Origin of the sequence: Lysinibacillus sp. BPa_S21 (assembly GCF_023337795.1) — a bacterium.
Taxonomy (GTDB): Bacteria; Bacillota; Bacilli; order Bacillales_A; family Planococcaceae; genus Lysinibacillus.
Window position 1 is genome coordinate 57,672 of sequence record NZ_JALIRS010000010.1, and the last position, 115,343, is coordinate 173,014.

The 115,343-nt window shown below is 38.0% G+C and carries 122 protein-coding genes, 1 tRNA gene, 1 pseudogene and 2 other annotated features (1 of these 126 only partly in view); of the genes and pseudogenes, 103 read left to right on the plus strand and 21 right to left on the minus strand.

From position 1 onward, the window contains the following. Positions 1 to 379 precede the first annotated feature (379 nt). The 6 genes from MOK21_RS17885 to MOK21_RS17910 form a co-directional block, all read right to left on the minus strand. Positions 380 to 1,039: a hypothetical protein gene (locus MOK21_RS17885; RefSeq protein ID WP_249075342.1), complete on the minus strand. Its 660-nt coding sequence runs from the start codon at positions 1,037 to 1,039 to the stop codon at positions 380 to 382. A 159-nt stretch (positions 1,040 to 1,198) separates the two neighbouring features. After that, complete coding sequence (locus MOK21_RS17890) at positions 1,199 to 1,612, minus strand: MarR family transcriptional regulator (protein ID WP_249075343.1); 414 nt, start codon at positions 1,610 to 1,612, stop codon at positions 1,199 to 1,201. Positions 1,613 to 2,213: 601 nt separating this feature from the next. Continuing rightward, positions 2,214 to 2,873: a hypothetical protein gene (locus tag MOK21_RS17895; RefSeq protein ID WP_249075344.1), complete on the minus strand. Its 660-nt coding sequence runs from the start codon at positions 2,871 to 2,873 to the stop codon at positions 2,214 to 2,216. Positions 2,874 to 2,876: 3 nt separating this feature from the next. Continuing rightward, positions 2,877 to 3,284: a permease prefix domain 1-containing protein gene (locus MOK21_RS17900; protein WP_249075345.1), complete on the minus strand. Its 408-nt coding sequence runs from the start codon at positions 3,282 to 3,284 to the stop codon at positions 2,877 to 2,879. Continuing rightward, positions 3,281 to 3,610 (minus strand): PadR family transcriptional regulator, encoded by a 330-nt coding sequence (locus MOK21_RS17905; protein WP_053482886.1) that lies wholly within the window; start codon positions 3,608 to 3,610, stop codon positions 3,281 to 3,283. The genes MOK21_RS17900 and MOK21_RS17905 overlap by 4 nt, the downstream gene beginning before the upstream one ends. A gap of 486 nt (positions 3,611 to 4,096) precedes the next feature. Further along, positions 4,097 to 5,287 (minus strand): M14 family metallopeptidase, encoded by a 1,191-nt coding sequence (locus MOK21_RS17910; RefSeq protein ID WP_249075346.1) that lies wholly within the window; start codon positions 5,285 to 5,287, stop codon positions 4,097 to 4,099. Between the two features lie 297 nt (positions 5,288 to 5,584). On the opposite strand from MOK21_RS17910, the gene MOK21_RS17915 reads away from it, so the two are divergent. After that, entirely contained in the window at positions 5,585 to 8,335 is a 2,751-nt protein-coding gene (locus MOK21_RS17915; RefSeq protein WP_249075347.1) for an ATP-binding protein, read from the plus strand. Positions 8,336 to 8,339: 4 nt separating this feature from the next. Beyond that, positions 8,340 to 9,179, plus strand: coding sequence for a CheR family methyltransferase (locus tag MOK21_RS17920; RefSeq protein WP_249075348.1), 840 nt, complete (start codon positions 8,340 to 8,342; stop codon positions 9,177 to 9,179). A 57-nt stretch (positions 9,180 to 9,236) separates the two neighbouring features. Here MOK21_RS17920 and MOK21_RS17925 read toward each other — a convergent pair whose 3' ends face one another. From MOK21_RS17925 to psiE, 3 genes are all read right to left on the minus strand, one after another. Next, positions 9,237 to 10,379, minus strand: coding sequence for a fused response regulator/phosphatase (locus MOK21_RS17925; protein WP_249075349.1), 1,143 nt, complete (start codon positions 10,377 to 10,379; stop codon positions 9,237 to 9,239). A 347-nt stretch (positions 10,380 to 10,726) separates the two neighbouring features. Continuing rightward, complete coding sequence (locus MOK21_RS17930; protein ID WP_249075350.1) at positions 10,727 to 11,734, minus strand: RNA-binding protein; 1,008 nt, start codon at positions 11,732 to 11,734, stop codon at positions 10,727 to 10,729. 318 nt (positions 11,735 to 12,052) lie between these two features. Next, positions 12,053 to 12,508, minus strand: coding sequence for a phosphate-starvation-inducible protein PsiE (psiE, locus tag MOK21_RS17935; RefSeq protein ID WP_249075351.1), 456 nt, complete (start codon positions 12,506 to 12,508; stop codon positions 12,053 to 12,055). A gap of 233 nt (positions 12,509 to 12,741) precedes the next feature. Between psiE and MOK21_RS17940 the strand changes: the two genes are divergently transcribed. Beyond that, positions 12,742 to 12,963 carry a phosphate-starvation-inducible protein PsiE gene (locus tag MOK21_RS17940; RefSeq protein WP_249075352.1) on the plus strand — a complete coding sequence of 74 codons (222 nt, stop codon included), beginning with the start codon at positions 12,742 to 12,744 and terminating at the stop codon, positions 12,961 to 12,963. 363 nt (positions 12,964 to 13,326) lie between these two features. On the opposite strand, the gene guaC is transcribed toward MOK21_RS17940, so the two are convergent. Continuing rightward, a complete protein-coding gene (gene guaC / locus MOK21_RS17945) occupies positions 13,327 to 14,310 on the minus strand; it encodes a GMP reductase (RefSeq protein WP_249075353.1) in 984 nt (327 codons plus the stop codon). A gap of 299 nt (positions 14,311 to 14,609) precedes the next feature. On the opposite strand from guaC, the gene MOK21_RS17950 reads away from it, so the two are divergent. After that, complete coding sequence (locus MOK21_RS17950; RefSeq protein ID WP_249075354.1) at positions 14,610 to 15,029, plus strand: VOC family protein; 420 nt, start codon at positions 14,610 to 14,612, stop codon at positions 15,027 to 15,029. Between the two features lie 92 nt (positions 15,030 to 15,121). Here the strand turns inward: MOK21_RS17950 and MOK21_RS17955 are convergent, their stop codons facing one another. After that, positions 15,122 to 17,071, minus strand: a complete 1,950-nt coding sequence (locus MOK21_RS17955) for a methyl-accepting chemotaxis protein (protein ID WP_249075355.1) — start codon at positions 17,069 to 17,071, stop codon at positions 15,122 to 15,124. Between the two features lie 330 nt (positions 17,072 to 17,401). Here MOK21_RS17955 and MOK21_RS17960 point away from each other — a divergent pair, with 330 nt between their 5' ends. Then, on the plus strand, positions 17,402 to 17,776 hold the full coding sequence (locus MOK21_RS17960) for a VOC family protein (protein WP_249075356.1): 375 nt from the start codon (positions 17,402 to 17,404) through the stop codon (positions 17,774 to 17,776). A gap of 90 nt (positions 17,777 to 17,866) precedes the next feature. Here the strand turns inward: MOK21_RS17960 and MOK21_RS17965 are convergent, their stop codons facing one another. Then, the gene (locus MOK21_RS17965; RefSeq protein WP_249075357.1) at positions 17,867 to 18,613 is read right to left on the minus strand and encodes a hypothetical protein; all 747 of its coding nucleotides are present in this window, start codon (positions 18,611 to 18,613) and stop codon (positions 17,867 to 17,869) included. 267 nt (positions 18,614 to 18,880) lie between these two features. Here MOK21_RS17965 and MOK21_RS17970 point away from each other — a divergent pair, with 267 nt between their 5' ends. The 5 genes from MOK21_RS17970 (at position 18,881) to MOK21_RS17990 (ending at position 23,273) form a co-directional block, all read left to right on the plus strand. Next, a complete protein-coding gene (locus tag MOK21_RS17970) occupies positions 18,881 to 20,050 on the plus strand; it encodes an acyl-CoA dehydrogenase family protein (protein WP_249075358.1) in 1,170 nt (389 codons plus the stop codon). 27 nt (positions 20,051 to 20,077) lie between these two features. Continuing rightward, positions 20,078 to 20,947 (plus strand): transporter substrate-binding domain-containing protein, encoded by an 870-nt coding sequence (locus MOK21_RS17975; protein ID WP_249075359.1) that lies wholly within the window; start codon positions 20,078 to 20,080, stop codon positions 20,945 to 20,947. A gap of 135 nt (positions 20,948 to 21,082) precedes the next feature. Continuing rightward, positions 21,083 to 21,790: an amino acid ABC transporter permease gene (locus MOK21_RS17980; RefSeq protein WP_249075360.1), complete on the plus strand. Its 708-nt coding sequence runs from the start codon at positions 21,083 to 21,085 to the stop codon at positions 21,788 to 21,790. A gap of 12 nt (positions 21,791 to 21,802) precedes the next feature. Next, a complete protein-coding gene (locus MOK21_RS17985) occupies positions 21,803 to 22,504 on the plus strand; it encodes an amino acid ABC transporter permease (RefSeq protein WP_249075361.1) in 702 nt (233 codons plus the stop codon). A gap of 13 nt (positions 22,505 to 22,517) precedes the next feature. Continuing rightward, a complete protein-coding gene (locus MOK21_RS17990; RefSeq protein ID WP_249075362.1) occupies positions 22,518 to 23,273 on the plus strand; it encodes an amino acid ABC transporter ATP-binding protein in 756 nt (251 codons plus the stop codon). Positions 23,274 to 23,324: 51 nt separating this feature from the next. Here the strand turns inward: MOK21_RS17990 and helD are convergent, their stop codons facing one another. Further along, complete coding sequence (helD, locus tag MOK21_RS17995; RefSeq protein WP_249075363.1) at positions 23,325 to 25,631, minus strand: RNA polymerase recycling motor HelD; 2,307 nt, start codon at positions 25,629 to 25,631, stop codon at positions 23,325 to 23,327. A gap of 1,390 nt (positions 25,632 to 27,021) precedes the next feature. Between helD and MOK21_RS18000 the strand changes: the two genes are divergently transcribed. The 3 genes from MOK21_RS18000 to MOK21_RS18010 all read left to right on the plus strand — a co-directional run bounded on the left by MOK21_RS18000 (position 27,022) and on the right by MOK21_RS18010 (position 29,105). Further along, positions 27,022 to 27,093 (plus strand) — tRNA-Cys (locus MOK21_RS18000). A 346-nt stretch (positions 27,094 to 27,439) separates the two neighbouring features. After that, the gene (locus MOK21_RS18005) at positions 27,440 to 28,492 is read left to right on the plus strand and encodes a YHYH domain-containing protein (RefSeq protein ID WP_249075364.1); all 1,053 of its coding nucleotides are present in this window, start codon (positions 27,440 to 27,442) and stop codon (positions 28,490 to 28,492) included. After that, on the plus strand, positions 28,482 to 29,105 hold the full coding sequence (locus MOK21_RS18010) for a hypothetical protein (protein WP_249075365.1): 624 nt from the start codon (positions 28,482 to 28,484) through the stop codon (positions 29,103 to 29,105). Before MOK21_RS18005 ends, MOK21_RS18010 begins: the two co-directional genes overlap by 11 nt. Before the next feature lie 65 nt (positions 29,106 to 29,170). Here MOK21_RS18010 and MOK21_RS18015 read toward each other — a convergent pair whose 3' ends face one another. After that, complete coding sequence (locus MOK21_RS18015) at positions 29,171 to 30,361, minus strand: coenzyme F420-0:L-glutamate ligase (protein ID WP_249075366.1); 1,191 nt, start codon at positions 30,359 to 30,361, stop codon at positions 29,171 to 29,173. Positions 30,362 to 30,485: 124 nt separating this feature from the next. On the opposite strand from MOK21_RS18015, the gene MOK21_RS18020 reads away from it, so the two are divergent. Beyond that, positions 30,486 to 31,406 (plus strand): LysR family transcriptional regulator, encoded by a 921-nt coding sequence (locus MOK21_RS18020; RefSeq protein ID WP_249075367.1) that lies wholly within the window; start codon positions 30,486 to 30,488, stop codon positions 31,404 to 31,406. A 319-nt stretch (positions 31,407 to 31,725) separates the two neighbouring features. On the opposite strand, the gene MOK21_RS18025 is transcribed toward MOK21_RS18020, so the two are convergent. Beyond that, entirely contained in the window at positions 31,726 to 32,607 is an 882-nt protein-coding gene (locus MOK21_RS18025) for a LysR family transcriptional regulator (RefSeq protein WP_249075368.1), read from the minus strand. A 113-nt stretch (positions 32,608 to 32,720) separates the two neighbouring features. On the opposite strand from MOK21_RS18025, the gene MOK21_RS18030 reads away from it, so the two are divergent. After that, on the plus strand, positions 32,721 to 33,740 hold the full coding sequence (locus MOK21_RS18030) for a YeiH family protein (RefSeq protein WP_249075369.1): 1,020 nt from the start codon (positions 32,721 to 32,723) through the stop codon (positions 33,738 to 33,740). Positions 33,741 to 33,843: 103 nt separating this feature from the next. Here MOK21_RS18030 and MOK21_RS18035 read toward each other — a convergent pair whose 3' ends face one another. Continuing rightward, positions 33,844 to 34,179, minus strand: a complete 336-nt coding sequence (locus MOK21_RS18035; protein ID WP_249075370.1) for a heme oxygenase — start codon at positions 34,177 to 34,179, stop codon at positions 33,844 to 33,846. Positions 34,180 to 34,421: 242 nt separating this feature from the next. Here MOK21_RS18035 and MOK21_RS18040 point away from each other — a divergent pair, with 242 nt between their 5' ends. The 13 genes from MOK21_RS18040 (at position 34,422) to MOK21_RS18100 (ending at position 47,514) form a co-directional block, all read left to right on the plus strand. Further along, positions 34,422 to 35,108: a response regulator transcription factor gene (locus MOK21_RS18040; protein ID WP_249075371.1), complete on the plus strand. Its 687-nt coding sequence runs from the start codon at positions 34,422 to 34,424 to the stop codon at positions 35,106 to 35,108. After that, on the plus strand, positions 35,092 to 36,519 hold the full coding sequence (locus MOK21_RS18045; RefSeq protein WP_249075372.1) for a sensor histidine kinase: 1,428 nt from the start codon (positions 35,092 to 35,094) through the stop codon (positions 36,517 to 36,519). Before MOK21_RS18040 ends, MOK21_RS18045 begins: the two co-directional genes overlap by 17 nt. 124 nt (positions 36,520 to 36,643) lie before the next feature. Then, positions 36,644 to 37,507: a peptidylprolyl isomerase gene (locus MOK21_RS18050; protein WP_249075373.1), complete on the plus strand. Its 864-nt coding sequence runs from the start codon at positions 36,644 to 36,646 to the stop codon at positions 37,505 to 37,507. A gap of 12 nt (positions 37,508 to 37,519) precedes the next feature. Beyond that, positions 37,520 to 38,221 (plus strand): polyphosphate polymerase domain-containing protein, encoded by a 702-nt coding sequence (locus MOK21_RS18055; protein ID WP_249075374.1) that lies wholly within the window; start codon positions 37,520 to 37,522, stop codon positions 38,219 to 38,221. Between the two features lie 14 nt (positions 38,222 to 38,235). Beyond that, positions 38,236 to 38,919, plus strand: coding sequence for a DUF4956 domain-containing protein (locus MOK21_RS18060; RefSeq protein ID WP_249075375.1), 684 nt, complete (start codon positions 38,236 to 38,238; stop codon positions 38,917 to 38,919). A 46-nt stretch (positions 38,920 to 38,965) separates the two neighbouring features. Then, positions 38,966 to 40,720, plus strand: a complete 1,755-nt coding sequence (locus MOK21_RS18065) for a CotH kinase family protein (RefSeq protein ID WP_249075376.1) — start codon at positions 38,966 to 38,968, stop codon at positions 40,718 to 40,720. A gap of 86 nt (positions 40,721 to 40,806) precedes the next feature. Beyond that, positions 40,807 to 41,409 (plus strand): class I SAM-dependent methyltransferase, encoded by a 603-nt coding sequence (locus tag MOK21_RS18070; protein ID WP_249075377.1) that lies wholly within the window; start codon positions 40,807 to 40,809, stop codon positions 41,407 to 41,409. A gap of 468 nt (positions 41,410 to 41,877) precedes the next feature. After that, on the plus strand, positions 41,878 to 43,101 hold the full coding sequence (locus tag MOK21_RS18075) for an ABC transporter substrate-binding protein (protein ID WP_249075378.1): 1,224 nt from the start codon (positions 41,878 to 41,880) through the stop codon (positions 43,099 to 43,101). Between the two features lie 240 nt (positions 43,102 to 43,341). Next, positions 43,342 to 44,217, plus strand: coding sequence for a branched-chain amino acid ABC transporter permease (locus MOK21_RS18080; RefSeq protein ID WP_249075379.1), 876 nt, complete (start codon positions 43,342 to 43,344; stop codon positions 44,215 to 44,217). A gap of 13 nt (positions 44,218 to 44,230) precedes the next feature. Further along, positions 44,231 to 45,166 carry a branched-chain amino acid ABC transporter permease gene (locus MOK21_RS18085; RefSeq protein ID WP_249075380.1) on the plus strand — a complete coding sequence of 312 codons (936 nt, stop codon included), beginning with the start codon at positions 44,231 to 44,233 and terminating at the stop codon, positions 45,164 to 45,166. Then, on the plus strand, positions 45,166 to 45,945 hold the full coding sequence (locus MOK21_RS18090) for an ABC transporter ATP-binding protein (RefSeq protein ID WP_249075381.1): 780 nt from the start codon (positions 45,166 to 45,168) through the stop codon (positions 45,943 to 45,945). Before MOK21_RS18085 ends, MOK21_RS18090 begins: the two co-directional genes overlap by 1 nt. Further along, positions 45,945 to 46,652: an ABC transporter ATP-binding protein gene (locus MOK21_RS18095; protein WP_249075382.1), complete on the plus strand. Its 708-nt coding sequence runs from the start codon at positions 45,945 to 45,947 to the stop codon at positions 46,650 to 46,652. Before MOK21_RS18090 ends, MOK21_RS18095 begins: the two co-directional genes overlap by 1 nt. Positions 46,653 to 47,019: 367 nt before the next feature. Continuing rightward, positions 47,020 to 47,514 (plus strand): cupin domain-containing protein, encoded by a 495-nt coding sequence (locus MOK21_RS18100; RefSeq protein WP_249075383.1) that lies wholly within the window; start codon positions 47,020 to 47,022, stop codon positions 47,512 to 47,514. A 173-nt stretch (positions 47,515 to 47,687) separates the two neighbouring features. Here MOK21_RS18100 and MOK21_RS18105 read toward each other — a convergent pair whose 3' ends face one another. Continuing rightward, positions 47,688 to 48,407: a DUF6904 family protein gene (locus tag MOK21_RS18105; protein WP_249075384.1), complete on the minus strand. Its 720-nt coding sequence runs from the start codon at positions 48,405 to 48,407 to the stop codon at positions 47,688 to 47,690. A gap of 22 nt (positions 48,408 to 48,429) precedes the next feature. After that, on the minus strand, positions 48,430 to 49,131 hold the full coding sequence (gene rluF, locus MOK21_RS18110; RefSeq protein ID WP_249075385.1) for a 23S rRNA pseudouridine(2604) synthase RluF: 702 nt from the start codon (positions 49,129 to 49,131) through the stop codon (positions 48,430 to 48,432). Between the two features lie 322 nt (positions 49,132 to 49,453). Here rluF and adh point away from each other — a divergent pair, with 322 nt between their 5' ends. From adh to MOK21_RS18135, 5 genes are all read left to right on the plus strand, one after another. Next, positions 49,454 to 50,974: an aldehyde dehydrogenase gene (adh, locus tag MOK21_RS18115; protein WP_249075386.1), complete on the plus strand. Its 1,521-nt coding sequence runs from the start codon at positions 49,454 to 49,456 to the stop codon at positions 50,972 to 50,974. A 21-nt stretch (positions 50,975 to 50,995) separates the two neighbouring features. Beyond that, the gene (locus MOK21_RS18120) at positions 50,996 to 51,355 is read left to right on the plus strand and encodes a DUF779 domain-containing protein (protein WP_249075438.1); all 360 of its coding nucleotides are present in this window, start codon (positions 50,996 to 50,998) and stop codon (positions 51,353 to 51,355) included. A gap of 162 nt (positions 51,356 to 51,517) precedes the next feature. Then, positions 51,518 to 52,480, plus strand: coding sequence for a DUF4003 family protein (locus MOK21_RS18125; protein ID WP_249075387.1), 963 nt, complete (start codon positions 51,518 to 51,520; stop codon positions 52,478 to 52,480). A gap of 42 nt (positions 52,481 to 52,522) precedes the next feature. After that, entirely contained in the window at positions 52,523 to 53,950 is a 1,428-nt protein-coding gene (locus tag MOK21_RS18130; protein ID WP_249075388.1) for an aldehyde dehydrogenase family protein, read from the plus strand. Between the two features lie 67 nt (positions 53,951 to 54,017). Then, positions 54,018 to 54,497, plus strand: a complete 480-nt coding sequence (locus tag MOK21_RS18135) for an acyl-CoA thioesterase (RefSeq protein ID WP_249075389.1) — start codon at positions 54,018 to 54,020, stop codon at positions 54,495 to 54,497. Positions 54,498 to 54,848: 351 nt separating this feature from the next. Here MOK21_RS18135 and MOK21_RS18140 read toward each other — a convergent pair whose 3' ends face one another. Continuing rightward, positions 54,849 to 56,159 carry a globin-coupled sensor protein gene (locus MOK21_RS18140; protein ID WP_249075390.1) on the minus strand — a complete coding sequence of 437 codons (1,311 nt, stop codon included), beginning with the start codon at positions 56,157 to 56,159 and terminating at the stop codon, positions 54,849 to 54,851. A 295-nt stretch (positions 56,160 to 56,454) separates the two neighbouring features. Here MOK21_RS18140 and MOK21_RS18145 point away from each other — a divergent pair, with 295 nt between their 5' ends. Next, positions 56,455 to 56,664, plus strand: coding sequence for a hypothetical protein (locus MOK21_RS18145; protein WP_249075391.1), 210 nt, complete (start codon positions 56,455 to 56,457; stop codon positions 56,662 to 56,664). 98 nt (positions 56,665 to 56,762) lie between these two features. Here MOK21_RS18145 and corA read toward each other — a convergent pair whose 3' ends face one another. Beyond that, positions 56,763 to 57,722, minus strand: a complete 960-nt coding sequence (corA, locus tag MOK21_RS18150) for a magnesium/cobalt transporter CorA (protein ID WP_374110237.1) — start codon at positions 57,720 to 57,722, stop codon at positions 56,763 to 56,765. Positions 57,723 to 57,771: 49 nt separating this feature from the next. After that, positions 57,772 to 58,458, minus strand: a complete 687-nt coding sequence (locus MOK21_RS18155; RefSeq protein WP_249075393.1) for a class I SAM-dependent methyltransferase — start codon at positions 58,456 to 58,458, stop codon at positions 57,772 to 57,774. A gap of 120 nt (positions 58,459 to 58,578) precedes the next feature. Here MOK21_RS18155 and MOK21_RS18160 point away from each other — a divergent pair, with 120 nt between their 5' ends. The 69 genes and pseudogenes from MOK21_RS18160 to MOK21_RS18500 form a co-directional block, all read left to right on the plus strand. Beyond that, positions 58,579 to 58,884: a DUF4870 domain-containing protein gene (locus MOK21_RS18160; RefSeq protein ID WP_249075394.1), complete on the plus strand. Its 306-nt coding sequence runs from the start codon at positions 58,579 to 58,581 to the stop codon at positions 58,882 to 58,884. A gap of 191 nt (positions 58,885 to 59,075) precedes the next feature. Further along, the gene (locus MOK21_RS18165; protein ID WP_249075395.1) at positions 59,076 to 59,546 is read left to right on the plus strand and encodes a CtsR family transcriptional regulator; all 471 of its coding nucleotides are present in this window, start codon (positions 59,076 to 59,078) and stop codon (positions 59,544 to 59,546) included. A gap of 14 nt (positions 59,547 to 59,560) precedes the next feature. After that, on the plus strand, positions 59,561 to 60,109 hold the full coding sequence (locus tag MOK21_RS18170) for a UvrB/UvrC motif-containing protein (RefSeq protein WP_249075396.1): 549 nt from the start codon (positions 59,561 to 59,563) through the stop codon (positions 60,107 to 60,109). After that, on the plus strand, positions 60,106 to 61,215 hold the full coding sequence (mcsB, locus tag MOK21_RS18175) for a protein-arginine kinase McsB (RefSeq protein WP_249075397.1): 1,110 nt from the start codon (positions 60,106 to 60,108) through the stop codon (positions 61,213 to 61,215). The genes MOK21_RS18170 and mcsB overlap by 4 nt, the downstream gene beginning before the upstream one ends. Continuing rightward, entirely contained in the window at positions 61,205 to 63,649 is a 2,445-nt protein-coding gene (locus MOK21_RS18180) for an ATP-dependent Clp protease ATP-binding subunit (protein WP_249075398.1), read from the plus strand. The genes mcsB and MOK21_RS18180 overlap by 11 nt, the downstream gene beginning before the upstream one ends. 95 nt (positions 63,650 to 63,744) lie before the next feature. Then, complete coding sequence (gene radA / locus MOK21_RS18185; protein ID WP_249075399.1) at positions 63,745 to 65,121, plus strand: DNA repair protein RadA; 1,377 nt, start codon at positions 63,745 to 63,747, stop codon at positions 65,119 to 65,121. A 273-nt stretch (positions 65,122 to 65,394) separates the two neighbouring features. After that, the gene (locus MOK21_RS18190) at positions 65,395 to 66,480 is read left to right on the plus strand and encodes a PIN/TRAM domain-containing protein (protein ID WP_249075400.1); all 1,086 of its coding nucleotides are present in this window, start codon (positions 65,395 to 65,397) and stop codon (positions 66,478 to 66,480) included. A gap of 12 nt (positions 66,481 to 66,492) precedes the next feature. Next, the gene (gene ispD / locus MOK21_RS18195) at positions 66,493 to 67,188 is read left to right on the plus strand and encodes a 2-C-methyl-D-erythritol 4-phosphate cytidylyltransferase (RefSeq protein ID WP_249075439.1); all 696 of its coding nucleotides are present in this window, start codon (positions 66,493 to 66,495) and stop codon (positions 67,186 to 67,188) included. Positions 67,189 to 67,577: 389 nt separating this feature from the next. Continuing rightward, entirely contained in the window at positions 67,578 to 68,054 is a 477-nt protein-coding gene (gene ispF / locus MOK21_RS18200; RefSeq protein ID WP_053482833.1) for a 2-C-methyl-D-erythritol 2,4-cyclodiphosphate synthase, read from the plus strand. A 91-nt stretch (positions 68,055 to 68,145) separates the two neighbouring features. Further along, positions 68,146 to 69,606 (plus strand): glutamate--tRNA ligase, encoded by a 1,461-nt coding sequence (gene gltX / locus MOK21_RS18205; protein WP_249075401.1) that lies wholly within the window; start codon positions 68,146 to 68,148, stop codon positions 69,604 to 69,606. 50 nt (positions 69,607 to 69,656) lie between these two features. Then, positions 69,657 to 69,875 (plus strand) — a binding site (T-box leader). Positions 69,876 to 70,032: 157 nt separating this feature from the next. Continuing rightward, entirely contained in the window at positions 70,033 to 70,683 is a 651-nt protein-coding gene (gene epsC / locus MOK21_RS18210) for a serine O-acetyltransferase EpsC (RefSeq protein ID WP_249075402.1), read from the plus strand. Next, the gene (gene cysS, locus MOK21_RS18215) at positions 70,680 to 72,080 is read left to right on the plus strand and encodes a cysteine--tRNA ligase (RefSeq protein ID WP_249075403.1); all 1,401 of its coding nucleotides are present in this window, start codon (positions 70,680 to 70,682) and stop codon (positions 72,078 to 72,080) included. The genes epsC and cysS overlap by 4 nt, the downstream gene beginning before the upstream one ends. A 5-nt stretch (positions 72,081 to 72,085) precedes the next feature. Next, positions 72,086 to 72,505 (plus strand): Mini-ribonuclease 3, encoded by a 420-nt coding sequence (locus tag MOK21_RS18220; protein ID WP_053482829.1) that lies wholly within the window; start codon positions 72,086 to 72,088, stop codon positions 72,503 to 72,505. Beyond that, the gene (gene rlmB, locus MOK21_RS18225; protein WP_249075404.1) at positions 72,505 to 73,257 is read left to right on the plus strand and encodes a 23S rRNA (guanosine(2251)-2'-O)-methyltransferase RlmB; all 753 of its coding nucleotides are present in this window, start codon (positions 72,505 to 72,507) and stop codon (positions 73,255 to 73,257) included. The genes MOK21_RS18220 and rlmB overlap by 1 nt, the downstream gene beginning before the upstream one ends. A gap of 2 nt (positions 73,258 to 73,259) precedes the next feature. Beyond that, a complete protein-coding gene (locus MOK21_RS18230; RefSeq protein WP_249075405.1) occupies positions 73,260 to 73,772 on the plus strand; it encodes an NYN domain-containing protein in 513 nt (170 codons plus the stop codon). A gap of 68 nt (positions 73,773 to 73,840) precedes the next feature. Beyond that, positions 73,841 to 74,488, plus strand: a complete 648-nt coding sequence (sigH, locus tag MOK21_RS18235) for an RNA polymerase sporulation sigma factor SigH (protein ID WP_249075406.1) — start codon at positions 73,841 to 73,843, stop codon at positions 74,486 to 74,488. A gap of 76 nt (positions 74,489 to 74,564) precedes the next feature. Then, positions 74,565 to 74,711 (plus strand): 50S ribosomal protein L33, encoded by a 147-nt coding sequence (rpmG, locus tag MOK21_RS18240; protein WP_079562383.1) that lies wholly within the window; start codon positions 74,565 to 74,567, stop codon positions 74,709 to 74,711. Positions 74,712 to 74,759: 48 nt separating this feature from the next. After that, positions 74,760 to 74,945 (plus strand): preprotein translocase subunit SecE, encoded by a 186-nt coding sequence (gene secE, locus MOK21_RS18245; protein ID WP_249075407.1) that lies wholly within the window; start codon positions 74,760 to 74,762, stop codon positions 74,943 to 74,945. 417 nt (positions 74,946 to 75,362) lie between these two features. Then, complete coding sequence (gene nusG / locus MOK21_RS18250; protein ID WP_249075408.1) at positions 75,363 to 75,896, plus strand: transcription termination/antitermination protein NusG; 534 nt, start codon at positions 75,363 to 75,365, stop codon at positions 75,894 to 75,896. Between the two features lie 227 nt (positions 75,897 to 76,123). After that, the gene (gene rplK, locus MOK21_RS18255; RefSeq protein WP_004233593.1) at positions 76,124 to 76,549 is read left to right on the plus strand and encodes a 50S ribosomal protein L11; all 426 of its coding nucleotides are present in this window, start codon (positions 76,124 to 76,126) and stop codon (positions 76,547 to 76,549) included. Positions 76,550 to 76,669: 120 nt separating this feature from the next. Next, positions 76,670 to 77,368, plus strand: a complete 699-nt coding sequence (gene rplA, locus MOK21_RS18260; protein ID WP_249075409.1) for a 50S ribosomal protein L1 — start codon at positions 76,670 to 76,672, stop codon at positions 77,366 to 77,368. A 61-nt stretch (positions 77,369 to 77,429) separates the two neighbouring features. Further along, positions 77,430 to 77,576: a sequence feature (ribosomal protein L10 leader region), on the plus strand. Between the two features lie 32 nt (positions 77,577 to 77,608). Continuing rightward, positions 77,609 to 78,109 (plus strand): 50S ribosomal protein L10, encoded by a 501-nt coding sequence (gene rplJ, locus MOK21_RS18265; protein WP_249075410.1) that lies wholly within the window; start codon positions 77,609 to 77,611, stop codon positions 78,107 to 78,109. A 72-nt stretch (positions 78,110 to 78,181) separates the two neighbouring features. After that, positions 78,182 to 78,541 (plus strand): 50S ribosomal protein L7/L12, encoded by a 360-nt coding sequence (rplL, locus tag MOK21_RS18270; protein WP_132362671.1) that lies wholly within the window; start codon positions 78,182 to 78,184, stop codon positions 78,539 to 78,541. A 76-nt stretch (positions 78,542 to 78,617) separates the two neighbouring features. Further along, complete coding sequence (locus MOK21_RS18275) at positions 78,618 to 79,220, plus strand: class I SAM-dependent methyltransferase (RefSeq protein ID WP_249075411.1); 603 nt, start codon at positions 78,618 to 78,620, stop codon at positions 79,218 to 79,220. Positions 79,221 to 79,462: 242 nt separating this feature from the next. Beyond that, on the plus strand, positions 79,463 to 83,038 hold the full coding sequence (gene rpoB, locus MOK21_RS18280) for a DNA-directed RNA polymerase subunit beta (RefSeq protein WP_249075412.1): 3,576 nt from the start codon (positions 79,463 to 79,465) through the stop codon (positions 83,036 to 83,038). A gap of 208 nt (positions 83,039 to 83,246) precedes the next feature. Further along, on the plus strand, positions 83,247 to 86,933 hold the full coding sequence (gene rpoC, locus MOK21_RS18285; RefSeq protein ID WP_283164778.1) for a DNA-directed RNA polymerase subunit beta': 3,687 nt from the start codon (positions 83,247 to 83,249) through the stop codon (positions 86,931 to 86,933). A gap of 138 nt (positions 86,934 to 87,071) precedes the next feature. Beyond that, entirely contained in the window at positions 87,072 to 87,320 is a 249-nt protein-coding gene (locus MOK21_RS18290) for a ribosomal L7Ae/L30e/S12e/Gadd45 family protein (protein ID WP_132362679.1), read from the plus strand. A gap of 98 nt (positions 87,321 to 87,418) precedes the next feature. Then, positions 87,419 to 87,838, plus strand: a complete 420-nt coding sequence (gene rpsL, locus MOK21_RS18295; RefSeq protein WP_010860613.1) for a 30S ribosomal protein S12 — start codon at positions 87,419 to 87,421, stop codon at positions 87,836 to 87,838. A 148-nt stretch (positions 87,839 to 87,986) separates the two neighbouring features. Beyond that, positions 87,987 to 88,457 (plus strand): 30S ribosomal protein S7, encoded by a 471-nt coding sequence (rpsG, locus tag MOK21_RS18300; protein WP_132362681.1) that lies wholly within the window; start codon positions 87,987 to 87,989, stop codon positions 88,455 to 88,457. Between the two features lie 42 nt (positions 88,458 to 88,499). Then, positions 88,500 to 90,578 carry an elongation factor G gene (fusA, locus tag MOK21_RS18305; protein ID WP_249075413.1) on the plus strand — a complete coding sequence of 693 codons (2,079 nt, stop codon included), beginning with the start codon at positions 88,500 to 88,502 and terminating at the stop codon, positions 90,576 to 90,578. Between the two features lie 140 nt (positions 90,579 to 90,718). Further along, complete coding sequence (gene tuf, locus MOK21_RS18310) at positions 90,719 to 91,906, plus strand: elongation factor Tu (RefSeq protein WP_249075414.1); 1,188 nt, start codon at positions 90,719 to 90,721, stop codon at positions 91,904 to 91,906. Between the two features lie 267 nt (positions 91,907 to 92,173). Beyond that, positions 92,174 to 92,863 (plus strand): response regulator transcription factor, encoded by a 690-nt coding sequence (locus tag MOK21_RS18315; protein ID WP_283164779.1) that lies wholly within the window; start codon positions 92,174 to 92,176, stop codon positions 92,861 to 92,863. A 6-nt stretch (positions 92,864 to 92,869) separates the two neighbouring features. After that, on the plus strand, positions 92,870 to 93,886 hold the full coding sequence (locus MOK21_RS18320) for a sensor histidine kinase (protein WP_249075415.1): 1,017 nt from the start codon (positions 92,870 to 92,872) through the stop codon (positions 93,884 to 93,886). A 96-nt stretch (positions 93,887 to 93,982) separates the two neighbouring features. Beyond that, positions 93,983 to 94,744, plus strand: a complete 762-nt coding sequence (locus MOK21_RS18325; protein WP_249075442.1) for an ABC transporter ATP-binding protein — start codon at positions 93,983 to 93,985, stop codon at positions 94,742 to 94,744. Beyond that, on the plus strand, positions 94,734 to 96,716 hold the full coding sequence (locus MOK21_RS18330; RefSeq protein ID WP_249075416.1) for an FtsX-like permease family protein: 1,983 nt from the start codon (positions 94,734 to 94,736) through the stop codon (positions 96,714 to 96,716). Before MOK21_RS18325 ends, MOK21_RS18330 begins: the two co-directional genes overlap by 11 nt. A gap of 163 nt (positions 96,717 to 96,879) precedes the next feature. Further along, positions 96,880 to 98,196, plus strand: a complete 1,317-nt coding sequence (locus MOK21_RS18335) for a Na+/H+ antiporter family protein (RefSeq protein ID WP_249075417.1) — start codon at positions 96,880 to 96,882, stop codon at positions 98,194 to 98,196. A 509-nt stretch (positions 98,197 to 98,705) separates the two neighbouring features. Next, complete coding sequence (gene rpsJ, locus MOK21_RS18340) at positions 98,706 to 99,014, plus strand: 30S ribosomal protein S10 (RefSeq protein WP_004233624.1); 309 nt, start codon at positions 98,706 to 98,708, stop codon at positions 99,012 to 99,014. 45 nt (positions 99,015 to 99,059) lie between these two features. After that, positions 99,060 to 99,689 (plus strand): 50S ribosomal protein L3, encoded by a 630-nt coding sequence (gene rplC / locus MOK21_RS18345; RefSeq protein WP_249075418.1) that lies wholly within the window; start codon positions 99,060 to 99,062, stop codon positions 99,687 to 99,689. A 26-nt stretch (positions 99,690 to 99,715) separates the two neighbouring features. Then, positions 99,716 to 100,339 carry a 50S ribosomal protein L4 gene (gene rplD / locus MOK21_RS18350; RefSeq protein WP_012296062.1) on the plus strand — a complete coding sequence of 208 codons (624 nt, stop codon included), beginning with the start codon at positions 99,716 to 99,718 and terminating at the stop codon, positions 100,337 to 100,339. Next, positions 100,339 to 100,623, plus strand: coding sequence for a 50S ribosomal protein L23 (gene rplW, locus MOK21_RS18355; protein WP_053482811.1), 285 nt, complete (start codon positions 100,339 to 100,341; stop codon positions 100,621 to 100,623). The genes rplD and rplW overlap by 1 nt, the downstream gene beginning before the upstream one ends. A 47-nt stretch (positions 100,624 to 100,670) precedes the next feature. After that, entirely contained in the window at positions 100,671 to 101,501 is an 831-nt protein-coding gene (gene rplB / locus MOK21_RS18360; RefSeq protein WP_036124661.1) for a 50S ribosomal protein L2, read from the plus strand. Between the two features lie 60 nt (positions 101,502 to 101,561). After that, complete coding sequence (gene rpsS / locus MOK21_RS18365; RefSeq protein WP_249075419.1) at positions 101,562 to 101,840, plus strand: 30S ribosomal protein S19; 279 nt, start codon at positions 101,562 to 101,564, stop codon at positions 101,838 to 101,840. A gap of 22 nt (positions 101,841 to 101,862) precedes the next feature. After that, positions 101,863 to 102,207, plus strand: coding sequence for a 50S ribosomal protein L22 (gene rplV, locus MOK21_RS18370; RefSeq protein ID WP_004233639.1), 345 nt, complete (start codon positions 101,863 to 101,865; stop codon positions 102,205 to 102,207). Between the two features lie 3 nt (positions 102,208 to 102,210). After that, positions 102,211 to 102,864, plus strand: coding sequence for a 30S ribosomal protein S3 (gene rpsC, locus MOK21_RS18375; protein WP_249075420.1), 654 nt, complete (start codon positions 102,211 to 102,213; stop codon positions 102,862 to 102,864). 1 nt (position 102,865) lies between these two features. Then, on the plus strand, positions 102,866 to 103,300 hold the full coding sequence (gene rplP / locus MOK21_RS18380; protein ID WP_054767906.1) for a 50S ribosomal protein L16: 435 nt from the start codon (positions 102,866 to 102,868) through the stop codon (positions 103,298 to 103,300). After that, positions 103,290 to 103,490 (plus strand): 50S ribosomal protein L29, encoded by a 201-nt coding sequence (gene rpmC, locus MOK21_RS18385; RefSeq protein WP_049662852.1) that lies wholly within the window; start codon positions 103,290 to 103,292, stop codon positions 103,488 to 103,490. The genes rplP and rpmC overlap by 11 nt, the downstream gene beginning before the upstream one ends. An 18-nt stretch (positions 103,491 to 103,508) precedes the next feature. Then, positions 103,509 to 103,772: a 30S ribosomal protein S17 gene (rpsQ, locus tag MOK21_RS18390; RefSeq protein WP_053482810.1), complete on the plus strand. Its 264-nt coding sequence runs from the start codon at positions 103,509 to 103,511 to the stop codon at positions 103,770 to 103,772. Positions 103,773 to 103,815: 43 nt separating this feature from the next. Further along, positions 103,816 to 104,184 (plus strand): 50S ribosomal protein L14, encoded by a 369-nt coding sequence (rplN, locus tag MOK21_RS18395; RefSeq protein ID WP_004233650.1) that lies wholly within the window; start codon positions 103,816 to 103,818, stop codon positions 104,182 to 104,184. Positions 104,185 to 104,219: 35 nt separating this feature from the next. Next, on the plus strand, positions 104,220 to 104,528 hold the full coding sequence (gene rplX / locus MOK21_RS18400) for a 50S ribosomal protein L24 (protein WP_053482809.1): 309 nt from the start codon (positions 104,220 to 104,222) through the stop codon (positions 104,526 to 104,528). Between the two features lie 27 nt (positions 104,529 to 104,555). Continuing rightward, positions 104,556 to 105,095, plus strand: coding sequence for a 50S ribosomal protein L5 (rplE, locus tag MOK21_RS18405; protein ID WP_008181719.1), 540 nt, complete (start codon positions 104,556 to 104,558; stop codon positions 105,093 to 105,095). Positions 105,096 to 105,116: 21 nt separating this feature from the next. After that, a complete protein-coding gene (locus tag MOK21_RS18410) occupies positions 105,117 to 105,302 on the plus strand; it encodes a type Z 30S ribosomal protein S14 (protein ID WP_004233656.1) in 186 nt (61 codons plus the stop codon). A gap of 29 nt (positions 105,303 to 105,331) precedes the next feature. Next, entirely contained in the window at positions 105,332 to 105,730 is a 399-nt protein-coding gene (gene rpsH / locus MOK21_RS18415) for a 30S ribosomal protein S8 (RefSeq protein WP_008181717.1), read from the plus strand. Positions 105,731 to 105,760: 30 nt separating this feature from the next. After that, positions 105,761 to 106,300, plus strand: a complete 540-nt coding sequence (rplF, locus tag MOK21_RS18420) for a 50S ribosomal protein L6 (RefSeq protein ID WP_249075421.1) — start codon at positions 105,761 to 105,763, stop codon at positions 106,298 to 106,300. Between the two features lie 32 nt (positions 106,301 to 106,332). Beyond that, complete coding sequence (gene rplR / locus MOK21_RS18425) at positions 106,333 to 106,692, plus strand: 50S ribosomal protein L18 (protein WP_100542761.1); 360 nt, start codon at positions 106,333 to 106,335, stop codon at positions 106,690 to 106,692. 21 nt (positions 106,693 to 106,713) lie between these two features. After that, the gene (gene rpsE / locus MOK21_RS18430; protein ID WP_249075422.1) at positions 106,714 to 107,217 is read left to right on the plus strand and encodes a 30S ribosomal protein S5; all 504 of its coding nucleotides are present in this window, start codon (positions 106,714 to 106,716) and stop codon (positions 107,215 to 107,217) included. Positions 107,218 to 107,230: 13 nt separating this feature from the next. After that, positions 107,231 to 107,413, plus strand: coding sequence for a 50S ribosomal protein L30 (gene rpmD / locus MOK21_RS18435; RefSeq protein WP_054771429.1), 183 nt, complete (start codon positions 107,231 to 107,233; stop codon positions 107,411 to 107,413). Between the two features lie 34 nt (positions 107,414 to 107,447). After that, on the plus strand, positions 107,448 to 107,888 hold the full coding sequence (gene rplO, locus MOK21_RS18440; RefSeq protein ID WP_249075423.1) for a 50S ribosomal protein L15: 441 nt from the start codon (positions 107,448 to 107,450) through the stop codon (positions 107,886 to 107,888). Further along, positions 107,888 to 109,183: a preprotein translocase subunit SecY gene (secY, locus tag MOK21_RS18445; protein ID WP_249075424.1), complete on the plus strand. Its 1,296-nt coding sequence runs from the start codon at positions 107,888 to 107,890 to the stop codon at positions 109,181 to 109,183. The genes rplO and secY overlap by 1 nt, the downstream gene beginning before the upstream one ends. Positions 109,184 to 109,253: 70 nt before the next feature. Continuing rightward, the gene (locus tag MOK21_RS18450) at positions 109,254 to 109,907 is read left to right on the plus strand and encodes an adenylate kinase (RefSeq protein ID WP_249075425.1); all 654 of its coding nucleotides are present in this window, start codon (positions 109,254 to 109,256) and stop codon (positions 109,905 to 109,907) included. A gap of 248 nt (positions 109,908 to 110,155) precedes the next feature. Next, a pseudogene (locus MOK21_RS18455) lies at positions 110,156 to 110,233 on the plus strand (type I methionyl aminopeptidase); the annotation flags it as partial. Between the two features lie 86 nt (positions 110,234 to 110,319). Then, positions 110,320 to 110,538, plus strand: coding sequence for a translation initiation factor IF-1 (gene infA, locus MOK21_RS18460; protein ID WP_004233690.1), 219 nt, complete (start codon positions 110,320 to 110,322; stop codon positions 110,536 to 110,538). Between the two features lie 37 nt (positions 110,539 to 110,575). Then, on the plus strand, positions 110,576 to 110,689 hold the full coding sequence (rpmJ, locus tag MOK21_RS18465) for a 50S ribosomal protein L36 (protein ID WP_000868344.1): 114 nt from the start codon (positions 110,576 to 110,578) through the stop codon (positions 110,687 to 110,689). A 24-nt stretch (positions 110,690 to 110,713) separates the two neighbouring features. Beyond that, a complete protein-coding gene (rpsM, locus tag MOK21_RS18470) occupies positions 110,714 to 111,079 on the plus strand; it encodes a 30S ribosomal protein S13 (RefSeq protein ID WP_049662875.1) in 366 nt (121 codons plus the stop codon). Between the two features lie 25 nt (positions 111,080 to 111,104). Continuing rightward, a complete protein-coding gene (gene rpsK, locus MOK21_RS18475) occupies positions 111,105 to 111,494 on the plus strand; it encodes a 30S ribosomal protein S11 (RefSeq protein WP_036151912.1) in 390 nt (129 codons plus the stop codon). Positions 111,495 to 111,633: 139 nt separating this feature from the next. After that, positions 111,634 to 112,578, plus strand: a complete 945-nt coding sequence (locus tag MOK21_RS18480; protein WP_004233733.1) for a DNA-directed RNA polymerase subunit alpha — start codon at positions 111,634 to 111,636, stop codon at positions 112,576 to 112,578. A gap of 56 nt (positions 112,579 to 112,634) precedes the next feature. Continuing rightward, positions 112,635 to 113,015 carry a 50S ribosomal protein L17 gene (gene rplQ / locus MOK21_RS18485; RefSeq protein WP_012296051.1) on the plus strand — a complete coding sequence of 127 codons (381 nt, stop codon included), beginning with the start codon at positions 112,635 to 112,637 and terminating at the stop codon, positions 113,013 to 113,015. A gap of 487 nt (positions 113,016 to 113,502) precedes the next feature. Further along, a complete protein-coding gene (locus MOK21_RS18490) occupies positions 113,503 to 114,348 on the plus strand; it encodes an energy-coupling factor ABC transporter ATP-binding protein (protein ID WP_249075426.1) in 846 nt (281 codons plus the stop codon). Next, positions 114,324 to 115,196, plus strand: coding sequence for an energy-coupling factor ABC transporter ATP-binding protein (locus tag MOK21_RS18495; protein WP_249075427.1), 873 nt, complete (start codon positions 114,324 to 114,326; stop codon positions 115,194 to 115,196). Before MOK21_RS18490 ends, MOK21_RS18495 begins: the two co-directional genes overlap by 25 nt. Then, positions 115,193 to 115,343: the beginning of an energy-coupling factor transporter transmembrane component T family protein gene (locus MOK21_RS18500; RefSeq protein ID WP_249075428.1), read on the plus strand. It continues 647 nt past the right edge of the window; the window shows 151 of its 798 coding nt (coding positions 1–151); its start codon is at positions 115,193 to 115,195; its stop codon lies beyond the right edge, outside the window. The genes MOK21_RS18495 and MOK21_RS18500 overlap by 4 nt, the downstream gene beginning before the upstream one ends.

The window sequence follows — 115,343 nt, forward strand, 5'->3', positions numbered from 1 at the left end:
AAAGATTAAAACTAAAAGGCAGATTTAATCTACAATGTGTAGAATAAATCTGCCTTTTTTCTGTTGGATTTTCGTGAATTGAAATTAGTTCAGCATTTATTTTAAAAGCTAAGCTTCGAAAGACAGAATCGGATAGAGCGTTTAACATATATTGAACAAAAGAACAGGAATAAGGATACAAGGAGAGCTAGGGGAATGCTGTAGATGACTGGAAGCTCAACGCCATACCAAATACCCATCTTCAATTGCTCAAGACCTAATGTTCGTAAAATACCTGCTAGTATTGACAATAATGCACATAAGACCAAACTAACATAGAGGATAGATAACACAAAGAGAGCCAGCGAGCAAACAAAGGTCTGAATGAATTTTCTAAATATCATTCCTTCTCCCTCCGTACAATTTGTTGCACTTTAGCAGTGGGAGCGATTGAATAGCTATCCGTATAATAAAGTGTTTTTACTCTACAATTACTTCCCACGATGACAACATCCCCTTTGACAACCTCTACATTTGTATCGGAAAGACGTACATTTTTCCCTTTTATACAATGACAAATTAATTTTCTCTTTAATAAAGGAAGAACAGAAATCTTATCCTTTTCTATGCATATTTCATCTGCAATAAGCTCCCCAATTTTACTTTGACCAGACATTTTTAAATGAAAAAGCTTGGCTAGTATTTCTGTTGCTTTCACAATACCAATTGCATCTACAGTTTCAGCCTCTAAATTTTGTTCAATGGTCAACTTCCCAGAACTATTCAATTTTGTTACTTGCCCATTTCGCATATTTAAGCTCCCGGCACTTTTAATTTCATTAATTTCACAAAAATCTTTTAGAGTACAGGATCCTGTACTATTTAAAATCTGTGCTTCAACGCGGGAATAAAAAGAACTATGGCCATGAGTAGAGATTTTTTTTACGCGTACCTTTTGATGGAAAGTAACAAATCCACGGATATTTACTTGCTCACAATCTGCTGCCAAATCTTTAATATTGCCATTTGTAAGCGTTACAGTGTGTAGTTTTTGAATCAAAATAAATCACCTCATATATTTTAGTTAATAAATATTTTAATTATTAAAACATATATTAATTAAAATATATGTAACTGCATTTTGTCAAGAACCTTTGTGTTAAATTAGTTCTCGCATATTTTTTGGACAATAAAAAAAGGATTTCAATTTTATGAAATCCTAAAAAATTTTTTTCATTAACTGATTAACCTCACGCAATATTTTTGCCATGTCTATCAGTCTTTCTTGTGGAAACTTTAAAAATAAATCTTGAACCTTCAATTCACCGATATTAGTTAAAATCATTTTTACAACACGACGATCTTCTTTCTCTCTAATCCGCTCTACTAATTCCAACTTTTCTAGTTTATCGCACATCGATGTAACGGCTCCTGGTGTCACACTAAAGAACTCAGCAATTTCTGTTGCTTTCATCCCACCATTAATCTTTAGCTGAAGTAGGAGGATTAGTTGGTTTTGAGATAATGATTCTCCCTCAGATAGGAGGTTTACAAACATTCGCGATGTATGCTGTATTTCAAACATCTCACTCATAATGATTTCTACATTGTGCAATTGATCATTTTTTGACATAATATCACAGCCCATTAAAATATTTAATAACTAAATTATATAGTAAATAAATAATGTGAGCTACAGCAATCGTTGCTTTTAACTATATCGATAACTTCGATTGCTGTTGATTAATTTCATAATCTTGAGGTTCTTTAAGAAATTAATATGCCCTATTTATTTAATAAGAGCATGTTTTGATTAATCCATTTTTTTAGATGCCCTGGCTAAAAGTTGATTGGAGTGGAGACTGGGCGACTCCTTGGGGATTAGCGTCACAGATGAGACCCTGGAGCGAGCCTTGCGAGTGAAGCGGCTCATCGGACGCCCCCAGGAAAGCGCCCAGTCGGAACGGAAATCAACCACACGTTATGGTGGTGAGCCACTCATCTAGTTAATATCATTAATATAATTTTATTACCACAATTGCATTTATTTTATAAAAGTATCGCACATCCATTCATAAAATTTTTCCTTCTCTTCAAATGAATATGTGAAGTCCATGTAGGGAATAAAAGCGCTGTTATGACTAATACGATTGTCATTATTACAGTATATTTTATAAATTTCATTTTCTTTTTCATCTAATTCCCCCTGCGGACATGATGTATAATCTGAATTTTTAGACTCTTTTTGATAGCGTTGTTGAATTGTACATTTTTCTTTTATAAACATAAAAGTACATGCTTAAGGGCCACCATAGAACGACAAATATTGGATAAAACGCCCATATTACGCCTGGTGAAGAGACAATATTTACGGTAATAAAAAAGATACTGATAAGAACGGTAGCTGTTACAGAGAAAGCTACAAATGTTTTTCTTTGTGCGTGGTATAAAGCTAAAGGCCACCAAATTACTAAAAAGGCTGGATAGATCGCCCAAGGGTATGGATGGGATAAAATAATATTTAAAATGGAGTAATAGATAATGGTACTTGCACAGCCAATCAGTGCAATTTTTAATGTTTTGGCTTTTTCCTCTAAATACATAAGGATTGGCCACCAGATGATTGGATAAATCGCATAAATGAACCATATATACTCGGGTGAGTATAAATAATTTTCAATGATAAGGAAAGCGATAATCATGGCACTACAAACAAGAGAGTATTGCTTATACATTCTTTTAGACATAAAGAATAACGTTATCGGCCATAGCAAAACTAGAAAGCACGGGTAAATAAACCAAATTTCCTGGGGGGTCGTCGTATAATTGACGATTCCTAAAAAAATCATTGTCATCAAACTACCAACAATCGAAAAGCTAATCAAATTCTTCATGTTTTATTCACTCCATTTCTTACGTGACCAAACGAAGTACATAGATAATGGCCACCATAGTATTGCGAAGATCGGATAGATTGCCCATATTGTATGTGGCGTATAGTAAAGATTAATAAAAACAAAAAATACAATAATTAAGCCACTACCCCATATAGAGAATTCCAAATTTAATTTAGACATATTTTTCTTTTCGGGCTCCTTAACACCTAATTCCTTTTTTAAATCCTCGATATCCCCAAACTCTACGATGGCTTTGTTGATGGCATCCTCTTGTTCTTTCCCTTGATCCATCAAATAAAATACTTTTTCTTCAAGGTTTTGAATGATTTCTTGTTTCACCATCTCTGTTTCTTTATTACGAGGAATATCTTTAAAAAGCTCATCAATATGATTTTTTATTTTTTTCATTCTAAGCCCTCCATAAATAAGTCGATAATTTCTTTTACTTCCGACCACTCTTTAACTAGCTCATTTAAATAAGCTTTACCTAATGGGGTAATACGGTAATACTTTCTTTTGCCTCCGTGTGAAACATCACCATAATAGGCTTCAATAATTTCCTTCTTCTCAAGACGTTGAAAAACTGCATATAAAGTTGCTTCTTTAATTTGAAAACGATTATTTGTGCGGATACTTATTTCCTGAGAAATTTCATAACCATAACGATCTTTCTCTAAAATTAACCTTAAAATAATGGAATCTAAGTGTCCGCGGATGATGTCACTTCGAACCATAAGTCACCTACTTATTTTTATTGCTCTATCTGTCAGAGTAATAGTAACAAACATTACTCTATCTGTCAAAGTAATTTTTCCAAATACGTCCATATTCCTACTAAGAAGGATTGTCATCAAACGAGGGGGTGATTTCCGTTCCGACTGGGCCCGCTGACGCTTCGCTTTCGCGCAGAGCAGAGCTTCCTGGGGGCGTCCGATGAGCCGCTTGGGGCAATAGGATGTTGGTCACGAAGGCGTTATCACAGGATGTGATGATTTTAGCCTTCGTTCCTATATTGCTAATCCACAAGGAGTCGCCCAGTCTCCACTCCAATCAACTTATTTACATAGTGGACGTTTTAACAAAAGTCATGAACGATTTTTGGCGATGAACTATCAAGAAGCAATCAATTAGAGGTTAAAAAATCCCCATTCACTTAGAAGTAAAAGGGGATTGGGGTTATTTATTTAGAATTGAATGATGATGAAATCCTTCGTTTTTTATTACATATACAATGCTGCAAGGAATATACCTAATGTCTCTTCATAAATATCACCGAATTGGCTCAGTGGAAGTGGATTTGTACCACTACCTAACTCAACAGTAAAGCCAGGTCTGCGCCAATCTTGAATAAACCAATCTTTATAGCCTGCATAACTGCCCGCCGAATTGATAGGCTTATAGCCACTAACTCGGCTAAACTCATTAACAAGGATTTCTGACTCTGGTGGTTCGAGATTTTCAAAACCCCAATAAATCACTCTACCTTGTGTATGAAACGCAAGAACTCTGGCAAAGTCTCGCTTCTTTGTTAAATCAGCCATAGCAATAGCCTCTGGCTCGGACAAAGGCCGTTGTCCCCCAAAATCTCTTGGTCCAGGTGTTTTCGGATTTCGTGCGTTTTCAAGCTCCCATTTTGCAGGAAACTGATCGTTCAAATCAACACCGTGTATATTTGCCTTCCAACCAGAGAAATCAGTGCTGCCATTATTCCAAACAATAAGTTGATTTTTTAATGCTTCGTCATTAGGTGGTCCTTGAACTACTAAATCGACACCATCTGGATTGACCATTGGAACTATAGAAAGGGTTGATTGCTGATAAAGTGGTAATGGAGATAAGCCGCGAATGGTACTTTGATTGGTAAGTGAGAGTAGATAGTCGTTTATAAAAGTTAAAATAATTGGAGTTGTAATCCATTCATTTGCATGAAATGAGCCGTTATAATGGACACGCTTAGCTCCGTTCCCGATTAGAAGCTCTGGGATTTCATGCTGCAAAACAGAATGTCCAATCGCTGAGCTTTGTAGAAATGGATAAGCATCGAGTAGTTTTTTGATATCGTTCATCATGATGGTGTAAGTATAATTTTGTTGACCATTGATGAGCCGCCATGTGATTCGTTGGGGAATGCGAATGGACTGCCCAATGGGTAATTGATTTGGATTAAGACCAGGGTTAACAAGCAAGATGGCTACTAATGGGAGATTTCTGCTTTGGGCTATTTGCCAAAAAGTATCTCCTCGTTTGATTTGATAATTGACTGTCACAAACCCTGGAATTCGAATGCGTTGTCCGACCCTTAAAAATTGAGGATTAATCGTTCGGTTAGAATTTATAATGAGTTGAAGAGGGATTTTAAAAACTTCACTAAAATGCCAAAGTGAATCTCCTGGTCTTACGTAAATATCCACAATTGTTCCCTCCTTATTATCAATTATACCTCGGCAAAAGCGGCCAATATAATATATATATATGAAAAGAATAAGGTACTTATTAATGTCACCAAAAGTTATTGATGACATTTTTGTAGGCCATTTATATTGGAGGGCCTCTAGGAAAGCACATAGTCACCACAGAAATCAACTACATGTGATGGTATTTCTCGAAAAGAGGTTATTCTCTTAATTTAAGAGGAAGAAACTTTGTTACTCTATGATGTACAATGATAATAGTTATAGAGTTTAGGACAGATAAAGGTAGGGGAACAAATGCTAAATAAATTAAAGATAGGTATACGAACTAAAATTACGTTAGGCTATATTGTTATCATACTTTGTTTACTCGTATCAGGCATCATCTTAAATAATCAAATTACTTTTCTACAAAAAGAAAGAAATTATATTATCACAAATGATACAAAAACACTTGAACTAACCAATCGTATAGAAAGAAACATTTTAGATATGGAATCGAGCCAAAGGGGCTTTATTATTACTGGTGAATCAAGCTATTTAAAGCCTTATAATAAAGCCAGTGAAAATTGGGAATACGCCTATGATGAACTTTATCGTGTTTTAGAAAATAAACCAACACAACAACAGAAGTTAGTTGAGATAAAAACAGCGATGGAGCATTGGATTACAACATCAGGTGAACCTTCCATTAAGCTTAAAAAAGAAAACAATACAGAAGCGTTAAAGGAAATCTATAAAGTAGATGTAGGTCGTAAAGACATGGACGCTGTACGAGATCAGTTTGAGTCACTGCGTTCAGTGATATATGCAAATATGCAAGCTCAAGTAAACGACTTGGACAAGAGGAATAGTATTGTAACACTTACACTGCTTGGCATACTTGTATTTATTTCAGTTATTGCGATTTTCATTGCAAATGGTATTTCTCGTTCAATCGTAAACATGTTAACAAAGGTTACTCAAACGATTCAAGAAATCGCAGCTTCCAAAAGTAGAAAAAAAGGAAGGATTCATGTTAAGACAAATGATGAAATCAATGCTCTTGTAGCTGCTACGAATGAGTTGCTGGATGTACTTGAGAGAAGAGAATGGCTACAAGTGAATATCGCAGAAATTGTCACAAAACATCAAGGCATTTCTGCCGTCACCAAATTAGCGGAAACGTTTCTTTCAGAATTAGCGCAAAAAACTCAGTCTTCCCTAGGTGCATTTTATGTTCGTGAAACTACTGATAATAATGTACTGTTTGTAAAAAAAGCTGCTTTTGCAGAGGCAGGGGATGACGTTGGAATTGAGAGCTTTAAATTTGGGGAAGGCTTAATTGGACAATGTGCTTTAGAAAAAAAGGTTTTAATGTATAACGATATTCCAGAGGATTTCCGTTTAATCGGCACTGGCTTAGGGGTGGTATCGCCAAAAAGTATCTTTATCGTTCCTATTATATTTGAAAATGATGTGATAGCTGTCGTTGAATTAGCTACAATGACTAGCTTTAGTGAGCTGCAGCAGGAATTAGTGAAGCAAGTGATCGAAACCTTTGGACTAACTGTCAATAGTGTTCTAGGGCGTATGGAAATTGTCCGTTTACTAAATGAATCAAGAGCTATGACAGAGGAATTACAGATGCAATCAGAAGAACTTCAGGCACAATCAGAAGAATTGCAGATGCAAACAGAGGAACTGACAATGATTAATGAGCAATTGGAAGAAAGAACAAAAGAGGCAGAGTTAAAATCCAGAGAATTAGAACAAGCTAAAAAAGAATTAGAAGAAAGTGCGGAACAGCTGTTACTAAATTCAAAGTATAAATCTGAGTTTTTAGCCAATATGTCACATGAATTGCGAACACCACTGAATAGCATTTTAATTTTATCTGAAATGTTAGCTGAAAATAGTCAGCATAAACTATTAGAAGAGGAAGCTGAATTTGCAAAGGTCATCCATTCTTCAGGTGAAGATTTGCTTGTGTTAATTAACGATATTTTAGATTTATCAAAAGTTGAGGCAGGCAAGCTAGATATTAGTTTTGATGAAATGAATATGAGTGAGGTTCCTGTACAAATTGAGCAAATCTTCGCACCTGTAGCAGCGAAAAAAAATCTACAATTCCATATTTCGAAAGACAAAAATGTAGCAGATGTTTTCTATACAGACGAAAATAGATTCCAGCAAATATTGAAAAATTTATTATCAAATGCTTTTAAATTTACAGAACATGGCGCAGTTAATCTTAAAATCAAACAGCTAGGTCAAGAGCATTTAACAAGTAATATGCAGAATGTCAGTGCTGACTGGTTAGAAATTAAAGTTTCAGATACAGGTATAGGGATTCCAAAGGACAAGCACCAACTAATTTTTGAATCATTCCAACAGGCTGATGGGGCGACTGTACGTAAATACGGTGGAACAGGTCTAGGTTTGTCTATTTGTAAAGAGCTTTCAAGATTACTCGGTGGCTGGATTTCTTTACAAAGTGAAGAGGGGCAAGGTAGTACATTTACACTGACAATCCCAAGCTTGCCAAATGGAATCGAAGAACAAAAATACTTTGAACTTGCTGTTCATGAGGTCGTAGCTACAAATGAAGTACGTGAGTTAGAAGAGCTAACGGAAGAGCAGCCATCTGAAATCCAGGAATTTTCTCAACATGAGGTAGAAATTTTTCAAGGGAAAAATATTTTAATTGTAGATGATGATTATCGTAATATCTATGCATTAAAAAATGCACTCGAAAAACGAGGCATGAATATCTTAGTTGCAAAAGATGGAATAGAGTGTTTAGATATTTTGCAAACGAATGATGAAATTGACCTTATTCTGATGGATATTATGATGCCGAATTTGGATGGCTATGAAACGATGTCGATTATACGAAAACAAATGAAGATTACAGATTTACCGATTATCGCTTTAACAGCAAAGGCCATGAAAACGGATCGAGATAAATCAATAGAGGCTGGTGCTTCAGATTATATAAGTAAGCCATTAAATTTAGAGCAATTAGTATCTGTTTTAAGAGTATGGCTAGTTTCTAAAGGGAGTTAATAAGATGGAACGATTTCCTTTGCAGCAAAAAATGTATACAGATTTAGAAATAGACTTGTTACTTGAGGCTATTTATCGTTTATCTGGATTTGATTTTCGACAATATAATCGTTCTTCTATATCACGAAGAATTAATAATAGGATGAGGATGAATAATATCCCAACGATTTCTCGTGTCATTGAAAATGTCATACACGAAGATGGTTTTTTAGAGCAATTATTGAATGATTTTTCTATAAATGTCACTGAAATGTTTCGCAACCCTAGTTTTTTTAAGGCTTTCCGCCAAGAGGTTGTACCGTATTTAAGAGATTATCCTGAAATTCGGATATGGCACGCAGGATGTGCCACGGGTGAGGAAGTATACTCCATGGCTATTTTGCTACAGGAAGAAGGGTTAATGGATAAAGCAGTTATTTACGCTACGGATATGAACGAACAAGTATTGGAAAAAGCAAAAAGAGGGATGTTCCCGATTAACAAAATGCAGGCATATACAAAAAACTATATGCTTGCGGGGGGCATTCAGGCTTTTTCCGAATACTATAAAACAGATTATCAATATGCTTATTTCCATCCATCACTATTAAAAAACATTATATTTGCGCAGCATAATTTAGTAACAGATCAATCGTTTAATGAATTTCATGTCATTATGTGCCGAAATGTTTTAATATATTTTTTACCAGAGTTACAAAACAAGGTTCATTATTTGTTTGCAGAAAGTCTAAGTAAAAATGGTTTTTTATGCCTAGGAGATAAAGAAACAATAGGATTTGAAGATATTATTTCGAAATATAAAGAAATCGTAGGCAATGAAAAAATATTTCAGAAGGTAGAGTAAGAAAAAATGGGCTGTTACCTAAGTTCCCCACAATAGTGGCTTAGGCAACGGCCCTATTTATGTAGCCTGTGCTTGAATCATTAATACGCACATATCATCTGTTTGATTCTCTTGTTTCTCCTTAGACAGTAGATTGTCGATTATACGTTGAGAATAATCCCATTCCGTAGATATTAATGTTTGTAAATGCTTCTCGGATTCCATTTCACATGGTCCCATTGCCTCTAACACACCATCCGTATATAAAATGATTTGCACATCTTCATTGTATTGAATAAATTGCCTTTGTACGTCGATCTCGTCGAAAAAGCCGACAGCACAGCTTCCCCGTTTTAATGGTACAAGCGTTTTTTCGTCAACTAGAGCATAGCCAGAAGGATGACCAGCGTTCACATATTCAATTGTTTTTTGTTTGGTATCTATCACTAAATAAATAGCTGTGAAGTAAAAAAGATTATCCTCTTTTCCGTTTCGCAAAAGTGTCATATAACGGTTTAACTCTTTTATAACTAATTCAGGATCTACTAATTGTTTAACAGCTTCTCTTAGGACAGAGGAAATAAACATACAAACAAGGGCTGCAGAGATCCCATGCCCCATCATATCAAGCAAAATGATGGCGTATCGGTGATCGTCTATTTTATGCCAATAATACATATCCCCTGCTAAATTAGAAGAAGGTAGATAAGATACTTCTATTTGAATATTAGCCTCATTTAAAGGAGCGCTCAAAAGGCTTCTTTGTACGTGTGTTGCTAGATCTAATTCGTATTGTATTTTCTTTTCTTGCTGAGTATGCCAATCTAATTCAGCCTTCAATCGTAAAGCAACTCGAATTCTAGCAAGAAGCTCGGTTTTATTAATCGGCTTTGTAATATAATCTACTCCGCCGATATCAAGTGCTTCTGCGAGCTTGTTTTTATCTTCTAGAGCTGTGACAAAGATAATTTGAATATCTTTTAATTGTTCATTTTGTTTAATACGTTTACAAGCTTCAATGCCGTCAATTTCAGGCATCATAATATCTAATAAAATCAAATCCACTGAATTTCCAGTTGGATTTGGTGCATCTAACTGTAAATAATCAAAAAGCCCATAAGCAGATGTTAGAGAAACACAGTTATCATAACCTGCATTTTTTAATACTTTTTCAATTACAAATAGATTGACCTGATTGTCATCTACAAGAAGAATGGTCATAATGATTTCCCCTTATTCCGTTTGAGATTATTTCTGTATGCAGGTTTAAATTACTTTTTAGCGGATGTCCAACCATCCACTGAACTATAGGAACTTAGTATAAGAACGCCCAGTCCTGTGGCATTGCCGAAATGACCGACATCGTGCCAGCCCTCATGTTGTCGCTTCGCTACGTTAGCACTACGCTTTCGCACAAAAAAACATGTGCAATTATGCCGAGAGATATAATTGATTAACGCTCAACTTTATTATACAAAATAATAGGGGAATAACGATATTTTTGAAGGCGTATATAAATAAGTAAAGAGCCAACAAGAAGAGTCAGCTCTAAGAACGTATATTACTTTTTAAATTCTAGCCTTTTTAAAGCCACTATAAATATCAAATGCATTTGCGATGATGGCAATAGCAATGCTTACGAATAATATTCGGTCTATAGCAAACAAAATCTTAGCAGAAGTCGTATCCGTAATTGCGGCGATATAAGGAATAGCGGGACTGTGTATGAGATCAGGGTGAATAGCCAGGAGGATAAAAACAATGACTCCTGTACATTGAAGAAGTGCATTAGCTACGGCAATTAACATTGTCCATTGGCCAGACTTCCATTTCCATAATGTTAAAGCTACGCTTAAAACGATACAACATAAAACGATTGGAGCAAAGGAGAGTAAGACCTCCTGATTGAATATAGGCATAATAAATTTCAACCCGCCTTTATTGTGAGAGGTATAGATGCCTAAAAGGTGATTAGCGTTGAAATAGACAAAGGAGAAAATAGCAATACCTATGAGGCTGAAAATATTATCATAAAGTGAAATCGTTTTTTCTTTAGTGATTATTTTAACTTTTGCTAAATCATCTGGTGTCCATTCTGGATGATTTTTTATAAGGGGGATTCGAATGTTTTTTCCTACAGATCGTTCGATGACAATGAAAGCAATTGTAATCCAGAACAGTACGTAGATGATTACTGAAATAATATGTGAGATCGTGATAGAAATAGTTTTAATCATAGCAGTCAGGAGTGCACCTTCTCCGTTATAGAGCACAATACTTTCTATCATTTGTACAATAATTGTTATAATAATTGCCCAGGGAATGACTAATTTTATTGTTCTAATATAAGTATCAAACACTTCTGGACCAATTATAAATCGTGATGTTTTTTGATAGTTTGCTGCAACTTCTACAGGATTTCCAAGCTTTTTAAGCACTTCCTTTATATCTGATTCTGAATAATCTTCAGGTAACATATTTTCAATAGTAGATTTAAGTTCTAGACTAGTTTTATCACGCTTTTCTTTGCTTATCCTTTTAGTTACTTCATGAATATATACATCAATCAGAGTCACTCTTTTCGTCTCCCTTCAATATTTCATGCAGTCCAAAGTTCATTTCTTTATGAATGGAGCCATATGTACTCAACACAACATCATAGCTTTACCTACTGTCAACATACAGCCCTATTCACACGTGGTAATACATGTTATTACTAAGAGCTGAAATTAATGTGAAAAAAATGATGAAAAGAGCGTACGTCTTAAAATAAATTTAGTGTAGGATGGGGATGTATATGAGCATCGCTGAGAAATTATTGAAGGAAGAGGATTTTTGATATCCAGCCACAAAAGGGCAGAGAAAGGCACACATCCATGCCATAATCGAAAGCGCTATTGTTCTTTATTCATAAAGAGTGATGAGCGTACAGGTCGTTCCAGTGGCGTAATATTAATAATAAAATAGCTTATAATTAATATTAAAATAATAAGTGAATAAATTAAGGTGTTGATCGGATGATCATGCTCTACGATAATTAATCGAATCATAGCCGTAATTCCTATATATATAAAGTACCTTAGCGGAAAATGATAATTCTCTTTAAAATATTTAATAATCATCGTGATAAATTCAAAATACAAAAAGAAAATAAGAATATTAGCGAGGAAAAGCTTATAGTCTCCACCATCGTTGTTAAAAATTAATATGTTAAGAAATTGGATAAGTTCTTTGCAAAGTAGTGAGGACAAAATAAGCGCTAGAAGTACAAGGCAAACATTTAGAAACAATTGTAAAGATTTCGGTATAGCTTTGATTAATTGTAAATAAGTCGAGTTCTTTGGGTTCACAGAATTCCTCCAATCATGTAATTGTCCTTAGTGAATGTAAAACTAATAGGGAACACATAATCATATGGTACAGTGTCATCATTTTATGATTTGAATATAACATTTTATCGTAAATGTAAATGCGCTTATTTGTAAATTTTTGGTATATATTCATGAAAGAAAGTTTTCAAAATAAATTAGCTGTATGCTAAAATAGATGTGCATGAATATAAAATGTAAAAGGGGTTTTTAAAATGGCTAAAGCAGCAAAAGAAGGAAAAATTACACCAGAGCGTTTAGAAGAAGCATTAAACGTTCGTGATCGTCTTATTATCGAGTTACTAGTACAAGTACTTGATGAAAAACTTGTAATTGAACGTCCAGTATTACGTGAGCGTGTAGCAAACCTTGTAGACCTTTCTGATCATGATGAAGAATTAAAAGAAACGATCCACGCTGTTATTAACAAACTATAATCTTTAGGAAAATGCTACGCTTAATTGGTAGCATTTTTTCTTTTGTTGGAAAGGTCCATTTTAAAATAAAAGAACGGTTAGCCAAGAGTCAAAACAGTTCGGGTAGCCCAAAGAACTGATCAGGTAAGGGTCAAAAGCGCTCAGGTAGCCCGAAGAACTGATCAGGTAAGGGTCAAAAGCGCTCAGGTAGCCCGAAGAACTGATCAGGTAAGGGCTAAAACCGCTCAGGTAGTACGAAGAACCGATCAACCAAGAATCACAATTGCTCTCCCAATATAAAACTCCTACAGAATAGGGAAACTTAACCCAAAGAAAAACCCCTAACAAGAATGTGCGCCATTTTTGTTAGGGGTTCCCTAGTTGTTAATATACTTTATCGCCATTAAAAATAGAGTTTTTCACAATTACATAATCTACATTTCGAATGGCATCTAGTTTATTGCCACCTGCATAGGAAATAGATGATTGAAGGTCTTGTTGCATTTCAATTAATGTATCTTTGATGCTGCCTTTATGTTCAACAAACATCTTCTTACCTTCAACATTTTTACGTTCGCCTTTTTGGAATTCAGAAGCAGATCCGAAGTATTCCTTCACAGTTTTACCGTCGATTTCGATTGTTTCGCCAGGTGACTCTTCATGACCTGCAAATAATGATCCGATCATTACCATTGAAGCACCAAAGCGAACCGATTTTGCAATATCACCATGTGTACGAATACCACCATCAGCGATAATTGGCTTCGTTGCAGCTTTTGCACACCAGCGTAATGCAGCTAGCTGCCAACCACCTGTACCAAAACCAGTTTTAATTTTAGTAATACATACTTTACCTGGTCCAATACCAACTTTTGTAGCATCTGCACCAGCGTTTTCAAGCTCACGTACTGCTTCAGGTGTACCCACATTACCAGCAATCACAAAGCTATTTGGTAGATGCTTTTTGATATGTTGAATCATACGAATGACAGCATTTGAATGACCGTGTGCAATATCGATTGTAATAAATTCAGGCACTAAATTAGCAGCTGCTAATTCTTCGATAAAAGGATATTCCTCATTTTTCACACCAACACTAATAGATGCAATTAATCCACGACTTTGCATATCTTTGATGAAATGGATACGTGCCTCTGGATTAAAACGGTGCATGATATAAAAGTAACCGTTTTCAGCAAGCTTCATAGCAAGACTTTCGTCGATAATTGTTTGCATGTTTGCCGGTACAACGGGAAGTTTGAATGTATGACCGCCTAAAGTAACAGAAGTATCACATTCTGAGCGACTTTCTACTATACATTTTGCGGGAATTAGTTGAATATCTTCATAGTCAAATACGTTATCCATTATAAACACTCCTAAAATACGAATATTTTTTAACTTTTATTTTAAATCGTTCGTCATTTGGTAATTTACATTATTTTCGAGTAAATGTCAAAGCTTTTATCTAAATAAATAAAAAATTGGCAGGAAAGAACAGGAATTAAGCAGAATTTACAAATATAGCCGTGGATTAGTTTAGGGCGATAAATTTTCCCAAGGGAGTAAAAGTAGTTTGTAAATCAGTTTTATCTTAAATTTGTATTATTATTTACTATCCAGGTAAAATAGAATTGTTTCAAAAAATGATAAAGGGAGTGTTGGAAATGGCAGTAGAGGTTTACTTAATTTTTAATGGGAATTGTCGAGAGGCTGTATCTTTTTATGAGAAGGTTTTTAGCACGAACAAACCTGAAATTATGACATTTGGAGACTCACCACAGAATCCAAGTTATCCATTACCAGAGGAAGCTAAGGATCTTGTCATGCATACGCGACTTTCGATTTTTGGTAGCACTGTAATGTTCTCAGATACATTTCCAGGGCACCCATTCACGATTGGAAACAATATAACGCTAGCAGTTGTCTCAGACGATGAGGCTCAAATGCGAAAAGCTTTTGACGGTCTTAAAGATGGCGGCCAGGTTAAAATGGAGCTGCAAGAAACGTTTTGGAGTAAATGTTACGGCTCCCTTACTGATAAATTTGGTGTCGAATGGCAATTTAGTTATGAGGAAAATAAATAAAGTTCCATTATGCCTCGGCATAATTCTGTGACAGAAGTTAAAATTAAAAAGCACGATGTATGGAATTATCCATTCACATCGTGCTTTTCTTTTTAGTATTTAAAACGATTTACATAGCTTTGTAATTCATCTGCCATGTCGAGAAGTGCTTTTGAGGCTGCGGCCATTTCTTGCATCGAAGATAATGTTTGTTCAGTCGAAGCGGCAACTTCCTCTGACGCAGCTGCATTTAATTTTGCATGATCTGTTAGCTCAATAGCAGTTGCAGAAACTTCCTCGACTACTGCTGACATCTCTTGAGCAGATGCAGATATATCCTCCATTTTCGGAGCAATATCGCGTAGACTCTTAATAATGCTTGCAAATTTTGTACTTGTATCTTCTGTTAGTTGTAAACCATCCTGGACATCCGCTGAAGCCTTAATCATTGTTTGAACAGATTTAGCCGTTTCTTGCTGAATGCCAGCAATGAGTGCAGAAATCTGCTCAGCTGATTGATGGGATTGCTCTGCTAGCTTCCGCACTTCATCGGCGACTACTGCAAAGCCTTTTCCGTGCTCTCCAGCTCGAGCTGCCTCAATAGCAGCATTAAGGGCAAGCAGATTGGTTTGATCTGAAATAGCGCTAATAATTTCCAATATAGAACCAATTTCCTTCGTTCGATCATAGAGAGATTTAATCATCGTATCTGATTGTGTCACAGATTCATGAATAGAAATCATTTGATTCACAGTTTGTTCTACTGCTTGACCACCTTCATCGGCCAATTTTATAGCGTAGCTAGATAAATCTGAAACCTGCATGGAGCTATCAGCAATCTCGACGACACCTTTAGCGATTTCTTCAATAGAAACTGCATTTTGGTCAATGCTGGTTGTTTGTTTTTCTGTACTAATAGCAACTTGTTGCATAGCGTTAGTAACTTGTTCTGAAGCAGCTATATTTTGTTCGGCATTCGCAGATAATCCATATGCCGAAGTCTGTACGTGTTGGGAGCTTTGATCAAGGTTGTGTATAAGTCTTTTTAAGTTAACCTTCATTGCGATAAAGGCTTCCCCAAGCTGTCCAATCTCGTCTTTAGAATGAATGTCAATAAACTCTGTTAAATCGCCTTCACTAATTTTGATAGCGCTTTGTTTAAGTCGATTGATCGGATTAACAATCGATTTTATCATGAATAGCATAAAAATAATGCCAATAATAATAGAAATAGCGATGATTATTAAGTTGATATTAAAGGTCGAAGCAGCGGCTTTTGCAGCCTCGGCTGTAAACATTGTACCAACAACTTTCCAACCTGTTATCTTATTTGTAACAAATTGTAACTGACGATCTTTTTCTATAATGCGACCACTATCTTGTTCATAGATTTTATCGATATAGTTTTCTGTTGCTTCGGAGCCGCTTTTTTTATCTGGCTGGGCAATATAAATTTTATTGCTATCTAAAAGTGAAGCAAAGCCAGTTTCTCCAATGCGTATATCATTCGTGATAGTGCTTAGTGTAGATATATTTAAATCTAACCCTATTACCCCAGAACCATCTGGTAATGCCTGAGTAATCGTAAGAACGATATCACCTGTAGTCTGTGTAATATATGGAGCTGTAATCGATACTTGGTTGTTGTTATCTAAAGCTTGTTTATACCAAGGTCTCGTACGAGGATCAAACCCACTAGGGTATTTTTGAGCAGGCTCATCTAGTAGTCTGCCATCAGAGGTTCCAATATAAATCAGCTCCACCTCTGGATGCATATTGATATATTCGTGGAAAAGAGATTTAAGTTCTGTAATGTTACCTTTTTGTAAATAAGATTGATTGAGCTTTTTTGAAAAATATTGAACGTCCTTTACTTTTGGTTCAATTGTGTTGGTAATATTCGCATTAAGCATGCGAACACTTTCGGTTGCGCTTGCTTGTTGTTCTTCTGAAATCTGCTTTCCAGCACTTTGGTAAGACACAATTCCAATTAACAGTGTTGGGATGATAAGCATTGCTAAAAATGAAAAAATGAGCTTTTTCCTTAAACTTAGTTGTTTCACTTGAATTATCCTCACTATAATATTTGTATTTTAAACTTATGTAATAACGCCCTTCGTGACCAACTTCCTATATCCTAGGAGGCGCATCGGATAATGACACCCCATATTATGGTGAAAAGTGTGTGCTTTACCGATTGAGGGAACTAATAGATGACTAGGCTTATTTTATCAAAAATAAAATAAAAGTTAAGTATTTTGTAATAACTGTTCGTTAATTGTAAATATAAATAAACTGATATTTTGAAATTCCTCTGAAAACCATAACCTTTAGATGACATATAAAGCTACTTTTTGATGTATACTAATGCTCAAAAGAGGAGGGAATTGTTCATGATTCGACAAATTGGACAAGTAATGTTGTATGTAAATGATCAAGATACTGCCGTGAAGTTTTGGACGGAGAAAATTGGATTTGTTGTACTTGCTGACCAGGAAGAGGGAGGCGTACGTTGGATTGAAATTGCTCCAACGAAAGAAGCCCAAACTACCTTTGTTTTACACAATAAAGAAGTCATTGCAAAAATGCAGCCTGATTTAAATTTAGGGACACCTTCTATTATGTTTTATGCCGATCATATAGAAGATCTCTATCAGGATTTTCAAGCAAAGGGCGTTAAAGTAGGAGATTTAGTCATGATGCCAATGGGTAGGGTATTTAATTTTGCTGATCACGAAAATAATTACTTTGCCTTAGTAGAAAAATAAATCTTTAAAAAGCAAGAATCTGTTTCTTTTCAATTGTTCTGCGGAAATCTTACAGATCCTTGCTTTTTCTTTATATAAGTGCACAGTAACTTATTTTAAATCTTCTCCAAAAATCCCTACAGTTTGACGGTCAACGATAAATTCATTGCCATCCCATTTCAAAATATTTTCTACATAGCCTAATCCATCGGCATGAAATCTACCGGCTATAGCCTGATAAGCTAAAATCTCATATATTCCATCTCGTTCATAGTCCACTGGATACAATCCACTGATTGGATCTACCCACCCCTCAATTGGCTGCTTCAGTGTACCATCTTGATTATAAATTTCCGCTAAATAATCCGGACCTTTGTATTGTAAATCGATAATATATTGCTTTTTTGGATTCATACTACGAACAGCTACTTTGTATTGATTTTGATAATTGACCGTGTACTTTAGCTTATTATTAAATGATTCTGCATCAAAAATTGAGCGTATGTTGCCGTTTATAGAGGCAAATAGTTCACCGTTAATAATGCCTCCGCTACCTCCTGTATCAGAAATAGCTAAAATATCTTCAAGATGATTTCCGGTAAAGTCACCTAAAAAAATAGTTGGGTTATAGCCGACGCTTTGTTTTAGCATTATTTTTTCGAATTGGTGCGTCTGTCCGTAAAAGATAGCAAGCGTTAGGTTTTTCCACAAAGGGCTATCTGGTGTTTTAGTCCCCATCAAAAGAACTGTTTCAAGTAAGCCATCTCCATTAATATCTCCAAATTTCGTCTGAATAACCTGAGGGGCCATAGTTGAAATAGGCATATTATTTAAGGATGGATTCATATTATTCGTCATACATGCACCTCTTTCTTTAGTTTTAGCATATGTTGTAAATATTACTTGGTGAAAAAAGACGTGTTCATAATGTGTATAAAACTTATAAAAAAACTTGTTATTAACCCATTGACATTTTTAAAAGTGAAAAGTATTATAAATGTCAACGAATCAGAAAATTCAGTACCACTCATCCTCTCGCTACTAATACGTAGTTAGAGATTTTTTTACAATTTTAATTCTTAGTAAGTATATATGTTTTATATATTTTGGGAAGAAGGAGATTTTTTGAAGAATTTATTTGTTAAAACAAAGCAACAGCAGTATTGGCTCAATCAGCTAGCATCTATTTCTGAACCAATCAAGGCTGAAGCCAAAGAAGTAGATGAACAATCTCGTTTTCCATTCGAAGCACATAAGCTACTTCTGCAAATTGGTTATCCAAAACTAACTTTACCGAAAGCGTATGGAGGAGAAGGATTATCAGTCTATGATATGGTACTCGTTCAAGAAACGTTAGCAAGCTATGACGAAAATGCTTCGCTCTCACTAGGGTGGACATTAGGTGTTGTAGGTGAACTATATGAGAAAAAGCTATGGTCAGACGATTTACTTAGTTCATTTGCTCAGGAAATAATGAACGGTGCCATTATCAATAGGGCTGCGAGTGAAGCGGCAACTGGTAGTCCAACACGAGGAGGACGACCAGGGACAAATGCTGTATCAAAAGAGGCAGGGTGGCTCTTAAATGGACGTAAAATCTTTACGACAGCCTCTCCGGTACTAGATTACTTCTTAACATCAGCGTGGATTGAGGAGGAAAATCAGATTGGTTACTTCCTTATTCATAAAGATGCCCAAGGGCTTTCAATTGAGGAAAACTGGGAAATGTCTGCAATGCGAGGCACAAGTAGCCATGATCTAGTTTTAAAAGATGTAATAGTCCCTTCAAATCATTTAGTAGAGTTACCAGGTCACCCAAGTGGTGGCAAGATAAATGGTTGGATTCTACATATACCGGCAACATACTTAGGAATTGCGCAGGCAGCACGCGATTATGCACTGCATTTTGCCAATCATTATCAACCTAATAGTTTAAATGCTCCAATTAGTACATTACCAAATGTGCAGCAACTTCTAGGTGATATTGAATTGAAGCTATATCAAGCACGCTTTGTGCTGTATGGAGTTGCTGAGGCTTATGATGACCCTGCTAGACGTGAACTTTTAGCAAATGAAATGGCAGTTGCTAAACATACAGTAACAAATTTGGCGATTGAAATCGTCGATAAGGCAATGCGTGTAGTAGGTGCGAAAAGCTTACAATTAACCAATCCATTGCAGCGCTATTATCGAAATGTTCGTGCAGGACTTCATAATCCACCGATGGATGATATGACTATTATTAAATTGGCAAATGCCGCAATCGAACAGCAGAAATCGACTGAAAACCAATGACAAAAACCATATAAGGGGACATGATATATGTTTAAACATAAGAAAAAGATTTTTCAATTGGCAGCAATAGGGTTTGCTTCACTTGCTATTTTAGCGGGCTGTAATTCAGGTGAAGCATCAGATAAAGACTCAGAGGATGGCGCGAAAGTACGTACAGTGAAGGTTGCATATGATCAGGCATCTAAGCCTATTAGTTATATCGATGATAACGGAAATCCAACAGGCTACGATGTGGAAGTCATGAAGCTAGTGGATGAAATGTTACCTGATTATAAGTTTGAATTTGTAGGGACGACTAGTGACGATCTACTAATTGGCGTTGAGCAAGGGAAATATCAAGTAGGGGTAAAAAATGCCTTCTTTACGCAAGAACGTACAGAAAAGTTTATTTTCCCTAAAGAATTTTTAGGTTTAAGTAGTGCGGGTTTAGTCTTACGTAAAGAAGATGAAGGTGTTAAAACATTAGCCGACTTTGCGAAAAAAGGTTATTCATTAGCACCAATTGCTGCGAATAATGCTCAATACACAATTATTGATGAATATAATAAAGCCAACCCTGACAATAAAGTGAAATTACAGGCTGGAGATGCGTTCACTGTCGATGTTGTGCAATGGGTAAATGAAAAACGTGTCGATGGCGGTATTATGATTGAAGGTCCATTTAAACAACAAGTTTTAGCAGAAGATGGCCCTTATCATAATTTAAAGGATGACGTAGTTTACAACGAATTTGCCGTTATTAAAACATGGCCGCTGTTCAATAAAAAGGAACAAGAATTTGCAGATGCTTACGATAAAGCTATAGCGAAAATTAAAGAGCAAAAGAAAACAAATGAATTAAGCACTAAGTTTTACGGTCGAGATTTATTTGAAGTGTTAGATTCTGTGAAGCGCTAATAGCGGTAGCTGATCAAAGAAGACTTCTCTTAGGAAGAGAAAGTGTTCTACCAAATAAAAGGCTGTTGAGTCAGTATACTCAGCAGTCTTTATTCATACAAAGGAAATTATAGAAATATAGAAGTTGGTGAGGAAATGGAGAAGTATTTTGATGCATCATACATTTGGAACTCGATTCCTGTATTATTGCCGTTTTTAAAAGTTACCTTCTTAGTCGCAGGGTCTTCCATTGTACTAGGCACTATATTTGGTTTACTATTAGCGGCTGCCAAGCTAAGTTCAATAAAATTGCTACAAAGATTAGCAAACCTATATACTACGATTATGCGTTGTACACCATCTATCGTCTTATTATTCCTCGTATATTATGGTGTTCCAGCGTTAGCCGAAAACTTCGGCATAAATCTCCATTCAATTGAAACGGCCATTTTCGTAGTCGTAACGTTCACTTTGCAGTTTGCGGCGATTATGTCAGAAGTTATTCGTTCCGCTTATTTAGCAATTGATAAAGGGCAATTTGAAGCGGCTGTTAGTGTTGGATTAACGCCACTTCAGGCCTATCGCCGTATTGTTTTCCCACAGGCGCTCGTTATTGCTTTACCGAACTTCGGAAACGGTATGATTGCCTTATTACAGGAAGGGGCACTTGCTTATACAATCGGCTTAATTGATATTGTTGGAAAGGCAAATTTAATTATCGCAAGTAATATTAATGCACATGCATTAGAAATATTTATTGCTTTAGCGATTGTTTATTGGGTACTGTCGATTATTATCGAAAAATTCTTTGCTATGCTGGAAAAGTTCTTTGGTAAGGGGAAAAAGACATTAGAAACATCGTAAGGAGGCGTAATCGTGAATTATCAATTTTTAGTTGAAACATTTTTCGTTGCATTATCAGGTGTACCTATCGCACTCCTTGTGACAATTGTGGCTATGTTTGTCGCTCTACCACTAGGCTTTCTACTAGCGCTAACACGGATCAATAAAATACCAGTGATCCATCATATGGCGAAAATTTATGTCTCCTTTGTCCGAGGTACGCCGATAATCATTCAAATCTTTATTATTTATAGTAGTATCCCATTACTACTAAAAATTATTTTGGAAAAATATAATATTGCCTATGATATTTATAAAATCAATCCGATTTGGTATGCATTTATCGTCTTCGCATTTAGTACAACCGCAATTTTAATAGAGGTATTTCGTTCGGCTTTAAGCACGATTGAAAAAGGTCAGCTAGAGGCTGCCCATGCAGTAGGCTTAACAACATTTCAAGCCTATCGCCGTATTATTATTCCGCAGGCTTTAGTAGTAGCGATGCCAAATATTTGTACGGCTACAGTCAATCTTATTAAAGCGACGTCTTTAGGTTATGCAATGTCCTTACCCGAAATTACATTAAAGGCTAAGGTAGCTGCAAACGTTGGCTACAATTATGTAGAAGCATATATTGATATTTTCATTGTGTACTTAATTTTATGTAGTACAGTTGAATACATTTTTAAACGCTATGAAAAACATTTAAGTAAGTTCAAAGTGGCAAAAGCCTAAGGGGTGAACGAGTATGTTAGAAATTAAAAATATCCATAAATCATTCGGTGACAATGAAATTTTAAAGGGTGTCGATTTAGCTATTGATAAAGGTGATGTTGTTGTTATTTTAGGCCCTAGCGGCTCAGGGAAAACAACATTATTACGTTGCATTAACTTTTTAGAGAAAGCAGACCAAGGGCATGCGACATTTGGCGATATCCAAGTAGACTTTCAAAATGTGAAGAAGAAGGACGTACATTCAATTCGTCAACGTGTGGCCTTTGTATTTCAAAACTATAATCTTTTCACGAATAAAACAGCACTTGAAAATGTGACAGAAGGGCTTATCATAGGACGTAAAGTTCCAAGGGCAGAAGCGATAGAAATTGGCAAGAAAGCGCTCGATAAAGTAGGCTTATCAGAAAAATATGATGCCTATCCAAGTCAATTATCTGGAGGTCAACAGCAGCGAGTTGGTATTGCAAGAGCAGTAGCGTTAAATCCTGATATTATTTTATTTGATGAACCGACTTCTGCACTTGATCCAGAGTTAGTAGGAGAGGTCCTTCAGGTTATGAAAAACATTGCAGCTGAAGGAACAACGATGCTTGTTGTCACACATGAAATGGGTTTTGCGAAAGATGTAGCAAACCGGGTGATTTTTATGGACGGTGGTGTCGTAATAGAAGAAGGAAGTCCTCATGATATCTTTGTGAATCCAAAAGAGGAGCGCACGAAGAAATTCTTAAAGCGTGTTATTCCAGAGGATTATACGTACTACATTTAAAGATAATGAAAGAAAAAGAAGAGAACCTGCAAGCATGCAGATTCTCTTTTTTTAAAGCTTTAAAAAATGTGTTAACTCGTTCAGTGAATAAATGTGCAGTTCATGCATAGCTCGTGTACAAGCTGTATAGAAATAATTACGTTCTGTTTCTCTAGAATAATTAGCTGCGGAGGCATTGTAGATCAAGACAGCATCGAATTCAATTCCTTTTGCCATATAAGCAGGTAACAGTAGAATACCTTTTTTAAATTGTTTTGTATGACGCGTAATGAGTTGAATATCTACGTGGTCTTTCATTTGATCATAAACCATCGTACACTCTTGCTCTGTTTTACAGATGACTGCGATCGTTTCGAAACTTAGGGACAAGCTGTTTATCTTTTCGACAAGCTGTTCAGTTAAGTCTCGTTCATTCGGAACAATCGTGATCGTCGGTTCGGGACCAGTTCGATTAAAGGCTTCTACTTTGGCGTCCCCATGTAAAATTTTCGAGGTAAGGTGAATAATTTGCTTTGTTGAGCGATAACTTTTCGTTAATATCATTTTTTCTGCTTGTTCACCATACAATTGTGGTGTTAGCAGTGAAGGGTTTTTAAAGGTATGAGGATGGATGGTTTGATGTCCATCGCCCAATATAGTCATACGTGCACGTGGGAATAATTGTTGTAATACAAATAGCTGAAATGGAGAATAGTCTTGTGCTTCGTCAATTAAGACATGACGAATCATCGTATTTGTTCGTTGACCTTCTATTTTGTCCTGTAAGTATAAAAATGGAGCGGCGTCTTCATATGAAATTATGCGTTTTGCTAAATTAGGTAGTGTATGTTGACAGATGTCTTCCCATTGCTCGGGTAAAAGATTCTGTAATTGCTGATGAATAGAGTTGTTCATATCAAATAATTGTCGATAAATGCCTAACATATGAACGAACTTTAATTGTTTTACAGATTGACGAAGTGGCTTGAACTTTTTTTGGACAATTTGGATGGCTATTTTCTTACGCTCTTGCTCAAAATCATCAAAGGAGTTTTCTGAAAACCGACCTTCATGTAAAAGCTCGCTATAGGTTTTTGTATACTCTTCAATGTCTAAAAGCTCACTAGCTTCTTCTACCCATTCTTTCGCCCGTTCTGCTTTTTCAATTGTCGATAAACGTTGTAACAACCATTCTTTCACTAATTGCAGTCGATTTGGGATGGGCATTGTGGCATTGAACGAATAAAAGTACTCAGCAATTTCTTGAGCTCTAATTATTCTTTCTCCGCGGAAAACAATATTTTTAAATAGCAAACCTTCGCGTGCAAGGTACTCAATATATTTGTCCATTAATTCTCGATATTGGAGGCTAGCTTTAAACGAAATAATCGTAAGCTTCGTTTGATAAAGCGAGTCATCCTTCTCTGTTAAAAGTGACTCCAATTGCTCATAAGGATATTCCAATTGGAACTGTCGACCTAAACGTTTTGTTGCATATTCGGAGAAGGTTAATTGCTGCATATTATCTTCACCTAAATCAGGTAAAACCGTATGAACATATTGATTAAAGAGTTGATTAGGTGTAATCAATAGTATTTGATCAGCAGTAATTTGGTCTCGATAATGATACAACAAATAAGCAACACGTTGGAGTGCAACTGCCGTTTTTCCACTACCCGCGACACCTTCTACAATTAGATAAGGAGTGCTGACATGTCGAATTATTTGATTTTGCTCAGCTTGAATCGTTGCTACGATACTTCGGATATGTTCGTTTGCATTTTGGGCAAGTATATCAAGTAATAAATCATCACCAATCGTTAAACCTGTATTAAACATCGATTGTAATTGTCCATTTTTAATAATAAATTGCCGTTTTAAAAGCATTTCACCTTCGATTTCTTCAGTCGCTGTTTCATAAGTAGCTGGACCAGGCGTGAAGTCATAATACATACTTGATATAGGGGCTCGCCAATCATAAATTAATATGTTTTCATTCTCTTCATCCATTAAGGTCGCTACACCGATATAAATCTTTAACGGTTCATTATGACCATCCTGTAAAAAATCAATGCGGGCAAAGTAAGGTGATTGCAGTAAACGGTCATAAATTTTGATATCTTTGATGGCACGCTGCTGAGCATGCTGGGAATCGGATAAAAGCTCTGCCTGTTGTTTAATAGCATAATAGGTCTCGTCTATGTCCTCTGGCGTATCTAAATTCACTCTGACGTCATCCCAAAAGGTTTTCTTTAACGTTAAAGCAGTGTCTCTAACATCCTTTTCCTTTTGAAGTAACTCCTCTTTTTTGTGACCAACTGTGTTTAAACAAAGAACAAGATTCTGCTTTTCTTCTGTCCATTCATATTGCTTTTCCAACGCTCCTCACATTCCTCTCCATATAATTATTTGTATGGCTTTTTAATCGGGAAATTTATCATACAGCTAGTTCAGAAAGAAGTATAGTCTAGTAATTTTGGCAAATTTATGATATAATAAAATCACAAAAGAAAATCAATTTTTTAATAAAAAGGGCGGTTCTGCGAAAGCAGGAACAGTCCTTTTTCTGTAGCTTGATTTCTGATTTTTTACCTCTTAGCATGTGATTTTTTTATCATAACGTAAGGTTGATTTCCGTTCCGACTGCACACTTTGCATGATGTTGATCACAAAGGTGTTATCCTATTTGCTCACTCTAAAGGTCTCGTCTGTTGACGCTGATTCCCAAGCATTCGCCCCGCCTTCACTCCAATCAGCTTATATTCACGTTCTAACAAATGTTATACATAATTTACATCATTTTAACCCTCAAACCCCGAAATTTAATCTCGATACTTTAAAACTAAGGCGGTGGTTAATTTTCGATAAGTAAAAAGAATGGAAGTTAATCTTTAGTTGAAGAATATATTTTTATAAGGAAGAAATGAAGGATATAGCGATTAGAGCGTGTTTTTTAAAGGGTTAGCAAAAAGCGGAAGTTCGCTTATTCTTCAAGTGATGCCATTCGTCAAGAAATTATTTGGTGATGCTGCAAGGTAGGATCGCAAATGGTATTTTGTTTTTTGTGTGAGTGTTTTAATGTGGCTGATGATCAATTTGTTATTGTTGATGCGACAAATATTGGGTAGGGATGTGGGTATTTTTTTAGGTAAATTGTTGTGTTGTGCGAAAGTTGTATATTATTATTTTGATATTATATTTTTGTTTTGTATATCGTAAAATTAATAAATAAAGAGGGGTTTCCGATAGTGATGATGGAAAAAATGAGAGGGGATTATAGATTTTCTGATATTGGGGGAGGGGTAGAAGAGGTTCATAATGTACATGAAGGAGCCTGTATTAAATCTCAAAAGAGCAATTTCTTTCACAAATCCAGAGCCTGCCCAAATATGAGGAGCTTTTTATAAATATATGAAAGAAAACAGTGCATTATGCAACTAAACTAGGAATTAAAAAGGTGCCAGTATTATATCGGGGTATTTTTGATGAAGAGAAAATAAAGAAGATGTTACAGGAAAATTACTTCTTTGAGGTGAGCAGGGAGGGTATGTTATTAGAAACGCAGCTGCCTTCCATTATGATTTTCAATTAAACCTAGGGAAATTGGTGAGACAGAATCATGTTCAAATAACCGAACATTGGTTAAATGAAGAAGTAAAACCTAATAATTGAAATAAGTGTGATTTGAAAGGATTTAATCTAATAGAAAACAAAAGGACTGAGGAAATTGTAATTCTTTAACGTGAAATTAGTACTATATAATGAATATGAGTAAGCATGCAGTGGTAGCATATCCCTTTACAGAATAGGGAACTTACAGTTTCGATTCCTGTCTTCCTCACTTAATGAAATAATAGATAAAATTAGTTTTGTCTTTTGACAAGTTTCACGGGTCTATGAGTCCTCTTTTTGTGAATGTTATAATGAACCCCATAAATAAAATTGAGATTGATTTGATCCCCTCTAAGTAGACAGTGTAAAAAGGATACTTAGGGGATTTTTCTATGAACGGGGTTACAATCGTCTTCTTAATTGGAATATTTGCTTTAAAACTAAACCTACTCCCATTTTTCTCTTTTATCTTTGATTTTTTAATAACAAAAACGGAAATAGCAAAATCGTACTATGCTTCATGGGAAATATGATATAAGATAAAATATGTAAATTATTATAATTAGGAGGAATAAATGGTGAGAGTTGGTTATTTGTCGAAAATTAGTGTTTTAGTATGCGGTTTTTTACTACTACTATTACCGTTTACAGCAAGTGCCCATCCAGGTAGAACGGATAGTAATGGAGGACATACTTGTCGAACTAACTGTGAAAAATGGGGATTAGAATACGGAGAATATCATTATCATAATGGTGGTAGTACATCTAATAGTAGTAGTAATATATCAAAACCAGTTCCTTCAACACCGGAGCCCAAAATAGATGAGGATCAAGTGAAGGCGGAAAACTATTATACAGTGGCAACGAATCTATATAACAGTAAAAATTATAAGGAAGCTATTGGTGAACTTGAAAAGATTTACGAATTAAATAAAGATAGTAGTAAAACAGATAGTCTTATACAAAAGTCTGTGTATGCTATATATGAATTAGCTGAATCTAAGGCTAATACTGGGGAATATTCGATAGCTAAAGATTATGCAGTTTATATCAAAGAAAATCGACATTCTAATGATGTGATTAAGCAAAAAGCTAATGGTTTATTAAAACAAATGGAAGACAATGAAAAAATAGATGAATTACTTTATAAAGCAACAAATGCTAGGGATGAAAAAGATTACGAAGAAACCTTCGGCATTATCCAAGAGGCTCAGAAGATAAAAGAGTTGGATAAGATTAAATCTTTTTATAATGAAACGGTAGAGTCTTTAACGAGCGATGCAGAAGAAGCATTTCACCAAAAGCAATATAAGGATGCTAAAAAGCTCTATAAATTATTGGTCAAAAAAACAGACACACCAACAGTAATCTCACAATATCAAAAGAAACTTCAAAGATTAGAAGGGGAACAATTACTACAAAAAAGCTTTGATATTAAGACGGCTGATATTGAAGGGAGGTCTCTTTTTAATCATTTAATGGAAGATGAAAACAATACACAGTATGATAAAAATATTGTAAATATATTAAAAGACTCCTTACATGTAGGTACAGATAACGCTAGGAAATTTATATTTAATATTAAAATTGAAGAATTGTTAAAAGGGGGAAAGAAAGATGATGCATAAACCAGAGTCAAAACTTAGAACCCCGTTTTTTAAAACAGCTTGGTTTATGTGGTTTTGGTTAATTATTTTTCCTCCTTTGGGCGTATTTCTTATGTGGAAACAGGGGAGGCTTACTAAGAAGAAACGTACTATAGCTACCGGCATAGCGGGTATCTACTTTGTCTCTCCAATGATAATTGGAATGGCAATGACGCTGCCTCTTTATAATAATCAAGAAGAATTTATAGAGGCATTCAATAAAGAAGTAAAAAAACTAGACTTCTCATATTCCCTTGAAAATACAAAGAAAGATGCAGAAACAATTACTTCGAAGTTGGGTAAGGATATTACTTTAATTGAGAGCGTTGATGAAAAAGGCGCAGTACATGAGTTGGTTATGGTGGGGCAAGGTGAAGGGGTGGATATCATACTTTCTATGGGATTGTTAATCGGTATGACAAACCCGGACTTAAACCAAAACGAGATTGGCGATGTTTTGAAGGATTTACGTTTGTTTGACGAAAGTTATGAATATCAAAAGAATGAAACAACTGTCGAGAAAGATACGATTCGCTATAACCTAAAATATGATGAAGCTACTGGTGTAATATTTAGTGCTTCCAAAGTAAATTAGTATATAAAAATATGAATATGTTAATAGAAAAAGTGCGAGCAATCAGCTCGCACTTTTTTTGAAAGTTACTTGGTATAGTTATCGAAATAACCTTGAATATAAATCATCGGTGTCCCTTTATCGCCTGAACCAGAAGTTAGGTCAGATAGTGAACCAATAAGGTCTGTTAAACGACGAGGTGTTGTACCTTGGGCAGCCATTTTTCCAGTTAAATCTTCATCTTTATTTTGGATATACGCAGAAATGGCTTCTTTTAATTCGTCACCACGAAGATCAGCAAAATCGTTATCTGCTAAGTATTTTAGTTTTACTTCGTTTGGCGTGCCATCTAATCCAGCGGTGAAAGCCGGTGAAACAACTGGGTCAGCTAACTCCCAAATCTTACCTACAGGATCTTTGAATGCACCATCACCATAAACCATGACTTCAACTGTTTTACCTGTAGCTTCTTTAATTTTTGCTTGAATGCCATCAACAATAGGTTGGCAAGTATGAGGGAATAATTTCACGCTATCTTCGGTAGCTTTATTAGAACCAAGAAGACCATACTCTGCATTAAAGCCAGAACCGTTATTAGATTCAGATAAAATATTATCAAGACTGTATACTTTTTCAGCACCATTTGCCGTAAGAATACGTTTTGTACGTAAGCGTGTATGAATATCACAAGTTAATACACTCTTCGTATAGTCTAAAATTGTTTTTGGGTTATTTGAAAAGATTACTTCACAAGAAGCGCCTTCAGCTTCGATTAGTTCTTTATAATATTCGATATAATCTACGCCTGTAAATGTATGTTTTTTATAGCCGAAATGCTCACGGAATTCAACTTCAGTTAACGTATCTGTCCAAGGGTTAATGCCTTTAACATCTAGTTCATCAATATCAACTAGGTGATTCCCAACCTCATCGGATGGATAGCTAAGCATAAGAACAACTTTTTTTACACCCTTTGCAATACCACGTAAGCAGTTAGCGAAACGATTACGGCTTAGAATTGGAAAAATAACACCAACAGTATCATCACCAAATTTAGCTGCTACGTCAGCCGCGATATCATCAATAGATGCATAGTTACCTTGTGCACGCGCTACGACAGACTCTGTTACTGTGACAATGTCACGATCTTCAATGGAATAGCCTTCAGCCTTTGCTGCATTTAATACTGTATCAACAACGATTTGTTCAATGTTATCGCCTTCGTTAATAATTGGACCACGAAGACCTCTTACTACTGTACCAACTACACGTTCCAAAATAATCTCTCCTTATTAAACAGGTAAATGTATGTTAAATAAAACCAATATAGTTTTACTATACGCCCCTTTAATGATATAAGTAAAATTAATAGTTCGTATAATAGCTATAAGAGGTGCTTATATGATAGGGAAATTAGATTTATATCGTGTTTTTAGTATTGTTGCAAAAAATAGTAGCTTTTCAAGAGCGGCTAAAGATTTATATATGACTCAACCAGCTATTAGTCAAGCTATGATGCAATTAGAAAAGGAACTCGGTACACGCCTCTTTAATCGCACACCTAAAGGGGTGACGTTAACAACTGAGGGTAGACTTCTATATGAGTATACAAATTCAGCGTTAGGCCTTTTAGATGCTGGTGAGGAGAAGTTGCTCGAATTTAAAAATTTAACAACAGGCCAGTTGAAAATTGGGGTTGGGGACACCATTTCGCGTTTCTTTTTAATGCCTTATCTAGAGGCGTTTCATACAATGTATCCAAATATAAAACTACAAATGTTAAATGGAACAACTTCGGAAATTTGTAACTTTATTAAATCAGGTGAGGTTGATATAGGGCTTTGTAATTTTCCGATAGAAGATGCGACATTACAGTTAACTGCTTGCACAGAAGTTCAAGATATTTTTGTATGTGGTGAGAAGTACAAAACGTTGGCCTCAAAAAGCATAAGCTTTGAGGATTTGTTAAAGTTTCCACTAATTTTTTTAGAGAAAAAATCAAATTCAAGAAAGTATGTAGAAGATTATTTATTTGCAAAGGGAATCCGTATTGAGCCTGAGTTTGAGCTTGGATCACATGATCTAGTGCTTGAATTTGCACGTAGTAATTTAGGGATTGCCTGTGTAACGAAAGAATTTTCTAAGGATTATTTGCAGCGAGGACTTTTATATGAACTAACCTTAACAGAGAGTATTCCAACAAGAAGCATTGGCATGTGTTATTTGAAAAGTGTACCTTTATCCCGAGCAGCGTTGAAATTCGTCGAAATTATTGAGCATAAGCAGGAGCGCAAACGTTTAAATCCAAGAATTATAAAGTGAGCTTAGCGGGTAGTGTTGAAAAACAAAATTGTGAAGGGAATCTATAGGTGTCCCATTAAATAAAGTATGGCTCTTCCGCAAAACGAGAGGTTGATTTCCGTTCCGACTGGGCGCTTTGCCGCTGACGCTTCGCTTTCGCGCAGAGCAGAGCTTCCTGGGGGCGTCCGATGAGCCGCTTCGCTTCGCTGCAGGGTCTCATCTGTGACGCTGATCCCCAAGGAGTCGCCCAGTCTCCACTCCAATCAACCACTTCATATAGTATGGATCTTCTGACATATAATAGCTTTTCAACAACATGAAGCTTAGCGAGTAGTAAACGCTAAGCTTTTTTTAATAGTGCCTCTAAAAGAATGTCAACATTGCGTTTGTTTTTCATTGTAGGTGAGTACAAATAAGAAAATGTTCGTGTAAAATGTTGATCCTCGAGAGGTATGATTTTTATATCATTGTTTTTTAATTCACGTTCAATGACACTAGCAGATAGTAATGAAAGTCCAAGCCCTTGAATAACGCTTTCTTTCACACCTTGATTGCTACTAATAGTAAGAAGTGAACGTACTTGGAGCCCGTTTGCTCTAAATAAGTGATCTAAATAATAACGTGTACCAGAGCCTTCTTCACGTGCAACCCAATTTTGCTGCTGCAGGTCCGCAATCGTAATCGTTGACTCCTTTGCAAGGGGGTGATTACTCGCACTGACAATAAATAACTCATCTTGCATAAACGGTTTAATAAGAAGTTCGTGGTCGTGTGCCTGTCCTTCGATAAGACCGATATCGACTTGTAATAATTTTGTATATTGAATGATTTCTTTTGTATTGCCAATAATAACTTGAAGCTCTAGCTGTGGGAATTGCTGTTGCAAGCTCGCTATGATCGGAGGCAATATATATTCGCCAATTGTAAAGCTAGCGCCAATCACAAGTGTACCTTGAATTTCTTGATGATAGGTTAAAATATCTTCCTTAGCTGCCTCGGCAAAGGCCATCATTTGCTTTGCTCGTTTATATAAAATTTCTCCAGTTGGTGTGATTTGTACAGATTTTGGCGAACGTATAAATAAAGTCGTTTGAAATTCTTGCTCTAAATTTTTAATGTGTAAACTGACACTTGGCTGTGAAATATGAAGTATTTCAGAGGCTTTCGTAAAATTATTGACCTCCACCAGTGTGATGAACGTTCGTAAAGCATCAAATTGCATATCATCACTCCTATCATTAGAAATATTAATAATTACGATTATATATATGTATTTTACTGATGATTAACTTTCTAATAAAGTAATAATCATCAAGGATGAAAGAAGTGAACAACATGGATAATGGCCAGCATAGGTTAAAAAGTTTCCTGTCCCCAGCGTTTATGAAGGGGATATTGTTGACACTCATTATTGCCTTAGTAGCAAAGTATATTTCGACATTTCCGTTCTTCTCCATATTAGGGCAACTTGTCATTGCCATTATATTAGGTATGGCTTGGAGAGCAACCTTTAAGGTGCAGGAAGCTTGGCAAACAGGCATAACGTTTTCAAGTAAAAAATTATTACGTCTCGGTATTATTTTATTAGGTATGCGTTTAAATTTAATGGATATTTACAATGCCGGAGCGAGTGTCTTCCTTATAGCTTTTATTAACCTGGTATTTGCTTTAGTGGTTGTATATGGCTTAACGAAGGTATTTCATGTTGATAAGAAGCTAGGCATATTAACAGCTTGTGGTACAGCAATTTGTGGGGCTGCTGCTGTTGTTGCTATTGCTCCTCAAATTAAAGCAAATGAAAAAGAAACGGCAGTGGGCGCAGCAATAGTCGCATTGTTAGGGACTGTATTCACATTAGTCTATACGGTGTTATATTCACTATTTCACTTAACGCCTACTGAATATGGTATTTTTGCGGGAGGCACCCTACATGAAATTGCTCATGTTATTGCAGCAGCCTCAGCTGGTGGAAATGAAGCCATTGATATGGCAGTTATCGTGAAGCTAACACGTGTCGCATTGCTCGTACCGGTAGCCATCGTCATCGGTATTTTATATCGAAGAATTGATAAGGGGCAGGATAATGGAGGATTTTCACTATCGATTATTCCGTGGTTTATTCTTGGGTTTTTAGCGATGAGTGCTATTAATTCATTAGGGATTGTACCGGCTAATGTAGCACAAGCATTTGTTAATATCGCCTATGTTTTAATTGGCATGGCGATGGCTGGATTAGGCTTAAATGTAGAGATAAAAACCTTTAAGCAATTAGGCGTAAAAGCGTTTATTGCAGGATTTATCGGTTCAATTTGCTTATCAATACTTGGCTATGTTTTAGTTGTTTTCATGCAATAATTCAAAAAGATCCTGCATTTTCAAAAATGCAGGATCTTTTTTAGATAGAATCAGAAGATATTTTAGTTGTAACTTCTTTCAGCCTGCAAAAAAAAGTTACAACTTAGCGTAATGCTTCAATCGAAGAAGCTAATTCAGCAATAACTATTTTGCTACCGATAAGTGGACTGTTTTCAGGTTTTCCTCCCTCAGAGCTTTGTCCAGGACGGTGATGAGCTGCAGCGAAAGCATCGCTATTACGCCAAGCTTGGAAATGCTCCTTAGACTCCCAATACATATTGACGCTCATTTCGTCATAAGTCGGGTCATCAGTTGAAACTAATACCTCCACTTTATGGAAGCCTTCAAACTGCTGTAGAGGTCCTGGTTTTGTAAAGTTCGGTGCCATTTTTGCAGCAAAGCCTGGTTTGACTTGAATTCGATTTGTAACAATAATCATACTTTCCCCCCTAATCATTTTTTAATTAACTATATGAATGAATTATCAATGATTATCATTCGCAATCAATGATAATTCGCATAGGAAGACATTGTCAATAGAAGACCAATGTAAATTGCACATAGCTTGATATTTGATACGCCACTACAAGAATGAATAGACTCACTAGGCCCTGACATTTAACTGACATAATCCGATGATATAATGAAAACACGAATGAACTGGTGACGAGGTGAAAGGGCATGGCTAAAATATTAGTAGTAGAAGACGAATATGCAATAAGCCAGGTTTTAAAGGCATATTTGAAAAAAGTAGGCTATGATGTTATGCAATGTTTTAATGGGAGTCAGGCATTGGATATATTTCAAGAGGTTCAACCTGATTTAGTATTACTTGATATCATGTTACCAGAAAAAAACGGTTGGTTAATTTTAAAGGAAATTAGAGAAGTTAGCCCTTGTCCAGTTATCATGCTAACAGCATTAGGCGATGTAAATTATCGATTAGAGGGCTTCGATCAAGGAGCAGACGATTATATTGCAAAGCCATTTATAGCAGATGAGGTAGTGGCAAGAGTAAAGGCGGTTTTAAGGCGCGCTAAAGGAAGCCATGAATCTTCAGAAATAAAACGTTTTGGCGGGCTAGAGATTGATATGAAAGCCCATCGAGTGCTACTTAAGGGAGAAGAAATCATCTTAACGCCTAGAGATTTATCTGTACTTTTATTTTTGGCCGAGCATCCAAACCAAACATTTACACGTGACCAACTTATAGATCAAGTTTGGGGCTGGGAGTATGAAGGTAGTGATAGAGCAGTGGATTTAGCGGTGAAGCGACTACGAAAGGTACTTAAGGAATGGGATGAAGAAGAGGGAGAAATAAAGACACTACGTGGATTGGGGTATCAGCTAAGTGTTCAAAAAAAATAAGCGAATATCTTTACGCAACTATTGGACAAGCCGCTACTTATTAACTCTCTTTGTAGGTCTAGCTATTATCTCTTTTATTTCTGCGACATGGATTCGGCATACGACGCTTCAAAATCGACTAGAGATGATGGAATTTATAGCAGACGAGACTGTATTTCGCCTAACGGATACTTCTGGCCCAAATAATGGGCCTATGAGCAATATTGCAAGGTTTATTGGTAATCGTGAGCGATCTACTATGCGAGAAATTGATCCTGTTTTATACGTTGTAGATACAGCAGGCAATATAGTAAGTAGCAATCGGCCGATGCCTCCAGGGAGTGAAAAAAATGTTGCTAACTTACTGGACGGTGAAGAAGGGACAAAGAAAATAACTGTAACGAGTGAGGGACAAGAGTTAGTTCAATATGTCGTAAAAAGAAAACTTCAAAGGGACAATAAGGACGTTGGTTGGGTGCTTGTCTTAGAGAAAAAGGAAAATTTAACGAAGGTTAACCAAGCATACGGGTTACTGGCATTACTTATTGGGGCACTAGCTGTATTGGGGTGGGGTGCTATTTATTTTTTATCAAAACGATTAGCACATCCAATAAAACAAGTTGCCGAAGCCGCAAAGCAAGTACAAGAAGGAAACTATACAGTTGATTTGCCTCAAAATAGTAAGGAAGAAGAAATTTATGAGCTCGTTACTTCTTTTAAGGAAATGGCGAATAAGCTAGAACAATTGGAAAAGACTCGAACAGAATTATTAGCAGGTGTCACCCACGAGCTAAAAACACCGGTTACGTCAATTAGTGGATTATTGCAGGCGGTGAAAGATGGAGTCGTTACAGGTCAGGATGCTAGCGAATTTATTCAAATGGCATTAGTAGAAACGACGAAAATGAAAACGATGGTCGGTGATTTGCTAGCTTATAATCATTTTGCGGTAGATGCCATTCCGGTAAAGCTTGAAACAATGAATGTTAATCAGTTAATACGTGATGCTGTAGCACAATGGGAAATAATGCAGGATGACGAAAATGTAAAAATACAAATGGATTATCTTACACAATCCGTTGATGTTCAGGTAGATGTTGTACGTATACAGCAAATAGTTACTAATTTATTGACGAATGCAAAGCAGGCAATGCAGGAAGGGATCGTTATCATTACGCTGGTGGAAAAAGAGGGTGCTATCTTCATTACTGTAAAGGACACAGGACATGGTATTCCTCAGGAAGATCAGGCATTTATCTTTGAACGTTTTTATAGAGGAGAAAATAAAAAATATGCGGTCCGTGGCTTAGGCTTAGGATTATCACTTAGTAAAATCATGGCGCAATCTATAGGCGGTGATTTACGACTACTTGACAGTAATTCATCAGGAACATGCTTTGAAATAACACTAAAGAAGGCTACTACGCTCTAAGGGCGTAGTAGCTTTTTTGTAAAGATTTTTTGAAGGAAATGTAAAGCTGACATCTGACTGACACATTAGGCCTTTATAGTAAGCATTGTAAACGAGAAACCAAAAGGAAAGGACGGGATTAAGGATGACCGGAAACAACAGATTTTTCCGAAAGATGGCCTTACCCGCTGCATTATTAATACTACTAGCAGGTTGTGGTGATAGTAGCGATTATGTAGCGAAGGTTGATGGTGAAAAGATTTTACAAACAGAACTAGATGACGCATTGCGTGAACAATATGGTACAGAGGTGCTGAATACATTAATTACCAATAAAATAGTTGAGCTAGAGGCGAAGAAAGTGGGTGTTTCTGTATCCGAGGACTCTATTCAGGAAGAGTATAAGGAGTTAGCCGAGTCGTATGGTGGGGAGGAATCATTACAAGCGGCATTAAAGGAGAATGGACTGACAGAGCAGAGTGTGAAGGATAATATTCGCATATATCAACTTACCAAAAATGTCATTGCTGAAAGCATCGACATATCAGATGAAGAAGTAGCTCAATATTTTGAAAACAATAAGGATAGCTATGGACAAAAGGAAGAGGTGGTAGCTAGCCATATTTTATTGGAGGATGAGGCAACAGCAAAGGATGTGCTAGCAAAAGTAAAAGCTGGGGAGGATTTTGCAGAGCTAGCAAAAACATATTCAATCGATTCATCAACGAATGAGGCTGGCGGGGAAATAGGCTATATTAGTCGAGGACAAATGGATGAGAAATTTGAAGAAGCTGCATTTGACCTTGCAAAAGGTAGCGTCAGTGATATTGTGCAAACGTCAGAAGGTTATCACATCATTAAAGTAACCGAAAAAGTACCTGCAGAAGAGGCAGTATTCGAGGATGTAAAAGATGAAGTTTATGAGACTGTGCTGGAGGATCGCATAAATGAGGAATACGAAACTTGGTTAGCAGAAAAACAAGAGCAATACAAAATAGAAAAAATGTAAGGAGTGAACTGTATGCCTACTCTTACTTCGTTTAATCCTAACGGTCGAAAGGAGATTAAACAGGCTATCTCCTATCCGGACTATGCATTATTAAAAACTAAGATACAACATGTAATGCAGCGAGACAAGCATGCTGGGATAAATGGTAAGTATTTAATTCGCAGCACATACTTCGATAATTTTGAAAACAAAGTTCTAAATGAAAAAAAAGAGGGTTATATCAATCGAGATAAATATCGAGTACGAATTTACGGTAAATCCACTACGACTATAAATTTGGAGAGAAAAAGTAAACGAAATAATTTAACCTTTAAAACGAAGTGTGCTATATCCCAAAAGGAATATGAAAAAATGCGTGGTGGGGATATCGCTTGGATGGAGGAAGACAAACGAGCGTTAATTCAAGATTTATATAAGGACATGAAGTATAACCAATTGAAACCAATGACAGTTGTCGATTATGAGCGTGAGGCTTACATCTATCCCTTTGGAAATGTGCGTGTCACATTTGATAGTAAAGTACAGTCGAGCCTACGTAATACAGATATGTTTAATCCGAAGCTGCCGATGGTTGATGTACTCGAGCCAAACTTAGTTATTTTAGAAGTGAAATATGATGAGTACTTGCCGGATATTATTAAGTACTTATTACAATCAGTAGATACACGTGCTGAGGCATATTCGAAATATCAGCTTAGTCGTATGTACGTATAAAGGAGAATTGAACAATGAATACTACAAAATTTAGCGATATTTTTAAATCTAGCTTTTTAGAGAAAACAACATCATTTTCATTAATAGATTCACTTTTAGGGTTAGTTGTAGCGTTCTTTGTGGGGCTGTTTATTTACACTGTTTACAAGAAAACCTTTAATGGAGTGATTTACTCTCATTCCTTCAATATTTCGCTGCTCATTATGACAATGGCAACTGCACTAGTGATTATGGGAATAAGTTCAAATGTGCTGTTGTCGCTAGGTATGGTTGGTGCGCTATCAATCGTGCGTTTCCGTACACCTATTAAAGATCCTATGGATTTAGTATATATTTTCTGGGCAATAGTTTCGGGGATTCTTTGTGGTGCAGGATTTATTCCGCTTGTTATTATTGGCGCAGTTTTAATTGGTCTTGTATTACTAGTGTTTGTAAACAAAATTACTGTGGAAAATCCATATCTTTTAATTGTGAAATTTGAAGAAGATTTTGCTTGTGAGGAAGTGGAGCATATTATTGCGGCACAGTCTAAAAAATTCGCTTTAAAATCAAAATCTATTATGTCGGATGTTGAAATTGAAACAACCTATGAAATTCGTGTTAAACAAAATGATACAAAATTGATGGACAATCTTACAAAAGTACCTGGAGTAAAATCAGCAGTAATGCTTAGCTATGATGGTAATTTCACTGCTTAGTAACCACTCTAGAGGAGTTTTCTAACTATGAAGAGAGGTGCAGATAATGATTAAAACACGGGTTGTCTATATTAGTATGGCAATTCTGCTACTCCTCTTTGTTGTTGTATTTGCTGTGCTTCCAAACGCAGGCATTGAAACAAAAAATACCGAGTTTTCCTATGAGTCTATTGTGTTTAACGAAAATAAAGTAACAACGGTAGATATTGAAATAGCCGAGGAAGATTGGGCTGACATGCTAGAAAGTGCAGCAGATAAGGAGTTGAAGCAAGCTAATATCACGGTAAATGGCAAGAGAATAGAGAATGTAGCTATTCGTACAAAAGGAAGTTCATCACTGAACTCGGTTGTAAATAGCGACTCGGATCGATATAGCTTAAAATTAGATTTCGATTATTACGATGATACACAAAGCCTATATGGCCTGAAAAAATTAAATTTAAACAATAATTTCAGTGATACAACATTAATGCGAGAATATATTTCTTATGAGCTCATGGAACAAATGGGATTACCTACACCTGCTCATTCATATATGTATGTCACAGTGAATGGTAAGGATCGAGGTTTATTTTTAGGGGTAGAAGCAGTGGATGAAACATTCCTGGCAAATAACTATGGCTCTAATGATGGATTTTTGTTTAAGCCAGATGGGACAGGCAGTGATTTAAAATATATTAGTGATGATATTGCTGATTATACGGGAATTGGCTTAAAAACGAACGAAGGCAATGTTGATCAATCAAAATTCATTGACATGATTGAAGCAATCAATAATGGCGGTAATATCGAAAAATATATTGATGTCGATGAAATGCTACGTTACTTTGCTATGAATACAGCGCTCGTAAATCTTGATAGTTATCAGGGAACTATGAAACACAATTACTATTTGTATGAGGAAAATGGTATGTTTTCGATCATACCATGGGATTTTAATATGTCGTTTGGCGGCTTTGGTGTTGGTGGTAGAATGGGTGGCAACAATGCCGATATAAAAGCACCTAATGATGCACTGATAAATGAAAAATCCGAAATGAAGCCTCCGAATAATGGTAACCAGCAACGGCCAAATGCTGACCGGAAACAGGGTGGACTCGATATGGGATTTGGATTGTCTGGGGATCTGATGGAAGATAGCTCTATTAACTTTAGTGTGACTACACCTGTATCTGGCACAACTTTTGAAGAGCGGCCGCTATTAAACGCCTTACTTTTAAATGAAGAGTATCGTGCTAAATATGAAGGCTATTTAGAAGAGATAGCGACTAATTTCTTAACAGAAGATAACATACAAAACATTACCAAAAAATTAGCATTGTTATTAACAACGTATGTGGAAGCAGACCCTACGAAATTCTCTACAACAGAACAGTTTATAGAAGCGGTAGAAGGAGAAAAAAGTCTCCCTGAATTTGCAAAGCAACGCTCCGAATCTATTTTAAAGCAGCTGTCTGGAGAACTTGTTGTGGAAGCAACAACACAGGGGAATATGGCAATGCCTAATCCAGACGAAATGGGTGACATGAACATTTCGATGCAAAGACCAGATGACTTTGATCCTTCGCAAGCTCCTCCATTTAATCAAAATGGTGATAAGCAGGGAGAAAAACCAAATGGTGGTGGCCCAATGCAACGACCTGACCAAAACGGAGGAGCCATGTGGCCTAACCAAGGCGATGAGCAACTAAAGCAAGGAAGTGTTATTGATAAAAATACAATTCTTACAGCGGTTGTTTGCTTTGCCTTATTAATAGTTGCACTGCTCTTTGTTTTAAAATTTAACCGAAGAGGTCGTTAAAAAAATAACCATATCCAAAACTTTTGGGTATGGTTTTTCCTATTTATCGTGCTAAAATTAATCATTCTTTTTTTAGGAGCAATAGTATGAATGAACATCAATTTGATAAATATTTACATATTAATACAGTCGGTGATCAATACGGCTTTCCTAAACTAGCTCATTATCATCGTTATGAGCCTACACCGTATATTGGTTTAGAACAATTATTCTCAGAGTATGAAATGCCTGATAATCCAGTGTTTATCGATATGGGATGTGGAAAAGGGAGAGTCCCTATTTATGTACATCATAAATTTCATATTCCGACAATTGGGGTAGAAATGGATGCAGGTTTTTATGGAGAGGCTGAGAATAATAAAAGGAGCTATCTTCAAAAGAAGAGTGCGCAAGTGCCGATTTCCTTTATTCATTCAATAGCGGAGGACTATGCTATTCAGCCGAGCGACACGGTTTTCTTTTTTTTCAATCCGTTTTCAATTCATATTTTCCGTACAGTCATTCATAATATATGGAAATATTATGAACAGCATATGCGTGAAATTCATATTATTTTATATTACCCACCGTATGATTATTTACAATTTTTACTTCATGGGACACCGTTTGAATTAATCCATGAGGTTCATCTTAAAAATGAAACAAATATTAACGAACGCCTTTGTGTGTTTGCATTGAAAAAAGCTTAGAGCTGTGGAAATAATTCAGCTCTAAGTTTTTTTAATAAAATGTAGCAGCAAAGAAAAAACTTACTATAGATTATTTCTTTTTATGGTTTTATTTTCTAGGAAATAAATAATTATTAGCAATTCCAATTGAATACTTCCTGACAACGTTGTTGCCTTATATCTTAAATCTTGCAATCTTAAAAGGTCTTTTTTAAAGAGTTTTTAGCGTAAAAATAATAGTTTTAATAGTAATATCTATTGACAATTAATAGAAAATTCTTAAATTACTAATTATACTGAAAAATCACTCTAGACTAAATATAAAGAATGTTTTACAATGTAAAAGGCTTAGACGAATAATATGTTGATTCACGTATAGATAGTTATAAATTGTAATTTTGGCTATTTTTGTTATTGAGGAAATGCTATGAATTGTTTATAATTATCAGAAATATCTAACATTTGAAAAAACTTAGGGGGAATAAAATTATGAGAGAGAACAAAAAGCTTAAAAAGTTTGGCTCACTTTTAGTGGCATCTTCACTACTTGCAGGCGTTCTTGCTGGTTGTGGTAACGGAGATAGTTCAAGTTCAGGGGGAGGATCATCATCAGGCGGTGGCGGTTCTTCTGACGGTGATACGATTAAAATCGGTGCAAACTTAGAGCTTTCAGGTGGCGTAGCTTCCTATGGTTCTTCGATTGCTCTAGGAGCAGAACTTGCAAAGAAAGAAATTAATGATAAAGGCGGAATTAACGGAAAAAAAATTGAACTGATTAAAGTAGATAACAAGTCTGAAAACTCAGAGTCTACTGCAGCAGCTATTAAACTAATAACACAGGATAAGGTAGTAGCAATGCTAGCTCCTGCAACTTCTGGTAATACAGTTGCAACAGTGCAAATTGCTAACGACAAAAAAATTCCAATCGTTACTGGATCAGGGACAGCCCCAAATATTACAGTAAATGATGATGGTAGCGTTAATGACTATGCATTCCGTACTTGTTTCATCGATCCATTCCAAGGGATTGTGGCTGCAAACTTCGCTTCTAATGAATTGAAGGCAAAAAATGTAGCTATTTTTGCGGACAACGCATCTGATTATGCAAAAGGTTTAGCGAAATCATTTAAAGAAACCATTACAAAAAACGGCGGGAAAGTTGTAAAGGAAGAAGCGTATGTAGCGAAGGATACTGATTTCCGTACGCAATTAACAACTATTAAAGCAGAAAAGCCCGACTTCATTTTTATCCCGGGATACTATGAAGAGGTTGGTTTAATTGTAAAACAAGCGCGTGATATGGGTATTGATGTTCCACTGATGGGAGCTGACGGTTGGGATTCACCGACATTAGTAGAGCTAGCTGGTAAGAAAGCGCTGAATAACACGTACATTACAAACCACTACTCTGCGGAAGACCCAGATCAAAAAATTCAAGACTTCGTAAAGGCGTTTAAAGCAGCGAACGACGATAAAGCACCAGATGCTTTCAATGCACTCGGCTATGACACAATTTACTACATCGCTGATGCTATTGAGCGTGCAGGCTCTACGGATGGGGAAGCTATTAAAGATGCATTAGCTGACACGAAAGATCTTTCTTTAGTAACAGGTACTTTTACAGTTGACAAAAATCATAACCCAATTAAAACAGCAACAGTTCTTGAATTTAAAGACGGTAAACAAGTGTTCAACTCTAAAGTTAATCCTTAATGTTTTCTAGGCAAGGGGAGGCGGGTAAACACGCCTTCCCTTTTATGTGTAAAGACCCCCACAATTCAAAATCCGGAAGCATTGTTTATCTGTAGCGACAGCTACAATTACGCCAAGGCGAAATCGATAGAACATGGAAAAAATTTTTAAGAGGACACAATTTACGCTATTTTCAATAATAACATATAGAAGTAAGTTATATTTTTGCATTTTTCAAAAAATAAAAAGGGGTGAACGCTCATGGAATGGATACAGCAGCTTGTGAATGGTATTTCACTAGGTAGTATCTACGCATTAATAGCGCTAGGGTATACGATGGTATATGGGATTATTAAGCTGATTAACTTTGCCCACGGCGATGTCTTCATGATTGGGTCATTTATTGGCTTTTATGCAATTGCTAAATGGGAGCTTGGCTTCTTTCCGGCACTGTTATTGGCGATGGCGGTCTGTGCAATCTTTGGTGTTTTAATTGAACGTATTGCGTATAAGCGTTTGCGAAATGCCACACGTATTGCAGCTTTAATTACGGCAATCGGTGTATCACTTTTAATCGAATATACGACTATTTTCTTCAGAGGTGCGCAACCGGCAGCATATCCTGAAGTCATTACAAATAAATCATTTGATGTTTTTGGCGTTCAAATCAGTAGTACATCCATATTAATTTTATCTGTCACAATTGTACTGATGATTCTTTTACAATTCATCGTACATAAAACGAAAATCGGTAAGGCCATGCGAGCGGTTTCTCATGATGCAGATGCAGCTCGTTTAATGGGTATTAATGTAGATAATACAATTTCTGCAACATTCGCAATTGGTTCAGCTTTAGCGGGTGCAGCGGGTGTAATCTTCGGCGTATATTACACAAAGATCGATCCATTAATGGGGGTTATTCCAGGGGTTAAAGCATTTATCGCGGCAGTACTTGGTGGTATTGGTATTATTCCTGGTGCCATGGTTGGCGGTATGTTGCTTGGTGTTGTGGAATCATTTGTAAGTGCACTTGGTTTCTCTTTATGGCGCGATGCAGCGGCATTCGTTATTTTAATTTTAATTTTAATCTTCAGACCATCGGGTATCTTTGGTAAAAACGCCCGAGAGAAAGTGTAGGTGAGCGGTAATTATGAAAAAGTCTAAAGTTTTCTGGGGCTATGCCGTATTAGCGCTAGTCATCTATGCAGTTGTGCAGGTGCTTATTTCAACGAACGTGCTCGATATTTACTATCAAAATATGTTGATCACAATGTGTATTAACATTATGCTTGCGGTTAGTTTGCACATTGTCATTGGTATTACGGGTCAATTCTCGATTGGGCATGCAGGCTTCCTAGCAGTAGGGGCATATATTTCCGCCATTATTACAACTAAATTAATGCTTCCGTTCCCATTAGCAATTTTCTTAGGAGCACTGGCAGCTGCAATAGCAGGTTTAATCGTAGGCATTCCGACATTACGTTTAAAGGGTGACTACTTAGCAATTGCAACGCTTGGTTTTGCGGAAATTATCCGTATTATCTTTTTAAATACCGACTATGTTGGTGGAGCAGCAGGGATGCAGGTTCTATATTTATCAAACTGGACTTATGCATTCGTGGGTGTTGTTCTAACAATTCTAGTCATCTCAAACTTTACGAATTCTCGTCATGGACGTGCATGTATTTCGATTCGTGAGGACGAAATTGCAGCAGATGCAATGGGTATTAATACAACCTACTATAAAGTTGTCGCTTTCGCGATTGGTTCCTTCTTTGCCGGTCTTGCAGGGGCCATCTTTGCACATAACTTTTACATTATTCAACCGACGACTTTTGGTTTCTTAAAATCATTTGACATTTTAATCTATGTAGTTCTTGGTGGCTTAGGGAGTCTTTCAGGATCGGTCCTAGCTGCGATTTTTTTAACAATAGTTTCAGCATATCTAGCAAACTTCCCAGAAACACGTATGATTATTTACAGTTTAGTATTAATAGTCGTAATGTTGTACCGACCAACAGGGTTGATGGGAACAAAAGAAGTTACGGATTTATTTAAGTTTGGTAAAAAAGGAGGTACAAAATAATGACTGGAAACCTTCTTATCAATGTTGAAAACATGGGCATACAATTCGGTGGTTTAAAGGCGGTACAGGGCGTTAATATGTACCTAAATCAAGGAGAGCTAATAGGTCTTATTGGGCCAAATGGTGCTGGTAAAACAACGAGCTTTAACATGCTTACCGGGGTGTATAAGCCAACTGAAGGCACGATTACATTTGACGGTATAAAGTTGAACGGGCTCGCGCCATATCAAGTAACACAAAAAGGCATTAGCCGTACGTTTCAAAATATTCGTCTATTTAAAGAGTTATCCGTTCTAGATAATGTTAAGGTAGCAAACCATTCGCTTGCAAAGCATTCCATGTGGTCTTCCATTTTCCGCTTGCCGAATCATTTTAAAGGTGAGGCAGAAATGGAGCATCAATCTATTGAGTTTCTAAAAATCTTTGGCTTAGATGTTTATAAGGATGAGCTTGCGAAAAATTTACCTTATGGGATGCAGCGCCGATTAGAAATTGCTCGTGCCCTAGCTGCGAAACCTAAGTTACTTCTATTGGATGAACCAGCGGCGGGAATGAACCCACAGGAAACGCACGATTTAATGGAATTAATAGCATTTATTCGTAAAGAATTTGGCCTAACAATTCTTCTAATTGAGCATGATATGAGCTTAGTTATGGGGATATGTGAACGTATATATGTGCTTGATCACGGTCAATTAATCGCTGAGGGGACACCAGAAGAAATTCGCAACAATCCAAAGGTAATCGAGGCTTACCTTGGTGAGGAGGTTATCAGCTAATGCTAAAAGTACAAAATATAGATGTATTCTACGGTAATATTCAAGCATTAAAGAGCCTTTCTTTAGAAGTAAATGAGGGTGAAATTGTCACGCTAATTGGCGCCAATGGGGCTGGTAAAAGTACTTTATTAAAAACATTGTCAGGTTTATTAAAACCAAAAGGTGGCATCATTGAATATGAAGGCTTCTCTATCGCAGGGAAGGCTGCACAGACAATTGTAAAATCGGGCATTTCACATGTTCCAGAGGGGCGTCGTGTTTTTGCCAATATGTCTGTTGAAGAAAACCTAGAGCTTGGAGCCTATCTTCGTAACGATAAAGCGGGCATTAAAAAAGATTTAGATCATGTGTATGAATTATTCCCACGTCTTTTGGAGCGTCGGAAACAGCAATCAGGTACATTATCTGGTGGTGAACAACAGATGCTAGCGATGGGGCGAGCATTAATGGCAAAACCGAAATTGTTATTAATGGATGAACCGTCAATGGGACTTGCACCACTCATGGTAAAAAATATTTTTAATATTATTGAGCAAGTCAACAAAGAGGGTACAACCGTATTGCTTGTTGAGCAAAATGCGAATATGGCCTTATCAGTAGCAAATCGTGCTTACGTACTTGAAACGGGTCGTATAGTATTATCAGGTACAGCCAAAGAGCTTCAAGAGAGCGAACAAGTAAAGGCTGCTTATTTAGGTGGTTTATAGAGGGAGAAGGCGTCTCGATGTTGAGGCGTCTTTTTTTGTGAGAGAAAGGAGTGAGCAGACGGATAGAAAGACTAGAGCGACGGAAAGAACAGTCAAGGTGACGGAAAGAAAGGGCTAAACGACGGATGGAATGATCAAAGTGAAGGAAAGAAGTCAAAGCGACGGATAGAAAGACTAGAGCGACGGAAAGGACAGTCAAGGCGACGGATAGAATGATCGAAGTGACGGAAAGAAGTCAAAGCAAAGGAAAGAAAGACTAAAGCAACAGAAAGAACGGCCAAAACGAAGCAGAATAATCAGATCGACGAAATTATAGTAGCATTCGTCTTTTATTATTTGGTAATGTGGACGAAAGGAGTGAAGTTTTATGAAGTATTCAGCACAATATTTTATTGAGAAATTAAACTTGGCAGAGCATCCAGAGGGCGGGTATTATATATCCTCGTTTCGAGCAGCTGAGGATATAGCTGTCAGGGATGTACAGAGACCTGTTTATACGAGTATTTATTTCTTATTACGTTCACAGGATATATCTCATTTGCATCGTTTGAAATCGGACGAGCTTTGGTATTATCATGCAGGCAGTCCGCTAACAGTTCATATGATTTTCCCTGATGGTACATATGAGGCGAGGAAGCTTGGATTAAATATTGAGGCAGGAGAAGTACCTCAAATAGCAGTCCCGAAAAATACTATATTTGGCTCATCTGTGGAGGATGAAGAAACATTTAGTTTAGTAGGCTGTATGGTTGCCCCAGGTTTTGATTTTGAAGACTTCGAATTATTTACACAAGATGAGCTTTTAGCTGACTATCCACAGCACGAGGAAGTTATTCGGAAAATGGCTTATAAGAAGATTTAATAGAAGAAAAGTAGTTGCCTTATAAAGGTGATATTTATTAATTGGAATGATGGTGATTTCTGTTTCAGCTACTTAGCGCTCAGTCGCAACAGAAATCAATTCCTCGTTTTGCTTAGGGGCTATACTTTATTTACAAGAGCCGTCTCGACTAATTTTGAGACGGCTCTTTTTATTTACCAAAAAATTGTTTCGGGGTATTTAGCTTTAATTTCAATTTCATGTAATGATTTTTTGGTAGTAATCGCAGCCTCCATAAGTTGCGATTTAAGCGTTATATATTCATCGTCTTCTAACATTAATCGGAGTGCAAACGCTGCTAAATGAGTTTTACGTTCCTCCAAGCTTAGTTGAATGTACTCTAGGTTCAAAACATCTACGTACTGCGTTGCATAACGGAATGTTAATGGACTTTTAGTGTGTAGCATTCTTAGAAATACTAAGTATTGTTCTTCATTCATCTCCTGCTCTAAGCAATCAGCAACCGCTGCCTGGAATTTACGAATTGTCGCAACATCAATATTCCAATCAGAAGAATCAATGAGCTCTTGATGTAGGCGAATGAAATCGTTTAATGCAATAGCGGTAAAGATCAGCTCTGGCCAAAGAACCTCTGCTGCGAAATAAACATTTTTGTTTGGGAAAATTAGTTCATGCTGTGTCAGAACACTTTTGTTGATACCATTGCTAACAAACTCAAGCTGATGTGTCCCCTTGGAAGCTTGACGTAGATTATAACAAACACTAAGAATGCGAAGGCGCGCTCCTTGATAATCATAATACTTGTTTTCATCACCAGTTATTTTGTAAATGGCATTAATCAGCTCATCTATATCCCAAAAATCACCACTTATACGTGCCCCGGTTAACTGCTCAGTACTTTGAATTGACAGCATCGTTCCATCCCCTTAAATTACTTTATTTTGGTGTGTATTTAAGTAGTCTGAATAGTTCTGTTCGTTCTTTATCTGTTAAATCGCGCCACTGTCCAACCTTTAAGTTGCCAAGCTTAATATTCATAATACGAATGCGTTGTAGACGCTTAACGGAGTAGCCAAGTGCCGAACACATACGACGTATTTGACGGTTTAAGCCTTGCTCTAAAATGATTTTAAAGACTTTATCAGATATTTTTTCAACATGACAAGGTAGGGTTGTCGTATCTAAAATATCTACACCAGCTCCCATTTTTTTGATGAATTGCTCCGTAATAGGTTTATCGACTTGCACGATATATTCTTTTTCGTGATGATTTTCTGCACGTAAAATTTTATTGACGATGTCACCATCATTTGTCAGTAATAATAGCCCTTCTGACTCTTTGTCTAGCCGTCCAATATGAAAAATGCGAAGCGGGTGATTGACAAAATCAACGACATTTCCTTTTATATGTCGTTCAGTTGTGCTTGTAATTCCTACTGGTTTGTTTAAGGCAATATATACGAGCTGTTCTTCTTTCTTTACCTCTTTTCCATCAACGCAAACCATATCACCAGCCTCAACCTGACTTCCTACTGTTGCAAGCTCACCATTAATCGTTACTTTACCTTCTGCTATCCATTTATCAGCACCTCGACGAGATACGATACCTGTTTCACTCAAATATTTATTAATGCGCATACTGTTCTCCTATACATGTATATTATTTTTAAGTATACATTATTGTTGGTCACACCGTGAATCCTAGAAGCTTTTCTAGCAAAAATAGCCTTTCGCCATAGCTTATATAGTCCACTCCGAACAATGGTTTTCATGAGTCTCCTCTTCGCTCTATGTGCTTTCATATCAACTGCTTCAAAAAAATTTTAAAAAGTTGAAATTTTTTCTCGTTTCTGACAATATATTGGGTAAGAGGGTTTCTATGAAAATATCGTTTTTTCGATGAAAATGATGATTTTTGTAGAGTATGTTCTCATTATTTTGTGTAAAGGGGAGAAGTAAAATGGTTTATGCATTTCCAAACACTGAAGGATCGGTAGTTCAATTCAAGGAGAAATATGAAAATTACATTGGTGGGGAATGGACACCTCCAGTGAAAGGACAATACTTTGATAATGTTACACCTGTTACTGGACAAGTTTTTACACAATTAGCTCGATCTACTGCTGAAGATATTGAACTTGCAATTGATGCAGCTCATGCCGCAAAAGAAGAATGGGGCAAAACATCCCCAACAGAGCGTGCGAACATTTTACTTAAAATTGCGGACCGCATAGAACAAAACTTAGAAAAGCTAGCCGTTGCCGAAACATGGGATAACGGGAAAGCGGTACGTGAGACATTAAATGCAGATATCCCTCTTGCGATTGATCATTTCCGTTATTTTGCGGGGGCTTTACGTGCACAAGAAGGCGCAGTAAGCCAAATCGATAATGATACAGTTGCTTATCATTTCCATGAGCCAATTGGGGTAGTAGGTCAAATTATCCCTTGGAATTTCCCATTATTAATGGCTGTTTGGAAGCTAGCACCGGCACTTGCAGCTGGAAACTGTGTAGTGTTGAAACCTGCAGAGCAAACGCCAGCTTCGATTATGGTGCTCGTTGAATTAATAGAAGATTTATTGCCATCAGGTGTACTAAATGTTGTCAATGGCTTTGGTTTAGAGGCAGGGAAGCCGCTAGCATCAAATCCACGAATTGGTAAAATTGCTTTTACTGGTGAAACAACAACTGGTCGCTTAATTATGCAATATGCTTCACAAAACCTTATTCCGGTTACATTAGAATTGGGTGGCAAGTCGCCAAACATATTCTTTGAGGATATTATGGATGAAGATGATGCCTTTTTAGATAAAGCAGTTGAGGGCTTTGTATTATTCGCTCTAAACCAAGGTGAAGTATGTACATGTCCTTCTCGTGCACTAATCCAAGAATCTATTTACGATAAATTTATGGAACGCGTCCTGCAGCGTGTTGAAGCGATTAAATTTGGGAATCCACTTGATCCGAATACGATGATGGGAGCGCAGGCTTCGAGTGAGCAAATGGAAAAAATCCTTTCTTACTTAGATATTGGTAAGCAAGAAGGTGCAGAATGTCTAATTGGAGGAGAGAAAAACAGTGTAGGGGCAGGCTTCGAAAATGGCTACTACATTAAACCGACTGTCTTCAAGGGACATAATAAAATGCGTATTTTCCAAGAAGAAATTTTCGGGCCAGTTGTTGCTGTAACGACATTTAAAACAAAAGAAGAAGCATTAGAAATTGCTAATGACACATTATACGGTTTAGGTGCGGGTGTATGGACACGTGATATGAATACAGCTTATCGCTTCGGTCGTGGTATTGAAGCAGGGCGTGTTTGGACAAACTGCTACCATGCTTATCCTGCACATGCAGCGTTCGGTGGCTATAAAATGTCGGGTGTTGGTCGTGAAAACCATAAGATGATGTTAGCGCATTATCAGCAAACGAAAAACTTATTGGTTAGCTACAGCGAAAACAAACTTGGTTTCTTCTAATTAGTAGGGAGGTGCATGAGCGTGGTCGTGCGTGTTTTAGCAACAGAAGGAGCGCTAGCACTAATCGAATTATTAAAGGAAAAGCATGGACCTATTATGTTCCATCAATCAGGTGGTTGCTGTGATGGCTCCTCGCCGATGTGTTATCCAGAGGGAGACTTACTATTAGGTGATCAGGATGTTTGCCTTGGAGAGATTGGTGGTGCTTCCTTCTACATGCATAAAAATCAATATGACTATTGGAAGCATACACAAATAATCTTGGATGTTGTCGATGGTAGAGGCGGTATGTTTTCGTTGGAAGGCGTTGAAGGTAAGAGATTTTTAACAAGATCAAGAGCCTTTTCCGCAGAGGAATTAAAAGAATTAAGGTTAATTTAAGTGCACCGAATAAGCAATATAAGGATAATTAAGGTGTAATGTAGTATACATTTATGGACAGCGGCAAAAATAATGCCGCTGTTTTTTATGTTCATTGTTAAAAAACAGTTGAATCTTTTCGACGATATATTACGTAAATATGGAAAAAGGAGTGTGTTAAACATGGACTTTGTTATGATCGAAAATCAGTTTACAAATACGGTAGAGGATGTCTCGAAGGCTGCAGGTAGGACGGTAGATCGTAAAATCGTGTTAGCCATTGCTAGTAAATATGTGGCATCAGGGAAATCTTTTGATGCCGTTAAATATAAAGAAGTATTACAAGAAATGAAAAAGCAAACGTCATGGACATCTCCGCTAAGAACAGCGGTAGGGTATAGTATTGCTGCAAATTTAATGGAGCAAGAGGATACAGAACAAGCAGTTGAAAATTTACTAACTAACGCTAATATAATGAAGGAAGTAAAATTTAGAAGTGGGAACTTTAGTTTTATTGGTGCACAGTTTTTAACGGAAGAGAAAAGTGAGAAACGTGCACATGCACAGAAAGCACGTGCATTATTTGATGCAATCCGCAAACATCATCGTTTTTTAACATCATACGATGACATTCCTTATGCTGTACTGTTAAGTAGCCCATCTGATGACGTAGAGCTACGCGCGGAAACAATGAATCGTTATTATAAAGAATTACGTACATATAATTTTAATGCAGGCAATGAGCTTCAATGGCTGTCGCAAGTACTGACTTTATTATCACCTCAATATGATAATAATTTAGTGTCAAATGTTGTGACAATCCGTGACGCATTAAAAAATCAGGATGTAAAGGTCAAAACGATGCACTATCCATTACTGGGCTTTTTAGCAATCCTTGAAATGAATCAAGCACAGCTTCAACAGATTATTGATTTATATCATGAGTTAAAGGGGATGAAACTTTTAAAATGGCATCGTGAATTCGTGTTATTTATGGCTATACAAATTGCTGTTTATGATATGGCGCAGGTGCAACAATCTTTATCGATGTCAATTATGTCATCGATTGAATTATTAATTCAGGCACAGCAAGCAGCAATGTTCGCAGCAGTAAGCGCAGCAGCTGTAGCATCAAGTTCTTCGTGATAAAATAAAGAAGAACTTGATTTTTGGAGGTGCATTGGAAGCATGAAAGAAACAAAGCTATGGATTAATGGACAGTGGCAGAACGCGAAGGCAACATATGAATTGAAATCACCCTATAGCGGGGAGGTTATTGCGAAGGTAGCTAAGGCGTCAGTTTCTGACGTTGAGCAAGCGATAGAAGGTGCACACGAGGCATTCCAAACGTTTAAAAAGACAACGGCTTACGAACGTGCCGAAATATTATATAAAGTGGTCGACATCATGCGCCAGCGTAAAGAGGAATTAGCTGAAATTTTAGCCTTAGAGGCAGGTAAACCAATATCAGCTGGTTTAACCGAAATAGAGCGCACAATAGCAACCTATCAATTTGCTGCTGAGGGGGCTAAGCAAGCAAAGGGTGAAACGGTACCGATGGATGCTGCACCTGGAGCTGGGGATCGTATTGGCTGGACTAAACGAGAACCTCTAGGTGTAATTTCAGCCATTTCCCCATTTAATTTCCCATTTAATTTAGTGGCACATAAATTAGGCCCTGCCTTTGCAGTAGGAAACACGGTTGTCTTAAAGCCAGCAACGCAAACGCCATTAAGCTCTATCGTGATGGCGGAAATTTTCCAACAAGCGGGCCTACCTAATGGTGCACTTCAAATTATTACAGGTAGCGGTGGTGAGTTAAGTGATACACTTGTGACCCATCCACTTGTGAAAAAGGTGACATTCACGGGAAGTGGTAAGGTTGGATTGGGCATTAAAGAAAAAGTTGGTTTACGAAAGGTTACTTTAGAACTTGGTTCCAATGCAGCGGTAATTGTCGAGCCTTCGACACCGATTGATAAAATTATTTCGCGTTGTGTTGGAGGAGCCTTTAATTTTGCTGGACAAGTTTGTATCTCTTTACAACGTATTTATGTACATGCATCGATTATTGATGATTTTACAAAAGCGTTTGTAGCTGAGACAGAGAAATTAGTGGTAGGTGATCCACTAGATATAAATACTGATGTGAGTGCAATGATTAATCCAAAAGAAGTTGAACGTATTCGTCAATGGATTGAGGAAGCAAAGTCACAAGGTGCGGTAGTTGCAACAGGAGGTACATTTACGGAACGTACTTTAACGCCAACTGTTATGACGAATGTGACGGCGGATATGAGAATTGTTTGTCAGGAAACATTCGCACCAATCGTCTCAATTGTTTCATATGAAACATTAGACGACGCTATTCGACTAGTGAATGAGTCAGAACTTGGCTTAAATGCAGGAATTTATACGAATGTGTTACCAGATGCATTACGGGCAGCGGACGAATTACAAGCAGGCGCTGTTATTATTAATGATATTCCGACATTCCGAGTTGATAATATGCCGTATGGTGGCGTGAAAATGAGTGGCTATGGACGCGAAGGCATTAAGTGGGCAATCGAGGAAATGACAGATATGAAATTTATTACGATGAAAAAATCGTTCTAATTTGCATCAGCTCTTTTTCTGCGATACGATGACGAAAGAACATTCATGAAGGGAAGTTGCAAGAACTATGACAAACAACGCAATACCGATGGGCCAGTCACGTACTGTTCAAACGCGTCTTGTATTACCGCCAGATACAAATAATCACAACTCCATTTTCGGTGGAAGAGTGTTAGCTTATATTGATGAAATTGCTGCTATTACAGCAATGAAGCATGCAAAAGGGCACGTAGTCACAGCCTCTATAGATTCAGTTGATTTTTTATCGGCAGCACATGTAGGGGATATTTTAGAAATAGAAAGTATTGTTTCGTCAACTGGACGTTCTTCAATGGAAGTTTACGTTCGAGTTATTTCACGAAACATTGAAACTCGTGAGGAACGATTAACGACGGAATCCTTTGTAACGATGGTTGCAGTTGATGATGAAGGTAAACCTAAGCCAGTTCCTGCAATTTATCCTGAAACAGATGCAGAAAAACGTCTGTTTGAAACGGGGCCAGCAAGACGAGAACATCGCAAACAAAAACGCGAATTACCACATTGAAAATGGACAAAACCCATCTCTAAACTAAAAAAGCCGGTGTAATTTTACGATCAGTAAAATTACACTGGCTTTAAATTTTATTTCATAAAAAAATAAGGATCACTTCTGATAAAATTAAGTCACCACAACAAAATTATACAGAAAGAAGGATCCTTATGTTTAAAGATTATAACATGAATCAATTCACTTCATCTACTTTTTCGACCATTTAAGCGGGGTCTTCCGATGCTAATTCCTTTTCATTTTTCCGTTCAATTTTTGGCATGATTTCTTTTTCAAGCAGCTTATCGTATAGATGGTTTGACTTTTCCCACTAATTGAAGCAAGTTATTCCTAGGCTCTTATTCGTGCTTACATTTTTAACTCATTTACCACATTAATAAGTGAATCGGAAGAAGAAGAAACTAAGGTAGCCCCTTGTGACAGTTCGGTAATCAAGTTAGAGATCGCTGAAATATCTCTTGATGTATTTACATACTGCTGTTGAATTCCAGAAACAGCATCGGCGATATCATTAAATGATTTAGATAAATTGTTTTGTGTATCTACGCTAAGTTGAATCTTTTCATCAACATTTATCACTGAATTCGACATTGTTGTAATATTACTTTCTGTTTCTTTAATGAGATGAGAAACATTTTGTACAGCATTTTTTGTTTCTTCTGCAAGCTTACGGACTTCCTCTGCAACAACAGCAAAACCTTTACCATGCTCACCTGCACGAGCTGCCTCGATAGAAGCATTCAATGCTAATAAGTTAGTTTGATCGGCAATTCCTGTAACTAGCCCTACAATCTCTGATATTTTTTGAGAAGATGTACGCAACTGGTTCATCGTCACTTCGAGACTGTTTACACTTTGTAAAATAACCTGTATTAAATCATTTTGACCTTGTAGCTGCTGCTGTCCACGTCGAGATTTTTCCTGTGTATCGGCAACGAAGTTTAAACCTTGTTTAGTAGCTACTGCGATATCATCTGTTTGAGAAGATATGACTAATAAAGAAGCTGCTGTTTCTTCACTAATCCCATTGAGTTCCTCTGCCGTTTTTTGAATGGTCGTAACAAGTGCATTTTTTGTTTCATCAGCTGCTGCACGAATGCGTTCTTCTTCTTTTTCATAGGCTTCAATTACAAGTTGCTGCTCGAAGTTAATGATTTTGCAGAAAGCATTGATAGCACGTATTGCATCATGTTTTGATATATCTAACTCATTTGTAAAGCGTGTAAATGTTGTTGTTAATGATTGGAATGAGGCGATATACCACTTCGATTGTAGACCAATTCGGACATGGGTTTCGGCAATTGCCTTCCGTTCAATAATATAAGCGTTATTAATATGACTTTCAAAAATATCACTCAAATGCTTATGTAAAGTAATTTTTAAACGATCGATTTGTGACGTTCTGTTGATAATGTCTAATAAACCTTGGCTCAAACTAATGGCTGCATAAAACTGATCCACCATTTCAGGAACTAAATCCTTAGCGAAAGGCTGTAGTTGTTTAATGATGGCTAAATCCTCAATTGTTAAATCCAAAAGCTGTAACTGTTTTTCAAGTTTTGGATGGTTTGAGACATCCAATTGCACATCGTTCTTATAATTTTCAGGTACTAATGTAATTGAGTAGCGAGAATCGTTCTTTTTTGTAAACCAACTCATTGTTGTTTGCTCCATTCTTTATAAATGCATAGTAGTATATAAAAAATCGAATTGCTTATTTTGTTAATTTTTCGGAATATATGGTATTTAGTCTATTCTACTATTTTTTGTAGTGAATTTGGTTAAAATTTTAGTGTATTTCTTTATTTTTTTATAGGCATTATAGACGACTGTCGAATAAAAGTCATGAAATAGACTATTAAAAAGGTAATAGGTAAATTGAATTTGAAATAGGAAACCTGTAAAATACGAACTGTTTAGATTGATCGTAACAATAGTTTTGAGGAGGTATTACATGGAGAAGAAACGTTTCAAATTTGTTATTCCGGTTATGGTAATTGTAGCAATAGGATCGGTTTACATGTTGCGAAACTACTATACTGAGGTACCCGACTTAGATCAACTATTAATTACTATCTGTGCAACATTAGTATCTGGGGTACTCGCATACTTTTTATTTCCACAGCAGGGCGAAGATAAAGTTGATGATCGTGGACCTTACTGACAGTGAAAAGGCATCTTAGAAAAATCTCTAAGGTGCCTTTAGCTTGTCGACAAAATAAATAGTTGATTTCAAATTTCCGCTGGTTTCCTGCGTCATAACTAAGGTTTAAATAAATTGAACCAGCCTTTAAGCTTAAAGACTGCTAGCATAAATAACGCGATAAAAATCATAATGCCGAGTACGATAAAGTAGCTAAATCTCCCATGTAGCTCTGGCATATGGTCAAAATTCATCCCATAGACGCCGGCAATAAATGTTAGAGGAATAAAGATTGTTGAAACAATTGTTAAGGTCATCATAATGCCATTCATGCGACTAGAGCTCATGGCCATATAGCTATCACGCATATCCGCTGTGAGCTCACGGTTAGATTCGATCATTTCGGTGAGTTTAAGCAAATGATCATAAATATCTCCGAAATAAGCACGTTCCGATTTCTTAAGTGAAAATCGGTAAGAATTAAGGATTCGATATAAAAGATCACGCATTGGTAAAATGGTGCGTCGTAGATCAAGCAAATCACTACGGAATTCAAACACAATTTTCATAGCATTGAGGTTACTTTGGTAGGTAAGCTCATCTTCTAGTGCGTTTAAATGATCCTCAATTTTATAGACAAGTGGGAAATAGCTATCAACGATTTTATCTATAACCTGATATGTTAAATATATGGTGCCACGTTCCCAATTCTTTGGCTGTTTTTCTAACATCTTTTGTACTCGATCTATTTCAGGTGCTTCGTTTTTATGAAATGTGACAATAAATTTATTAGAAACAAAAATATTTACTTCCTCAGCGGTTAATTCTTCGTTAACCCTTTGAATAACAAAGAAATGGAAATTATCATAAAAATCGAGCTTTGGCCGCTGTAAACGCATTAAACAATCTTCTATAGCGAGTGGATGGAAATGGAAAAACGTATCTAACAATTGTTCTTCATCATCGGTCGGACAATTAAAATCGACCCAATACCATTCAAATTCGTTTTTGTGTATATCTTCAAGCGGAAATTCCTTTATAAGCTTTTGATCTTTTGTAATGCCAAATGTGCGTATCACAGCATTCACCTCAATTCTGTTCATTCTATCCTAACAGGTGTATATATCTTCACGAGCAACTTTCTTTATAACATATCCAACCACCAAATAGAGTAGTCGCAAAGAATCTAGATGGTTTTGTAAAGCCTGCCTGCTGTAATAGTGATAAAATGTCCTCCTCACACATAAATGAAAGAGAACGTATGGATTTCTCCATTTCTGCTACGTCCGATGATGTAAGCTTTGTGTGTTGTAGCCAATAAGCACGCCATAAATCAAATTGGAGCTCCGTTTCTAAGGAACAGAGTTGCCCGTATTTTGAGACGAGGACAAATGGAGCACCAGGCTTTAAATTATTTGCTATTTCTTTTAATGTTGCAAGCTTCTCTTGGTCATCTTGTATAAAATGAAGCACTAGCACACAGCTTGCTGCATCAAATTTCACTGCGGGTAGCTGCGTATCCAGTATAGTTCCTTGATATAAAGAAATATTATTAGGTAGGGATTTTAAACGTTCGCCAGCTATTTCTAGCATTGCTTCTGACGGATCTATGCCAACAAATGACCAGTGCGGTCTTTTCTCGGCAAGCTGTAAAATTTCATTGCCACTTCCGGAACCAACTACTAAAAATTCAGCTTTCTCATGTAATGCAGACTGGTAAAAAGTTTGTATTAAACGTAGCATGGCATCATAGCTTGGTAGCGTGCGACGAATACCTTTTTCGTATTCGTTTGCAAGTTTGTTACTAAATTCCATCAGGTATCACATGCCTTTCAAAAAAATTTTATAAATCGAATTTATATTGAAACTATATAAGGTATAGTTTCGTAAATAAAAGTACATAAAATAAAAAAATTAAAGGAAGGGTTGATATAAATGGAAACTAAATGGTCTAAGGTAATCATACACGCAAGTGCGTTTTTTGCGCCATGGTTAGTACCAATTTTATTTTTCTTAATTGGCTCGGATGAAGAGATAAAGAGTATTTCAGTGCAAGCTTTATTGTTCCAAGTTGTGATGGTGGTATTACTTACAATTTCGGGTATTTTAAGCTTCCTACTCGTTGGTATACCGTTTTTAATTGTTTTTGGTATTATGTATTTTATTGTGCCAATTATCGGTATTGTGAAGGCTCTATCTGATGAGCCTTGGCGTTATCCAATTGTTGGTCGCTGGGTATAATTTCTATAGACGCAAGTATATGCTAGTTGCATGTGCTTGCGTTTTTTCTATTGCTGAAAAGGGTATCTTAAAGCTAAGGATTTTTTCTGTGTGCGAATTAATTGCAATTATTTTCAAGCGTTTTGTATAATATACTCAAAGAAAGTCAAAGATAGTCAAAGTCAGTGGAGTAAGCGAGGTGTATTCCTAAAATGCGTAATATATCAGACATCATAGAAGGCTACTTAAAGCAAGTACTTGAATTAGGTGGAGAAGGGCATATTGAAATTAAACGTAGTGAAATCGCAGATAAATTTCAATGCGTGCCCTCACAAATAAATTATGTAATTAATACAAGATTTACTGCCGAACGAGGTTACCTTGTTGAAAGCAAACGTGGTGGTGGTGGATACATTCGAATTTTACGTGTCCGCGCGAATTCACAAATTGATCTAATTGATGATGTCCTCAGGCAAATAGAAGGTGGGGCATCGCAAACAATGGCAGAAGATTTAGTGTATCGATTAATTGATGAGCAGGTAATTTCAATGCGAGAAGCGAAAATAATGTTAGCAGCAGTTGATCGTTCAACGATTGATTTGCAACTCCCGTTACGTGATCATATTCGATCAAAAATTTTAAGAGCGATGCTAACGACGATTAAATATGAACAGCAAAAATAAAAGAGGTGATGGAAATGATATGCGAACATTGTAAGCAGCGAAATGCGACAGTTACCGTAACACAAGTTCAAAGTGGTCAAAAGGTGGAGCACCATTATTGTGACGTCTGCGCCTCGCAATTCCATCCATTTCATGCTGAATTTAAACAAGAGCCAATCTCTATTCAACAGTTATTATCCAATTGGTTTGGCTCACCTTCATGGCAGCAACAACAAGTGGGTGAAAAACAACAGGCGCCACCACAACCACAAACATGTCCGCAATGTGGATTTACGTATAAACAGTTTTTAAAAGAAGGTAAATTTGGGTGCCCAAGTTGCTATGACACATTTAGCGAGCACTTACCGAAGCTCTTTAACCGTATACAGGCTGGTCCTCAACATATAGGGAAAATGCCCGGTGCCCGAAACAATGTTTATGTCATCAAAAAGCAAATTGAAGATATTCGTAAACGTATGAGGGTAGCAGTAGATGCAGAGCAATTTGAAGAGGCAGCTAAGCTCCGTGATGAAGTGAAAGAGCTTGAGAAGCAGCTACAATTCGAAGGTGGTGATGTGTTGTGATGATTGAATCGTTTTTAGAACGTGCTACACCAATATGGATGAGTGTGGAGGACGATTATTCAGATATTGTCATTAGTACACGCATCCGCCTTGCTCGAAATTTAGACGGTTATCGTTTTCCGTTAGCCTTTACAGAGGACGAAGCATTACAGGTGGAACAGGCAGTTACACATGCAATCAAGGATAGTACAGAACTTCGAGGAAATTATTCATATTTTGCTATTAAGGATTTAACGCCTTTGCAGCGTCAAATACTCGTGGAAAAACATTTAATTAGTCCTCAGCTTGCCAAAAAAGAGCGGGTGGGCTCAATGCTTTTATCTGATGACGAATCGACTAGCATTATGGTGAACGAAGAAGATCATTTACGCATTCAATGTATGACAGCGAGTTTTCAACTTCAAAAGGCATACGAGCAAGCCAATACAATTGATCGTACCTTAGAGAAAACTTTGCCCTATGCATTTCGAGATACATTTGGTTATTTAACAAGTTGCCCAACAAATATTGGTACTGGGTTGCGAGCATCTGTCATGATGCACCTACCAGCTCTTACACTTACAGGTCAGATGAATCAAATCATTAATGCAATGACACGGTTAGGAATGACGGTAAGAGGAATATATGGAGAGGGTAGCGAAAATATAGGGAATGTTTACCAAGTGTCAAATCAGATTACACTAGGGAAAACAGAGGATGATATTTTAGCGGACATTCAAAGTGTCGCTGAAAAAATAATTCAAAAAGAACGACATGCACGAGGCAAGTTACTGGAAAAAGCAGAGCTGGCCCTAGAAGACCGTGTATACCGTGCTTTAGGGACTATAACACATGCTCGAATTTTAACGAGTGAGGAAGCCGCTACCTGTCTATCTAATATTCGTTTGGGAGTAGATTTACAGTTAATTGATGGTGTCAAAGCGACCAAACTAAACGAATGTGTAGTCAGTATGCAACCTGGTTTTTTACAGAATTATGCAGGTGACGTCTTGCCGCCTGCTGAGCGAGATCGCGTACGAGCTGAAATGCTTCGTGAGGCACTATCTCGAGAAAATATGAGTAAGCCTATTATTCGGAGAAAAGGAGAGGATTCATTTGATGTTTAATCGTTTTACACAACGCGCACAAAAAGTATTACAGCTTGCACAAGAAGAGGCAATTCGTTGGAAACACGAATCAATTGGAACAGAGCATATTCTTTTAGGGCTTATCCGTGAAGGTGGCGGTATTGCTGCAAAAGCATTAGAAGCCATTGATATTAGTCCTCAAATGATTGAAACAGGTATTGAAGAACTTGTAGGGAAAGGCAAAGAGGATGTTGGGCCAATTGTTCACTATACACCTCGAGCAAAAAAAGTAATAGAACTATCAGTCGATGAATCACGTAAATTAGGTCATTCCTATATTGGCACAGAGCATTTACTATTAGCGCTTATTCGCGAAGGTGAAGGTATAGCTGCCCGTGTATTAAATAATGCTGGTGTTGGATTGAATAAGGCTCGTCAGCAAGTGCTGTTGTTATTAGGTAATAACGATAATGCCCAATCTGGTCAACAAGCTGCCCAGGCTGCCAATACACCAACATTAGATAGCCTTGCGCGTGATTTAACGCAAATTGCTCGTGAAGGTACATTAGACCCAGTCATTGGTCGTAGCAAGGAAATTACACGTGTTATTGAAGTGCTGTCACGTCGTACAAAGAATAACCCTGTATTAATCGGGGAGCCAGGCGTTGGTAAAACAGCAATCGCTGAAGGCTTAGCGCAGCAAATTATTAATAATGAAGTGCCAGAAATTCTTCGCGATAAACGTGTTATGACACTTGATATGGGGACAGTTGTTGCTGGAACAAAATATCGTGGTGAATTCGAGGATCGCTTGAAAAAAGTAATGGATGAAATTCGCCAAGCTGGTAATGTTATTTTATTCATCGATGAATTGCATACATTGATCGGTGCAGGTGGTGCAGAAGGTGCCATTGATGCTTCAAATATTTTAAAACCGTCTTTAGCACGTGGCGAGCTTCAATGTATTGGTGCAACGACACTAGATGAGTATCGCAAATATATTGAGAAGGATGCGGCATTAGAGCGCCGCTTCCAACCAATTCAAGTTGATGAGCCAACTGTAGAAGAAGCGATTCAAATTATTCAAGGTTTACGTGATCGTTATGAAGCGCATCACCGCGTGAAAATTACAGATGAAGCAATTGAAGCGGCGGCAAAAATGAGCGACCGATATATTTCTGATCGTTTCTTACCAGATAAAGCGATTGATTTAATTGATGAAGCGGGTTCTAAAGTACGCTTACGCTCATTCGCAGTGCCACCAAACTTAAAGGCACTTGAAGATAAGCTTGAAAATGTGCGCTCTGAAAAGAATGCAGCTGTCTCAGGGCAAGAATTTGAAAAGGCAGCATCTTTAAGGGATACAGAACAAAAACTAAAAGATGAAATTGAAACTACGAGAAAAAATTGGAAGGAAGAGCAAGGTAAAGCCGAATCAAAAGTTACAGTAGATGATGTAGCTGCGGTAGTATCTATGTGGACTGGAATTCCGGTATCGAAAATAGCCTCAGAAGAATCTTCTAAGTTATTACAACTTGAAGAGGAGCTACACAAACGAGTTGTAGGTCAAGGGGAAGCCGTAGAGGCAATTTCTCGAGCAATCCGTCGTGCAAGAGCTGGTTTGAAAGATCCGAAACGACCAATTGGCTCATTTATTTTCTTAGGCCCTACAGGGGTTGGTAAAACAGAGCTTGCTAGAGCACTAGCTGAGGTTATGTTTGGCGATGAGGACGCAATGATTCGTGTTGATATGTCTGAGTACATGGAAAAACATTCGACTTCACGTTTAGTTGGTTCACCTCCAGGTTATGTAGGCTTTGATGATGGCGGTCAACTAACGGAAAAGGTTCGTCGTAAACCGTATTCAGTAGTATTACTAGATGAAATTGAGAAGGCTCATCCAGATGTTTTCAATATCTTACTACAAGTACTTGAAGATGGCCGTTTAACAGACTCTAAAGGTCGTGTGGTAGATTTCCGCAACACAGTTGTTATTATGACATCAAATGTTGGTGCAGATGCTTTAAAATATCAGAAAAACCTTGGCTTCAATGTAGGTGGTACAGATACGAAGTATAAAGATATGAAGGGTACAATGCTGGAGGAACTGAAAAAAGCATTCCGCCCAGAATTCTTAAACCGTATCGATGAAATGATCGTCTTCCACTCACTAGAAAAAGAGCATTTAAAAGAAATCGTAGCGATGATGGCGAATGCTTTAACAAAACGTTTGCAAGAGCAAGACATCTCGTTAGAGTTAACGGATTCTGCTTTGGAGAAAATTGCAGAGGAAGGCTACGATCCTCAATACGGTGCTCGACCACTACGCCGTTCATTACAAAAACAAGTAGAAGACCGTTTATCGGAAGAACTGCTAAAAGGCAATGTAGAGAAGGGCAATCAAGTGATCATTGATTTTGTAAATGATGAGTTTGTTGTGAAGAAAAAAGAGGAAGTTTCTACTTCTAAATAATTTTCCCGAAAAAGACAGCAAGGCTTTAAGTGCCAAGCTGTCTTTTTTTATGTACAATAATAAATATAAGAACAAATATTCGAGGTGGATGCAATTTGGCGAAGAAAAAAACAAAATTTGTATGCTCAGGCTGTGGCTATGAATCTGCAAAATGGATGGGTAGATGTCCAGGGTGTGGAGAATGGAATAAGATGGTTGAAGAGGTGGAGGTAGTTGCAAAAGGGCCGCGTGGGGCATTCCAACATTCTGCTACGGTTACCCAAAAGGCTCTCCCTATAATGCAGATTGAAGCTACTGAAGAATCACGAGTTGCAACAGAAATGGGTGAGCTAAACCGTGTGTTAGGTGGAGGCATCGTGCCAGGTTCTCTTGTGTTAATTGGGGGAGACCCTGGGATTGGGAAGTCAACATTATTATTACAAGTATCTGCGTTGCTGTCGAATAAGGGACATCGTGTGCTTTATATTTCTGGTGAGGAATCCATCCGTCAAACAAAGCTACGTGCAGAACGTTTAGGAGTAGTATCCCAGGAGCTTTATATATATTCTGAGACGAATTTAGAGTTTTTAAATCAGACCATTGACGATGTGCAGCCAAAGTTTGTTATTGTCGATTCTATTCAAACTGTTTTTCATCCGGAGGTAACGAGTGCACCGGGTAGTGTATCACAAGTGCGTGAATGTACAGCAGAACTTATGCGAATAGCAAAAACAAAGGGTATTGCCATTTTTTTAGTTGGACATGTAACAAAAGAAGGGCAAATTGCAGGGCCACGTATTTTGGAGCATATGGTTGATACGGTATTGTATTTTGAAGGAGAACGACATCATAATCACCGTATTTTACGTAGCCAAAAGAACCGTTTTGGCTCTACGAATGAAATTGCTATCTTTGAAATGCTGCAGGGGGGCTTAAAGGAAGTGTTAAACCCATCTGAGTTGTTCTTACAGGAGCGTTCACAGGGGGCGGCAGGGTCAACAATCGTAGCTTCGATGGAAGGTACACGACCGATTCTAGTTGAAATTCAATCACTTGTAACACCAACAAGCTTTAATTATCCGAAACGAATGGCAACAGGTGTCGATCAAAACCGCGTGCAACTGCTTATGGCCGTTCTTGAAAAGAGAATGGGCCTCTTGCTACAAGCCCAGGATGCCTATATTAAAGTTGCTGGCGGCGTGAAGCTTGATGAGCCCGCAATTGATTTAGCTGTGTTGACAAGCATTGTTTCAAGTTTTAAGGATCAAGCTGTCAGGGCAACGGATTGCTTCATTGGTGAAGTAGGTTTGACAGGTGAGGTGCGTCGTGTATCTCGTATTGAACAACGTGTGATTGAGGCAGCAAAACTCGGATTTAAACGAGCCTTCATACCAGCCTCGAATATAGGTGGATGGGATTTCCCACAAGGTATTGAGATAGTTGGTGTGGAAACAATAAAGGATGCATTAAATGCTTGCTTTAGAGAGCTATAAAGAAGCTTGTGCATGTTGGACAATGTTCTGACATGCACTTTTAATTGCATGAGTGGAATTCCTAGATAGAAGGTAGGAAACTCAAAGAGGGGAAATGGCGTCTAAGATAACGTCTGTGAAAAGAATAGTTAGAATGAAGGATTTTGGCAATTGATTTTTCTTCTTTCAGTAGTCTCGATAGAAGAGGAATGAACGATACTTTGATGGGTTCATAAAAGATTTTCTACAGCAAACTATGTATAATTATATATTAAAAATAGGAGGTGACAGTTTATGAAAAAATTTGTTCAAATTGCTTTTTTACTGATTGGAGGAGCATTAGGCCTTGTTTTCTTACCGCCATTATACGAATTGCTTCATTTATCATCTAATCCTTGGCTTGATAATCCTTATGTATCAGTATCTTTAGGAGCGCTTTTACTGTTTACATTATCATTTGCCTTTTCAGATTATTTTGTAAGGCTTATTAGTTGGATGGAAGAGGTGTTATTTAAAGTACCTGTTGGGGATTTACTATTTGGTACACTCGGCCTTATTATCGGACTAATTGTTGCTTATTTCTTAGGCTTTGCAATTGATAGTATCGATTTGCCGAAGTTCACAAAGGTTTTACCGATAATACTGTCATTTGTACTAGGCTATTTAGGGTTCCGCGTAGGCTTTAAAAAGCGAGATGAATTAATCCAGCTATTTACATTGCGTGGTAACAATACGAAGAAAAAAGTAACGGAAGGTGTAGAACCTCAAGAAACACGAGGAAGCTATAAACTGTTAGATACTAGCGTTATTATTGATGGTCGTATCGCAGATATTTCTGAAACTGGCTTTATCGAAGGTACATTAGTTGTACCCCAATTTGTCCTTACTGAGCTCCAACATATTGCTGATTCTTCGGATACATTAAAGCGTACAAGAGGTCGTCGTGGTTTAGATATTTTAAAAAAATTACAAGATGAGCGAATGACGAAGGTAGAGATTACAGAAGAGGACTTTGAGGATGTGCAAGAGGTTGATTTAAAGCTAGTGCGTCTTGCGAAGAAAATGGGTAATGATACACAAATTGTGACGAACGACTTTAACCTAAACAAAGTTTGCGAGCTACACCAAGTGAAGGTTTTAAACATTAATGATTTAGCAAATGCAGTAAAGCCTGTCGTTATTCCGGGTGAAGATATGCAAGTGATGGTGATTAAAGATGGGAAAGAGCATAATCAAGGGGTTGCTTATTTAGATGATGGCACAATGATCGTTGTTGAAGGTGGACGTAGCTATATTGGACAGGCAATTACAGTAACTGTAACAAGTGTTCTTCAAACATCAGCAGGTCGTATGATTTTTGCTAAACCAAAGGATGACTAGGAAGTGGTAAATGTGCAATATGAAGTAGTATTACCTGCTGCGGGAAGCGGAAAGCGAATGGGTGCAGGACAAAATAAGTTATTTTTAAATCTTTTAGAAAAACCAATTCTCATCCACACACTGGAGGTATTCGAACAGGATAGTCAGTGTACAGGTATTTGGCTTGCAGTAAAGCCAGAAGAGCGTGTATTTATTCAAGAAATGCTTGAGCAGTATGGAATTACTAAAGTTAAAGGTTTACCTGATGGTGGTGCAGAACGACAGCATTCCGTGCATTCATGCATGAAAGAAATGAAGCAGGTTGATATTGTGCTTGTGCATGATGCTGCGCGTCCATTTATTACGCATGACATTATTGCGAATCTTGTACAAAGTGCGTATGACTTTGGAGCTGCAATTGCGGGTGTTCGTGCGAAGGATACGATGAAAAAAGTACGAAATGGTGTTATTGAAGAGACAATTGATCGAGAAAGCTTATGGATGATTCAAACCCCACAAGCATTTCAATTCGATTTGATTGTGGAGGCAGAGGATGTCGCGGAGAAGGTAGGCTTTCTTGGCACAGATGAAGCAATGCTTGTTGAACGTCTCGGTCATGAGGTGCATATTGTAGAAAGTAGCTACGAAAATGTAAAGATGACAACGCAAGAAGATTTAGTTTTTGGTGAAGCGATATTGCGTAAACGTGCTTTGAATGCGAGTAGTTGAAGTGAGACAATAGGTGAATGAAAAGTAAAAAATCCCGTAAAGAAGTAGCGCTATAACTTCTCTACGGGATTTTATTTTAACCTGTAGTGAAAGCGAAGCGTCAGCTATGGAAGTCTCCCACCCCTATAGGTAGGAGATGAGTAGACACGAATACGGCGCCCTCGTAACAACAAATGTGAGGGAAACTAGAAGTCGAATTTTATAAAGCTTTGTCGAGACACTCATTTCCTAGGAAATATGTTAAAATGTGAGGGTATAATATAGAGTAAATATATAAGTGAAGGAAGGTGAATGAGACTGCCTTATAAGCTGAATAGAAGCTTTTTAAGTCTGCTTCAGTTGGTGGATTTTCTTTTTTTATTTATCTTATTTGACAGTCTCAAAATCATATGTTTCGAGTGGGACAAGGGTTTGATGTGCATGCATTTGAAGAAGGACGACCATTAATTATTGGAGGTATCACAATTCCTCATGAAAAAGGGCTAGTAGGGCATTCGGACGCAGATGTTTTATTACACACTGTAACAGATGCAGCGTTAGGGGCTATTGGTGAGGGAGATATCGGTCGTCATTTTCCAGATACAGATCCAGCATTCAAGGATGCAGATTCAGCGAAATTATTAGAGCATATTTGGAAGATTGTTGAGGATAAAGGCTATGTTCTAGGTAATGTGGATTGTACGATTATGGCACAACGTCCAAAAATGGCGCCTTATATTGAACAAATGCAAAATCGTATTGCTGAATTGCTTCATGCAGAGCCTTCTCAGGTGAATGTTAAAGCAACAACAACGGAGCGTTTAGGTTTTACAGGTCGCGAGGAAGGGATTGCTGCGATGGCGACAATCCTATTGATGAAGAAATAAAAGCAAGCTCTCGATGCTTTTATTTCCTGTAACAGAGTGGTAAAATGAACAAAGTCAATTTTTTGATCGAAAATTTAGGAGGCTTTTAATTATGGCGAAAGAAGTTCGTGTTCGTTACGCGCCTTCCCCTACTGGTTTCTTACATATCGGTGGAGCGCGTACAGCGTTATTTAACTATTTATATGCAAAACATCATAACGGTAAATTTATCGTACGTATTGAGGATACAGATATTGAGCGTAATGTAGAGGGCGGAGAAGCATCTCAGCTAGATAACTTAAAATGGTTAGGTATTGAATATGATGAGTCAATCGATATCGGTGGACCATATGCACCTTATCGTCAAATGGAACGTCTTGATATTTATAAAGAGCACGCTGAAAAACTACTAGAGCAAGGTTTAGCTTACAAATGCTTCTGTTCTTCTGAGAAATTAGAAGCGTCTCGTGAAGAACAAAAAGCACGAGGTGTAGCAGCTCCAACTTATGACGGTACTTGTCGTCATTTATCAGCAGAAGAAGTGGCTGCTAAAGAAGCTGCTGGTGAACCATTTACAATTCGTATGCGCGTACCTGAAAATGTAACATATGAATTTGAAGATTTAGTACGTGGACAAGTAGCATTTGAGTCGAAAGATGTTGGCGACTGGGTACTTGTTAAAGCAAACGGTATTCCGACATATAACTATGCGGTAGTGCTAGATGATCACTTTATGGAAATTTCTCATGTATTCCGTGGTGAAGAGCATTTATCGAATACACCAAAACAAATGATGATTTTTGATGCATTCGGCTGGGAATATCCACGCTTTGGTCATATGACATTAATCATTAATGAAAATCGTAAAAAATTATCAAAACGTGATGAATCCATTATTCAATTCGTCACACAATATAAAGATTTAGGTTACTTACCTGAAGCGATGTTCAACTTCTTCGCATTACTTGGTTGGTCTCCTGAAGGGGAAGAAGAGATTTTCTCAAAAGAAGACTTTATTAAAATCTTTGATGAAAAACGTCTTTCAAAATCACCATCTATGTTTGATAAACAAAAGCTTACTTGGATGAATAACCAATATATTAAAAAATTATCTTTAGAAGAAGTAGTGGCATTATCTTTACCACACTTACAAAAAGCTGGTTTATTACCAGAAGAGCTAACAGAAGAAGAACGTGCATGGGCTACAGATTTAATTGCACTTTATCATGATCAAATGAGCTTTGGTGCTGAAATTGTAGAACTATCTCGCCTATTCTTTAACGATCATATTGAATATGATGAAGAAGCAAAAGCAGTTTTAGCTGGTGAGCAGGTACCTGAGGTAATGACTGCATTTAAAGCACAGCTTGAAGGTTTAGAGGAATTGACACCTGATACTGTCAAAGCGGCTATTAAAGCTGTTCAAAAAGAAACAGGTCATAAAGGTAAAAATCTATTTATGCCAATTCGCGTTGTAACGACGGGTGAAACGCATGGCCCAGAACTTCCGAACGCAATTTGCCTAATTGGCAAACAGAAAACAATTGACCGTGTAGAAAAATTTGCGCAATAAGTAGAAATTGATTGACAATTTGATAGTTCGTTGTAAAATGTATTTACATTGAGAAAGCGTTGATAAGGAGAAGTAAGTGGCGCATGCTCTAAAGAGAGGACCATCACCGGCTGAAAGTGGTCTGAGCCTAGGTAAAACTGAAATGCACCTTTGAGCATAAAGCTGAACAAATAGTAGGCTTTGTCGATTCGTTCCCGTTACAGAACGTCCAGAGTGGAAGGTGTTGGCCTTCAATCAGAGTGGAACCGCGCAAATTTAGCGTCTCTGTCATTCCTTTTTGGGGATGATAGGGGCGCTTTTTATTTTCCTGACATATGTCAAATTCTACTCGAATAACTCTGCGGTGAAATCAACGTCCGCAATAGTATTTCAAAGACCGGTACTTGATAAGATCAAGGTAGATCAACATGAAAAGGGGGAGCTTTTGTGTTTAAAAGAATGAAGGAAGATGTAGAAACGATTTTTGAGAATGACCCGGCAGCGCGTAGTGTATTTGAAGTTATATTAACATACTCAGGTTTGCACGCTACTTGGGCACATCGAGTTGCTCATTGGTTCTTTAAGAAACGTTTTTATTTTATAGCCCGTACTATTTCACAAATTAGTCGCTTCTTTACTGGAATTGAAATTCATCCTGGAGCGAAAATCGGTCGACGTTTCTTTATTGACCATGGGATGGGCGTTGTTATTGGTGAAACATGTGAGATTGGTGATAATGTAACGTTGTATCAAGGTGTAACGTTAGGTGGTACAGGGAAAGAAAAGGGAAAACGCCATCCGACATTGGAGGATAATGTACTAGTTGCAACAGGTGCAAAAGTTTTAGGTTCTATTACAATTGGCGAAAATAGTAAAATTGGTGCAGGCTCAGTAGTCTTAAAAGAAGTACCGCCAAATGCAACAGTTGTCGGTATTCCTGGTAAAATAGTGATTAAGGATGGAGTCCGTCTAGAGAAAAAACTAGACCACCAAAATATACCTGACCCTGTAGAAGAACGTTGTCAAGCTTTCGAGAAGCAGATTGCAACATTGAATCAGGAAATCGAACGCTTACAAAAGGAGAGAGAAACACAATGAGTATTCAAATTTTCAACTCATTAACACGACAAAAGGAAACTTTCGTACCGCTGGAGGAAGGCAAAGTAAAAATGTACGTTTGTGGCCCGACAGTTTATAACTATATTCATATTGGGAATTCACGACCTGTAATTGTCTACGATACAGTGCGACGTTATTTTCAATACAAAGGCTACGATGTGAAGTTTGTTTCAAATTTCACAGATGTGGACGACAAAATTATAAAGACTGCAAATGAACTAGGAGAAGAAGTTCATGAATTAACGGAACGCTTCATAGCTGCATATTTTGAAGATGTTACAGCGTTAGGCTGCAAGAAAGCGGATGTGCATCCACGCGTGACAGAGCATATGGATGATATCATTCAATTTATTCAAGTTTTAATCGATAAAGGCTATGCTTATGAGTCAGCTGGTGATGTTTATTATCGAACTCGCAAATTCAATGGTTACGGTAAATTGTCTCATCAATCGGTGGATGATTTAAAAATTGGTGCTCGTATAGAAGCGGGCGAGAAAAAAGATGATGCGTTAGATTTTGCTCTATGGAAAGCTGTGAAGCCGGGTGAAATTTACTGGGAAAGTCCTTGGGGAAAAGGGCGCCCAGGTTGGCATATTGAATGCTCTGTAATGGCACGTGAGCATTTAGGTGATACTATTGACATTCATGCGGGTGGGCAAGATTTAACATTCCCGCATCATGAAAATGAAATTGCACAATCAGAAGCTCATAATGATAAAGCATTTGCTCGTTATTGGATGCACAATGGGTATATTAATATTGATAATGAAAAAATGTCCAAATCACTTGGTAATTTTATACTCGTCAATGATATTCGTAAACAAATTGACCCACAAGTTTTACGCTTCTTTATGCTTTCTGTGCATTATCGTCATCCGATTAATTTTGCGAAGGATTTAGTAGATGCAGCAGCAAATGGTTTAGAACGAATTCATACAGCCTATAACAATGTGAAACACCGTTTAACAGCAACTGCGAGCTTAGGTAATCACTCAGAAGAATGGCTTGAAAAAATTGCTGAACAAAAAGCTTATTTTGAAGAAGCAATGGATGATGACTTTAATACAGCCAATGCCATTTCTGTATTATTTGAATTAGCGCGTATCGCAAATATTTATCTAAATGAAACAAATACTGATGAAAAAGTATTAGTAAGCTTTGCTGAAACTTTTGAGGTGCTAGGTGACGTCTTAGGTATTGAATTTGCAAAAGAAGAAGAGCTATTAGACGAAGAAATTGAAGCACTTTTACAGGAGCGTGTAGAAGCACGTAAAAATCGTGATTTTGCTCGTTCGGATGAAATTCGTGACCATTTGCAAGCGCAAGGTATCATTTTAGAAGATACGCGACAAGGAACTAGATGGAAACGAGGGTAAGTAACTTGGATAAACTCCGCAACGAAGATGTTAAGCAATTGAATGCATTAGCGTTGGCCTATATGGGAGACGCAGTTTTAGAACAAAAGATACGAGAGCATTTATTACGTGCTGGCCGTGTCAAACCCAACACACTTCATAGAGAAGCGACACGTTACGTATCAGCGAAAGCACAATCTATGATCGTACATCGAATGATGGATGAAGGATTTTTAACAGAGGAGGAGTTGGCTGTGTTCCGTCGTGGACGCAATGCCAAATCCGGCTCTGTGCCAAAAAATACGGATGTTCAAACATACCGTAATAGCTCAGGCTTTGAAGCTGTGCTTGGTAGTTTATATTTATTAAATGAATTAGAACGCGTTTATGCAATCATTGCATACGCTATTCAAATAATCGAGGAATCGAAAGGAGTGTCAAATTAATGGCAGAGCAAAATGGTGAAATTATTGCCGGTAAAAACCCAGTGTTAGAAGCACTTCGTTCAGGCCGCGATATGAATAAAGTATGGATTGCAGAAGGTGTGAAAAAATCGGGGGTTAATGAACTGCTCGATTTAGCACGAGAACGTGGAGTCATCGTTCAGTTTGTTCCGAAAAAAAAGGTAGATCAATTATCGAGTGCCAATCACCAAGGAATAGTTGCCTCTGTTGCAGCATATAAATATGCAGAGCTAGAGGATTTATTTGCTGCGGCAGCAAAAAAACAAGAAGATCCGTTCTTCTTAATTTTAGATGAGTTGGAGGACCCGCATAATCTAGGTTCTATTATGCGAACTGCTGATGCGATTGGTGCACATGGTATTATTATTCCAAAGCGCCGTTCTGTGAGTTTGACAGCTGTAGTGGCAAAGGCATCAACTGGAGCAATTGAACATGTGCCTGTAGTGCGTGTTAATAACCTAGCACAGACGGTTGATGAGCTGAAAGAACGAGGGGTATGGATTGCGGGTACAGATGCAAAAGGTTCTGCAGACTATCGTAAAATGGATGCCACATTGCCACTTGCGATTATTATTGGTAGTGAAGGTAAAGGAATGGGCCGCTTATTAAAAGAGAAATGTGAGTTTTTATATCATTTACCAATGGTTGGACATGTCACATCACTAAATGCATCAGTAGCTGCTGCAATTTTAATGTACGAAGTGTATCGTAAACGTCAAGAAGCGAATGATTGACGATGAACAACATTTTGCTTGTTGACGGTTATAATATGATAGGAGCTTGGAAAGAGCTACGACCATTACGTGATACTAATTTTGAAGATGCCCGTAAAAGATTAATTGAGCTTATGGCTGAGTATAAAGCAGCTATGGGGTGGCGCGTAATTATAGTTTTTGACGCACATCTTGTACCGGGTGTCGAGCAAACTTATTTAGAAAATGATGTTGAAGTCATTTATACACGGAAAAACGAAACAGCAGATGAACGTATTGAAAAAATGACGCACGAACTAAAAGCTAGAAATGTGCAGATTCACGTAGCAACCTCTGATATGGCAGAGCAAAATGTTATTTTTGGTAACGGTGCTCTTCGAAAATCGGCAAGAGAGCTAGAAATTGATCTGGGTATTATCCAGCATAAAATTTCTCATGATGTGAAACGAAAGCAAGATAGCAAGCCGCCTTCTCGCATAGAGCTAAGGCCCGATGTTGCTTTGGCCTTTGAAAAATGGCGGCGTGGTTTGAAATGATTGATTGACGCATATTTTCCAATTCCGTTATACTGTTCCTAATTATCTGTTGTAGCTGAGGTGATACCATGTTTAAAAATAGTATTGTACAAGTGACACAAGATTTTGAACGATTCAATGATGAAGAACTTATTGAAATGGTGCATCAAGGTAATACAGATGCGTTGGATTTTTTAATTACGAAATACCGTTTGTTAGTGAGAGCAAAGGCTAGATCTTATTTTTTAATTGGTGCAGATAAGGAAGACATTGTCCAAGAGGGCATGATTGGTTTGTATAAAGCTATTCGTGATTTTAAGGGAGATAAGCTTGCTTCTTTTCGAGCTTTTGCTGAACTGTGTATTACAAGACAGATTATTACGGCTATTAAAACAGCTACAAGACAGAAGCATATACCACTAAATTCTTATGTTTCTTTGGACAAGCCTATTTTTGATGAAGAGTCAGACCGTACATTAATGGATGTATTAACCGGCGCTATTATGGATGATCCGGAAGAATTAATGATTCATAGAGAAGAGTTTGGCTACTTAGAAGAAAAGATGGGTGAGATTTTAAGTGAATTAGAGCTACAAGTGTTAGCTCTATACTTAGATGGACAGTCTTATCATGAAATTTCTGAGAAATTAAATCGTCATGTGAAGTCTATTGACAATGCATTGCAGCGAGTAAAGCGTAAATTAGAGCGACATTTAGTTCTTGAAGAAATGTCTTAGTGGTTTTATGCCTTTATTGACATTGACAAATATAGGTGTTAGTCTTGAAAAGACAAAGTGCCGAAAAGGTGATAAAATGGCAAAAAAAGTCGTTCTAAATTGCGAAAAATGCGGATCGAGAAATTATACGTTTCCAGCTAAGGAAGATTCAACTGTACGCCTCGAATTAAAGAAATTTTGCTCGCATTGCAATGAACATACAGTGCATAAACAAACGCTATAAAATAATTTGTAAATAGACAGATATGATTGATTCGGAGGTTAGGCTAGAATGGGTAAGATTAAAGGCTTTTTCAGTAATGTAATGTCGGAAATGCGCAAAACAAGCTGGCCAAAAAGTAAAGAACTGACGAAATATACAGTCGTTGTAATTTCAACTGTTGTAATTATGGCTTTATTTTTTGTGTTAGCAGACTTAGGTATTTCATCATTATTCCGCTGGTACTTAGATCTATAATTTAGTAAATAGCATGTTAATACTTCTGAAATAGCCCGTCATTACAATAAACGGGTTTTTTCGTTTGCTTTATCTTCAGTCAGAATGAAGGTAAAGCCTCCGGCGGGTGTCGCGGTTTTTAAAAGGAATGAATTGTCGAGCGTAATTCAATGACACAATTACGCCAAGGAGAAATTGAAGAAACGAACAGCAGTAAAATATTCTCAATGTGATAAATATGCTACTAGGGATAGTATGAGGGTAGCGATAGATGACTATGCTAGATTTGGTATATATCATCAGGCTTTCGCTAGCAATGCGAAAGCTATGTTTTTCTAATGAGCAGTTTGTGAAAAGAGTAAAGGTTGCGTTTAGCATATCGTGATTCGTTTTCACTTTTATTTGTAAGGGAGGGACGGACGAGGAGTCCTAGTAGTTATGGAGAAAAATTGGTATGTTGTTCATACGTATTCAGGGTATGAAAACCGTGTAAAAGCAAACCTAGAGAAACGTGTAGAAACAATGGGTATGCAGGATAAGATTTTCCGTGTTATTGTGCCTGAACACGAAGAAACAGAAATGAAGGATGGGAAAAAGCGTACAATGATGCGTAAAGTTTTCCCTGGTTACGTTTTAGTAGAGCTAATTATGACGGATGATTCATGGTATGTTGTACGTAATACACCAGGTGTAACTGGCTTTATCGGTTCATCTGGTGGCGGTGCGAAGCCGACACCTTTATTACCTGAAGAAGCGGACCGTCTACTACAACAAATGGGTATGACTGACAAAGTTGTCGAAATTGATATTTCTGTTGGAGAAGCAGTAGAAGTATTGGAAGGACCTTTTGCGCACTTCCAAGGACGCGTTGAAGAGATTGACGCTGAAAAAGGTAAGCTAAAAGTTTCTGTCGATATGTTTGGTCGCGAAACAATTATGGAACTAGATTTTGAGCAAGTACAAAAATTATAGTTCTAGTAACTAAAGTGTCATATGTCTAAGACGTATGTCGCAGAATTTGTTAATTACTACTTGCTTAAAAAAATTAAAAGTGGTATCATTTCAAAGGTCAGACTGTCATACTTTGGTTTGACGTCTGCTATGATAATTTTAATGTTATCGGCACTTAGCTGACAGACAGATATTGAGTGGGAGGGGCAACCCAATTACCACATCACGGACTTAAGGAGGTGTGTCTCGTGGCTAAAAAAGTTATTAAAGTTGTTAAACTTCAAATCCCTGCAGGTAAAGCAAACCCAGCTCCACCAGTTGGTCCTGCATTAGGTCAAGCAGGTGTGAACATCATGGGATTCTGTAAAGAATTCAACGCTCGTACTGCAGACCAAGCTGGTCTTATTATTCCAGTTGAAATTTCAGTATTTGAGGACCGTTCATTCACTTTCATTACAAAAACTCCGCCGGCAGCAGTTCTACTTAAAGTAGCAGCTGGTATCCAATCTGGATCTGGTGAACCAAATCGTAAAAAAGTGGCAACGGTTAAACGTGATAAAGTTCGCGAAATCGCTGAAACTAAAATGCCAGACCTTAACGCTGCTTCAGTAGAAGCTGCAATGTTAATGGTTGAAGGTACTGCACGAAGCATGGGTATTGTTATCGAAGACTAATCCCAGTTACTTGATGATGTATTTGTTTTTTGGAAGGTTGCGGAGTTTCTTTGTGAACGCGCAACCTTTATTCGTGGGAGGTAAAATCCGCTATAACCACAATCAAGGAGGAATTATATAATGGCTAAAAAAGGTAAAAAACTGCAAGATGCAGCAAAATTAATCGACCGTAACGCAGTATACGGTGCGCAAGAAGCAATCGAACTTGCTCAAAAAACTAGCACAGTGAACTTCGACGCTACTGTAGAAGTTGCTTTCCGTTTAGGAATCGATACTCGTAAAAATGACCAACAAATCCGTGGTGCAGTAGTGCTACCAAACGGTACTGGTAAAACTCAACGCGTATTAGTATTCGCTAAAGGTGAAAAACTTAAAGAAGCTGAAGCAGCTGGTGCTGACTATGTAGGCGATGCAGAATACATCCAAAAAATCCAACAAGGTTGGTTCGATTTCGATGTAATCGTTGCAACTCCTGACATGATGGGTGAAGTTGGTAAACTTGGTCGTGTATTAGGACCTAAAGGTTTAATGCCAAACCCTAAAACTGGTACAGTTACTTTCGATGTAACAAAAGCTATCGGTGAAATCAAAGCTGGTAAAGTAGAATACCGTGCTGATAAAGCTGGTATCATCCACGCTCCTATCGGGAAAGCTTCATTCTCTACAGAAAAATTAGTAGAAAACTTCTTAGCTGTATTTGATGTAGTGCAAAAAGCAAAACCTGCTGCAGCTAAAGGTACTTACATGAAATCTGTAAACGTTACAACTACAATGGGTCCAGCTATTAAAGTTGATGCTTCAAGCGTAGTAGTAAAATAATTAACGTTTTTATATAAATCTGTTGACGGCGTCGTCTATCTATGATAAGATGATTGCTGTTGTGAATCATCCATTTGTACCGTAGACAGTAGGAGTGACTTGTCACTTAATGATCCTACCGAGGACATCGGAATTCGGATTCTTATTTAAAGATGATGACTTTCAGCCTCTGTGTCTATTTTGACCCAGGGGCTTTTCTTTTGTCGGTATAAATGACCCATTCTAATAGGAGGTGTCATCATGAGCAAAGCAATCGAAAACAAACAAGTACAAGTTCAAGAGATTACTGAGAAATTCCAAAACGCTGCTTCTGTAGTAGTTGTGGATTACCGTGGTCTTAACGTTGCACAAGTAACTGAGCTTCGTAAACAACTTCGTGAAGCTGGTGTTGAGTTCAAAGTTTACAAAAACACTTTAACACGTCGTGCTACTGAAGCTGTTGGCCTTGAAGGAATCAACGATGTATTAGTTGGTCCTAACGCAATTGCGTTCTCAAATGAAGATGTTGTAGCTCCTGCTAAAATCATCAACGAGTTCGCTAAGAAAAATGAAGCTTTAGAAATTAAAGCAGGTATTATTGAAGGTACAATCTCTTCTGTTGAAGATGTTAAAGCACTTGCAGAACTTCCATCACGCGAAGGTCTTCTATCTATGCTTTTATCTGTACTTCAAGCTCCAGTGCGCAACTTCGCACTTGCAACAAAAGCTGTTGCAGACCAAAAAGAAGAACAAGGCGCGTAATTTCGTACGCACTTTAACTTCCGCGGCATGACCGCAACAATAAAAACATTATCCAATTAGGAGGAAATTATAATGAATAAAGAGCAAATCTTAGAAGCTATCAAAGCTATGACAGTTCTTGAATTAAACGATTTAGTAAAAGCTATCGAAGAAGAATTCGGTGTAACAGCTGCTGCTCCTGTAGCAGTAGTAGGTGCTGCTGCTGGCGCTGCTGAAGAAAAAACTGAGTTTGACGTAGTATTAGCATCTGCTGGTGCTGAAAAAATCAAAGTAATCAAAGTGGTTCGTGAAATCACTGGTTTAGGTCTTAAAGAAGCTAAAGAAGTTGTAGATAACGCTCCTAAAGCTCTTAAAGAAGGCGTTTCTAAAGATGAAGCTGAACAAATCAAAGCTAAACTTGAAGAAGTTGGCGCATCTGTAGAAGTTAAGTAATCTCGCATTACTTTTAAACAAAAGGAAAGCTCGTCATTGTGGCGAGCTTTTTTCTTCATTCTGAGGAGGCGTGGAAATGTCAGATCACTATTATACGAATAAGCCTCAAACTGAGAGCAAACCTCGTCACTGGACATTCAAGTTGTTAGGGCATACGTTTTCCTTTGAAACGGATGCAGGTGTATTTAGTAAAAGCGAAGTAGATTTTGGATCCCGTGTTTTAATAGATGCTTTTCAAATGCCTGATATTGATGGTGCGATTTTTGATGTGGGGTGTGGGTACGGACCGATCGGATTATCGATTGCTAAAACAAACCCAGACCGTACCGTTTTTATGATGGATATCAATGAACGTGCTGTTGCACTCTCACAAAAAAATGCGCAAGTAAACGGAGTTCAAAATGTACGGATATTTGTGAGTGACGGACTATCGAAGGTTGGCAATGATGTAAACGCCGCAGCTATTTTAACCAATCCTCCAATTCGCGCAGGAAAGGAAACAATTTTCCGCTTTTACGACGGAGCTTATGATAAGTTAGTGTCATCTGGTGAGCTGTGGGTAGTCATACAGAAGAAGCAAGGTGCACCATCAACGGTAAGTTACCTAGAAGAAAAATTTTCTGAAGTCGATGTTGTGGAGAAGAAAAAAGGGTACTGGATAGTACGTGCGAAAAAATAAGTGAAATATGCATAATTTATTGACTTGACAAATCGGCTATGATAATATGATACAATGCAAAAATATTATTTTGAGGTCGTATGCCCTTTTTGTATATGATTGTTATAATGTGGGTATACTTGCCAAGATAAGTTTAGTTAACCGAAAATGAGATCTTTTTGAAGACTCGTTTTCTTTTTGTCTTTCGAAATCATACACTATTTGTATGATTTTGCAAAGACCTAATATCGCTTTATTGAGGGGTGAATGAGTTGACAGGTCAACTAGTTCAGTATGGACAACACCGCCAGCGTAGAAGCTTTGCGCGTATTAACGAGGTGCTTGAGCTTCCAAATCTGATTGAGATTCAAACGGCGTCTTACGAGTGGTTCCTTGAAGAAGGTTTACGTGAAATGTTCCGTGACATTTCGCCGATCGAGGACTTTACAGGTAATCTTTCATTAGAATTCATCGATTATTCATTAGGAGATCCTAAGTATGATGTAGATGAATGTAAAGAGCGAGATGTTACTTACGCGGCTCCATTACGTGTGAAAGTACGTCTTTACAACAAAGAAACAGACGAAGTGAAGGAACAGGATGTCTTCATGGGTGACTTCCCATTAATGACAGAGACAGGTACGTTCATTATCAATGGTGCTGAACGTGTTATCGTTTCACAATTAGTCCGTTCACCAAGTGTGTATTTCCATGATAAAACTGATAAAAACGGTAAGAAAGGTTTCGGAGCGACAGTTATTCCTAACCGTGGTGCATGGTTAGAGTATGAAACTGATGCAAAAGATGTAGTATATGTGCGTATTGACCGTACTCGTAAGCTACCAGTAACAGTGTTACTTCGTGCATTAGGCTTCGGTTCAGACCAAGAAATTATCGATATTATCGGTGACAACGAATATTTACGTAATACGTTAGAAAAAGATAACTCTGAAAGTACTGAAAAAGCACTTTTAGAAATCTATGAACGTTTACGTCCAGGTGAGCCACCAACAGTTGAAAGTGCGAAGAGTTTATTATACTCTCGTTTCTTCGATGCAAAACGCTATGATTTAGCGAATGTTGGTCGCTACAAAATGAATAAAAAGCTTCATATCAAAAATCGTTTATTTAACCAAACGATTGCTGAAACGCTTGTAGACCCAGAAACAGGCGAAATTTTAGTAGAGAAGGGTACAGTTCTTGACCGCCGTACTTTAGATAAAATCTTACCGTATCTAGAAGATTCATCAAAAGGAATCGGTTACCGCACTTTATCACAAGTAGGTGGAGTGCTTGAGGATGATGTAACAATCCAATCTATTAAAATTTATGCACCAAAAGATGAAGCGCAAAAAGAAATCAATATTATTGGTAATGCGTACATCGATGAAGAAGTGAAGAATATTACGCCTGCTGACGTATTATCTTCAGTAAGTTATTTCTTCAACTTGCTTTACCAAGTAGGGGCAACGGATGATATCGACCACTTAGGTAACCGTCGTCTACGCTCTGTTGGTGAGCTTTTACAAAATCAATTCCGTATCGGTTTATCCCGTATGGAACGTGTAGTACGTGAGCGTATGTCTATTAACGATACAGCTGCTATCGTACCTCAGCAATTAATTAATATCCGTCCAGTAATTGCGTCAATTAAAGAGTTCTTTGGTAGCTCTCAATTATCACAATTCATGGACCAAACAAACCCATTGGCAGAGTTAACGCATAAGCGTCGTCTATCTGCGTTAGGACCTGGTGGTTTAACACGTGAGCGTGCTGGTTTCGAAGTACGTGACGTTCACTATTCTCACTATGGTCGTATGTGTCCAATCGAGACACCAGAGGGTCCAAACATTGGGTTAATCAACTCATTATCTTCATTTGCCAAAGTAAATAAATTCGGATTCATTGAAACACCTTATCGTCGTATTGACCATGAGACAGGTAAAGTAACGGATCAAATTGATTACTTAACAGCTGATGAAGAAGATAACTACTATGTAGCACAAGCGAACTCACTATTAAATCCTGATGGCACATTCGCTAAAGACGAAGTAGTAGGTCGTTTCCGTGGGGATAATACAGTATTTAATAAATCGCAAATGGACTACATGGATGTATCTCCTAAACAAGTAGTGTCAGCTGCGACTGCATGTATCCCGTTCTTAGAAAACGATGACTCGAACCGTGCACTTATGGGTGCCAACATGCAACGTCAAGCAGTTCCTCTTCTTAACCCAGAAGCACCATTTGTTGGTACTGGTATGGAACATGTTGATGCGCGTGACTCAGGTGCGGCTGTAGTAGCGAAATATGACGGTATTGTTGAGCATGTTGAAGCTCGCTCTATCCATGTTCGCCGTATTGAAGTCGTTGACGGTAAAGAGGTTAAAGGCGATTTAACAAAATATAAATTACAAAAATTCATTCGTTCTAACCAAGGTACTTCATACAACCAACGTCCACTTGTAAAAGTTGGCGAACGTGTGAAACCTCGTGACATTTTAGCAGACGGTCCATCTATGGAAAATGGTGAACTTGCTCTTGGTCGTAACGTACTTGTTGCGTTCATGACTTGGAACGGCTTTAACTATGAGGATGCTGTTATCATGAGCGAACGCCTTGTAAAAGACGATGTCTATACATCTGTTCATATTGAAGAATATGAATCAGAGTCTCGTGATACAAAATTAGGACCTGAAGAAATCACTCGTGATATTCCAAACGTCGGGGAAGATGCACTTCGTAACTTAGATGAACGTGGTATCATTCGTGTTGGTGCGGAAGTACGTGACGGTGACATTCTTGTAGGTAAAGTAACACCTAAAGGGGTTACAGAATTAACAGCTGAAGAACGCTTATTACATGCTATCTTCGGTGAAAAAGCTCGTGAAGTTCGTGATACTTCATTACGTGTACCACATGGTGCTGGCGGTATTATTCTTGACGTAAAAGTATTTAACCGTGAAGATGGCGATGAATTACCACCGGGTGTTAACCAATTAGTTCGTGCTTACATTGTTCAAAAACGTAAAATTCGCGTAGGGGACAAAATGGCCGGACGTCATGGTAACAAAGGGGTTATCTCTCGTATCTTACCGGAAGAGGATATGCCATTCATGCCAGACGGTACTCCTGTTGATATCATGTTAAACCCACTTGGTGTACCTTCTCGTATGAACATCGGACAAGTTTTAGAGCTACACTTAGGTATGGCTTCTCGTTACTTAGGCGTTCATATGGCAACTCCAGTATTTGATGGTGCCAACGAGGAAGATGTTTGGGAAACGATGGAAGAGGCAGGTATGAACCGTGATGGTAAAACAATCCTGTATGATGGACGTTCAGGTGAACCATTTGATAACCGTGTATCAGTAGGTGTCATGTATATGATCAAACTTGCTCACATGGTTGATGATAAACTTCACGCACGTTCAACTGGTCCTTACTCACTTGTAACTCAACAGCCACTTGGTGGTAAAGCACAGTTCGGTGGACAACGTTTTGGTGAGATGGAGGTATGGGCACTTGAAGCATACGGTGCTGCATACACACTTCAAGAAATCTTAACAGTTAAATCCGACGACGTTGTTGGTCGTGTGAAAACATACGAAGCAATCGTTAAAGGTGAAAGTGTGCCAGAGCCAGGCGTTCCTGAATCATTCAAAGTATTGATTAAAGAACTTCAATCTCTTGGTATGGATGTGAAGATGCTAACAGTCAATGATGAAGAGGTAGAGCTTCGCGACTTAGACGAGGAAGACGATCTTCAACCAGCTGATGCACTTAACATTGCACCACAGCAAGATACAGAAGAAGAGCCAGTAGAGTCTTTTGAATAATGGAAAACGTTAATTCACATTCTTTGTGAACACGGTCAAAGTTATTTTTCAAATTAGTCGGGCAGGATTTAACGCCCTGTCCGACTTTTTCTTTCAATAAATCATTCTATTTTTAATCTTTTGCTAAAGAGCAATGATTCTTGCAAACGATTATCGAGCTGCGTAAAAGAGTCTTTATAAAGACCTATACTAGAGGGAGGTAGGCTCCTTGATAGACGTTAATGAATTTGAATATATGAAAATTGGTTTAGCTTCTCCTGACAAGATCCGTTCTTGGTCATACGGTGAAGTTAAAAAACCTGAAACGATTAACTATCGTACTTTAAAACCAGAAAAAGATGGTTTATTCTGTGAGCGTATTTTCGGTCCAACTAAGGACTGGGAGTGTCATTGTGGTAAATACAAACGTGTACGCTATAAAGGCGTAGTTTGTGATCGTTGTGGAGTAGAAGTAACACGCGCTAAAGTTCGCCGTGAACGTATGGGCCACATCGAATTAGCGGCACCAGTATCTCATATCTGGTACTTCAAAGGTATTCCTAGCCGTATGGGTCTTATTTTAGATATGTCCCCACGTGCATTAGAAGAAGTAATTTACTTTGCTTCATACGTTGTAATCGAACCAGGTGCTACAAACTTAGAAAGTAAACAACTACTTTCTGAAAAAGAGTACCGCGCATATCGCGAAAAATTCGGTAACACATTCGAAGCATCTATGGGTGCAGAAGCAATTAAAAAATTATTAGGCAAAATTGATCTTGAAGATGAAACTCAATCTTTAAAAGAAGAGTTGAAATCAGCGCAAGGTCAACGTCGTACACGTGCCATTAAACGTCTTGAAGTTGTTGAATCATTCCGTAACTCAGGGAACTCTCCTGAATGGATGATTTTAGATGTACTACCGGTTATTCCACCAGAGCTTCGTCCGATGGTGCAATTAGATGGTGGCCGTTTCGCAACTTCTGACTTAAACGATTTATATCGCCGTGTCATCAACCGTAATAACCGTTTAAAACGTTTACTAGACCTTGGTGCTCCAAGTATCATCGTACAAAACGAAAAACGTATGTTACAAGAAGCTGTTGATGCATTAATCGATAACGGTCGTCGTGGTCGTCCTGTAACAGGTCCTGGTAACCGTCCATTAAAATCACTTTCACATATGCTGAAAGGTAAACAAGGTCGTTTCCGCCAAAACTTACTTGGTAAACGTGTTGACTACTCTGGTCGTTCGGTTATCGTAGTAGGTCCAAACTTAAAAATGTACCAATGTGGTCTACCAAAAGAAATGGCAATTGAATTATTCAAGCCTTTCGTGATGAAAGAGTTAGTAGAACGTGGTCTTGCACATAATATTAAATCTGCTAAACGTAAAATCGAGCGTTTAAACAACGATGTATGGGACGTTTTAGAAGATGTAATTCGTGAGCATCCAGTATTACTAAACCGTGCACCAACGCTTCACCGTCTTGGTATTCAAGCGTTTGAACCAACATTAGTTGAAGGTCGTGCTATTCGTCTTCACCCATTAGTATGTACAGCTTACAACGCTGACTTCGATGGTGACCAAATGGCGGTTCACGTACCATTATCAGCGGAAGCGCAAGCAGAGGCTCGTCTTCTAATGCTTGCTGCACAAAACATCCTGAACCCGAAAGACGGTAAACCGGTTGTAACACCATCTCAAGATATGGTATTAGGGAACTACTACTTAACACTTGAACGTGAAGCAGCTCGCGGTGAAGGAACAGCTTTCTATGGTCCAAACGAAGTATTAATTGCATATGATACAGGTCATGTTCATTTGCATACTCGTATTGCGATTAAAGCAAGTTCGTTAAATAACCCAACATTTACTGAGGAACAAAATAATATGTTCCTATTAACGACTGTTGGTAAAGTAATCTTTAACGAAATTTTACCTAAATCATTCCCATATATTAATGAGCCAACTGCATTCAACTTAGAACAAGAAACACCTGACAAATACTTTGTTAACTTAACAATTGATGAAGAAACGTTAAAAGAGCTTGAAGCAGATGCTACTTATAATGGTCTTGATGAAAAAGGTAAAGTTGAAGCACAACGCACAGCTGTACTGCGCAAACACTTTGCATCAGTTCCAGTTGTAAATCCATTCCGTAAAAAATTCTTAGGTAATATCATTGCTGAAGTATTTAAACGTTTCCACATTACTGAAACATCTAAAATGCTTGACCGTATGAAGAACCTAGGATTCAAATATTCAACACGCGCTGGTATCACTGTAGGTGTATCTGACATCGTCGTATTACCAGACAAAGGTGAAATTTTAGCGGAAGCTCAAGAAAAAGTAGATAAAGTTCAAGCGCAATTCCGTCGTGGTTTCATCACTGAAGATGAGCGTTATGATCGCGTTATCTCAAGCTGGAGTGCTGCGAAAGATGAAATTCAATCTAAGCTAATGAAGTCTCTTGAGAAAACAAACCCAATCTTTATGATGTCTGACTCAGGTGCCCGTGGTAACGCATCTAACTTTACACAGTTAGCTGGTATGCGTGGTCTGATGGCCAACCCGGCTGGTCGTATCATTGAACTTCCAATTAAATCTTCATTCCGTGAAGGTTTAACGGTATTAGAGTACTTCATCTCAACTCACGGTGCTCGTAAAGGTCTTGCCGATACAGCCCTAAAAACTGCCGATTCAGGTTACTTAACACGTCGTCTTGTTGACGTTGCACAAGATGTAATTGTTCGTGAGGATGACTGTGGAACTGACCGAGGTTTAACAATCGGTGCGTTAATGGAAGGCACAGAGTTAATTGAAGCGTTAGATGAACGTATTATCGGTCGTCATACGAAGAAAACAATCGTGCATCCAGAAACAGGTGAAGTGATCTTAGAAAAAGATGGCTTAATCGATCAAGATATCGCTCGTACAGTTATTGAGGTTGGTATCGAGGAAGTAACAATCCGTTCAGCATTCACATGTAATACAAAACATGGTGTATGTAAAAAATGTTACGGCATGAACTTGGCAACAGGTGAAAAGGTTGAAGTTGGGGAAGCAGTGGGTATCATTGCGGCTCAATCAATCGGTGAACCAGGTACACAGTTAACAATGCGTACATTCCATACTGGTGGGGTTGCCGGTGACGATATTACACAAGGTCTTCCACGTATCCAAGAGATCTTCGAAGCACGTAATCCAAAAGGTCAATCTGTTATTTCAGAAATTACTGGTACTGTTTCGGATATCACTGAAATCCGTGAAGGTCTAAAAGAAATTACAATTCAAGGTGACGTAGAAACTCGTAAATATCAAGCACCTTATAATGCACGTCTAAAAGTTGTCGAAGGTGACACAGTAGAACGTGGTCAAGTTTTAACAGAGGGTTCTATCGATCCAAAACAATTATTAAAAGTAAAAGACGTTTCAACAGTTCAAGAATATTTACTAAAAGAAGTACAAAAAGTATACCGTATGCAAGGGGTAGAAATTGGAGACAAACATATCGAGGTAATGGTTCGCCAAATGCTTCGTAAAGTTCGTGTAATCGAAGCTGGTGACACTGAATTATTACCAGGTTCATTACTAGATATTCACCAATTCACAGAGGCAAACGTAGACGCTGTTATGAATGGCAAAAACCCTGCAACTTGCCGCCCTGTAATTCTAGGTATTACAAAAGCTTCTCTTGAAACAGAATCATTCTTATCCGCTGCATCATTCCAAGAAACAACTCGTGTGTTAACGGATGCTGCTATTAAAGGAAAACGTGATGAACTTCTTGGTCTGAAGGAAAACGTAATTATCGGTAAACTTGTTCCTGCAGGTACTGGTATGCAACGTTACCGTCAAATCCGTATTGAAAAAGATGAGCTTGACACAGAAGACTTAGTTTCTGCTGAATAATCATTAAAATAAGTACCGAAGAGGTGTGTTTTTAGCATCTCTTCGGGCTTTTTAAAGATATTAGTTGACAGTTGAAATTGGTAATGATAATATATTGAAGGTTGATAGTTAACTGTCTGTACTTCGGAGGATATGAAAATGTCTTATGATAAAGTAAGGGCAAGTCAAACAATCATAGGTACAAAGCAAGCAGTAAAAGCAATGCAAGCTGGTTCAGTGAAAGAACTTTTTGTGGCACTCGATGCAGACAATTGGGTAACCGATTCGGCCATATCTTTCGCGAGAGAAATCGGTATACCAGTTATTCTTGTTGAGTCCAAAAAGGAACTGGGCAAGGCCTGTGGAATCCATGTTGGAGCTGCGGTAGTTGCGATTACTGTAGAGTAGTTTTTGTGTATTAAACACAAAGACTTTGTTTTTACCCAAAAAATGAACCACCTGGATGTGTGGTATTAACAAGGAATAAATGAAGGGAGGAAAAATCGATGCCTACAATTAACCAATTAGTACGTAAGCCTCGTCAATCTAAAATCACGAAATCAAAATCACCAGCGTTAAACAAAGGATATAACTCATTTAAAAAATCTTTAACTGATGTTAAGTCTCCACAAAAACGCGGAGTTTGTACTCGTGTGGGTACAATGACACCTCGTAAACCAAACTCAGCGTTACGTAAATACGCTCGTGTACGTTTAACTAACCAAATCGAGGTTACAGCTTATATCCCAGGTGAAGGCCACAACTTACAAGAGCACAGTGTTGTTCTTATCCGTGGCGGACGCGTAAAAGACTTAGCGGGTGTTCGTTACCATATCGTACGTGGAGCTCTTGATACAGCTGGTGTAAACGGTCGTTTACAATCACGTTCTAAATACGGAACAAAACGCCCTAAAGAAAAAAAATAATTTAACATTATTAAGCGCTGCTTAATAATAAACATAAGTAGTTGTCGCAAATTTCTAATCTTGCTAGCAGATTGGAATTTTTTGCGGCAAATATGGCAAGACAATTCTTTTAAAATAAATCGATAACTATTCGAAAGGAGGAAAACACATGCCTCGTAAAGGTCCTGTTTCCAAACGTGACGTGTTACCAGATCCAATTTATAGTTCAAAACTAGTAACTCGTTTAATTAATAAAATGATGGTTGATGGTAAAAGAGGTACTTCTCAAAAGATTTTATACGGTGCGTTCGATCTAGTGAAAGAACGTTCTGGTCAAAATCCAATTGAAGTATTCGAAGCTGCCCTAAATAACGTAATGCCAGTTCTTGAAGTACGCGCTCGCCGTGTTGGTGGTTCTAACTACCAAGTGCCAGTAGAAGTACGTCCAGAACGTCGTACAACTTTAGGTCTTCGTTACCTAGTTAACTACGCTCGTCTTCGTGGTGAAAAAACAATGGAAGAGCGTTTAGCTAACGAAATCCTTGATGCTTCTAACAACACTGGTGCATCAGTTAAAAAGCGTGAAGATATGCATAAAATGGCAGAAGCGAACAAAGCATTCGCTCACTACCGTTGGTAATCTAAACATCGCATAAGCCCAATATGGAAGGAGAAATACCTCATGAAACGCGAATTCTCTCTTGAGAATACTCGTAATATTGGGATCATGGCTCACATTGATGCTGGTAAAACAACAACTACTGAGCGTATCCTTTATTACACAGGTAAGATTCACAAAATCGGTGAAACTCACGAAGGCGCTTCTCAAATGGACTGGATGGAGCAAGAGCAAGAACGTGGTATCACAATCACTTCTGCTGCAACAACAGCTCAATGGAACGGCCACCGTGTAAACATCATCGATACTCCTGGACACGTAGACTTCACTGTAGAAGTTGAACGTTCACTACGCGTACTTGATGGTGCTGTAACAGTTCTTGATGCTCAATCTGGTGTTGAACCTCAAACTGAAACAGTATGGCGTCAAGCTACAACTTACGGCGTTCCACGTATCGTGTTCATTAACAAAATGGATAAAACAGGTGCAGACTTCCTATATTCTGTAGGCACTCTACACGAACGTTTACAAGCAAACGCTCACCCTATCCAATTACCTATCGGAGCTGAAGATCAGTTCTCAGCAATCATTGACTTAGTGGAAATGAAAGCTACTTTCTACGGCGACGAAAAAGGTACAGCAGTAACTGAAGGTGAAATTCCTGAAGAGCACCGCGCACAAGCTGAAGAATACCGTGAAAAATTAATCGATGCTGTTGCAAGTGTTGATGAAGATATCATGGAAAAATATTTAGAAGGCGAAGAAATTTCTGTTGCTGAACTTAAAGCGGCTATCCGTCGTGCTACGATCGCAGTAGAATTTTACCCAGTAATCTGTGGTACAGCATTCAAACACAAAGGCGTACGCCCAATGTTAGATGCAGTTATCGATTACTTACCATCTCCATTAGATGTACCAGCAATCAAAGGTACTGATGTTGATGGTGAAGAAGAATTAGAACGTCATTCTTCAGATGAAGAGCCATTCTCAGCTCTTGCATTCAAAGTTATGACTGACCCATTCGTAGGTAAATTAACTTTCTTCCGTGTGTACTCTGGAACTTTAGAATCAGGTTCATACGTACAAAACTCTTCTAAAGGTAAACGTGAGCGTGTAGGACGTATCCTACAAATGCACGCAAACTCTCGTGAAGAGATTTCTAAAGTATATGCTGGGGACATCGCAGCAGCAGTAGGTCTTAAAGATACTACTACTGGTGATACTCTATGTGACGAGAAAAACCTAGTTATTCTTGAATCAATGGAATTCCCTGAGCCAGTAATTTCTCTTTCTGTAGAACCAAAATCAAAAGCTGACCAAGATAAAATGGGTCAAGCTTTACAAAAACTTCAAGAAGAGGATCCAACTTTCCGTGCTCACACTGACACAGAAACTGGTCAAACAATCATCTCAGGTATGGGTGAGCTTCACCTTGATATCTTAGTTGACCGTATGCGCCGTGAATTTAAAGTAGAAGCTAACGTAGGTGCTCCAATGGTATCTTACCGTGAAACATTCCGTAGCTCTGCAAAAGTTCAAGGTAAATTCACTCGCCAATCTGGTGGTCGTGGACAATATGGTGACGTAACGATTGAGTTCTCTCCAAATGAAGAAGGTAAAGGCTTTGAATTCGAAAACGCTATCGTTGGTGGTGTAGTACCTCGTGAATACATTCCTGCAGTTGAAGCTGGTCTTCGTGACTCTCTTGAACGCGGTGTAGTAGCTGGTTACCCACTTATCGACATTAAAGCGAAATTAGTATTCGGTTCTTACCATGACGTTGACTCGAATGAGATGGCGTTCAAAATTGCCGCATCTATGGCTCTTAAAGAAGCTGCTAAACAATGTGATGCAGTTATCTTAGAACCAATGATGAAAGTAGAAGTTGTAATTCCAGAAGAATACCTTGGTGATATCATGGGTAACATTACTTCTCGTCGCGGACGCGTTGAGGGTATGGAAGCTCGCGGTAACTCTCAAGTTGTTCGTGCAATGGTTCCTTTATCGGAAATGTTTGGATATGCAACAACTCTACGTTCAGCAACACAAGGTCGTGGTGTATTCTCAATGACATTCGATCATTATGAAGAAGTACCAAAATCGATCGCTGCTGACATCGTCAAAAAAAATAAAGGTGAATAATTGAATTTTCATCTTGCATAAAGTATAACTAATTTGTAAGCTATGATTGTGGGATGGTGGATGGGCCCGTTCGCCATCAGCAATCATTCTATAAATTTTCTAAAAAATATAAACATATAATTTTGAGGAGGCAATCTCTAATGGCTAAAGAAAAATTCGACCGTTCAAAAACGCATGCTAACATTGGTACAATCGGACACGTTGACCATGGTAAAACAACTTTAACTGCTGCTATCGCAACAGTTCTTTCTAAAAAAATGGGTGGGGAAGCTAAATCATACGCTGATATCGATAACGCTCCAGAAGAAAAAGAACGTGGTATCACAATCAATACTTCTCACGTAGAATACGAAACTGATACTCGTCACTATGCACACGTTGACTGCCCAGGACACGCTGACTATGTTAAAAACATGATCACTGGTGCTGCACAAATGGACGGCGGTATCTTAGTAGTATCTGCTGCTGATGGCCCAATGCCACAAACTCGTGAACACATCCTTTTATCTCGTCAAGTAGGTGTTCCATACTTAGTAGTATTCATGAACAAATGTGATATGGTAGACGACGAAGAATTATTAGAATTAGTAGAAATGGAAATCCGTGACCTACTATCTGAATATGAATTCCCAGGTGACGATCTTCCTGTAATCAAAGGTTCTGCTCTTAAAGCTCTTGAAGGTGAAGCAGAATGGGAAGAAAAAATCGTTGAATTAATGGACGCTGTAGATGCTTACATCCCAACTCCAGAACGTCAAACTGACAAACCATTCATGATGCCAGTAGAGGACGTATTCTCTATCACTGGTCGTGGTACAGTTGCAACTGGCCGTGTTGAACGTGGTCAAGTTAAAGTTGGTGACGTAGTTGAGATCGTTGGTATCTCTGAAGAAGCAAAATCTACTACTGTAACTGGTGTAGAAATGTTCCGTAAATTATTAGACTACGCTGAAGCTGGTGACAACATCGGTGCTTTACTTCGTGGTGTAGCTCGTGAAGAAATCCAACGTGGTCAAGTATTAGCTAAACCAGGCTCAATCACTCCACACACTAACTTCAAAGCTGAAGTTTATGTTTTATCAAAAGAAGAGGGTGGCCGTCATACTCCATTCTTCTCTAACTACCGTCCTCAGTTCTACTTCCGTACAACTGACGTAACAGGTATCTGTAACTTACCAGAAGGCGTTGAAATGGTAATGCCTGGTGATAACATCGAAATGACAGTAGAACTTATCGCTCCAATCGCTCTTGAAGAAGGTACTAAATTCTCTATCCGTGAGGGTGGCCGTACTGTAGGCGCTGGCGTAGTTGCTTCTATCCAAAAATAATTTAAGCATTTAGCTTATTTTCAAAACCAATCTGTAGGGACGCTTACAGATTGGTTTTTTATGTTAAAATAGGTAAAGAGCATTTGATAAACTCGTTTAAATTAGCTTATTTTATGTATACATAACAAATGAAATACCAAAAAACAGAAATTACTTAACACGATAAAAGTAAATAGAATTTCCCTGTGCGAAAACGGAAATCAATCTCACGTTTTGGTGATAGAACTATTTAATACATATCAATATTTATGGAAGGAGAATTTGCATATGGAGATGAAAATACTACTGATTGAAGACGATCCATCCATTTTCGAAATGATTCAAACACGTTTTGCACAATGGTCCCTTCAGGTTGTAGGCCCTACAGATTTCCAAAAGGTGATGGATGATTTTATTGAGCAAAAGCCGCAGCTTGTATTAATTGACATTCAGCTACCTGCTTATGATGGCTTTCATTGGTGTCGTGAAATACGTCATATCTCAAAGGTACCAATTCTCTTTCTATCTTCACGAGACCATCCAATGGATATGGTAATGGCCATGCAAATGGGAGCAGATGATTTTGTGCAAAAGCCTTTCCATATGGAGGTATTACTAGCAAAGGTACAAGCAATTTTACGCCGGACCTATGACTATATAGAAGAATCAATGGATGTTACACGTTTTAATGGTGCGGTTATTGATTATGCACGCAGTGAAATTATGTATGAGGGTAATCTTGCTTCGTTGACCAAAAATGAACTCTTTATTTTACGCATTTTAGTGGAAAAGGCCGATCAAATAGTTTCTAGAGATGATTTAATGCGAAAGTTATGGGATGATGAGCGTTTCGTTAATGATAATACCTTGTCGGTAAATGTTAATCGATTACGTAGTAAGTTAGAGGATATAGGTTTGCAAGAAGCGATTTTAACTAAAAAGGGACTTGGTTATATGGCTGTAACACAAGGGACGTGAGTGATAATGCTAATTTTATTTTTAAGAGAACGACTCGCTTGGATAGGATTTTTCGCTTTTATCATCATCATGATCAATGTTTTATTTTCTTTAGATGCTGGATTAGAAGGAATATCTATTTGGTATATAAATATTAGCATGCTTATTAGTTTTATGATCTTCCTTTTTTGGCGATATGTAGTAGAAGTGGGGCAGGTGAAGGTTTTCCTGGGAAATGTGGAAAGTCAAATCGATGATGTGCATAGCAAAAATTTTGGGTTATCACCTTTTCAAGTAGCATATCTTACGAAAATTGAAGATTTTTTTTATGATAAAAATACAGAGTTAAATCAAGCAAAGGTACAGCTACAGGAATATTCGGATGAGCTCCTAGCATGGGTGCACGAAGTAAAGGCACCTCTGACTTCAATTAATTTAATGTTGGATCATATAGATGATTTGACATTACGTCGTAAATTAGAGACTGAGTGGCTAAGACTGCATTTATTAGTTGACCAGCAGCTCCACCAAACACGGTTAGCTTCTATTGAAAAAGATAATTATATGACGGAGATCGAGCTAAAAACTGTGGTCTATAAAGAAATAAGAGCTATGCAGGCATGGTGCATTGAAAAAGGTATCGGTTTTGAGATTGAAGAGTTAGCTGAAACAGTGGTGACGGATGGTAAATGGCTAGCCTTTATTATCCGTCAAATTTTGTCCAATGCCATTAAATATAGTCCCGCGAATTCAGAGGTATTGATCTTTACTGAAGTAGATGCTACTGGAGCAACACTACTACATATAAAAGATGCAGGTATTGGTATTCGTAAGGAGGATCTACCCCGTATTTTTTATAAATCGTATACGGGGACAGCTGGGAGAGAGTCTGCACAATCTACAGGTATGGGTCTATACTTAGCGCATAATGTGGCACAGAAAATTGGGGTTCGTATTACTGTCCAATCTATCGTGGGGGAAGGTTCGATATTTACATTACGTTTCCCATTGCAAAATGAATATGTCCAACTAACAGGTAGATGACGAAATTGTCACCTACCTTTTTATATTGTCATGTAAAACACACGAATTATCGAAGAGGACAGGGTACACTTGAATTATAGAAAGGGGCGTTTACAAGTGGCGGTTTTAATTGGTCGTAAAGTAAAAAAAGTATATGGTAAAAAATCAACAGCCCAAGAGGTGTTAAAGGGTATTGATGTAGAAGTAAATCAAGGTGAATTTGTTGGTATTATGGGACCTTCAGGCTCTGGGAAGACAACACTTTTAAATGTTTTGTGTTCGATTGACTTTGCAACAGAAGGTGTTATTGAAATAAATGGTCAAAACTTACGTGGTATGAAGGAGAAGGCGTTAGCTAATTTCCGTCGTGAACAATTAGGATTCATATTCCAAGATTATAATTTGTTAGATACACTAACGGTGAAAGAAAATATTCTACTACCATTAGCTATTGGTAGGCTTCCAAAGGCTGTCGCGGAGAGCCGTGTTAAGGAGCTAACACATTTGTTAGGTATTACGGAGATTTTAAATAAATATCCTAACGAAATATCAGGTGGCCAAAAGCAACGTACATCGGCGGCTCGAGCGCTAATTACAAATCCGTCTCTTGTATTTGCTGATGAGCCTACAGGGGCACTTGACTCAAAATCAGCCACTGCACTTTTAAAAAATCTACAAAGTATTAATGAATCAAAAAAAGCAACGATTATGATGGTTACGCATGATGCAGTAGCAGCGAGTTTTTGCACACGTGTTTTATTTTTGAAGGACGGACTTATTTATAGTGAGCTATATAAAGGAGATAAAACAAGACAAGCATTTTTCCAAGAAATCATGCATACGCAAAGTGTGCTAGGCGGTGACGGCTATGAGTCTTAGTAAGCTCGTGTTACGCAGTATGAAGAAAAATATGAAGCATTATTATTTATATTTTTTCGCACTTATTTTTAGTGTTACTTTATATTTTTCTTTTGTGACACTGCAGAATAATACTGAAGTGCTGGCTACAGTACAAGAGAGCGGTACTGCCACAGCAGGTTTCGCTGCAGCAACCTATATGCTGTACTTTATTGTCTTGTTTTTCGTACTTTATGCAAACCATCTATTTATGAAGCGTCGTAGTAAGGAAATTGGCTTGTATCAGCTAATAGGGATGACAAAGGGGCTTATCGTACGCTTATTAGCGGTAGAAAGTATCCTATTGTTTGTAGGCGCGGTCATTTTAGGTATGCTTGCTGGGTTCTTTAGTTCACGTTTATTTACAATGATTTTACTACGTGTACTGGAAAAAGAGGCACTTGTGACGATGACATTTAGTACAGAGGCATTGCAACAGTCTATCGTAGTATTTGCCATTCTACTAGTCATAGTACTCGTGCAAATGGCTTGGATGATTTATCGCGTATCATTACTATCATTATTCAGTGCTTCTAAGCAAGCCGATGAGCGCGTAAAGCGTTTCAACCCATTACAAATGGTTATTGGTTTTTTAGGACTTGTGCTAATTGCGTATGGCTATTATGCATCAACGAAGCTTTTCGATATTAATTCTCAGGGTAATTTAACGCTTAATATGATTATTATTTTAGCCACTACCATCGGCGGAACGTTCCTTGTTTTCCGTTTCTCTGTAGCATTTATTATGAATTCTATTCGTCTTAAGAAAAATGGACATCTAACTGTCCGTGATGTATTAGCACTAACACCGATTATGCATCGCATGAAAGGTAATGCGAAATCCTTAACGCTTATAACAGTTTTAACGGGTGTTTCACTTGGGGTTACAACATTAGCATATATAGCGTATTATTCAACAGGCTCGTCGTCATATAGTCAAGTACCTGCAGATTATATTTTACTTGAAGACCATTTCCAAGAGTTTTTAAAGGAGCTTGAAGAAAATAATATTGCTTTTGAAAAAGTAGATTACCGATTACAGAGTGTTTCAGCTTCTTTTTCACAATTATTGTCTGAAAGTCAGCAAAATGAAGATAATCCCCTTTATGGTGCAGAAGGAATCATTACTACAATTCCGATTTCTGACTATCAACAAATAGCTCCTGAAGCTTCTGTATCGGGTTACGATGTTATTTTAACAAACTATAGTGGCTATATGGCAGAAATGTTTCCGCTTGAAAAGGATCGTGATGTAGATATTACTATAGGAAGTCCAGAGGAAGGTCGTAAAAAAACCCTTCATGTAACAGATGTGCGACATGAAAGTATTATAAGTGGTGCTGTGACTGGTGGGCCTGGGGGACCTGTTTTCGTAGTTTCAGATGCATTGTTTGAAGAAATAGCTGCTCACGAAGATATTGATATGTTGCATAAACAAACTTCTATTCACCTAAAGAATAAAAGTGATTTAGCTCTAGCGGAGAATTTATATGCAAAGAGTTCGAGTGTGAAAAAAGATGGAGTTGATTATTCATTCTATTTACAGTCCTATGAAAAACAACGTAAAGAGAATTTAGAAACTTTAGGTTTATCAATTTTCACCGTAGCATTTTTAGGCTTAGCATTTTTAATGACAACTGGTAGTATTTTATACTTTAAGCAAATGTCTGAGGCTGAAGAGGAGCGAGCTTCGTATACGATATTAAGAAAGATTGGCTTCGCTGAAAAGGATATTATGAAAGGCATATATATGAAACAAGCCTTTAATTTTGGCGTCCCATTAATAATAGGGCTGCTCCATAGTTACTTTGCTGTGAAGTCTGGATGGTTTTTATTCGGCTCAGAGTTAACTACACCATTATGGATTGCTATGAGCTGTTATATTGCGTTATACGCTATCTTCGCTGTACTTTCCGTTGGCTATTATAAAAAAGTTATTCGTGAATCATTATAATAGGAAGAAATCTAAAAGCAGTATGATTATTTAAGATCATACTGTTTTTGTCGTTTAAATTCGGAAGATTATTATAGGGGTATAAAAATATCTTGACTTTTAATTATTAGAGGATTAAAGTTTAACGTATTAGTAATCTAGTGTATGAAAGTGAAGTGTTGAAATGAACGCAGTAATTGTGGCAGTGGCTATCATGCTAATATTAAGCTTGCTCCGTATCAATGTTGTTCTTTCCCTTGTGTTGGGGGCCTTTGCAGGAGGTCTAACAAGTGGTATGGGTATTGAAGCAACTGTAAAGTCATTTACAGAAGGCCTAGGAGCCGGCGCAACGATTGCTTTAAGTTATGGATTGCTTGGTGGTTTCGCTATTGCCATCTCAAAAACGGGAATTCCTGAATTAATGATTGCAGGGATTTTAAAGATATTAAATAAAAACGGTACAAGTAATCGAAAAGGTTTAGTAAAGGTGCTCATCTTCTTATTAATCTTTATGATGTCTATTTTCTCACAAAATTTAATTCCGATTCATATTGCCTTTATTCCATTATTGATACCGCCAATCTTAAAGGTTTTAAATTTGCTTGAGGTTGACCGCCGGATTATTGCAACGTTAATTGCTGTTGGTTTAATAGGGACATATAGTTTCGTTCCTGCTGGCTTCGGAGCTATTTTCCAAGATATCGTTTCTACTCAAGTATCTGAGGCTGGTATGGAGGCATCTTCACGTGATGTGCCAGTAGCGATGGCTATACCTATTCTGGGGATGTTAATTGGGCTATGTGTAGCCTTTTTCGTTTACCGTAAGCCTCGACAATATCAAAATAATGATGTGGAGACAGCTTCTTTAAACGTTAATGTTAGTAAGTTCGTTATTTTTTCTACGACTGTGGCTTTAATTGTCTCTCTATGTGCCCAAATTTATACTGATTCAATGATTGTAGGTGCTTTTGCGGGCATTATGATTATGTATTTCACTGGTGCACTTAAATGGAAGGAAGCAGATGAGATTCTTTCTGAGGGAATGAAGATGATGGCCTTTATCGGTTTTGTTATGATCGCTGCAAATGGTTTTGCATCTGTGATTAACGCAACAGGTCATGTAGATAGCTTAATTAATAGCTCTATAAACATTCTTCAAGGGAATAAGAGTCTTGCTATATTTATTATGTTGGTTATTGGTTTAATTGTGACGATGGGAATCGGTTCATCATTTGCAACCGTTCCTATTATAGCAACTTTATTTGTTCCTCTTGGACAAGGGTTAGGAATGAGTCCGTTGGCGATTTTATGTCTAATAGGCACAGCTGGTGCTTTAGGAGATGCAGGCTCTCCTGCTTCAGATTCTACTCTTGGACCAACAGCTGGTTTAAATGTAGATGGACAGCATAATCACATTTGGGATACCTGTGTGCCAACGTTTACGTTCATTAACATCCCACTTATTATATTTGGCTGGGTTGCATGTGTGTTTTTCTTATAAATTGATAGAATGGGCGGCTTCTTTATAAAAGAGGCTGCTTTTTTTATTAAATTGCTTCTTTAATATGTAACGAATGCGAAGCGACAGCAAACAGAAGTCTCCCATCTCAATAAATTGATAGAAAATAAGAAGGTAATTTTCATTTCATTCCTGAAGTGAGTTCAACAGTACTCGTTTTTGTGGTTAGTTAATTGTTAGAAATATTAAAAAACGTTGATATAACAGCCTTAAGTGTTGCAATATGCAAAGGAATTTTATATACTAATAAACGGCTTAGAAAAGCGAGAAATATTAGTGAAAATAGTAGTACTAAAGAATATCTGCAACATTTAAAAGAATTTAGCGAAAAGACTTGCTTATTCTTTTTTTATTGTATATAATGTTGAATGTTGGTCTTTGACTGCGATGAAACGAGAGGTTGCCGACACACCCGGCCGCTTTGCCATGGCGGTGTGTGGGAGAATTTTCGTGGAGAATGTCTAGAAAATAGGCGAGAAGGAGGGAAAATAATGGCAAAACAAAAGATTCGTATTCGTTTAAAAGCGTATGATCACCGTATTTTAGATCAGTCTGCTGAGAAAATTGTGGAAACTGCAAAACGTTCAGGTGCAAGTGTATCAGGTCCGATTCCACTTCCAACTGAGAAGTCTGTGTACACAATTCTTCGTGCTGTTCACAAGTACAAAGATTCTCGTGAACAATTCGAAATGCGTACGCATAAACGTCTGATCGATATCGTTAACCCAACACCACAAACTGTTGATGCGTTAATGAAACTTGATTTACCATCTGGCGTTGATATCGAAATCAAACTTTAATGGTAAAAAATATAACTTTTTTAAAACTTACAGGAGGTGTGACAAATGGCTAAAGGAATCTTAGGTAGAAAAATTGGTATGACACAAGTTTTCGCTGAAAACGGCGATTTAATCCCGGTAACAGTTATCGAAGCTACTCCAAACGTAGTACTTCAAAAGAAATCTGTTGAAACAGACGGCTACGAAGCTATCCAAGTTGGTTTCGAAGACAAGCGTGTTAAGCTTTCTAACAAACCAGAACAAGGTCACGTAGCAAAAGCGAACACTGCTCCTAAGCGCTTCATTCGTGAATTCCGCAACGTGAATACGGAAGAATACGAAGTTGGTCAAGAAGTCAAAGTAGAAATTTTCGCAGAAGGCGATGTAATTGATGTAACAGGTGTTACTAAAGGTAAAGGTTTCCAAGGTGTAATTAAACGCCATGGTCAATCTCGTGGTCCTATGGCCCACGGTTCTCGTTACCACCGTCGTCCTGGTTCAATGGGTCCAGTTGCTCCGAACCGCGTATTCAAACAAAAGAAATTACCTGGTCAAATGGGTGGCACAGTAGTTACAATCCAAAACTTAGAAATCGTGAAAGTTGATGCGGAACGTAACTTGCTACTTGTTAAAGGTAATGTTCCTGGTTCTAAAAAAGCTCTAGTTACAGTTAAAACTGCAATTAAAGCTAAGTAATCACCTAAGGAAAGGAGGAAACAGGAATGACAAAAGTATCTGTACTTAGTCAAACAGGTGCTTCAGTTGGTGAAATCGAATTAAACGATGCGATTTTTGGAATCGAGCCAAATGAAGCAGTATTATTCGACGCTGTAGTAGCTCAACGTGCTTCTCTTCGTCAAGGTAATCACAAGGTTAAAAACCGTTCTGAAGTTGCTGGTGGTGGTCGTAAACCATGGCGTCAAAAAGGAACTGGTCGTGCTCGTCAAGGTTCTATCCGTTCTCCACAATGGCGCGGTGGTGGTATCGTATTCGGTCCAACTCCACGTAGCTACTCTTACAAATTACCTAAAAAAGTTCGTCGCTTAGCTCTTAAATCAGCTTTATCAGCTAAAGTTGTAGAACAAAACTTCTTAGTTCTTGATGCTCTTACATTAGCAGCACCAAAAACAAAAGAATTCACAAAAATTCTTAAAGATCTTTCTTTAGAGAAAAAATCTTTATTCGTAACTGCTGACCTAGATGAAAACGTAGCATTATCTGCTCGTAACATCCCTGGTGTAACAGTTTTAACTGCAAATGGAATCAACGTTCTTGATCTTTTAGGTCATGAAAAAGTTGTATTCACAAAATCTGCAGTAGAAAAAGTTGAGGAGGTGCTTGGATAATGGAAGCACGTGATATTTTAAAACGTCCGGTCATTACTGAGCGTTCTTCAGAACTTATGGCAGAGAAAAAGTATACTTTCGAAGTAGACACTCGCGCTAACAAAACTCAAGTAAAAGACGCTGTAGAAGAAATCTTTGGTGTAACAGTTGAGAAAGTAAACGTTCTTAACTACAAAGGTAAATTCAAACGCGTTGGCCGTTACGGTGGTTACACTAACAAACGTCGTAAAGCGATTGTTAAATTAACTGCTGATAGCAAAGAAATCGAATTATTCGAAATGTAATCCTTTAAGGATTTATGATTTGAACACTCAAGAAGGAGGGAAACACAATGGCGATTAAAAAGTATAAACCTACCTCTAATGGTCGTCGTAATATGACGTCTTTAGACTTTGCGGAAATTACAACTAACAAGCCTGAGAAATCATTGCTTGAACCAACTAAACGCAAAGCTGGTCGTAACAACCAAGGTAAAATCACTGTTCGTCATCATGGCGGTGGACATAAGAAGCAATACCGTGTTATCGATTTCAAACGTGTAAAAGATGGCATTCCGGCTAAAGTTGCTACTATTGAATATGATCCAAACCGTTCTGCGAATATCGCATTAATCAACTACGCTGATGGAGCAAAAGCTTACATCTTAGCACCTAAAGGTCTAGAGGTTGGTCAAACAATCGTATCTGGTCCAGATGCTGATATTAAAGTAGGTAACGCATTACCATTAGCAAACATTCCAATGGGTACAACAATCCATAACATCGAGTTAAAACCTGGTAAAGGTGGACAATTAGTACGTTCTGCTGGTACTTCTGCGCAAGTACTTGGTCGTGAAGACAAATACGTAATCGTTCGTCTACAATCTGGTGAAGTTCGTTTAGTGTTAGCTACTTGCCGCGCTACAATCGGTCAAGTTGGTAACGAACAACACGAACTAGTACACATCGGTAAAGCAGGTCGTAGCCGTTGGTTAGGTAAACGCCCAGAAGTTCGTGGTTCTGTAATGAACCCTAACGATCACCCACACGGCGGTGGTGAAGGACGTTCTCCAATCGGACGTAAATCACCAATGACTCCTTGGGGTAAACCAGCACTTGGTTACAAAACTCGCAAGAAGAAAAACAAATCGGATAAATTCATCATCCGTAGTCGTAAAAAATAATGTGGTTAAACTACGGTTCTATGTGAGAGCCGTGGTGGAATCACGGAGGGAGGTTCCTACATGGGTCGCAGCTTGAAAAAAGGACCTTTTGTTGATGGTCACTTAATGAAAAAAGTGGAAGCACAAGAGGCTTCTGAGAAAAAACAAGTTATCAAAACTTGGTCACGCCGTTCTACAATCTTTCCTAACTTTATTGGTTTAACGATTGCTGTTTATGATGGACGTAAACACGTTCCTGTATACGTAACAGAAGATATGGTAGGCCATAAACTTGGTGAGTTCGCACCGACACGTGCTTACAAAGGTCACGGTGCAGACGACAAGAAAACAAGACGCTAATTTTGAGAGGAGGTAAATCCTAATGACACAAGCTAAAGCTATCGCTCGTACTGTTCGCATTGCTCCTCGTAAAGTACGTCTAGTTGTAGACTTAATCCGAGGCAAGCAAGTTGGTGAGGCAGTTGCAATTTTACGTCATACTCCAAAAGCGGCGTCTCCAGTCGTTGAAAAAGTATTAAAATCTGCAGTTGCTAACGCTGAACACAACTACGATCTTGACATCAACTCTTTAGTAGTTTCTGAAGTTTTCGTTGATGAAGGTCCAACATTAAAACGTTTCCGTCCACGTGCACAAGGACGTGCAAGCGCAATTAACAAACGCACAAGCCACATTACTCTAGTGGTATCTGAGAAGAAGGAGGGTTAATCCGTGGGTCAAAAAGTACATCCAATAGGACTACGCGTTGGTGTTATTCGTGACTGGGAGTCAAAATGGTACGCTGAAAAAGACTATGCAACTCTACTTCACGAAGACATCAAAGTGCGTAAATATATTGAAACGGCTCTTAAAGACGCTTCTGTTTCTAAAGTAGAAATCGAACGCGCTGCAAACCGTGTAAACATTACAATTCACACTGCGAAACCAGGTATGGTAATCGGTAAAGGTGGTTCTGAAGTTGAAAACCTTCGTAAATACCTTAGCGATTTAACTGGTAAACGTGTACACATCAACATTATCGAAATCAAACGTGCTGATCTTGACGCTCGTCTAGTAGCTGAAAACATCGCTCGTCAATTAGAAAACCGTGTATCATTCCGTCGTGCGCAAAAGCAAGCGATCCAACGCACAATTCGTGCTGGTGCAAAAGGAATTAAAACACAAGTATCTGGTCGTTTAGGTGGCGCTGATATCGCGCGTGCTGAACACTATAGTGAAGGAACTGTTCCACTTCATACTCTACGTGCTGACATCGACTATGCACACGCAGAAGCTGACACTACTTACGGTAAATTAGGCGTTAAAGTATGGATCTACCGTGGTGAAGTTCTTCCTACGAAGAAATCTGTGGAAGGAGGCAAATAATATGTTATTGCCTAAACGCGTAAAATACCGTCGTGAACACCGCGGAAACATGCGTGGCGAAGCGAAAGGCGGTAAAGAAGTATCTTTCGGCGAATGGGGCCTACAAGCTCAAACAGCTAGCTGGATTACTAACCGTCAAATCGAATCTGCACGTATCGCGATGACTCGTTACATGAAACGTGGCGGTAAAGTTTGGATTAAAATCTTCCCACACAAACCTTACACTAAAAAACCTCTAGAAGTCCGCATGGGTTCTGGTAAAGGTTCTCCTGAAGGTTGGGTTGCAGTAGTAAAACCAGGAAAAGTTATGTTCGAAATCGCTGGTGTATCTGAAGAGGTTGCACGTGAAGCACTTCGTTTAGCATCACATAAGCTTCCTGTTAAATGTAAGATCGTAAAACGTCAAGAAACTGGTGGTGAATCTAATGAAAGCTAATGAAATCCGTGACCTTGCCACTTCTGAATTAGAATTAAAAGTGAAATCACTGAAAGAAGAGCTTTTCAACCTTCGCTTCCAATTGGCGACTGGTCAATTAGAAAACACAGCTCGTATTCGTGAAGTGCGTAAAGCAATCGCGCGTATGAAAACTGTTATTCGTGAAAGAGAAATCAGTGCAAATAACTGATAAAGGAGGTTTTCAAGTATGACTGAGCGTAATCAACGCAAAGTTTACACGGGCCGCGTTGTTTCAGATAAAATGGATAAAACAATTTCTGTTCTAGTTGAAACTCACAAAAAGCACAAGCTTTATGGTAAACGTGTAAAGTACTCTAAAAAGTTTAAGGCTCATGATGAGTTAAACACAGCGAAAATCGGTGATATCGTACGTATCATGGAAACTCGCCCGCTATCAGCTACTAAACGTTTCCGTCTAGTTGAAGTTGTAGAAAAAGCGGTTATTATTTAATAACTATTTCGGAACAACCAATTTCCGAAGGGAGGTAACCTAAGTGATCCAACAAGAAAGTCGTATGAAAGTTGCTGACAACTCAGGTGCACGTGAAGTTCTTACAATTAAAGTCCTTGGTGGCTCTGGCCGTAAAACTGCTAACATCGGTGATATCGTTGTTTGTACAGTTAAGAAAGCAACACCAGGTGGCGTTGTTAAGAAGGGTGACGTTGTTAAGGCTGTTATCGTTCGTACTAAATCAGGCGTACGTCGTAAAGATGGTACGTACATCAAATTTGATGAAAATGCTTGTGTAATTATTCGTGATGATAAATCACCACGCGGAACTCGTATTTTCGGACCTGTTGCACGTGAATTACGTGACAGCAACTTCATGAAAATCGTTTCTCTAGCTCCAGAAGTTCTTTAATTTCATGACAGTGCCAATCAAGGAGGTGCGACAGCATGCATGTAAAAAAAGGTGACAAGGTTAAGGTTATCACTGGTAAGGACAAAGGCAAAGAAGGCGTAATCCTTGCTGCTTACCCTAAACAAGATCGCGTTCTTGTTGAAGGTGTGAACATCGTGAAAAAACACGTAAAACCTAACCAATTGAATCCACAAGGTGGTATTGTAAGCCAAGAGGCTGCAATTCACGTTTCGAACGTAATGCTAATCGATCCTAAATCTGGCGAGCCGACTCGTGTAGGTTATAAAATCGAAAACGGTAAAAAAGTTCGTGTTGCAAAAAAATCAGGTGCAGTAATCGACTAATTTTTATAAAAGAAGGGAGGTACACAAATGAGCCGCCTAAAAGAAAAATATTTAAATGAAGTTTCACCTGCTCTTATGAGCAAGTTTGGATATAAATCAGTTATGCAATTGCCGAAAGTTGACAAAATCGTTATCAACATGGGTGTTGGTGACGCAGTTCAAAACTCAAAAGCATTAGATGCAGCTGTAGAAGAACTAACAATTATCACTGGTCAAAAACCAGTAGTAACTAAAGCGAAAAAATCGATTGCAGGTTTCCGTCTACGTGAAGGTATGCCTATCGGTGCTAAAGTTACATTACGCGGTGAGCGTATGTATGAATTCTTGGATAAATTAATCTCAATTTCACTACCTCGTGTACGTGACTTCCGTGGTGTTTCTAAAAAAGCATTCGATGGTCGCGGTAACTACACTTTAGGTGTTAAAGAGCAATTAATTTTCCCAGAAATCGATTACGATAAAGTTTCAAAAGTACGCGGTATGGACATCGTGATCGTAACGACAGCGAATTCTGATGAAGAAGCTCGCGAGTTATTGACACAATTCGGTATGCCGTTCCAAAAGTAATTAAACAAGGAGGGCGAAAACGTGGCTAAAAAATCTATGATCGTTAAACAACAACGTAAGCAAAAGTTTAAAGTGCAAGAATATACACGTTGTGAACGCTGTGGCCGTCCACACTCTGTATATCGTAAATTTAAACTTTGCCGTATTTGTTTCCGAGAACTTGCATATAAGGGACAAATTCCTGGCGTGAAAAAAGCCAGCTGGTAATCCCCTAATTTGGGAAGGAGGTAAATGTAATGACAATGACTGATCCGATTGCAGATATGCTTACTCGCATTCGTAATGCGAACATGGTTCGTCACGAAAAGTTAGAAGTACCAGCTTCCAACGTGAAAAAAGAAATCGCTGAAATTTTAAAGCGTGAAGGTTTCGTACGTGACGTAGAATACGTGGAAGATAACAAACAAGGTATCATCCGTATCTTCTTAAAATACGGTAAAGATAACGAGCGCGTTATCACTGGTTTAAAACGTATTTCTAAACCTGGTCTACGAGTATATGCTAAAACAAATGAAGTGCCTAAAGTACTGAACGGTCTTGGTATCGCTTTAGTGTCAACTTCACAAGGTCTATTAACAGATAAAGAAGCTCGCGCTAAACAAGTTGGCGGCGAAGTTCTAGCATACGTTTGGTAATTAGCAATAAATGAATGGAGGTGCAACTAAATGTCTCGTGTAGGTAAAAAAATTATCGAGGTACCAGCTAACGTAACTGTTACTGTTGCAGCTGACAACACAGTTACTGTTAAAGGTCCTAAAGGCGAACTTGTTCGTTCTTTCCACCAAGATATGAAAATTGAGCAAGAAGGTAACGTAATCTCAGTATCACGTCCTTCTGACTCAAAAGAACACCGCACAAACCACGGTACTACTCGTGCGCTATTAGCGAACATGGTTACTGGTGTTTCTGTAGGTTTCGAAAAATCATTAGAACTAATCGGTGTCGGTTACCGTGCGCAATTACAAGGTAAAAAACTTGTTCTTAACGTAGGTTACTCACATCCAGTTGAGTTCACACCTGAAGATGGTTTAGAAGTAGAAGTTCCTTCTAACACTAAGATCATCGTTAAAGGTATCAGCAAAGAACGTGTTGGTGCTCTTGCATCTAACATCCGTGACGTGCGTCCACCAGAGCCTTACAAAGGTAAAGGTATCCGTTATGAAGGCGAATATGTTCGTCGTAAAGAAGGTAAAACAGGTAAATAATGCTTCCTAAGCATTAGAAAGGAGTGACCCTTGTGATTACGAAACAAGATAAAAATCAGGTTCGTAAAAAACGTCATGCACGCGTACGTTCTAAAATTACAGGTACTGCTGAGCGTCCACGCTTAAACGTATTCCGTTCAAACAAGAACATCTACGCTCAACTTATCGATGACGTAGCAGGCGTAACAATTGTTAGCGCATCTTCTCAAGAAAATGGTTTTGAAGGCGCTGGTAGCAATGTTGATGCTGCAACTAAAGTCGGTGAAACAATCGCAAAACGCGCTACGGAAAAAAATATTACTGCTGTAGTATTTGACCGTGGTGGTTACTTATATCATGGACGTGTAAAAGCTTTAGCTGAAGCAGCACGTGAGAACGGTTTACAATTTTAATAAAAAGGAGGGACACATTTCATGAGTCGAATTGACGCAAACAAACTTGGAGAACTTGAAGAACGCGTAGTTACTATTAACCGTGTTGCTAAAGTTGTTAAAGGTGGACGTCGCTTCCGCTTCACAGCATTAGTTGTTGTTGGCGATAAAAACGGTCACGTTGGATTCGGTACTGGTAAAGCTCAAGAGGTGCCAGATGCTATCCGCAAAGCTGTTGAAGATGCGAAGAAAAACTTAATCGAAGTGCCACGCGTAGGTGGAACAACTCCACACTTAGTGCAAGGTCGCTTTGGTGCAGGAGAAATTCTAATTAAACCTGCTGCTCCTGGTACAGGGGTTATCGCTGGTGGTCCAGTACGTGCAGTACTAGAACTTGCTGGTATTACTGATATTCTTTCAAAATCTCTTGGAACTAACACACCAATCAATATGGTGCGTGCAACTATTCAAGGTTTAACTGAATTAAAACGCGTAGAGGACGTAGCTAAATTACGTGGTAAATCAGTGGAAGAATTATTAGGATAAGGGGGGAAAGATAATGGCTAACAAATTAGAAATCACCCTTACAAAATCTGTGATTGGTACTAAACCAGCGCAACGTAAAACAATCGAAGCTCTAGGTTTACGCAAATTACACCAAACTGTTGAGAAAGCTGATAATGCAGCTACTCGCGGTATGCTTGATAAAGTAGCTCACTTAGTTACTGTAAAAGAAATTTAATTTCCAATTATTGAACAAGGAGGTGCCACCCACTATGAAACTGCATGAGTTAAAACCAGCAGAAGGTTCTCGTAAACAACGCAACCGCGTTGGTCGTGGTATCGGTTCTGGTAACGGTAAAACAGCAGGTAAAGGTCATAAAGGTCAAAACGCTCGTTCTGGTGGCGGTGTACGCCCAGGCTTTGAAGGCGGTCAAAACCCATTATTCCGTCGTTTACCAAAACGTGGCTTTACGAACATTAACCGTAAAGAATACGCTATCGTTAACCTTGACACTTTAAACCGTTTCGAAGACGGTGCAGAGGTAACTGCTGCATTATTACTTGAAACTGGTCTTGTGAGCAATGAAAAAGCTGGAATTAAAGTTCTTGGAAACGGAACTCTTAACAAAAAGCTTACAGTAAAAGCTCATAAATTCTCTGCTTCAGCTAAAGAAGCAATCGAGAATGCCGGCGGAACTACTGAGGTGATTTAATGTTTCAGACGATCTCTAACTTTATGCGTGTTCGAGATATACGAAATAAAATCATTTTCACTCTTTTAATGTTAATCGTTTTCCGTATTGGTACGTTTGTACCAGTACCAAACGTTGACGCTAATGTATTAAAGGCAACTGATGAGTTCAATCTCGTTGGTTTCCTGAATACTTTTGGCGGTGGTGCTTTGAAAAACTTCTCTATCTTTGCGATGGGAATTATGCCTTACATCACTGCTTCAATTATTGTTCAGTTATTGCAAATGGACGTAGTACCGAAATTTGCTGAATGGGCAAAGCAAGGTGAAGTCGGAAGACGAAAACTTGCTCAATTTACTCGTTACTTTACAATTATTCTTGCCTTAATCCAATCATTCGCACTTTCATTTGGTTTTAACAAAATGTATGGCGGATCATTGATTAAAGAAGAAGGAATTTTAACATACGTTACAATTTCTATTGTATTAACAGCGGGTACAGCATTCCTAGTATGGCTTGCTGAACAAATTACTGCGCATGGTGTTGGTAATGGTATTTCAGTTGTAATTTTCGCAGGTATCGTTGCGGCATTACCGAATGGCATTAACCAAATCTATGCACAGCAAATCGAGGGTGCTGGGGATAAATTATTTATCAATCTAGTGATTCTTGGTTTACTTATTTTAATTTTGCTTGCAGTTGTTGTTGGAGTTATCTACGTGCAACAAGCACTACGTAAAATTCCAATTCAATATGCAAAACGAGTTACTGGGCGCAACCAACAAACTGGTGCTCAACAAACGCACTTACCGTTAAAAGTAAATGCTGCGGGGGTTATTCCGGTAATCTTTGCATCAGCGTTCCTGATGACACCACGTACGTTAGTTCCGTTCTTTGGTGAAGGTAACGTAGCTTCATTCATTCAAAACACGTTTGATTATACAAAACCTGTTGGGATGATTCTTTACGTTGCATTGATCATCGCGTTCACATATTTCTATGCATTCGTACAAGTGAATCCGGAAAATGTGGCAGATAACTTGAAAAAGCAAGGTGCTTACATTCCAGGTATTCGTCCTGGTGAAAGTACGCAAACGTATTTAACAAGCGTGTTATATCGTCTGACATTTGTCGGTGCGATTTTCTTAACTGTTATTTCAGTAATGCCGGTTATATTCATAAACTTTATGAATCTACCTGCCACAGTGCAGATCGGTGGTACTAGTATAATTATCGTAGTCGGCGTTGCGCTCGAAACGATGAAACAGCTAGAATCTCAACTTGTTAAACGTCACTACAAAGGCTTTATGAAATAATGTTGGTTTTTAGGGAACGTTTCACCGTTTCCTGAAATCAGCAAACCTTTTGTGGGAGGAATATTTCCGTATGAATATCGTTTTAATGGGTCTGCCAGGTGCTGGTAAAGGTACTCAGGCAGATAAAATCGTTGAGAAGTACGCGATTCCTCATATTTCTACAGGCGATATGTTCCGTGCTGCTATTAAAGATGGTACAGAACTAGGCTTGCAAGCTAAATCGTTTATGGATCAAGGTGCTCTAGTACCGGATGAAGTAACGATTGGTATTGTTCGTGAACGACTTGCTAAACATGATTGTGAAAAGGGCTTCTTATTAGATGGATTCCCACGTACTGTTCCTCAAGCTGAAGCTTTGGACAACATTCTTGCTGACCTTGGTAAAGCTATTGAACATACGATTAACATCCAAGTTGAAAAAGATGAGTTAGTTGCTCGTCTGTCAGGTCGTCGTATTTGTAAAACTTGTGGTACATCTTATCATCTTGTTTTCAATCCTCCAGCTGAGGAAGGAAAATGTGATAAAGATGGTGGCGAGCTTTATACACGTGCGGATGATAATCCTGAAACGGTTGCAAACCGTCTGGAAGTAAATATGAAACAAGCACAACCTTTACTTGACTACTATGAAGTAAAAGGTGTGTTAACTAATATAGATGGACAGCAAGATATTAACAAAGTGTTTGCTGATCTTGATGCTCTATTACAGGGCAGCCGCAGCTGATACCCGGCTCCGGGCGCAGAATACTGCTTCCGCGGGAGGCATGCGGGAGCAACAACGAAACATAATTTTTTGAGAGTTGCAAAAGCATATTGTGCCCGGTATATATTTCTTTTAAAAAGTGCAACATTACTTTTGAAAGAGTATAATGGGTTTCGTGGAAGCATCTGTGTAACGGGTATGAATATCTCATCAAAGACATTCCGGTATTCGTGTAAACATGGGAGGTTCAGCACCCTTAATGGTTCTGTATATTCCGTGGATTGTGTGAAGCGAAACCAGACGAGCGTCTTTCAAACATCTCTCATACAATCCAAACATATGTTGAAACGAGGTTGCTTCTATAGTTGCAGCAGATATCCGTTTGATGTAACGATGAGAACTTTAATTTGCATATAGAGAGGAGACAGAGTAGATGGCGAAAGATGATGTAATTGAAGTCGAAGGGACAGTTGTTGAGACTTTGCCAAACGCGATGTTTAAGGTAGAATTAGAAAATGGACATGTGATTCTAGCACACGTTTCTGGTAAGATTCGTATGCACTTTATCCGTATTCTACCTGGAGATAAGGTTACTATCGAGTTATCTCCTTATGATTTAACTCGCGGTCGTATCACATACCGTTTTAAATAATCTTTTGCGCTCCGGACTACTAAGGAGGTTAGGTTAGATGAAAGTGAGACCATCTGTAAAACCGATCTGCGAAAAATGTAAAGTAATTCGCCGACGCGGTAAAGTAATGGTAATTTGTGAAAATCCTAAACACAAACAAAAACAAGGTTAATTCTAAAGGAGGTGCACAACGTACATGGCACGTATTGCTGGTGTTGACATTCCTCGCGACAAACGCGTGGTAATTTCATTAACTTACATTTACGGTATTGGTAAAACTACAGCTCAGAAAGTATTAGCTGACGCAGGTATTTCAGAAGATACACGCGTACGCGACTTAACTGAAGATGAGTTAAACAAAATCCGTGAACAATTAGACTCATACAAACTTGAAGGTGACTTACGTCGCGAAACTTCATTAAATATTAAACGTCTGATGGAAATCGGTTCATTCCGTGGTATCCGTCACCGTCGTGGTTTACCTGTTCGTGGTCAAAATACGAAGAACAATGCGCGTACGCGTAAAGGTCCTCGTAAAACAGTAGCGAACAAGAAAAAATAATCAGTAAAGGAGGTTCCTTCTTAACATGGCTCGTAAACAACAAACTCGTAAACGTCGTGTGAAAAAGAATATCGAATCTGGTATTGCACACATTCGTTCTACATTCAACAATACAATCGTAACGATTACAGATATGCAAGGTAACGCTGTATCTTGGTCAAGTGCTGGTGCTCTTGGTTTCCGTGGTTCACGTAAATCTACACCATTCGCTGCTCAAATGGCTGCAGAAACTGCTGCTAAAGCATCCCTTGAACATGGTCTGAAAACGTTGGAAGTAACTGTTAAAGGTCCTGGTGCAGGTCGTGAAGCTGCAATTCGTGCACTTCAAGCTGCTGGTTTAGAAGTAACTGCTATTAAAGACGTTACTCCAGTTCCTCATAATGGTTGCCGTCCGCCAAAACGTCGTCGCGTGTAATGGGTGCGTCTCATATTGTATGAGAACATCATTTTTTGTACAGACTGTCTTGTGCAGATAATAAACGATACGTCAATGACGATCGAATCTATGATGGAAAGAACCTATACATTCGATGTTTTGAAGGAGGGTAAATAAAATGATCGAAATTGAAAAACCAAAGATTGAAACGGTGGAGATCAGCGAAGATTCCAAATATGGAAAGTTTGTTGTAGAACCGCTTGAACGCGGATATGGAAACACTTTGGGTAATTCTTTACGTCGTATCCTTCTGTCTTCATTACCAGGAGCTGCTGTCACTTCAATTCAAATTGACGGTGTTCTTCACGAATTCTCAACTGTAGAAGGCGTTGTAGAGGATGTAGCTTCAATTATTTTGAACGTGAAAAAACTAGCTCTTAAAATCTACTCTGACGAAGAAAAAGTTATTGAGATTGATGTAAAAGGCGATGGTACAGTTACAGCTGCTGACATTACACATGACAGTGATGTAGAAATTTTAAACCCGGATCTATATATTGCAACAATCGCTAAAAACGGTCATTTACGTATGCGTATGTACGCACAACGCGGCCGTGGTTACACTCCTGCTGATCAAAACAAACGTGAGGATCTTCCTATCGGCGTGATCCCGATCGACTCTATTTACACTCCAGTATCACGCGTCAATTTCCAAGTGGAAAATACTCGTGTAGGTCAGTCTTCTGACTACGATAAACTTTCACTTGATGTGTGGACAGATGGTAGCATCGGTCCGAAAGAGGCGATTTCGCTCGGAGCAAAAATTTTAACCGAGCATCTAAACATCTTCGTTGGCATGACAGATGAGGCACAAACAGCTGAAATCATGGTCGAAAAAGAAGAAGATCAAAAAGAAAAAGTTTTAGAGATGACTATCGAAGAACTTGATCTTTCTGTTCGTTCTTATAACTGCTTAAAACGCGCTGGTATTAACACAGTACTAGAACTTGCGAATAAGTCAGAAGACGACATGATGAAAGTTCGTAACCTTGGACGTAAGTCACTAGAAGAAGTAAAAGCGAAGTTAGAAGAGCTTGGTTTAGGGTTACGCAAAGAAGACTAAGCGATTTAAACAAAACTTACAAGATCAGATATTTTTTATAAAGGAGGGAAACATCCATGGGTTACAGAAAACTTGGTCGTACAAGTTCTCAACGTAAAGCGATGTTACGTGACTTAGCTACTGATTTAATCATCAACGAGCGTATCGAAACTACTGAGGCTCGCGCTAAAGAAGTACGTAAAGCTGTTGAAAAAATGATTACTTTAGGTAAACGCGGTGATTTACATGCACGCCGTCAAGCTGCTGCATTCATCCGTCGTGAACTAGTAACAACTACTGATGCTGAAGGTAACGAAACAACTTCATTTGCACTTCAAAAGTTATTTGATGATGTTGCACCACGTTATGCAGAGCGTCAAGGTGGTTACACTCGTATTCTTAAAGTAGGTCCTCGTCGTGGTGACGGTGCACCTGTTGTAGTGATTGAATTAGTTTAATCATAAGAGAAAACAAGTGGTGAAGAGGGTGGAATCACCACCCTCTTTCTTTATAAACGATTTATACGACAAATAATTAAGCTGAGCGTTATGATGAGCGGACACTGTTGTGTGGCGTCTCGTTTAGCTCTCCGCACCTCATTCAGACGAAACTAGGGCTTGAGCACCCGTGTTTCTTGAAAATGTAACGACTAGCGCATTTCTATCGAATGAGGTGCGCGCTTTTTTATTTTTTAGGGAAGTATGGTAGCGCCAATTTTATGGTGCTTTTTTTTATAGTCTGATTTTAGAATGACGATCACCAGATGTTCGGGATCTCCACCCCAATATTTGGTGTATTCGTATATGATAGCCTTTATAGAAAAAACAAAAGAATGATAAGTGTTATAGCACTTTTCTTTTATCGACATAATGATTGTAGTAGAATTCATACATAAAAAAGTGTAAGTTAGTTAGTAGAGCTGAGCATGTAGAGAGGAGTACTGAAATGCCAGAAATTTTATCATTAAATAATGTGACATTTTCATATACACCAGAAGAAAAGGAAGGTCGCAATGCTGTTGAAAATGTAAGCTTTGCGGTTCAAGAAGGAGAATGGATTGCCATTGTTGGCCATAACGGTTCTGGTAAATCCACCATTGCAAAGCTTATGAATGGTTTACTGTACCCACAACAGGGCGATGTACGGATATTACGTGAACCATTAAGTGAAGAAAACCTTTGGGAAAGCCGTTCACAGATAGGAATGGTTTTTCAAAATCCAGACAATCAGTTTGTTGGAGCCACAGTGCAGGATGATGTTGCTTTTGCTCTTGAAAATAATGGAGTGCCGTTTGAAGAGATGGTAGATCGTGTACATGCAGCACTCGAACAAGTTAAAATGAACGATTTTTTAGATCATGAGCCACACCATTTATCAGGTGGACAAAAGCAGCGTGTTGCCATTGCAGGTGCACTTGCGATGAAACCTAAGCTCCTTATTTTAGATGAGGCTACTTCTATGCTAGATCCACAGGGGCGAGCTGAGGTATTACAAACCGTTCAAACTTTACGTGCTGAAACAGGGTTAACGGTATTATCTATTACGCATGATTTAGAGGAAGCCATGCTTGCAGATCGTGTTCTCTTTATGAATGATGGAAAGAAATTTGCTGAGGGTACACCTGCTGAAATTTTTGCATTTGGGGACAAGCTAGTTGAGTTTGGACTCGACTTACCATTTGCCATGAAGTTATCAAAGTTATTGCAAAAGGAAGGTGTTCCGTTAATGGGGCAACATATGACAGAAGAAGAGTTGGTGAATGATTTATGGACATCAAACTTCAACAAGTAAGCTATGCCTATTCACAGGGTACACCTTTTGAAAAACGGGCATTATTTGATGTAGATTTTGACATTCCTTCACACACGTATCAGGCAATTATTGGGCATACTGGTTCTGGTAAATCGACAATTCTTCAGCATTTTAATGCACTTCTGAAACCAACATCTGGGGAAGTACATATTGGAGATCGAGTTGTTGTAGCTGGAAAAAAGGCGAAGGATTTAAAGGCTGTACGTCAAAAGGTTGGTATTGTATTTCAATTCCCAGAGCATCAGCTGTTTGAAGAAACAGTATTAAAGGATATTATGTTTGGTCCTATGAACTTTGGTGTATCGGAACAAGAAGCAGAAGTACGAGCAAAAGAACTTATAGACCTAGTAGGTTTACCAGAGAATGTACTTGAAAAATCACCTTTTGATTTATCGGGTGGTCAAATGCGCAGGGTAGCCATTGCTGGCGTTTTAGCGATGGAACCTGAAGTAATTGTTTTAGATGAACCAACAGCAGGGCTTGATCCACGTGGTCAGAAAGAGATAATGGATATGTTTTATAAGCTACACAAGGAACGTGGTCTAACGACGATTCTTGTTACGCATAGTATGGAGGACGCGGCTCGTTATGCAGATAATATTGTTATTATGCATGAAGGGAAAAATGTACTAAGTGGCACACCACAAGAAATTTTTAAAGATGTAGAAACATTAAAGAATTTCCGCTTAGAACCACCTCGTATTGTACGCTTTCAACAAAGAATCGAAAAAATGATAAACAAATCCTTCTCAAAGATATGCCTAACCGAAGAAGAGCTAGCAACTGAAATTGCCCAGGTCCTAAGAGAGGAGCGTGGTCAGTCATGATGGAGAAAATGATATTTGGTCGGTTCCTTCCAGGGAATTCTCCAGTTCATAAGCTCGATCCACGATCCAAGCTTATATTTGTGTTTGCATTCATTATTATTGTATTTTTAGCAAACAACACAGTAACATATGCCTTGCTATTAGCTT

Bases quoted from the DNA above. Each gene is read 5' to 3' on its own strand.
- MOK21_RS17890 (WP_249075343.1), bottom strand. From the start codon at position 1,612: ATGTCAAAAAATGATCAATTGCACAATGTAGAAATCATTATGAGTGAG.
- MOK21_RS17895 (WP_249075344.1), bottom strand. From the start codon at position 2,873: ATGAAGAATTTGATTAGCTTTTCGATTGTTGGTAGTTTGATGACAATG.
- MOK21_RS17900 (WP_249075345.1), bottom strand. From the start codon at position 3,284: ATGAAAAAAATAAAAAATCATATTGATGAGCTTTTTAAAGATATTCCT.
- MOK21_RS17905 (WP_053482886.1), bottom strand. From the start codon at position 3,610: ATGGTTCGAAGTGACATCATCCGCGGACACTTAGATTCCATTATTTTA.
- MOK21_RS17915 (WP_249075347.1), top strand. From the start codon at position 5,585: ATGCTAAATAAATTAAAGATAGGTATACGAACTAAAATTACGTTAGGC.
- MOK21_RS17920 (WP_249075348.1), top strand. From the start codon at position 8,340: ATGGAACGATTTCCTTTGCAGCAAAAAATGTATACAGATTTAGAAATA.
- MOK21_RS17925 (WP_249075349.1), bottom strand. From the start codon at position 10,379: ATGACCATTCTTCTTGTAGATGACAATCAGGTCAATCTATTTGTAATT.
- MOK21_RS17940 (WP_249075352.1), top strand. From the start codon at position 12,742: ATGGCTAAAGCAGCAAAAGAAGGAAAAATTACACCAGAGCGTTTAGAA.
- guaC (WP_249075353.1), bottom strand. From the start codon at position 14,310: ATGGATAACGTATTTGACTATGAAGATATTCAACTAATTCCCGCAAAA.
- MOK21_RS17950 (WP_249075354.1), top strand. From the start codon at position 14,610: ATGGCAGTAGAGGTTTACTTAATTTTTAATGGGAATTGTCGAGAGGCT.
- MOK21_RS17960 (WP_249075356.1), top strand. From the start codon at position 17,402: ATGATTCGACAAATTGGACAAGTAATGTTGTATGTAAATGATCAAGAT.
- MOK21_RS17965 (WP_249075357.1), bottom strand. From the start codon at position 18,613: ATGACGAATAATATGAATCCATCCTTAAATAATATGCCTATTTCAACT.
- MOK21_RS17975 (WP_249075359.1), top strand. From the start codon at position 20,078: ATGTTTAAACATAAGAAAAAGATTTTTCAATTGGCAGCAATAGGGTTT.
- MOK21_RS17980 (WP_249075360.1), top strand. From the start codon at position 21,083: ATGGAGAAGTATTTTGATGCATCATACATTTGGAACTCGATTCCTGTA.
- MOK21_RS17990 (WP_249075362.1), top strand. From the start codon at position 22,518: ATGTTAGAAATTAAAAATATCCATAAATCATTCGGTGACAATGAAATT.
- MOK21_RS18005 (WP_249075364.1), top strand. From the start codon at position 27,440: ATGGTGAGAGTTGGTTATTTGTCGAAAATTAGTGTTTTAGTATGCGGT.
- MOK21_RS18010 (WP_249075365.1), top strand. From the start codon at position 28,482: ATGATGCATAAACCAGAGTCAAAACTTAGAACCCCGTTTTTTAAAACA.
- MOK21_RS18020 (WP_249075367.1), top strand. From the start codon at position 30,486: ATGATAGGGAAATTAGATTTATATCGTGTTTTTAGTATTGTTGCAAAA.
- MOK21_RS18025 (WP_249075368.1), bottom strand. From the start codon at position 32,607: ATGCAATTTGATGCTTTACGAACGTTCATCACACTGGTGGAGGTCAAT.
- MOK21_RS18030 (WP_249075369.1), top strand. From the start codon at position 32,721: ATGGATAATGGCCAGCATAGGTTAAAAAGTTTCCTGTCCCCAGCGTTT.
- MOK21_RS18035 (WP_249075370.1), bottom strand. From the start codon at position 34,179: ATGATTATTGTTACAAATCGAATTCAAGTCAAACCAGGCTTTGCTGCA.
- MOK21_RS18040 (WP_249075371.1), top strand. From the start codon at position 34,422: ATGGCTAAAATATTAGTAGTAGAAGACGAATATGCAATAAGCCAGGTT.
- MOK21_RS18050 (WP_249075373.1), top strand. From the start codon at position 36,644: ATGACCGGAAACAACAGATTTTTCCGAAAGATGGCCTTACCCGCTGCA.
- MOK21_RS18055 (WP_249075374.1), top strand. From the start codon at position 37,520: ATGCCTACTCTTACTTCGTTTAATCCTAACGGTCGAAAGGAGATTAAA.
- MOK21_RS18060 (WP_249075375.1), top strand. From the start codon at position 38,236: ATGAATACTACAAAATTTAGCGATATTTTTAAATCTAGCTTTTTAGAG.
- MOK21_RS18065 (WP_249075376.1), top strand. From the start codon at position 38,966: ATGATTAAAACACGGGTTGTCTATATTAGTATGGCAATTCTGCTACTC.
- MOK21_RS18070 (WP_249075377.1), top strand. From the start codon at position 40,807: ATGAATGAACATCAATTTGATAAATATTTACATATTAATACAGTCGGT.
- MOK21_RS18075 (WP_249075378.1), top strand. From the start codon at position 41,878: ATGAGAGAGAACAAAAAGCTTAAAAAGTTTGGCTCACTTTTAGTGGCA.
- MOK21_RS18080 (WP_249075379.1), top strand. From the start codon at position 43,342: ATGGAATGGATACAGCAGCTTGTGAATGGTATTTCACTAGGTAGTATC.
- MOK21_RS18085 (WP_249075380.1), top strand. From the start codon at position 44,231: ATGAAAAAGTCTAAAGTTTTCTGGGGCTATGCCGTATTAGCGCTAGTC.
- MOK21_RS18090 (WP_249075381.1), top strand. From the start codon at position 45,166: ATGACTGGAAACCTTCTTATCAATGTTGAAAACATGGGCATACAATTC.
- MOK21_RS18095 (WP_249075382.1), top strand. From the start codon at position 45,945: ATGCTAAAAGTACAAAATATAGATGTATTCTACGGTAATATTCAAGCA.
- MOK21_RS18100 (WP_249075383.1), top strand. From the start codon at position 47,020: ATGAAGTATTCAGCACAATATTTTATTGAGAAATTAAACTTGGCAGAG.
- MOK21_RS18105 (WP_249075384.1), bottom strand. From the start codon at position 48,407: ATGCTGTCAATTCAAAGTACTGAGCAGTTAACCGGGGCACGTATAAGT.
- rluF (WP_249075385.1), bottom strand. From the start codon at position 49,131: ATGCGCATTAATAAATATTTGAGTGAAACAGGTATCGTATCTCGTCGA.
- adh (WP_249075386.1), top strand. From the start codon at position 49,454: ATGGTTTATGCATTTCCAAACACTGAAGGATCGGTAGTTCAATTCAAG.
- MOK21_RS18125 (WP_249075387.1), top strand. From the start codon at position 51,518: ATGGACTTTGTTATGATCGAAAATCAGTTTACAAATACGGTAGAGGAT.
- MOK21_RS18130 (WP_249075388.1), top strand. From the start codon at position 52,523: ATGAAAGAAACAAAGCTATGGATTAATGGACAGTGGCAGAACGCGAAG.
- MOK21_RS18135 (WP_249075389.1), top strand. From the start codon at position 54,018: ATGACAAACAACGCAATACCGATGGGCCAGTCACGTACTGTTCAAACG.
- MOK21_RS18140 (WP_249075390.1), bottom strand. From the start codon at position 56,159: ATGAGTTGGTTTACAAAAAAGAACGATTCTCGCTACTCAATTACATTA.
- MOK21_RS18145 (WP_249075391.1), top strand. From the start codon at position 56,455: ATGGAGAAGAAACGTTTCAAATTTGTTATTCCGGTTATGGTAATTGTA.
- MOK21_RS18155 (WP_249075393.1), bottom strand. From the start codon at position 58,458: ATGGAATTTAGTAACAAACTTGCAAACGAATACGAAAAAGGTATTCGT.
- MOK21_RS18160 (WP_249075394.1), top strand. From the start codon at position 58,579: ATGGAAACTAAATGGTCTAAGGTAATCATACACGCAAGTGCGTTTTTT.
- MOK21_RS18165 (WP_249075395.1), top strand. From the start codon at position 59,076: ATGCGTAATATATCAGACATCATAGAAGGCTACTTAAAGCAAGTACTT.
- MOK21_RS18170 (WP_249075396.1), top strand. From the start codon at position 59,561: ATGATATGCGAACATTGTAAGCAGCGAAATGCGACAGTTACCGTAACA.
- MOK21_RS18190 (WP_249075400.1), top strand. From the start codon at position 65,395: ATGAAAAAATTTGTTCAAATTGCTTTTTTACTGATTGGAGGAGCATTA.
- ispF (WP_053482833.1), top strand. From the start codon at position 67,578: ATGTTTCGAGTGGGACAAGGGTTTGATGTGCATGCATTTGAAGAAGGA.
- gltX (WP_249075401.1), top strand. From the start codon at position 68,146: ATGGCGAAAGAAGTTCGTGTTCGTTACGCGCCTTCCCCTACTGGTTTC.
- cysS (WP_249075403.1), top strand. From the start codon at position 70,680: ATGAGTATTCAAATTTTCAACTCATTAACACGACAAAAGGAAACTTTC.
- rlmB (WP_249075404.1), top strand. From the start codon at position 72,505: ATGGCAGAGCAAAATGGTGAAATTATTGCCGGTAAAAACCCAGTGTTA.
- MOK21_RS18230 (WP_249075405.1), top strand. From the start codon at position 73,260: ATGAACAACATTTTGCTTGTTGACGGTTATAATATGATAGGAGCTTGG.
- sigH (WP_249075406.1), top strand. From the start codon at position 73,841: ATGTTTAAAAATAGTATTGTACAAGTGACACAAGATTTTGAACGATTC.
- rpmG (WP_079562383.1), top strand. From the start codon at position 74,565: ATGGCAAAAAAAGTCGTTCTAAATTGCGAAAAATGCGGATCGAGAAAT.
- secE (WP_249075407.1), top strand. From the start codon at position 74,760: ATGGGTAAGATTAAAGGCTTTTTCAGTAATGTAATGTCGGAAATGCGC.
- nusG (WP_249075408.1), top strand. From the start codon at position 75,363: ATGGAGAAAAATTGGTATGTTGTTCATACGTATTCAGGGTATGAAAAC.
- rplA (WP_249075409.1), top strand. From the start codon at position 76,670: ATGGCTAAAAAAGGTAAAAAACTGCAAGATGCAGCAAAATTAATCGAC.
- rplJ (WP_249075410.1), top strand. From the start codon at position 77,609: ATGAGCAAAGCAATCGAAAACAAACAAGTACAAGTTCAAGAGATTACT.
- rplL (WP_132362671.1), top strand. From the start codon at position 78,182: ATGAATAAAGAGCAAATCTTAGAAGCTATCAAAGCTATGACAGTTCTT.
- MOK21_RS18275 (WP_249075411.1), top strand. From the start codon at position 78,618: ATGTCAGATCACTATTATACGAATAAGCCTCAAACTGAGAGCAAACCT.
- MOK21_RS18290 (WP_132362679.1), top strand. From the start codon at position 87,072: ATGTCTTATGATAAAGTAAGGGCAAGTCAAACAATCATAGGTACAAAG.
- rpsL (WP_010860613.1), top strand. From the start codon at position 87,419: ATGCCTACAATTAACCAATTAGTACGTAAGCCTCGTCAATCTAAAATC.
- rpsG (WP_132362681.1), top strand. From the start codon at position 87,987: ATGCCTCGTAAAGGTCCTGTTTCCAAACGTGACGTGTTACCAGATCCA.
- fusA (WP_249075413.1), top strand. From the start codon at position 88,500: ATGAAACGCGAATTCTCTCTTGAGAATACTCGTAATATTGGGATCATG.
- tuf (WP_249075414.1), top strand. From the start codon at position 90,719: ATGGCTAAAGAAAAATTCGACCGTTCAAAAACGCATGCTAACATTGGT.
- MOK21_RS18315 (WP_283164779.1), top strand. From the start codon at position 92,174: ATGGAGATGAAAATACTACTGATTGAAGACGATCCATCCATTTTCGAA.
- MOK21_RS18320 (WP_249075415.1), top strand. From the start codon at position 92,870: ATGCTAATTTTATTTTTAAGAGAACGACTCGCTTGGATAGGATTTTTC.
- MOK21_RS18330 (WP_249075416.1), top strand. From the start codon at position 94,734: ATGAGTCTTAGTAAGCTCGTGTTACGCAGTATGAAGAAAAATATGAAG.
- MOK21_RS18335 (WP_249075417.1), top strand. From the start codon at position 96,880: ATGAACGCAGTAATTGTGGCAGTGGCTATCATGCTAATATTAAGCTTG.
- rpsJ (WP_004233624.1), top strand. From the start codon at position 98,706: ATGGCAAAACAAAAGATTCGTATTCGTTTAAAAGCGTATGATCACCGT.
- rplC (WP_249075418.1), top strand. From the start codon at position 99,060: ATGGCTAAAGGAATCTTAGGTAGAAAAATTGGTATGACACAAGTTTTC.
- rplD (WP_012296062.1), top strand. From the start codon at position 99,716: ATGACAAAAGTATCTGTACTTAGTCAAACAGGTGCTTCAGTTGGTGAA.
- rplW (WP_053482811.1), top strand. From the start codon at position 100,339: ATGGAAGCACGTGATATTTTAAAACGTCCGGTCATTACTGAGCGTTCT.
- rplB (WP_036124661.1), top strand. From the start codon at position 100,671: ATGGCGATTAAAAAGTATAAACCTACCTCTAATGGTCGTCGTAATATG.
- rpsS (WP_249075419.1), top strand. From the start codon at position 101,562: ATGGGTCGCAGCTTGAAAAAAGGACCTTTTGTTGATGGTCACTTAATG.
- rplV (WP_004233639.1), top strand. From the start codon at position 101,863: ATGACACAAGCTAAAGCTATCGCTCGTACTGTTCGCATTGCTCCTCGT.
- rplP (WP_054767906.1), top strand. From the start codon at position 102,866: ATGTTATTGCCTAAACGCGTAAAATACCGTCGTGAACACCGCGGAAAC.
- rpmC (WP_049662852.1), top strand. From the start codon at position 103,290: ATGAAAGCTAATGAAATCCGTGACCTTGCCACTTCTGAATTAGAATTA.
- rpsQ (WP_053482810.1), top strand. From the start codon at position 103,509: ATGACTGAGCGTAATCAACGCAAAGTTTACACGGGCCGCGTTGTTTCA.
- rplX (WP_053482809.1), top strand. From the start codon at position 104,220: ATGCATGTAAAAAAAGGTGACAAGGTTAAGGTTATCACTGGTAAGGAC.
- rplE (WP_008181719.1), top strand. From the start codon at position 104,556: ATGAGCCGCCTAAAAGAAAAATATTTAAATGAAGTTTCACCTGCTCTT.
- rpsH (WP_008181717.1), top strand. From the start codon at position 105,332: ATGACAATGACTGATCCGATTGCAGATATGCTTACTCGCATTCGTAAT.
- rplF (WP_249075421.1), top strand. From the start codon at position 105,761: ATGTCTCGTGTAGGTAAAAAAATTATCGAGGTACCAGCTAACGTAACT.
- rpsE (WP_249075422.1), top strand. From the start codon at position 106,714: ATGAGTCGAATTGACGCAAACAAACTTGGAGAACTTGAAGAACGCGTA.
- rpmD (WP_054771429.1), top strand. From the start codon at position 107,231: ATGGCTAACAAATTAGAAATCACCCTTACAAAATCTGTGATTGGTACT.
- rplO (WP_249075423.1), top strand. From the start codon at position 107,448: ATGAAACTGCATGAGTTAAAACCAGCAGAAGGTTCTCGTAAACAACGC.
- secY (WP_249075424.1), top strand. From the start codon at position 107,888: ATGTTTCAGACGATCTCTAACTTTATGCGTGTTCGAGATATACGAAAT.
- MOK21_RS18450 (WP_249075425.1), top strand. From the start codon at position 109,254: ATGAATATCGTTTTAATGGGTCTGCCAGGTGCTGGTAAAGGTACTCAG.
- infA (WP_004233690.1), top strand. From the start codon at position 110,320: ATGGCGAAAGATGATGTAATTGAAGTCGAAGGGACAGTTGTTGAGACT.
- rpmJ (WP_000868344.1), top strand. From the start codon at position 110,576: ATGAAAGTGAGACCATCTGTAAAACCGATCTGCGAAAAATGTAAAGTA.
- rpsM (WP_049662875.1), top strand. From the start codon at position 110,714: ATGGCACGTATTGCTGGTGTTGACATTCCTCGCGACAAACGCGTGGTA.
- rpsK (WP_036151912.1), top strand. From the start codon at position 111,105: ATGGCTCGTAAACAACAAACTCGTAAACGTCGTGTGAAAAAGAATATC.
- MOK21_RS18480 (WP_004233733.1), top strand. From the start codon at position 111,634: ATGATCGAAATTGAAAAACCAAAGATTGAAACGGTGGAGATCAGCGAA.
- rplQ (WP_012296051.1), top strand. From the start codon at position 112,635: ATGGGTTACAGAAAACTTGGTCGTACAAGTTCTCAACGTAAAGCGATG.
- MOK21_RS18490 (WP_249075426.1), top strand. From the start codon at position 113,503: ATGCCAGAAATTTTATCATTAAATAATGTGACATTTTCATATACACCA.
- MOK21_RS18495 (WP_249075427.1), top strand. From the start codon at position 114,324: ATGGACATCAAACTTCAACAAGTAAGCTATGCCTATTCACAGGGTACA.